The sequence below is a fragment of the Paenarthrobacter sp. FR1 genome (assembly GCF_051106045.1).
GTDB lineage: Bacteria > Actinomycetota > Actinomycetes > Actinomycetales > Micrococcaceae > Arthrobacter > Arthrobacter nitroguajacolicus_A.
On the sequence record NZ_JBPFSF010000004.1, the window covers coordinates 1 to 113,805 of the forward strand.

At 63.6% G+C, this 113,805-nt stretch carries 105 protein-coding genes (1 of these 105 only partly in view); 39 read left to right on the plus strand and 66 right to left on the minus strand.

What is annotated here, in order from left to right; translation table 11 throughout:
* Nucleotides 1-223 precede the first annotated feature (223 nt).
* Nucleotides 224-1,210, plus strand: coding sequence for a malate dehydrogenase (locus tag ACR30Z_RS08875; RefSeq protein ID WP_434372170.1), 987 nt, complete (start codon nucleotides 224-226; stop codon nucleotides 1,208-1,210).
* Between the two features lie 6 nt (nucleotides 1,211-1,216).
* Here the strand turns inward: ACR30Z_RS08875 and ACR30Z_RS08880 are convergent, their stop codons facing one another.
* Entirely contained in the window at nucleotides 1,217-2,158 is a 942-nt protein-coding gene (locus tag ACR30Z_RS08880; RefSeq protein WP_434372171.1) for a LysR family transcriptional regulator, read from the minus strand.
* Between the two features lie 71 nt (nucleotides 2,159-2,229).
* On the opposite strand from ACR30Z_RS08880, the gene ACR30Z_RS08885 reads away from it, so the two are divergent.
* Entirely contained in the window at nucleotides 2,230-3,978 is a 1,749-nt protein-coding gene (locus tag ACR30Z_RS08885; RefSeq protein WP_434372173.1) for an L-aspartate oxidase, read from the plus strand.
* 31 nt (nucleotides 3,979-4,009) lie between these two features.
* Here ACR30Z_RS08885 and ACR30Z_RS08890 read toward each other — a convergent pair whose 3' ends face one another.
* From ACR30Z_RS08890 to ACR30Z_RS08945, 12 genes are all read right to left on the minus strand, one after another.
* Complete coding sequence (locus ACR30Z_RS08890; RefSeq protein WP_434372174.1) at nucleotides 4,010-6,874, minus strand: FAD-binding and (Fe-S)-binding domain-containing protein; 2,865 nt, start codon at nucleotides 6,872-6,874, stop codon at nucleotides 4,010-4,012.
* A 137-nt stretch (nucleotides 6,875-7,011) separates the two neighbouring features.
* Nucleotides 7,012-7,245: a DUF6480 family protein gene (locus ACR30Z_RS08895; RefSeq protein ID WP_144652746.1), complete on the minus strand. Its 234-nt coding sequence runs from the start codon at nucleotides 7,243-7,245 to the stop codon at nucleotides 7,012-7,014.
* A 125-nt stretch (nucleotides 7,246-7,370) separates the two neighbouring features.
* Entirely contained in the window at nucleotides 7,371-8,633 is a 1,263-nt protein-coding gene (locus tag ACR30Z_RS08900) for an MFS transporter (protein WP_144652745.1), read from the minus strand.
* A complete protein-coding gene (locus ACR30Z_RS08905) occupies nucleotides 8,630-9,094 on the minus strand; it encodes a MarR family winged helix-turn-helix transcriptional regulator (RefSeq protein ID WP_244296876.1) in 465 nt (154 codons plus the stop codon). Before ACR30Z_RS08905 ends, ACR30Z_RS08900 begins: the two co-directional genes overlap by 4 nt.
* Before the next feature lie 100 nt (nucleotides 9,095-9,194).
* On the minus strand, nucleotides 9,195-10,067 hold the full coding sequence (locus tag ACR30Z_RS08910) for an SMP-30/gluconolactonase/LRE family protein (RefSeq protein WP_144652744.1): 873 nt from the start codon (nucleotides 10,065-10,067) through the stop codon (nucleotides 9,195-9,197).
* A 10-nt stretch (nucleotides 10,068-10,077) separates the two neighbouring features.
* On the minus strand, nucleotides 10,078-11,535 hold the full coding sequence (locus tag ACR30Z_RS08915; protein ID WP_434372177.1) for an MFS transporter: 1,458 nt from the start codon (nucleotides 11,533-11,535) through the stop codon (nucleotides 10,078-10,080).
* A gap of 169 nt (nucleotides 11,536-11,704) precedes the next feature.
* Nucleotides 11,705-12,994, minus strand: a complete 1,290-nt coding sequence (locus ACR30Z_RS08920) for an adenylosuccinate synthase (protein ID WP_018780072.1) — start codon at nucleotides 12,992-12,994, stop codon at nucleotides 11,705-11,707.
* A gap of 195 nt (nucleotides 12,995-13,189) precedes the next feature.
* A complete protein-coding gene (locus tag ACR30Z_RS08925) occupies nucleotides 13,190-13,720 on the minus strand; it encodes a hypothetical protein (protein ID WP_434372179.1) in 531 nt (176 codons plus the stop codon).
* Nucleotides 13,717-14,388 (minus strand): hypothetical protein, encoded by a 672-nt coding sequence (locus ACR30Z_RS08930; protein ID WP_434372181.1) that lies wholly within the window; start codon nucleotides 14,386-14,388, stop codon nucleotides 13,717-13,719. The genes ACR30Z_RS08925 and ACR30Z_RS08930 overlap by 4 nt, the downstream gene beginning before the upstream one ends.
* Entirely contained in the window at nucleotides 14,378-14,902 is a 525-nt protein-coding gene (locus tag ACR30Z_RS08935) for a signal peptidase I (RefSeq protein WP_434372182.1), read from the minus strand. The genes ACR30Z_RS08930 and ACR30Z_RS08935 overlap by 11 nt, the downstream gene beginning before the upstream one ends.
* Nucleotides 14,899-15,558, minus strand: coding sequence for a SipW-dependent-type signal peptide-containing protein (locus ACR30Z_RS08940; protein ID WP_434372183.1), 660 nt, complete (start codon nucleotides 15,556-15,558; stop codon nucleotides 14,899-14,901). Before ACR30Z_RS08940 ends, ACR30Z_RS08935 begins: the two co-directional genes overlap by 4 nt.
* Nucleotides 15,559-15,561: 3 nt before the next feature.
* Nucleotides 15,562-16,203 (minus strand): SipW-dependent-type signal peptide-containing protein, encoded by a 642-nt coding sequence (locus ACR30Z_RS08945; protein ID WP_244296874.1) that lies wholly within the window; start codon nucleotides 16,201-16,203, stop codon nucleotides 15,562-15,564.
* A gap of 409 nt (nucleotides 16,204-16,612) precedes the next feature.
* Here ACR30Z_RS08945 and ACR30Z_RS08950 point away from each other — a divergent pair, with 409 nt between their 5' ends.
* The gene (locus ACR30Z_RS08950) at nucleotides 16,613-17,245 is read left to right on the plus strand and encodes a uracil-DNA glycosylase (RefSeq protein ID WP_144652737.1); all 633 of its coding nucleotides are present in this window, start codon (nucleotides 16,613-16,615) and stop codon (nucleotides 17,243-17,245) included.
* Between the two features lie 149 nt (nucleotides 17,246-17,394).
* Here ACR30Z_RS08950 and ACR30Z_RS08955 read toward each other — a convergent pair whose 3' ends face one another.
* A complete protein-coding gene (locus ACR30Z_RS08955; RefSeq protein WP_144652768.1) occupies nucleotides 17,395-18,387 on the minus strand; it encodes an ABC transporter substrate-binding protein in 993 nt (330 codons plus the stop codon).
* A 133-nt stretch (nucleotides 18,388-18,520) separates the two neighbouring features.
* On the opposite strand from ACR30Z_RS08955, the gene ACR30Z_RS08960 reads away from it, so the two are divergent.
* Genes ACR30Z_RS08960 through ACR30Z_RS08970 form a run of 3 tightly spaced genes read left to right on the plus strand, consistent with a single transcriptional unit; the run spans nucleotide 18,521 to nucleotide 21,530 of the window.
* Nucleotides 18,521-19,660, plus strand: coding sequence for an iron chelate uptake ABC transporter family permease subunit (locus ACR30Z_RS08960; protein ID WP_434372185.1), 1,140 nt, complete (start codon nucleotides 18,521-18,523; stop codon nucleotides 19,658-19,660).
* Nucleotides 19,657-20,712 (plus strand): iron-enterobactin ABC transporter permease, encoded by a 1,056-nt coding sequence (fepG, locus tag ACR30Z_RS08965; protein WP_144652735.1) that lies wholly within the window; start codon nucleotides 19,657-19,659, stop codon nucleotides 20,710-20,712. The genes ACR30Z_RS08960 and fepG overlap by 4 nt, the downstream gene beginning before the upstream one ends.
* Nucleotides 20,709-21,530 (plus strand): ABC transporter ATP-binding protein, encoded by an 822-nt coding sequence (locus ACR30Z_RS08970; protein ID WP_144652734.1) that lies wholly within the window; start codon nucleotides 20,709-20,711, stop codon nucleotides 21,528-21,530. The genes fepG and ACR30Z_RS08970 overlap by 4 nt, the downstream gene beginning before the upstream one ends.
* A gap of 65 nt (nucleotides 21,531-21,595) precedes the next feature.
* Here ACR30Z_RS08970 and ACR30Z_RS08975 read toward each other — a convergent pair whose 3' ends face one another.
* The 5 genes from ACR30Z_RS08975 to ACR30Z_RS08995 form a co-directional block, all read right to left on the minus strand.
* Nucleotides 21,596-22,018 (minus strand): DUF3151 domain-containing protein, encoded by a 423-nt coding sequence (locus ACR30Z_RS08975; protein WP_039239501.1) that lies wholly within the window; start codon nucleotides 22,016-22,018, stop codon nucleotides 21,596-21,598.
* A complete protein-coding gene (gene fbaA / locus ACR30Z_RS08980) occupies nucleotides 22,018-23,037 on the minus strand; it encodes a class II fructose-bisphosphate aldolase (RefSeq protein WP_144652733.1) in 1,020 nt (339 codons plus the stop codon). Before fbaA ends, ACR30Z_RS08975 begins: the two co-directional genes overlap by 1 nt.
* Nucleotides 23,038-23,215: 178 nt before the next feature.
* Nucleotides 23,216-24,148, minus strand: coding sequence for an endonuclease domain-containing protein (locus tag ACR30Z_RS08985; RefSeq protein WP_144652732.1), 933 nt, complete (start codon nucleotides 24,146-24,148; stop codon nucleotides 23,216-23,218).
* A 131-nt stretch (nucleotides 24,149-24,279) separates the two neighbouring features.
* Complete coding sequence (locus ACR30Z_RS08990) at nucleotides 24,280-24,978, minus strand: TrmH family RNA methyltransferase (RefSeq protein ID WP_144652731.1); 699 nt, start codon at nucleotides 24,976-24,978, stop codon at nucleotides 24,280-24,282.
* 95 nt (nucleotides 24,979-25,073) lie between these two features.
* Nucleotides 25,074-26,246: a hypothetical protein gene (locus tag ACR30Z_RS08995; protein WP_434372189.1), complete on the minus strand. Its 1,173-nt coding sequence runs from the start codon at nucleotides 26,244-26,246 to the stop codon at nucleotides 25,074-25,076.
* A 261-nt stretch (nucleotides 26,247-26,507) separates the two neighbouring features.
* Between ACR30Z_RS08995 and ACR30Z_RS09000 the strand changes: the two genes are divergently transcribed.
* Nucleotides 26,508-27,338 (plus strand): HAD-IIA family hydrolase, encoded by an 831-nt coding sequence (locus ACR30Z_RS09000; RefSeq protein ID WP_144652729.1) that lies wholly within the window; start codon nucleotides 26,508-26,510, stop codon nucleotides 27,336-27,338.
* Nucleotides 27,339-27,349: 11 nt separating this feature from the next.
* Nucleotides 27,350-28,090 (plus strand): tyrosine-protein phosphatase, encoded by a 741-nt coding sequence (locus ACR30Z_RS09005; protein ID WP_434372191.1) that lies wholly within the window; start codon nucleotides 27,350-27,352, stop codon nucleotides 28,088-28,090.
* Between the two features lie 6 nt (nucleotides 28,091-28,096).
* On the opposite strand, the gene ACR30Z_RS09010 is transcribed toward ACR30Z_RS09005, so the two are convergent.
* From ACR30Z_RS09010 to ACR30Z_RS09085, 16 genes are all read right to left on the minus strand, one after another.
* Entirely contained in the window at nucleotides 28,097-29,221 is a 1,125-nt protein-coding gene (locus ACR30Z_RS09010; RefSeq protein ID WP_144652727.1) for a thioesterase domain-containing protein, read from the minus strand.
* A gap of 93 nt (nucleotides 29,222-29,314) precedes the next feature.
* On the minus strand, nucleotides 29,315-29,887 hold the full coding sequence (gene pyrE, locus ACR30Z_RS09015) for an orotate phosphoribosyltransferase (protein ID WP_144652726.1): 573 nt from the start codon (nucleotides 29,885-29,887) through the stop codon (nucleotides 29,315-29,317).
* Nucleotides 29,888-29,897: 10 nt separating this feature from the next.
* Entirely contained in the window at nucleotides 29,898-30,884 is a 987-nt protein-coding gene (locus ACR30Z_RS09020) for a LacI family DNA-binding transcriptional regulator (protein ID WP_144652725.1), read from the minus strand.
* A 39-nt stretch (nucleotides 30,885-30,923) separates the two neighbouring features.
* Complete coding sequence (gene mmsB, locus ACR30Z_RS09025) at nucleotides 30,924-32,207, minus strand: multiple monosaccharide ABC transporter permease (protein WP_144652724.1); 1,284 nt, start codon at nucleotides 32,205-32,207, stop codon at nucleotides 30,924-30,926.
* 5 nt (nucleotides 32,208-32,212) lie between these two features.
* Nucleotides 32,213-33,742 (minus strand): multiple monosaccharide ABC transporter ATP-binding protein, encoded by a 1,530-nt coding sequence (gene mmsA / locus ACR30Z_RS09030; RefSeq protein ID WP_144652723.1) that lies wholly within the window; start codon nucleotides 33,740-33,742, stop codon nucleotides 32,213-32,215.
* 117 nt (nucleotides 33,743-33,859) lie between these two features.
* A complete protein-coding gene (gene chvE / locus ACR30Z_RS09035) occupies nucleotides 33,860-34,984 on the minus strand; it encodes a multiple monosaccharide ABC transporter substrate-binding protein (RefSeq protein ID WP_434372192.1) in 1,125 nt (374 codons plus the stop codon).
* Nucleotides 34,985-35,302: 318 nt separating this feature from the next.
* Nucleotides 35,303-35,782 (minus strand): gluconokinase, encoded by a 480-nt coding sequence (locus ACR30Z_RS09040; protein WP_434372565.1) that lies wholly within the window; start codon nucleotides 35,780-35,782, stop codon nucleotides 35,303-35,305.
* 28 nt (nucleotides 35,783-35,810) lie between these two features.
* Nucleotides 35,811-37,040 (minus strand): D-mannonate dehydratase ManD, encoded by a 1,230-nt coding sequence (gene manD / locus ACR30Z_RS09045; RefSeq protein WP_144652722.1) that lies wholly within the window; start codon nucleotides 37,038-37,040, stop codon nucleotides 35,811-35,813.
* Between the two features lie 24 nt (nucleotides 37,041-37,064).
* Complete coding sequence (locus ACR30Z_RS09050; protein ID WP_144652721.1) at nucleotides 37,065-38,396, minus strand: mannitol dehydrogenase family protein; 1,332 nt, start codon at nucleotides 38,394-38,396, stop codon at nucleotides 37,065-37,067.
* Entirely contained in the window at nucleotides 38,393-39,790 is a 1,398-nt protein-coding gene (uxaC, locus tag ACR30Z_RS09055) for a glucuronate isomerase (RefSeq protein ID WP_144652720.1), read from the minus strand. Before uxaC ends, ACR30Z_RS09050 begins: the two co-directional genes overlap by 4 nt.
* A 2-nt stretch (nucleotides 39,791-39,792) precedes the next feature.
* A complete protein-coding gene (locus ACR30Z_RS09060; RefSeq protein ID WP_144652719.1) occupies nucleotides 39,793-40,725 on the minus strand; it encodes a sugar phosphate isomerase/epimerase family protein in 933 nt (310 codons plus the stop codon).
* Nucleotides 40,722-41,918, minus strand: coding sequence for a Gfo/Idh/MocA family protein (locus tag ACR30Z_RS09065; RefSeq protein WP_144652718.1), 1,197 nt, complete (start codon nucleotides 41,916-41,918; stop codon nucleotides 40,722-40,724). The genes ACR30Z_RS09060 and ACR30Z_RS09065 overlap by 4 nt, the downstream gene beginning before the upstream one ends.
* Nucleotides 41,915-42,763: a sugar phosphate isomerase/epimerase family protein gene (locus tag ACR30Z_RS09070; RefSeq protein WP_434372194.1), complete on the minus strand. Its 849-nt coding sequence runs from the start codon at nucleotides 42,761-42,763 to the stop codon at nucleotides 41,915-41,917. The genes ACR30Z_RS09065 and ACR30Z_RS09070 overlap by 4 nt, the downstream gene beginning before the upstream one ends.
* Before the next feature lie 2 nt (nucleotides 42,764-42,765).
* The gene (locus tag ACR30Z_RS09075) at nucleotides 42,766-43,701 is read right to left on the minus strand and encodes a carbohydrate ABC transporter permease (protein ID WP_144652716.1); all 936 of its coding nucleotides are present in this window, start codon (nucleotides 43,699-43,701) and stop codon (nucleotides 42,766-42,768) included.
* The gene (locus ACR30Z_RS09080; RefSeq protein WP_144652715.1) at nucleotides 43,698-44,759 is read right to left on the minus strand and encodes a carbohydrate ABC transporter permease; all 1,062 of its coding nucleotides are present in this window, start codon (nucleotides 44,757-44,759) and stop codon (nucleotides 43,698-43,700) included. The genes ACR30Z_RS09075 and ACR30Z_RS09080 overlap by 4 nt, the downstream gene beginning before the upstream one ends.
* Before the next feature lie 12 nt (nucleotides 44,760-44,771).
* On the minus strand, nucleotides 44,772-46,130 hold the full coding sequence (locus tag ACR30Z_RS09085; RefSeq protein ID WP_434372197.1) for an ABC transporter substrate-binding protein: 1,359 nt from the start codon (nucleotides 46,128-46,130) through the stop codon (nucleotides 44,772-44,774).
* A 135-nt stretch (nucleotides 46,131-46,265) separates the two neighbouring features.
* Between ACR30Z_RS09085 and ACR30Z_RS09090 the strand changes: the two genes are divergently transcribed.
* The 7 genes from ACR30Z_RS09090 (at nucleotide 46,266) to ACR30Z_RS09120 (ending at nucleotide 51,912) form a co-directional block, all read left to right on the plus strand.
* A complete protein-coding gene (locus ACR30Z_RS09090) occupies nucleotides 46,266-47,288 on the plus strand; it encodes a LacI family DNA-binding transcriptional regulator (protein WP_434372198.1) in 1,023 nt (340 codons plus the stop codon).
* Nucleotides 47,289-47,356: 68 nt separating this feature from the next.
* Nucleotides 47,357-48,178 (plus strand): ammonia-dependent NAD(+) synthetase, encoded by an 822-nt coding sequence (gene nadE / locus ACR30Z_RS09095; protein WP_434372566.1) that lies wholly within the window; start codon nucleotides 47,357-47,359, stop codon nucleotides 48,176-48,178.
* A 210-nt stretch (nucleotides 48,179-48,388) separates the two neighbouring features.
* Entirely contained in the window at nucleotides 48,389-49,048 is a 660-nt protein-coding gene (locus ACR30Z_RS09100) for a PadR family transcriptional regulator (RefSeq protein ID WP_434372199.1), read from the plus strand.
* A gap of 88 nt (nucleotides 49,049-49,136) precedes the next feature.
* Entirely contained in the window at nucleotides 49,137-49,895 is a 759-nt protein-coding gene (locus ACR30Z_RS09105) for a MerR family transcriptional regulator (protein ID WP_434372201.1), read from the plus strand.
* Nucleotides 49,896-49,939: 44 nt separating this feature from the next.
* Nucleotides 49,940-50,527 (plus strand): TetR/AcrR family transcriptional regulator, encoded by a 588-nt coding sequence (locus tag ACR30Z_RS09110; RefSeq protein ID WP_434372202.1) that lies wholly within the window; start codon nucleotides 49,940-49,942, stop codon nucleotides 50,525-50,527.
* 63 nt (nucleotides 50,528-50,590) lie between these two features.
* Nucleotides 50,591-50,980 (plus strand): hypothetical protein, encoded by a 390-nt coding sequence (locus ACR30Z_RS09115; RefSeq protein ID WP_434372203.1) that lies wholly within the window; start codon nucleotides 50,591-50,593, stop codon nucleotides 50,978-50,980.
* Between the two features lie 11 nt (nucleotides 50,981-50,991).
* Complete coding sequence (locus ACR30Z_RS09120; RefSeq protein ID WP_434372205.1) at nucleotides 50,992-51,912, plus strand: hypothetical protein; 921 nt, start codon at nucleotides 50,992-50,994, stop codon at nucleotides 51,910-51,912.
* Nucleotides 51,913-52,319: 407 nt separating this feature from the next.
* Here the strand turns inward: ACR30Z_RS09120 and ACR30Z_RS09125 are convergent, their stop codons facing one another.
* The 3 genes from ACR30Z_RS09125 to ACR30Z_RS09135 all read right to left on the minus strand — a co-directional run bounded on the left by ACR30Z_RS09125 (nucleotide 52,320) and on the right by ACR30Z_RS09135 (nucleotide 55,367).
* The gene (locus tag ACR30Z_RS09125; RefSeq protein ID WP_434372207.1) at nucleotides 52,320-52,634 is read right to left on the minus strand and encodes a glyoxalase; all 315 of its coding nucleotides are present in this window, start codon (nucleotides 52,632-52,634) and stop codon (nucleotides 52,320-52,322) included.
* 589 nt (nucleotides 52,635-53,223) lie between these two features.
* Entirely contained in the window at nucleotides 53,224-53,631 is a 408-nt protein-coding gene (locus tag ACR30Z_RS09130; protein ID WP_434372209.1) for an ASCH domain-containing protein, read from the minus strand.
* A 134-nt stretch (nucleotides 53,632-53,765) separates the two neighbouring features.
* Nucleotides 53,766-55,367 (minus strand): molybdopterin-dependent oxidoreductase, encoded by a 1,602-nt coding sequence (locus tag ACR30Z_RS09135; RefSeq protein WP_244296868.1) that lies wholly within the window; start codon nucleotides 55,365-55,367, stop codon nucleotides 53,766-53,768.
* Between the two features lie 137 nt (nucleotides 55,368-55,504).
* On the opposite strand from ACR30Z_RS09135, the gene ACR30Z_RS09140 reads away from it, so the two are divergent.
* The 3 genes from ACR30Z_RS09140 to ACR30Z_RS09150 all read left to right on the plus strand — a co-directional run bounded on the left by ACR30Z_RS09140 (nucleotide 55,505) and on the right by ACR30Z_RS09150 (nucleotide 60,403).
* Entirely contained in the window at nucleotides 55,505-57,016 is a 1,512-nt protein-coding gene (locus ACR30Z_RS09140; RefSeq protein ID WP_434372211.1) for an aldehyde dehydrogenase family protein, read from the plus strand.
* Nucleotides 57,017-58,669, plus strand: a complete 1,653-nt coding sequence (locus ACR30Z_RS09145) for a GMC family oxidoreductase (protein ID WP_434372213.1) — start codon at nucleotides 57,017-57,019, stop codon at nucleotides 58,667-58,669. It abuts the gene before it with no gap.
* 144 nt (nucleotides 58,670-58,813) lie between these two features.
* A complete protein-coding gene (locus ACR30Z_RS09150) occupies nucleotides 58,814-60,403 on the plus strand; it encodes an APC family permease (RefSeq protein ID WP_434372215.1) in 1,590 nt (529 codons plus the stop codon).
* A gap of 17 nt (nucleotides 60,404-60,420) precedes the next feature.
* Here ACR30Z_RS09150 and ACR30Z_RS09155 read toward each other — a convergent pair whose 3' ends face one another.
* Nucleotides 60,421-61,638, minus strand: a complete 1,218-nt coding sequence (locus ACR30Z_RS09155) for an acyl-CoA dehydrogenase family protein (RefSeq protein ID WP_434372217.1) — start codon at nucleotides 61,636-61,638, stop codon at nucleotides 60,421-60,423.
* 133 nt (nucleotides 61,639-61,771) lie between these two features.
* Here ACR30Z_RS09155 and ACR30Z_RS09160 point away from each other — a divergent pair, with 133 nt between their 5' ends.
* Nucleotides 61,772-63,490, plus strand: coding sequence for an AMP-binding protein (locus tag ACR30Z_RS09160; protein WP_434372218.1), 1,719 nt, complete (start codon nucleotides 61,772-61,774; stop codon nucleotides 63,488-63,490).
* A 42-nt stretch (nucleotides 63,491-63,532) separates the two neighbouring features.
* Nucleotides 63,533-64,039, plus strand: coding sequence for a MarR family winged helix-turn-helix transcriptional regulator (locus tag ACR30Z_RS09165; RefSeq protein WP_105693751.1), 507 nt, complete (start codon nucleotides 63,533-63,535; stop codon nucleotides 64,037-64,039).
* Between the two features lie 35 nt (nucleotides 64,040-64,074).
* Here ACR30Z_RS09165 and ACR30Z_RS09170 read toward each other — a convergent pair whose 3' ends face one another.
* Nucleotides 64,075-65,397 carry an HNH endonuclease gene (locus ACR30Z_RS09170; RefSeq protein WP_434372220.1) on the minus strand — a complete coding sequence of 441 codons (1,323 nt, stop codon included), beginning with the start codon at nucleotides 65,395-65,397 and terminating at the stop codon, nucleotides 64,075-64,077.
* 134 nt (nucleotides 65,398-65,531) lie between these two features.
* On the opposite strand from ACR30Z_RS09170, the gene ACR30Z_RS09175 reads away from it, so the two are divergent.
* The 3 genes from ACR30Z_RS09175 (at nucleotide 65,532) to ACR30Z_RS09185 (ending at nucleotide 67,802) form a co-directional block, all read left to right on the plus strand.
* The gene (locus tag ACR30Z_RS09175) at nucleotides 65,532-66,737 is read left to right on the plus strand and encodes an MFS transporter (protein ID WP_434372221.1); all 1,206 of its coding nucleotides are present in this window, start codon (nucleotides 65,532-65,534) and stop codon (nucleotides 66,735-66,737) included.
* Between the two features lie 194 nt (nucleotides 66,738-66,931).
* Nucleotides 66,932-67,399 (plus strand): MerR family transcriptional regulator, encoded by a 468-nt coding sequence (locus ACR30Z_RS09180; protein WP_434372222.1) that lies wholly within the window; start codon nucleotides 66,932-66,934, stop codon nucleotides 67,397-67,399.
* Nucleotides 67,371-67,802, plus strand: coding sequence for a VOC family protein (locus ACR30Z_RS09185; protein WP_434372223.1), 432 nt, complete (start codon nucleotides 67,371-67,373; stop codon nucleotides 67,800-67,802). Before ACR30Z_RS09180 ends, ACR30Z_RS09185 begins: the two co-directional genes overlap by 29 nt.
* Nucleotides 67,803-67,868: 66 nt before the next feature.
* Here the strand turns inward: ACR30Z_RS09185 and ACR30Z_RS09190 are convergent, their stop codons facing one another.
* Together ACR30Z_RS09190 and ACR30Z_RS09195 are read right to left on the minus strand one after the other, a co-directional pair.
* Nucleotides 67,869-68,759 (minus strand): helix-turn-helix transcriptional regulator, encoded by an 891-nt coding sequence (locus ACR30Z_RS09190; protein WP_144652696.1) that lies wholly within the window; start codon nucleotides 68,757-68,759, stop codon nucleotides 67,869-67,871.
* A gap of 59 nt (nucleotides 68,760-68,818) precedes the next feature.
* The gene (locus tag ACR30Z_RS09195; RefSeq protein WP_434372224.1) at nucleotides 68,819-69,679 is read right to left on the minus strand and encodes a universal stress protein; all 861 of its coding nucleotides are present in this window, start codon (nucleotides 69,677-69,679) and stop codon (nucleotides 68,819-68,821) included.
* A gap of 106 nt (nucleotides 69,680-69,785) precedes the next feature.
* Between ACR30Z_RS09195 and ACR30Z_RS09200 the strand changes: the two genes are divergently transcribed.
* Complete coding sequence (locus tag ACR30Z_RS09200; protein ID WP_434372225.1) at nucleotides 69,786-70,448, plus strand: TenA family protein; 663 nt, start codon at nucleotides 69,786-69,788, stop codon at nucleotides 70,446-70,448.
* Here ACR30Z_RS09200 and ACR30Z_RS09205 read toward each other — a convergent pair.
* The 9 genes from ACR30Z_RS09205 to ACR30Z_RS09245 all read right to left on the minus strand — a co-directional run bounded on the left by ACR30Z_RS09205 (nucleotide 70,445) and on the right by ACR30Z_RS09245 (nucleotide 78,007).
* On the minus strand, nucleotides 70,445-71,023 hold the full coding sequence (locus ACR30Z_RS09205; protein ID WP_144652693.1) for a dihydrofolate reductase family protein: 579 nt from the start codon (nucleotides 71,021-71,023) through the stop codon (nucleotides 70,445-70,447). The genes ACR30Z_RS09200 and ACR30Z_RS09205 overlap by 4 nt on opposite strands.
* A 37-nt stretch (nucleotides 71,024-71,060) precedes the next feature.
* Nucleotides 71,061-71,216: a hypothetical protein gene (locus tag ACR30Z_RS09210; RefSeq protein ID WP_434372226.1), complete on the minus strand. Its 156-nt coding sequence runs from the start codon at nucleotides 71,214-71,216 to the stop codon at nucleotides 71,061-71,063.
* A gap of 88 nt (nucleotides 71,217-71,304) precedes the next feature.
* Entirely contained in the window at nucleotides 71,305-71,601 is a 297-nt protein-coding gene (locus ACR30Z_RS09215) for a DUF4190 domain-containing protein (RefSeq protein WP_208760042.1), read from the minus strand.
* Between the two features lie 62 nt (nucleotides 71,602-71,663).
* A complete protein-coding gene (locus ACR30Z_RS09220; protein ID WP_434372227.1) occupies nucleotides 71,664-72,443 on the minus strand; it encodes an enoyl-CoA hydratase in 780 nt (259 codons plus the stop codon).
* A 43-nt stretch (nucleotides 72,444-72,486) separates the two neighbouring features.
* Nucleotides 72,487-73,428, minus strand: a complete 942-nt coding sequence (mmsB, locus tag ACR30Z_RS09225; RefSeq protein WP_434372228.1) for a 3-hydroxyisobutyrate dehydrogenase — start codon at nucleotides 73,426-73,428, stop codon at nucleotides 72,487-72,489.
* 11 nt (nucleotides 73,429-73,439) lie between these two features.
* On the minus strand, nucleotides 73,440-74,504 hold the full coding sequence (locus tag ACR30Z_RS09230) for an enoyl-CoA hydratase/isomerase family protein (RefSeq protein WP_434372230.1): 1,065 nt from the start codon (nucleotides 74,502-74,504) through the stop codon (nucleotides 73,440-73,442).
* Nucleotides 74,504-76,003, minus strand: a complete 1,500-nt coding sequence (locus ACR30Z_RS09235) for a CoA-acylating methylmalonate-semialdehyde dehydrogenase (RefSeq protein ID WP_434372232.1) — start codon at nucleotides 76,001-76,003, stop codon at nucleotides 74,504-74,506. The genes ACR30Z_RS09230 and ACR30Z_RS09235 overlap by 1 nt, the downstream gene beginning before the upstream one ends.
* Nucleotides 76,004-76,173: 170 nt before the next feature.
* Complete coding sequence (locus ACR30Z_RS09240) at nucleotides 76,174-77,565, minus strand: cryptochrome/photolyase family protein (protein ID WP_434372234.1); 1,392 nt, start codon at nucleotides 77,563-77,565, stop codon at nucleotides 76,174-76,176.
* Between the two features lie 103 nt (nucleotides 77,566-77,668).
* The gene (locus tag ACR30Z_RS09245) at nucleotides 77,669-78,007 is read right to left on the minus strand and encodes a hypothetical protein (RefSeq protein ID WP_434372236.1); all 339 of its coding nucleotides are present in this window, start codon (nucleotides 78,005-78,007) and stop codon (nucleotides 77,669-77,671) included.
* 281 nt (nucleotides 78,008-78,288) lie between these two features.
* Here ACR30Z_RS09245 and ACR30Z_RS09250 point away from each other — a divergent pair, with 281 nt between their 5' ends.
* Nucleotides 78,289-80,442 carry an amylo-alpha-1,6-glucosidase gene (locus ACR30Z_RS09250; RefSeq protein WP_434372238.1) on the plus strand — a complete coding sequence of 718 codons (2,154 nt, stop codon included), beginning with the start codon at nucleotides 78,289-78,291 and terminating at the stop codon, nucleotides 80,440-80,442.
* A 22-nt stretch (nucleotides 80,443-80,464) separates the two neighbouring features.
* Here the strand turns inward: ACR30Z_RS09250 and hxlA are convergent, their stop codons facing one another.
* Together hxlA and hxlB are read right to left on the minus strand one after the other, a co-directional pair.
* Nucleotides 80,465-81,088: a 3-hexulose-6-phosphate synthase gene (gene hxlA / locus ACR30Z_RS09255; protein WP_434372240.1), complete on the minus strand. Its 624-nt coding sequence runs from the start codon at nucleotides 81,086-81,088 to the stop codon at nucleotides 80,465-80,467.
* A gap of 48 nt (nucleotides 81,089-81,136) precedes the next feature.
* Nucleotides 81,137-81,730, minus strand: coding sequence for a 6-phospho-3-hexuloisomerase (gene hxlB / locus ACR30Z_RS09260; RefSeq protein WP_434372242.1), 594 nt, complete (start codon nucleotides 81,728-81,730; stop codon nucleotides 81,137-81,139).
* 148 nt (nucleotides 81,731-81,878) lie between these two features.
* Here hxlB and ACR30Z_RS09265 point away from each other — a divergent pair, with 148 nt between their 5' ends.
* Nucleotides 81,879-83,210, plus strand: coding sequence for a LuxR C-terminal-related transcriptional regulator (locus tag ACR30Z_RS09265; RefSeq protein WP_434372244.1), 1,332 nt, complete (start codon nucleotides 81,879-81,881; stop codon nucleotides 83,208-83,210).
* 34 nt (nucleotides 83,211-83,244) lie between these two features.
* Here the strand turns inward: ACR30Z_RS09265 and ACR30Z_RS09270 are convergent, their stop codons facing one another.
* Together ACR30Z_RS09270 and ACR30Z_RS09275 are read right to left on the minus strand one after the other, a co-directional pair.
* Complete coding sequence (locus ACR30Z_RS09270) at nucleotides 83,245-84,654, minus strand: ferredoxin reductase (RefSeq protein ID WP_434372246.1); 1,410 nt, start codon at nucleotides 84,652-84,654, stop codon at nucleotides 83,245-83,247.
* Nucleotides 84,651-85,955 carry an aromatic ring-hydroxylating oxygenase subunit alpha gene (locus tag ACR30Z_RS09275; RefSeq protein ID WP_144652681.1) on the minus strand — a complete coding sequence of 435 codons (1,305 nt, stop codon included), beginning with the start codon at nucleotides 85,953-85,955 and terminating at the stop codon, nucleotides 84,651-84,653. The genes ACR30Z_RS09270 and ACR30Z_RS09275 overlap by 4 nt, the downstream gene beginning before the upstream one ends.
* A gap of 170 nt (nucleotides 85,956-86,125) precedes the next feature.
* Here ACR30Z_RS09275 and ACR30Z_RS09280 point away from each other — a divergent pair, with 170 nt between their 5' ends.
* On the plus strand, nucleotides 86,126-87,058 hold the full coding sequence (locus ACR30Z_RS09280) for a LysR family transcriptional regulator (protein ID WP_434372248.1): 933 nt from the start codon (nucleotides 86,126-86,128) through the stop codon (nucleotides 87,056-87,058).
* Between the two features lie 20 nt (nucleotides 87,059-87,078).
* Here the strand turns inward: ACR30Z_RS09280 and ACR30Z_RS09285 are convergent, their stop codons facing one another.
* From ACR30Z_RS09285 to ACR30Z_RS09295, 3 genes are all read right to left on the minus strand, one after another.
* Complete coding sequence (locus ACR30Z_RS09285) at nucleotides 87,079-87,303, minus strand: hypothetical protein (RefSeq protein WP_434372250.1); 225 nt, start codon at nucleotides 87,301-87,303, stop codon at nucleotides 87,079-87,081.
* Between the two features lie 5 nt (nucleotides 87,304-87,308).
* Nucleotides 87,309-88,223 carry a pyridoxal 5'-phosphate synthase lyase subunit PdxS gene (gene pdxS / locus ACR30Z_RS09290; protein ID WP_434372251.1) on the minus strand — a complete coding sequence of 305 codons (915 nt, stop codon included), beginning with the start codon at nucleotides 88,221-88,223 and terminating at the stop codon, nucleotides 87,309-87,311.
* Nucleotides 88,224-88,385: 162 nt separating this feature from the next.
* Nucleotides 88,386-89,066, minus strand: a complete 681-nt coding sequence (locus tag ACR30Z_RS09295) for a GntR family transcriptional regulator (protein WP_434372253.1) — start codon at nucleotides 89,064-89,066, stop codon at nucleotides 88,386-88,388.
* 130 nt (nucleotides 89,067-89,196) lie between these two features.
* Between ACR30Z_RS09295 and purU the strand changes: the two genes are divergently transcribed.
* The 10 genes from purU to ACR30Z_RS09345 all read left to right on the plus strand — a co-directional run bounded on the left by purU (nucleotide 89,197) and on the right by ACR30Z_RS09345 (nucleotide 102,707).
* Entirely contained in the window at nucleotides 89,197-90,114 is a 918-nt protein-coding gene (purU, locus tag ACR30Z_RS09300) for a formyltetrahydrofolate deformylase (protein WP_144651859.1), read from the plus strand.
* Between the two features lie 48 nt (nucleotides 90,115-90,162).
* The gene (locus ACR30Z_RS09305; protein ID WP_434372254.1) at nucleotides 90,163-92,655 is read left to right on the plus strand and encodes a GcvT family protein; all 2,493 of its coding nucleotides are present in this window, start codon (nucleotides 90,163-90,165) and stop codon (nucleotides 92,653-92,655) included.
* A gap of 16 nt (nucleotides 92,656-92,671) precedes the next feature.
* Nucleotides 92,672-93,298, plus strand: coding sequence for a cyclodeaminase/cyclohydrolase family protein (locus ACR30Z_RS09310; protein ID WP_434372255.1), 627 nt, complete (start codon nucleotides 92,672-92,674; stop codon nucleotides 93,296-93,298).
* Nucleotides 93,295-94,179: a bifunctional 5,10-methylenetetrahydrofolate dehydrogenase/5,10-methenyltetrahydrofolate cyclohydrolase gene (locus ACR30Z_RS09315; protein ID WP_144651865.1), complete on the plus strand. Its 885-nt coding sequence runs from the start codon at nucleotides 93,295-93,297 to the stop codon at nucleotides 94,177-94,179. The genes ACR30Z_RS09310 and ACR30Z_RS09315 overlap by 4 nt, the downstream gene beginning before the upstream one ends.
* Before the next feature lie 10 nt (nucleotides 94,180-94,189).
* Complete coding sequence (locus ACR30Z_RS09320) at nucleotides 94,190-96,508, plus strand: FdhF/YdeP family oxidoreductase (RefSeq protein ID WP_434372256.1); 2,319 nt, start codon at nucleotides 94,190-94,192, stop codon at nucleotides 96,506-96,508.
* A gap of 156 nt (nucleotides 96,509-96,664) precedes the next feature.
* Nucleotides 96,665-97,882: a formaldehyde dehydrogenase, glutathione-independent gene (fdhA, locus tag ACR30Z_RS09325; RefSeq protein WP_144651869.1), complete on the plus strand. Its 1,218-nt coding sequence runs from the start codon at nucleotides 96,665-96,667 to the stop codon at nucleotides 97,880-97,882.
* A gap of 107 nt (nucleotides 97,883-97,989) precedes the next feature.
* The gene (locus ACR30Z_RS09330) at nucleotides 97,990-99,267 is read left to right on the plus strand and encodes a molybdopterin molybdotransferase MoeA (protein ID WP_434372257.1); all 1,278 of its coding nucleotides are present in this window, start codon (nucleotides 97,990-97,992) and stop codon (nucleotides 99,265-99,267) included.
* A gap of 104 nt (nucleotides 99,268-99,371) precedes the next feature.
* Nucleotides 99,372-100,178 carry an IclR family transcriptional regulator gene (locus tag ACR30Z_RS09335; RefSeq protein WP_434372259.1) on the plus strand — a complete coding sequence of 269 codons (807 nt, stop codon included), beginning with the start codon at nucleotides 99,372-99,374 and terminating at the stop codon, nucleotides 100,176-100,178.
* Between the two features lie 285 nt (nucleotides 100,179-100,463).
* Complete coding sequence (locus ACR30Z_RS09340) at nucleotides 100,464-102,485, plus strand: BCCT family transporter (protein WP_434372260.1); 2,022 nt, start codon at nucleotides 100,464-100,466, stop codon at nucleotides 102,483-102,485.
* 45 nt (nucleotides 102,486-102,530) lie between these two features.
* Complete coding sequence (locus tag ACR30Z_RS09345; protein ID WP_167510501.1) at nucleotides 102,531-102,707, plus strand: hypothetical protein; 177 nt, start codon at nucleotides 102,531-102,533, stop codon at nucleotides 102,705-102,707.
* Between the two features lie 71 nt (nucleotides 102,708-102,778).
* Here the strand turns inward: ACR30Z_RS09345 and ACR30Z_RS09350 are convergent, their stop codons facing one another.
* The 5 genes from ACR30Z_RS09350 to ACR30Z_RS09370 form a co-directional block, all read right to left on the minus strand.
* Nucleotides 102,779-103,459, minus strand: a complete 681-nt coding sequence (locus tag ACR30Z_RS09350; protein WP_144651876.1) for a fasciclin domain-containing protein — start codon at nucleotides 103,457-103,459, stop codon at nucleotides 102,779-102,781.
* Between the two features lie 170 nt (nucleotides 103,460-103,629).
* Entirely contained in the window at nucleotides 103,630-104,004 is a 375-nt protein-coding gene (locus ACR30Z_RS09355) for a VOC family protein (RefSeq protein WP_434372261.1), read from the minus strand.
* 171 nt (nucleotides 104,005-104,175) lie between these two features.
* Nucleotides 104,176-105,687: an alpha/beta fold hydrolase gene (locus ACR30Z_RS09360; RefSeq protein ID WP_434372263.1), complete on the minus strand. Its 1,512-nt coding sequence runs from the start codon at nucleotides 105,685-105,687 to the stop codon at nucleotides 104,176-104,178.
* Between the two features lie 46 nt (nucleotides 105,688-105,733).
* A complete protein-coding gene (locus ACR30Z_RS09365; RefSeq protein WP_434372264.1) occupies nucleotides 105,734-107,068 on the minus strand; it encodes an acyltransferase family protein in 1,335 nt (444 codons plus the stop codon).
* A gap of 10 nt (nucleotides 107,069-107,078) precedes the next feature.
* The gene (locus ACR30Z_RS09370; protein ID WP_280115986.1) at nucleotides 107,079-107,210 is read right to left on the minus strand and encodes a hypothetical protein; all 132 of its coding nucleotides are present in this window, start codon (nucleotides 107,208-107,210) and stop codon (nucleotides 107,079-107,081) included.
* On the opposite strand from ACR30Z_RS09370, the gene ACR30Z_RS09375 reads away from it, so the two are divergent.
* Together ACR30Z_RS09375 and ACR30Z_RS09380 are read left to right on the plus strand one after the other, a co-directional pair.
* A complete protein-coding gene (locus ACR30Z_RS09375; protein ID WP_434372265.1) occupies nucleotides 107,203-108,456 on the plus strand; it encodes a sensor histidine kinase in 1,254 nt (417 codons plus the stop codon). The two genes, ACR30Z_RS09370 and ACR30Z_RS09375, sit on opposite strands and share 8 nt — an antisense overlap.
* Nucleotides 108,444-109,082, plus strand: coding sequence for a response regulator transcription factor (locus ACR30Z_RS09380; RefSeq protein WP_144651886.1), 639 nt, complete (start codon nucleotides 108,444-108,446; stop codon nucleotides 109,080-109,082). Before ACR30Z_RS09375 ends, ACR30Z_RS09380 begins: the two co-directional genes overlap by 13 nt.
* Before the next feature lie 38 nt (nucleotides 109,083-109,120).
* Here the strand turns inward: ACR30Z_RS09380 and ACR30Z_RS09385 are convergent, their stop codons facing one another.
* The 3 genes from ACR30Z_RS09385 to ACR30Z_RS09395 form a co-directional block, all read right to left on the minus strand.
* Complete coding sequence (locus ACR30Z_RS09385; protein WP_434372266.1) at nucleotides 109,121-110,233, minus strand: mandelate racemase/muconate lactonizing enzyme family protein; 1,113 nt, start codon at nucleotides 110,231-110,233, stop codon at nucleotides 109,121-109,123.
* Nucleotides 110,234-110,298: 65 nt separating this feature from the next.
* Entirely contained in the window at nucleotides 110,299-111,948 is a 1,650-nt protein-coding gene (locus ACR30Z_RS09390; RefSeq protein WP_434372267.1) for a PucR family transcriptional regulator, read from the minus strand.
* Nucleotides 111,941-113,805: the 3' portion of a S9 family peptidase gene (locus tag ACR30Z_RS09395; protein ID WP_434372268.1), read on the minus strand. The gene runs 121 nt beyond the window's last position; only the last 1,865 of its 1,986 coding nucleotides appear in the window; its start codon lies off the right edge, out of view; the stop codon is at nucleotides 111,941-111,943. The genes ACR30Z_RS09390 and ACR30Z_RS09395 overlap by 8 nt, the downstream gene beginning before the upstream one ends.

The following is a 113,805-nucleotide window of genomic DNA, read 5'->3' on the forward strand; positions in this document are numbered from 1 at the left end:
GAGTGGGACACGAGGACCTCCTGGATTGTGTAACTGCTCTCGACAAGCACCACACAACACCCGGAGGTCCTCTTATTGCGTCACATCAATCCCGTGTCACCAACCTGCCGGGACACTACAGCTAGATCGTCGAAATCGCCGGAACGGCTCCAGTTCGCTGGTCCTTTCCGGCGATTTCGCGCGTCTCCAGCGATCTCGGAGCTAAGCCGGTACTGTCAATCGCATGAGCAGACCCATCAAGATCGCTGTGACCGGCGCGGCCGGCCAGATCGGCTACAGCCTCCTGTTCCGGATCGCCAGCGGTGCCCTCTTCGGCGCCGACACTCCTGTGCAACTCCGGCTCCTGGAGATCACGCCGGCGTTGAAGGCCCTTGAGGGCGTTGTAATGGAGCTCGATGACTGCGCGTTTCCCGCGCTCGATTCGGTGGAAATCGGCGACGACGCCGACCATATATTCGACGGCGTCAACCTGGCTTTACTTGTTGGCGCCCGTCCGCGTTCCAAGGGCATGGAACGCGGAGACCTGCTCAGCGCCAACGGTGCTATTTTCACGGCACAGGGCAAAGCCCTCAACAGGGTCGCGGCCGACGACGTCCGTATCGGCGTGACGGGCAATCCGGCCAACACGAATGCCTTGATTGCCATGAGCAACGCCCCGGACATCCCCGCCGCGCGATTCAGCGCCCTGACCCGCCTGGATCATAACCGTGCCCTCGGCCAGCTTGCTCGAAAAACACAAGTCCCGGTCGGGGAGATCCGCAGGATGACCGTCTGGGGCAATCACTCTGCGACGCAGTACCCGGACATCTTCAACGCGGAGTTGGCGGGCAGAAATGCGGCCGAGGTGGTGAACGATCAGGACTGGATTGAGAACGAATTCATCCCTACGGTCGCTCAGCGGGGTGCAGCGATCATCGAGGCCAGGGGCGCATCCTCTGCGGCCTCTGCGGCGTCGGCAACCATCGATGCAGCCCGCGACTGGCTGCTTGGCACCCCCGAGGGCGATTGGGTTTCGATGGCCGTTGCCTCCGACGGCTCATATGGGGTGCCCGAAGGTCTTGTTTATTCATACCCAGTGACTACCTCAGGCGGAAACTGGGAAATTGTCGAAGGACTGGAAGTGAACGACTTCAGCCGCAGGAAGATGGACGCCACAGCCGCTGAGCTTTTCGACGAGCGGGCTGCCGTGGCTGATCTCGGTTTGATCTGACCGCCGTCAGTGCCGTGGTGTTGGGGTGACCAGGCGAGCAAGGTCGGTTCCGGGCGCCGCCAGTCGGTCCACTGTGCTGAAGATGAACTCCTGCATTGCGGCTACGGCTGCTGAGGGTCCAATGTCGTTGCGTCGGGCCAGGTTGACGGTCCTGGTCAGCGAGGGATTAATCAAGCGGGCACTACGGAGTCCGGGCCGACCGATGACTACCATTGCCGGCACCACCGCCACCCCCAGTCCCCGTTCCACGAACCGCAGCACGGCGTCCATCTCGGCGCCTTCCACGGCGATCACCGGTTCCAAGCCGCCGGCGGAGAACGCAGCGTCGGTAGCCATCCGCAGCTCATAGCTTCGGTTGAAAGCCACCTGCGGAATGCGCGCCAACTCTTCGAGGGTGAGCTCTTCCGGGGAAGCCGATCCGGAGGCGGAGACAACCACCAGTTCCTCGGTCAGCAACGGAATCAGTTCAGTGCCCTGCACGGCGGGGTCCGTTCCACGGGTGACCACCAGGGCCAGGTCCAGTGCGCTTTCGTGCAGGGCATCAACCAGGAATCGCGAACCGCCTTCAGTGATGTGCAGTTCCACTCCGGGATGCGCGCTTCGGAAGGAGGCCAACACATCGGCCACCAGTGAGACACACAGGGTAGGTGGAGCGCCCAGGCGAATGCGGCCACGGCGCAACCCTGCGAGTTCGTTCATCTGCTCCCGTGCGGTCTGCGCGTCACCGAGCATGCGCCGGGCGATGGGCAGCAGGAGCTCCCCCGCATTCGTCAGGGTCGCCCCGGACGGCCCGCGATGGAAAAGAGCCATTCCAAGATCAGCCTCGAGTGCTGCGATCTGCCTGCTGAGGGAAGGTTGCGCGAGAAACAGTTGCTCCGCCGCGCGTGTGAAATGGCCCACTCGGGCGACCGTCTCAAAGGAGCGTAATTGCTCTAACTTCATGGTCATAGCGTAAGCGCATGGACTTCACTCAAACAATTCATTGGAGACATGACGCAGCTCCTTTTAGCGTTGAAACCATGAACCTCAACACCAACCCAGAACGCCTTTTGTCTACCACCGTGCTGGTCATCGGCACGGGCGGCGCCGGCCTGCGAGCGTCCATCGAACTCGCCCAACAAGGCGTGCAGGTGCTGGCAGTGGGTAAGCGCCGCAAGCATGACGCCCACACGAGCCTGGCCGCCGGTGGCATCAACGCCGCTTTGGGCACGATGGATCCCGAGGACAGCTGGCAGCAGCACGCGGCCGACACCTTGCGGGAGTCCTATTTCCTGGCCGACCCGTCCATCGTCGAGACAGTAGCCCGCAATGCGGCCCGCGGTATCGAGGACCTTGAACAGTGGGGCATGCCATTTGCCCGGGAGGAGGATGGCCGCATCTCACAGCGCTTCTTCGGCGCGCACAAGTATCGCCGCACCGCCTACGCAGGGGACTACACCGGCTTGGAAATCCAGCGCACGCTGATGCGCCGGGCCGCAGAATTGAATGTGCCGATCATCGACACCGTCTACATCACCCGGCTGCTCGTGGCCGACGGCACCATCTTCGGGGCCTATGGATTCGACATCGTTGACGGTACCCCCGTGCAGATCCACGCCGATGCGGTCATCCTGGCCGCCGGCGGACATACCCGCATCTGGCGGCACACGTCGTCCAGGCGTGATGAGAACACCGGAGACTCCTTCCGCCTGGCTGCCCTGGCCGGAGCCCGGATCCGCGACGCCGAGCTGGTCCAGTTCCACCCATCCGGCCTGGTGGAGCCCGACGACGCGGCCGGTACCTTGGTCTCCGAGGCGGCGCGTGGAGAAGGGGGAATCCTCACCAACGCGCTGGGTGAGCGCTTCATGGAACGCTACGACCCAGAGCGCATGGAACTGTCCACCCGCGACCGGGTTGCGCTGGCCGCATTCACCGAGGTCGCAGAAGGTCGCGGGACCCAGAAGGGCGGCGTCTACCTGGACGTTTCCCACCTGCCACGTGAAACCATCATGGAAAAGCTGCCTCGGGTCTATCGCACCCTGATCGACCTGCAGATGCTGGACATCACCACCACAAAAATCGAGATTGCGCCCACCGCGCATTACTCGATGGGCGGGGTTTGGGTTGCACCGGAGGACCACGGAACGGGAGTGAACGGCCTGTACGCAATCGGCGAGGCATCCTCCGGGCTGCACGGCGCCAACCGCCTGGGCGGCAATTCACTGATCGAGCTCCTCGTCTATGGGCGTATCACCGGCGAGCATGTGGCCCGCTACGTCCATTCGCGCACCCATATCGTTCGGGATTCCGCTGCCGTCGGAATAGCCCGCGGGGAAATGCAGTCACTGCTCAGTGAACGCGGAACAGAGTCCGCTCGGCGGCTGCAGCGTGAACTACGCAACCTCATGACCGAACACGCCGGGGTGGTACGCACCGAACAGGGACTGGAACAAGGACTCGCCAAGCTGACCGCTTTGGAGGAACGTGCCCAGCTGGTTACCGCCCATCCGGACATAGCGGGGTTCGATGACCTGGCCCACGCCTACGACCTGCTCGGCTCCCTGCTGGCAGCACGAGCCACCCTTGAATGCGCCCTTGAACGCCGCGAAACCCGCGGCGCCCACAACCGTGCTGACTTCCCCACGGCAGATCCCTCACTCCGGGGGAACTTTGTCTGGTCCACGGATGAGGGCGCCAGGTTCGAAAGCCTGCCGCTGGCTCCGGATTCCTTCCGCGCCTTGGCCGAGGCCAACGCGGACGACTCCGTCGCGGGGAAGCTCGTCGAGTAGAAGTCCGGAGCCAACCATCCTGGTCCGTGGTTCAGGATGGTTGGCGGGTGACCTCTTCCAGCAACTCCAGTACGTGCCGGTACTGCGAACCCGTTGCACGTGTCATGCCAAGTTCGCAGGTCCGGTTACAGGAGGCGTGGGCCGCGGCGTTCATATCCGCCACGTCGACTGCCTGACGTGCCGTCGCCGACTCCGTCAGTTCCGGATGCAACATTCCGCGGTCACCGGCAAACGCACAACATCCCCAGTTTTCGGGGATCTCCACGCGCGCTGCCACGGCCCCTGCCACTGCGCCGAGAGCATCATTGAGGCCCATCCGTGTGGACGAGCACGTTGGATGCAGGGCCAACGACTCAAGCTTTTCGTGCTGGGGCAGCCCGGGCAGGATCCGCTCGGCGGCGAAGCCGACGGCATCCACAATGCGCAGGGGAAGCTGACCGCCAACGGGGGTTTCCGATGCGACCGCATGGCGCAGGCCCTCCGTGCAGGACGACGCATCACAGACAATGGGCAACTCCCCTCCCCGGGTTGCCTCCCGGAGGGCAGCCAGTGTCCTCGCTTTCATGGTCTCCTGGCCCTCCAGCATCCCCTTGGAGGACCATGGCGTTCCGCAGCACAAGCCGTCGATGCCTTCCGGTACCAGGAGCGTGATGCCTGCGCGGGCAGACAGCTGCTCGAAGCTGTACTGCACGCCTCGGCCCGAATCTCCGGAAGAGGCACCTGCCGGCCCAAACCCTGCCGGCCCAAACCCTGCCGGCCCAAACATCGTGCCCACGCACGCCGGAAAGTACACAGCGTCAGCGTCGCCTGCCGGGAGGGTCCGTTTCCGGGCCGCCCCGCCGGCTGGAAGCTCCGCGGAGTAGAGGGGTACAGTGTCTGCGCCCAACACTGCCCGCGCCGCTTTGTTGGGGAGCGAGATGACAGCCTCCGGAAGCCTGTCCACCACGGTCAAGGCAAGCGCTGCGCCGCGGGTGACGCCCTCCCAGTGCTTGGCTGCCGTGCTCCACGCGCCGTTGGCGAGTTTGCCGGCGTCGTTCTTCCTGAGACGCTTCACCAGCGATCCGGTGTTGATGTCCACCGGACAAGCAGTTTGGCACATGCCGTCCACGGCGCAGGTTTCCACCGACTCGTAGTGGTAGTCGCGTTCCAGCTCCTTCACCAACGCCAGGTCTCCGGCCAGCCGGGCAGACTCAATGGCCCGCAGCGTGACGATCCTCTGCCGCGGCGTGAGGGTGATGTCCTTGCTGGGGCACACCGGCTCGCAATAACCGCAGGAAACGCAGCGGTCCACTTCCTCCGCAACCGGCGGCGCCGTTTTGATGTGGCGAAGATGGGCCATGGGATCCTCATCCATCACCACACCCGGGTTGAGCATCCCCGCAGGGTCGAAGAGGCGCTTGATGGTGCGCATGACGTCATAGAGCTCGTCGCCGTACTGCCTGCGAACGTAGGGAGCCATGACCCGCCCGGTTCCATGTTCGGCCTTCAGTGATCCCCCTTCGGCCAGGACAAGGTCCACCATGTCCTCGGTGAAGGCGCTGTAACGCTCCAGCTCCGATGGTGTGGCAAAGGCGTCGGTGAGCATGAAGTGGACGTTGCCATCTTTGGCATGGCCGAAGATCACGCTGTTGCCGTAACCATACTTCTCGAACAACCCGATGAGCCCCCGGCACGTGCGGCCCAGGACTGGCACCGGGACCACAACATCCTCCAGAAGTGCCGTTGTCCCCTGGGGACGCGCCCCCGCGACGGAGGCGTAGAGACCTTTTCGCAGCTGCCACAATTGACCGCGTTCCCGGGCATCGGCGGTGAACTGCGCTGGGGTCGACAAGCCCAGGCCCTGCAGGACTCCGGCACCGCCCAAGCGAAGCTCCTCCAGCTGCTCGGCGCTGCTTGCGGAATACTCCACGAGCAGGGCGGCATGGTCGCGGACCGCTATGTCATGGACGACGGCGGGCGCCCCCTTGAGCGTCTGGCCCACCTTCAGTGACAAGGCATCCATCAGCTCAATGGTTGCGGCCCCCGTATCCACCAGCGTGGGCAACGCTTCATTCGCTGACTCAAGGTCGGGGAAGACCAGGAGGCCGGCAGCAGCGTGCTGGAGGAGTGGAATGGTCCGGAAGACCGCCTCCGCCACAAAGCCCAGGGTGCCTTCGCTGCCAATGATCAGATGAGCCATGATGTCCACCGGGTTCCGGTAGTCCAGCAGTGAGTTCAGCCCATAGCCCATGGTGTTCTTCATGGAAAACTGTTGGCGGATTCTCTGCACGGAATCCGGGTTGTTCCGGACACGCTCGGCCAGCCGGGCCAGGCCCCCATACAGTTCCGGCTCCACGGCGCGGAGCTTTTGATCTGCATCCGGTGCCCCTGTATCGATCACCGTTCCGGAGGGCAGCACCAAGGTCAGGGATTCCAAGGTCCGGTAGCTGTTGTCCACGGTGCCGCAGTTCATGCCGGAGGAATTGTTGGCTACAACGCCGCCAATGGTGCACGCGGCTTCGCTGGCCGGGTCGGGCCCGAACTTTCGACCATGGCGTGCCAGCCTTGCGTTCAGTGCCCTGACCGTCACGCCAGGCTGGACGCGGACCCTGGCGCCGTCGTCGAGCACCTCGATGTCCCTGAAGTGCCGGCGAACGTCCACCAGTACGCCGTCGGTGACAGCTTGACCGCTCAGGCTGGTACCGCCGGAGCGGAGCGTCAGCGGCACGCCCTGAAGTGCGCTTGCCTGCAGCAAACCACCTACCTCGGCAGCGCTCTCCGCCGTGACCACCGCCTGCGGAATCAGCAGGAAATGCGAGGCATCGTGGGCGTTCGCGTGCAGATCAATCGCCCGGGTACTGACACCCTCTGGATTCTGCACGGCCGCACGGAAGTCGGCCAGGTCAAGGGAAGCCACTAGGCACCATCCAATTCGGTACGGGAACGCAGGAGGACCACGGTGACAGTCGCCACCAGTCCCACGTCCCAGCCTAGTCCGGAGTGGTGATGCCTAGTCCGGAGTGGTGAAGCGCCCCGGGCCATTGCCTACGCTCGCTAGTCGAAGAACCCCACGATGTAGCCGATGAAATAGAGCAGTGACAGCAAGACGCCCGCACCGATCGCCGCCAGCCAGAAGACCTGCGTGCCCTTCCTGGGTCCGCCCTCATCGTGGCCCTGCGGCCCTGCAGTCGAGGCTTCCCCGGGAGGTGTCTCGCCCGGCGGCACCCCTCCTCCGGGTTCCAGGCCAGTGAGCTTGTCTTCGTAAGGATCGGGGTTGCTTCCTGACACGGTAACTCCCTTGACTGCACGACTGGTGCTTTTGTTCAGCCTATCGGGCGGGGCGCAGCGCGCCTAGGGGGCGTTTGCTGCGGGAGGTTTGCGCCCGTCGTCGTCCGCGTGCGTCCGTTAGCCACTCAGGAAGGTTGGGCTGCGCGCCTCCGGAGCCGGGCCCCGCGTATGCGTTCACGCAGTGTCTTTTGGCTGCGGCGGCTGACCAGGACAATCGAGGCGATGCCCGCGACGAGGACTACGGCACCGCCCGCTGCCACAGCCCATCGGGGGCCGAACTCTGTGCCGATCCAGCCCATGAGCGGAGCGCCAATTGCGGTACCCCCTTGCAAGATGGCGAGGTACAAGGCCAAAACACGCCCGCGGAATTGGGGTTCCACGGACAACTGGATGGTGGTGTTGCAACTGTTGAGGAAGGTGATCGAGGCCAGTCCGACCGGGACCAGCACAGCGGCGTAAATCCAGAAGGTCGGGGAGATGCTGGCCAGGAGCGTGAAAGCACCCAAGCTCAGCGCTCCCCCGAGCATGTAGCGGAGCCGCGGGCCGGAGCGGCGGGCAGCAAGCAGCGCACCTGCAAGGGTGCCCACAGCCATGATGGAGCCCAGAAGTCCGAATTCCTCCGGTCCCATACCGAACTCGGCGGCCGACATCATGGAGTTGGTGACCGGGAAGTTCATGCCGAAGGCCCCCAGGAGCCCCACCATGACCAGGATGAGGACCAGGTCCGGGCGCTGGCGAACGTAGCGCAGGCCGTCCATCACCTGATGCTTGCCGCGGACCACCGGGGTGCTTGGCTCGAGCTGGGAGACCTTGACGCGGAAGAGGGAGATGATGACGGCCACAAAGCTTGCCGCGTTAAGCAGAAACACGGGCCCGGTGCCGATCCACGCGATGAGCACGCCGGCAATCGCCGGGCCGGTAAGCCTCGCGCTGTTGAATGATGCGGAGTTCAGTGCCACTGCGTTGGAGATTCTGTCCGGTCCCACCAGTTCGGAGACGAACGCTTGCCGGGCCGGACCGTCGATCGCTGCGGCGATTCCCAGTGCCAGTGCGGCCAAATAGACATGCCACAACTCCGCTACGCCCGTCACCACCAACAGGCCGACAACCAGCCCGCAGATCCCCATGGCGGTCTGGGTCCACAGCAGGATCACGCGTTTGCGGTAGCGGTCGGCAAGCACGCCTGCGTAGGGTCCCAGCAGCAGCATCGGAAGGAACTGCAGTGCAGTGGTGATTCCCACAGCCGTCCCGGAGTGGTTGGTGAGGACCGTCAGGACCAGCCAGTCCTGGGCAACTCGCTGCATCCACGTTCCAATATTCGACACCAGGGCGCCCCCGGCCCAGAGCCGGTAGTTGGGATTTTCCAGCGCCCGGAACATGGCACTCATTTGGCGCTCATTTCCTGCATGATGTGCGCGGCGCGGCTGAGCGTCAGTCGGTCCTCCTCGCTGAGTCCCGCAACACGCTGGGCCAGCCAGGCTGTGCGTTGGCTGCGTGCCTCCGCCAAGACTTCCTGTCCTGCGGGAGTGATGCTGATCTGGACCTGGCGTCCGTCTCCTGGATGGGATTGGCGGGCGGCGAAACCCTGGTCCGTCAACGCGTTCACGATCCGGGTCATGGAGGGGGCCTGGACGTGCTCCCGCTCCGCGAGTTCCCGGAGGGTCTGCGAACCGGCGTTGAGATGGGCCAGCACTGTGTACTGGCCCGGGGTAATGACATCGCCGGTAGCTTCGATGCGGAGCCTGCGCGATGTGCGCATCACCGCGGTTCGAAGATCGATGGCCAAGGTATCGGCACGAATGCCCTCTGCTTCGGGGGCTGCGGTGGATGCTGGGTTGGTTGCCGTCACTGGGAGGCGCCTCCTGGGATGGGATAATAGTTAGCAATGCTAATTAGCTCCGCTAACTATTATGCTCCCCTCAATGCACGAATGTCGAGCGGTGGATCGGTTAGTGCCGGCTGGCCGAGTCGCGCGTCGACGTGCGGAGCCGGTACAGGCTGGTAGTCGCCGTGATGTAGAGGTCCTTGCCATCAGGCCCGCCGAAGCACACGTTGGAAACCCGCTCCGGAACGTCGACGGCGGTCAGCAGCTCGCCGTCGGACGAGTAGACGCGCACGGCCGACCCCGCGGACGTCCACACGCGCCCTTCGACGTCAACACGGAATCCGTCCGAGGCTGCGTCGTCCTCCAGCTCAACGAAGGTCCCACCAGCCCCGCACCCGCCGCCGTCGACCGGGTAGGCAGCGATCCTGAGCGGTACCCCGAGCCCCGGTCCCGCCGTATCCGCCACATAAAGCAGCGATTCGTCCGGGGAAAACGCCAGTCCGTTGGGGTGAATGAGGTCCGTGACCACGGCCGTCAGTTCTTCCGTGATGGGGTCGAAGCGGAACACGAAGCAGCCATCATATTCCTGCTCACCTTCGTACCCTTCAGTGGTCCCCGGCAGAATCCCGTACGGCGGATCCGTGAACCAGACTGTGCCGTCCCGCGCCACCACCACGTCGTTGGGCGAATTGAGCCGATGGCCACCGAACGAGTCGACGATGCCTGTCACCACGCCGTCGTGATCCCGCTCAACGCGCCTGCGGCCGTGGCTGCACTGCACCACGCTGCCGTCGTGGTCCAGGGTCCGCCCGTTGGTGTATTCGACGGCGGTGGCGTACTCGCGCGTCTGCGCTGTGGCGGGGTTGAACTCCAGGATGCGGTTGTTGGGGATGTCGCTCCAGCGAACCGTCTGCGACTGCGGAACCCAGAGCGGGCCCTCGGCCCAGACTGTTCCTTCAAACAACTTCTCAAGGGTGCCGGTGATGAGTTCGTCCATGCGTTCGAGACTAGTCGTTGGCAGGTTCCGAACTGGGATTCCTGGCTGGTTCCGTGGTTCCGGCTTTGCTCTCCGCCGGCATGGCAAGGACTGCTGCCACAGTGAGGACGGCGCTGGCCAGCACAGCCAGGAAGACGGCTCCGGACGCTTGCACCGTGGTTTGCGGATCCGGGCCGCCGCTGGGACCGTTGGCATAAATGGCATTGGCCACTGCGCCAAAAACCGCCACACCAATGGCACTGCCGATGGAGCGTGCAAAGAGGTTGGTACCGGTGACCACGCCGCGCTCGTTCCACTCCACGCTGGTCTGCGCGGCAATGAGGCTCGGCGTTGCGACCAACCCCAGGCCGAGTCCCACGATGAAGCACGCCGCGGCCACCAGGAGGACGTTGGGGGATGAGGCAGTCAAGGCAAGGACAGCGGTGCCAATGACGGTGATCAGGATGCCGATAATGGCAGTCTTACGGAAGCCGATGCGAAGGTAGAACCGGCCGGCCTGCGACGCGCTGATCGGCCAGCCCAGCGTCAGGGCTGCCAGGGCCAAGCCAGCGAGCAGAGGTGACGTGGACAAGGCGCCCTCAAGGAACGTGGGGACGTAGGAAGTAAGCCCAAGCATCACCGCACCAACACCGAATGCGACCATCGCCGTCGTCGCCAGGAGCCGGCGAGAGACCACCCAGGGCGGCAGCACCGGCTCTGCGGCCTTCCTTTCGACCAGCAGGAACGCGACGAAGACCAAAGCTCCCACGGCGAAGACCGTGATGCTGATGGGCGAATTCCAAGCCCAGGCCTGGCCGCCCTGGAGGGCTCCGAGGATAAGCAGGCTCAAGGAGATGGTCAGGAGCCCGGCGCCCACGTAGTCGATCCGGTGCTTGGTAGGCTCAACGTTCTCGTGGAAGGTACGGATCAGCATCCAAGCGGCCAGGAGGCACAGCGGAATGTTGATGAGGAAGATCCACCGCCAGATGCCAAGGGACGCGAAAAGGCCTCCGAGCGTTGGTCCCACGACAGACGAAACAGCCCACACGCTGGCCAAGTAGCCTTGCACTTTGGCACGCTCGGTAAGCGTGTAGATGTCGCCGGCAATCGTGATCGCCACAGGCTGGACGGCGCCCGCCCCAAGTCCTTGAAGGACCCTGAACGCGATGAGTGCCGGCATACTCCACGCCACTCCGCAGAGAATCGAGCCGAGCAGGAAAAGGCCGATGCCGAGCAGGATCACCGGCTTGCGGCCCAGGACATCCGAGAGCTTGGCGTAAACGGGCACTGAAACGGCCTGCGCCAACAGGTAGGCGGAAAACAGCCAAGGGAAGGAGGCGAACCCGCCAATGTCCTCAACGATCGAAGGCACTGCCGTGGCAACTATGGTGGCATCGATCGCGACCAAGCCCGTTGCGAGCATCAGTGCAACAAGGATTGGTCCGCGCCGGGAACGGAACCCGACGCCTTCTTCAGTTGCTGTCGTCATGTCTCTGGTCCCGTCGTCATCACCGGTTTCGTTCCACATGGCGTAACCCCGCATGTCGGCGAATTAGTCCCGGATTCACGAGCCGTTCGACCCTGGAACAACAACGGCGGTCCACCTCCGGTTCCTTAAGGAACCAAGGTGACCCGCCGTCGTCGAAGTTCAGTAAAAGCTAGTCGTTGATCAGGTCGTGGACCACGATCGTCTGGTCGCGGTCCGGGCCGACACCGATGGCCGAGAAGCGCGTACCGGAGAGCTTTTCGAGGGCCAGCACGTAGTTGCGCGCGTTCTCCGGGAGGTCCTCCAGGGTGCGGGCGCCAGTGATGTCCTCGGTCCAGCCGTCGAAGTACTCGAAAATCGGCACTGCGTGGTGGAACTCGGTCTGCGTCATGGGCATTTCGTCGTGGCGCACGCCGTCAACGTCGTAGGCGACGCACACCGGGATCTGCTCGATGCCCGTGAGGACGTCCAGCTTGGTGACGAAGTAGTCCGTGAAGCCATTGACGCGGGAAGCGTGGCGGGCCAGGACGGCGTCGTACCAACCGCAACGGCGGGGGCGGCCGGTGTTCACACCGAACTCGCCACCGGTCTTCTGCAGGTACACGCCCATTTCGTCGAAGAGTTCCGTGGGGAACGGGCCTGCGCCAACGCGCGTGGTGTACGCCTTGATGATGCCGATGGACCGCGAAATACGGGTGGGGCCAATGCCCGAGCCAACAGAAGCGCCGCCGGCTGTGGGGTTGGACGAGGTGACGAACGGGTAAGTGCCGTGGTCCACGTCCAGGAACGTCGCCTGTCCGCCTTCCATGAGCACAACCTTGCCTTCGTCCAGGGCATTGTTCAGCTCAAGGGTGCTGTCGATGACCAGCGGGCGAAGCCGCTCGGCGAAGGACAGGAAGTAGTCCACGATCTCATCCACCACGATGTCGCGGCGGTTGTAGACCTTGACCAGGAGTTCGTTCTTCTGGCGCAACGAACCTTCCACCTTCTGGCGGAGGATCGACTCGTCGAAAACGTCCTGGACGCGGATGCCCAGACGGGCCACCTTGTCCATGTAGGCCGGGCCGATGCCGCGGCCGGTGGTGCCGATGGCGCGGCTGCCGAGGAAGCGCTCGGTGACCTTGTCCAGCACCTGGTGGTATGGGGCTACCAGGTGGGCGTTGGCCGAGACGCGCAGGCGGGAAGTGTCCGCACCGCGGGCTTCGAGGCCATCGATTTCCTGGAAGAGTGCCTCGAGGTTCACCACGCAGCCGTTGCCAATAATGGGAATGGCGTTGGGGCTCAGGATGCCCGCGGGAAGGAGCTTCAGCTCGTACTTCTCACCGCCAACAACCACGGTGTGCCCGGCGTTGTTACCGCCGTTGGGCTTGACCACGTAGTCAACGCGGCCACCGAGCAGATCGGTTGCTTTGCCTTTGCCTTCGTCGCCCCACTGGGCTCCGACGATCACGATAGCGGGCATGGGATCCTCCCCCATTCTTTCGGGCCAGGCCGAGATGGCTAGGCGCCGTACATGAGAATGCCCCGACGTTACCGGTGCAGCCTGCCACAAGGGCTGGCATGCGCAAGAGTTCGGGGCTCTTACCAGCCAAGTTTAGCCGATGGCGCCGCTTTCTCTTGTGTCAAGGCACAGTGGTGGACCACTCGGTGAAGTTTGCTACGCCACATTGGTGCACGATCCCCCGATGCCTGCAAGGATCCCCGCATTTGCCCGGACGGACACCGGCGTGGACCTCCAACCGTTGGCTGAGGTGAAGATATCTATGTTGAACTGGGTGTTGAATCCCAGAAGGCCACCCAACAGCGTTGCGGGTATGTCAGTGGTGTAGCCGGCCGGTGATCCTGTGGTGTTGGACGGCCCCGGATAGCCCTGCAACGTGGTCACCGTGGAACCTGCCGTGACCAGGTGAACGTCCATGACGGTGTCCGTCAGATTCGGATAGCCGGCCGGTGGCTTCCAAAAGACCCGCACGTACGCCCCAACCCCAAGGAAGACCGGGTGGTACTCGCATGGGCCGTTCAGCGTGGCAGGGGGAATGGTGATGGTCCCGAGGCTGCCGCGCACAACCTCGTCCCGCTGCCACGCTGCCTCAGTCACGGAATGCGGGCTCGACGCCGTGAAGAGCAAGACCAGCGGTAACAGCAGGGCGCCAAGAGACGCCAGGACCTTCTTCGGGGCCTTTTTCATGGGCCTGCACCCCGCAGGCGCGACAATCCAAACCCGGCCGCCACGGCAAGGAAACCGAGGAGCGCAAAACCGCCCAGCCTGGCTCCCGTTTCAGCCAAAATGCTCGACGGCGGCCCGGTTGGCTGCGCCGGGACCGAACCGGAGGCGCCGTCTCCAGAGGCGCCGTCTCCAGAGCCGCGAACGCCCACCACGATCTTCATCCGACTCCCCCGCATTTCCTGCGGTACGTCCTTTGCGAGCCACGCAGTCACCAGAACGTACTGTCCCCTGGTGACGGCCCATCCGGGTTCCATGAGGTTCATTCGCAGGCCTTCGGCCCGATTCAACTCTGTGGGCGCCAGCAGGCTCCGGTGACCTCCCGGGCAAATGCCGCCGGTCCAGGGCTGATCGCACGCACGCAACTCAACGCTGAGGTACTTCCTGAGTCCTGCGTCGTCATTGGCGCCTGGCTCCAGCCATATTTCCAGCGTGCCCGCCGCTTCACCCGGCGCGCGGATGCCAATCGCCCAATCCGCACTCCCGCCAGGGGTGAGGTGGTGCACCTGGCCAGCCGGACCGGCGTCGAGCTCCAACCAACCGGAAGGTTCCCCGTCCGCCCCGAAAGCGGGAACGGCACCCAGCAGGAGCACGCCTGCCAGCCCTGAAGCCCAAACCCCCTTACGCCGCAACGTGCTGCCCGCTCCTCCGCCGCGGCGCGTGGCGGGGCCACAGGACCCATGTCACCAGGGCGGACACCGCCACAGTCGTGGCGCCAAGGACCACCGGATTGGCCGCCGCTGTCAGCGGATAGGCGAGTCCGGGCGCGGACCAGAGAACCAGCCGGACGCGCTGCACTACATAGGGTGCGGGGTCGGATTCGGTGTTGGCGTCGCCTTTCATGGTGATGGTCCGTGCTGCCCCGTCCGCGGGCCCGATTGTTTGGACCCGGTGCGTGATGGGGAGCTTTCCCGGCCTGTCCACGGTTACGACATCGCCAATGGTGACCTCGGCTGCGGGGATCTCCCGGACCACGGCGAGTGATCCAGCCGGAATGGCTGGTGCCATGGAACCCGTCTTGAACATGATCAACGTGATGTTGAACATGAGTGCGCAGACCACGGCAAGGATGCACACGGCACCGCCCGCAGCTGCCATATTCAGCAGGGCTTCCCGTAGCCGGCCGCTGAGCGGACGGCGGTTCATGTGCTTGAGGTGGCAGTGAACTGCCAGGTAGCGGTGGCCGTCTGGCCCTGCAGGGCGTTGTTGGCGCCCACCGGCAGGGTGACCTCAAAGCAGAATTGCGTCGGCGCCCCGGGCAGCGTGGCCGTAGCGGCCGCCAAGGGATTCACGATACCGGCCGCCTGGCCCGAGGTGAACGGCTTGGCTCCGTCGCTACCCACCACAAACGCAGGCGTCCCTGTGAAGGCAGACGCGGCGCAGGTGGCTGATCGCACCACCCGGTAGCGAAGCGCCGCCCCCAGGTCTGCGGTTCCGATGCCGCTGCTGGTCACCACAGGAACACCCAGGACAACCTCGCCAGCTACCGACGTCGCCTTGGTCCGGATGGCGAAGGGCGCGTAGACAACTGTGCCCGGGCTCATGGAAACGGCATTGAACACCAGCGCCGCCCCGGGAGATGCGTCGTTTGGGCTCCATGTTCCCTGGGCGTCATAGGGTTTGGTGACGTTGGATTCCGTGACGAACACGCTGGCCCCGAACGACCCTGCGGCAAAGTCACTGTCTGTCCACGACGCCAGTGTCACCGTGCTGCCGAGTCCCAGCACCAACGCTCCGGCGAGGATCGCACGGATGCGGAGGAGCGCCGCACCGTGCTTGGTCTTGGCTTGTCGACGACCCATGGATCACTGCGATTGTGCGGCGAATTCCCAGGTGGTGGACCCTGTTTGGGCTTGGACAACCGCGCCCGCCGTGACCCTGAAGCAGAGGTTCACGGGGGCTCCGGGGTCGGTGCCGGCTCCCTGGGCCAGATCGAAAGTGACACTTGCCGGCGTCGATCCCAGCGTCTGTCCGGCAGTGACCAGTGTCTCCGTTACGGTCTCGGCGCAGCCGAAATCTTCCGACTGGGTGAGCTCGTAGGTCAACCCCGCCAGCGAGCCCGTGGAGGCCTCAGTGGACAGGGTGACGGTGGCATCGTACGTGGAGGCTCCGTCCAACCTGACGGCAAAGGGAGCCGTGACCACGTCACCGGGCGACAAGTTCGCAGGATTCGTCGTGAAGCCCAACGTGGCCGGAGAGCCCACGGGGTTCTCCGTGAAGGTTGTTCCGTTGGTACTGCCCTGCAGGTTGAAGGAGCCTGCTGTGAAGGTGCCTTGCGCGAAATCGGAATCGTTCCACGCGGCCAGGGTGATCGCCGCACCAACTCCGAGGACCAGGCCACCGGCCAGGATAGCGCGGACTCTGGGAGCCTTTCCGGGGCTGCCCTTGCCCCGCTCCAGATCCGCTTCTGAGGATGAACCTGAGGACGTTTCTGTTGATGCAACCACTATTACCCCCACGATAGATGTGATGCCGTCGATCGAAAGATCGGAGCCCGGAGGTGGGGGTCCCCGGATGGTTTCCCCCAAAACCGATAACTTCAACCCATCATCCCCGCGCCACAAAGTCAACGGGTTCAGGGGCACGGCCCGATTTCAGCCGGATACTGCCCGCTGCGAATTGCAGCTTGTTCAGCATGAGCGGCCTCGCGACGAACAACTCCGCCGTCGAGATACCCGACACGTTTCCCGGGCAACACGCCGCGTCGCATTCGGAGGCGCGCCGCACCGGGCCCCGTTCACCCCCATAGTCCGGTAAGGTTAGTTAGCCCCCAACAGCACCCTTTGAGGTTCGGCAGCGGCATGCCCGCGGCCCCTTGGAATGGTGCGCTGTAACACCTAGGAGACCTAACCCCTGATGCAAGAACTGGCGACTGAATCACCCGAAGAAATCCTCTGGAACCGCCGCTACGAACCGCACATTGCCGAGGTCAACGAGCTGTGCGACTCCATCAAGGAGCAGAAGCCGGGCAGCGAGGTCCTCTACATCGACCCCGCCCACAGCATGGATGACTGCCGCATCGTCAGCCTTTTCTCCAACCAGCGCACCAACACCGGCGAGGGTTTCATCACCCCGGGTGACGACGAAGCCAACACCCGCATGCTCGGCATGCAGTGGCAGTTGGGCCTCCGTCCCGAGCTCATGATGCCGTGGAACGCCTACCCGTGGATCGAACCCAATGAGGAACCGGGCAAACTGACTCCGGCCAACATCACCGAGGGCCTCAAGCCCCTGCTTCGCCTTCTCCAGCTCTTGCCGCGCACCTCGGCCCTGGTGGCACACGGCAACGAAGCACACCGCCTCGCCGACCAGCTCATGAAGGCCGCACCGGCCAGCATTGCCCGCCGCGGCTTCAAGACCTTCAAGGTCCGTTCGCTCGGCGGCCGTTCCTTCGCCGGCACTCCGGTCCGCCAGCAGGAATACCTGGACGCCATCCACGGCGCCTACGCCGAGGCCATGGCACGCACGGGCATTCCCCGCAAGGCCTGATTACACCTTCGTTGTGGGGCCCGCTTTGCACCCCAAACCCCCGGGAAACCCCGCAGACAAGGCCCCACAACACACACGACGACGGCGGCCCTCACCATTCCGGTGAGGGCCGCCGTCGTTGTTGGGGTGCTTGTGTTGGGGTGGTGGCGTTAGCCCACCAGCATGCTGCGAAGGTCCTTCAGGATCAGCTGCGCGCCTGTGGGGCCCAGGCCGAGGAACCAGACGTCGTCGCTGACGGCCTTGGCCTGGCCGGACTTGACCGCACCGAGCTTGGGCCAGACCGCGCCTTCAACCACGGACGTCTCGCCGGTGGCTGCGGGATCGCCGTAGCTGCTGTAGAAGATCCAGTCGGCGTCGCCTTGCTCGATGTTCTCGGCCGAGATCTCGGCTGCGAGTTCGTCGATGTTCTGGTTTTCCGGGCGGGCCAGGCCGGCGTCCTTCAGGATGACGCCGATCAGCGACTTGTTTGCGTACAGGCGGATCTTGCCCGGCAGGAAGCGGACCAGGGAGATCTTGGGGTCGCCTTGGACGTCCTTCTTGAGGGCGTCAGCTTGCTCCTGGTAGTCGTTGAGAGCCTCCACAGCCTTGTCTTCCTCGCCCAGCGACTTGCCCACCAGGAGGAAGTTTTCCTTCCACGGGAAGCCCGGGCGGATGCTGAAGACCGTGGGGGCAATGGCGGACAGCTGCTTGTACAGCTTGTCGGCGCGCAGTTGGCTGCCCAGGATGAGGTCCGGCTTCAGCGCCGCAATTGCTTCAAGGTTGAGGTCTTGGATGGTTCCCACCGATGCCACATCCTTGACCTTGTCCGCCAGGTAGGTGGGGACGGGGTTGGCGCCTTCGGTAGTGGCCATGCCCACGGGCGTGATGCCGAGGGTCACGACGTCGTCGAGTTCGCCGGTATCGAGGACCACCACGCGGGCGGGCTTCTTCTCCAGCGTGGTTTCGCCGTTGGCGTGCTTAAGGGTGCGCGGGAAAACGCCGGGGGCAGCGTCCGTGCCGAGCTTGGCCGTTTCCTGGTCGGCAGTGGTGAATTTGGAGCCGCCCGTGGCAACATCAACGTTGCCGGCAGTGGAACCGGAGCCACCACTGGTACCGCAGCCCGCGAGGAGGGCAACCACGACGGCGGCACCGGCCACCTTCATCGCGAGTTTGCGCACTGCAATTTTGCGATGGGGGGAAGCCTTGCGCGGCTCTACTTCAAAATCGTCATTTTTCACTGGGTAAGGCTAACCTAATTAAGGCACACTTCTGTGACGTTGTGACAACCGTCACGGAATGGCCGTCTTATTACTGCCCCACCTCTCCGGAACGGTCCCTGTTGTGTCCCCATTGATGGCTCCTGCTCCCAAGCCACAAGCCGGCGAGCCAGCAAGCACCGCCCCGCCAGCCGACAGCACGGCCCCACGGTCCGGCGTCGTTACTAAATCCCGCTGGCGGATCCTCTTCCTGGTCCTCGCGGCGGCAGTCCTTCTCGGAGCCGTGGTGCTGAGCCTGGGAGTCGGAGCGAAGTTCATCCCGGCGTCCACCGTTCTGGAAGCCTTCACCAACCCGCAGGACACCGCCGATCACGCGATCATCCTCGAAAGTCGCTTGCCGAGGACGTTGATGGGGATCGCCGTCGGAGTTGCCCTGGGTGTAGCCGGGGCGCTGATTCAGGCCATCACACGAAATCCGCTGGCCGATCCCGGCATCCTGGGGGTCAACGCGGGTGCATCGTTTGCGATTGTTCTGGCCATTGGCGTCTTCGGCATCGGATCGCTGAGCGGCTACATCTGGTTCGCGTTTGCGGGGGCCATTCTTACGACGGCGGCCGTGTACCTCATCGGCACCTCGGGCCGGAACGTGGTGAATCCCATCCGGCTGACACTGGCCGGAGTTGCCCTGGGCGCGGTCCTCACCGGTATCGGCTCCGGGCTCACATTGTTGAATCCCAAGGCCTTCGACCACCTTCGATCATGGAGCATCGGTTCGCTGGACACCCGCAGCATGGTGTCGGTCCTGACCGTGGCGCCGTTCATGGGCGCGGGGCTCCTGGTCGCCTTGTTCTGTGTCCGCGGACTCAACGCCGTGGCGTTGGGCGACGACCTCGCCACCTCCCTCGGCGCCAACGTCAACCGCACACGCATCCTGGGCGTCGTCGCCATCACCCTCCTCAGCGGCGCAGCAACCGCCGGGGCCGGGGCCATCGGCTTCGTGGGACTGATGATTCCGCACGTGGCCCGGTGGATCGTGGGTCCGGACCAGCGCTGGATCCTGGCCACCACGGTGATCCTCTCCCCCATCCTGCTGCTGGTATCGGACGTTGTCGGCCGGGTTGCCGCGCCCGGTGAGCTGCAGGTAGGTGTGGTGACGGCCTTCATTGGTGCGCCGGTACTGATCGCGCTGGCCCGCCGCCGGAAGGTGAGCGGGCTATGAGCCGCCTGGACTCCATCGACTTCGGCCGGCCTGTTGCCGTGGTCCGCAACCGTTCGCTGAGCCTTCGGTTCGATCTCCGCAGCATCGTCGTCTGCCTTCCACTGATCCTGGCCGCGCTTGCCGTTGCCGTTGCCTCACTGGCCACCGGCGACTACGAGGTCTCCGTGCCGCAGGTCCTCCAAGCCTTTACGGGCGATGCTCCGGGACTCGCCCAGACCATCGTCATGGAGTGGCGCCTCCCCCGGGTGTTGGCGGCGTTGGTGTTCGGTGCGGCGCTTGGTATGAGCGGCGGCATCTTCCAGTCCATGACCCGCAACCCGCTGGGCAGCCCGGACATCATCGGCTTCAACACGGGTGCTTACACTGGCGCGCTGATCGTGATGCTGACCGTTGGCGGCGGCTACCTTGGCATCGCAGCGGGTGCCCTTGCAGGTGGCGTCCTCACCGCCCTGGCCGTCTATCTGCTGGCTTACCGCCGTGGTTCCCAGGGCTTCCGGCTCATCATCGTGGGCATCGGCATCAGTGCGATGCTGGCCGCCTTGAACCACTGGCTCATCCTGCAGGCCGAACTTGAGGCCGCCCTGGCGGCAGCCGTTTGGGGAGCCGGGTCCCTCAACGGCATCACGTGGGAGCAAGCGGCGCCTGCCGCCGTCGTGGTTGTTGTGGTGGGCCTGGCCACGCTGGCTGTGGCGCGCCGGATGCAGCTTCTGGAAATGGGCGACGACGCCGCCCGCGCCTTGGGCGTCCGGGCGGAGCCGACCCGTCTGCTCCTGCTCATCCTGGGCGTTGCGCTGACGGCTGCCGTCACTGCGGTGGCCGGTCCCATCGCGTTCGTGGCCCTCGCGGCACCGCAACTCGCACGTCGACTCACCCGGAGTGCCGGCATCACCCTGATGCCTTCCGCGGTGATGGGCGCCTTCCTGCTGGTGTCCAGCGACCTCGCGGCGCAACGTCTCTTCGCTCCGATCCAACTGCCCGTCGGCGTTGTCACGGTGTGCATCGGCGGTATCTACCTCGTCTGGCTGCTGGCCAGGGAAGCAAGGAAATCATGAGCCTCACCACTGCCGCGCCACAGCTCCACGCCGAAGGCCTGACCATCGGCTACGAGCAGCGCATCATCTCCGAAAACCTCAATGTGCGCATCCCCGAGGGGCAGTTCACGGTGATCGTCGGGCCGAATGCCTGCGGCAAGTCCACGCTGCTGCGTGCCCTCGCCCGGCTCATCAAGCCCCGCAGCGGAGAGGTGCTGTTGGACGGGAAATCCGTGACATCGCTGCCTGCAAAGGAACTGGCGCGCCGGCTCGGGTTGCTCCCCCAATCTTCCATTGCTCCCGACGGCATCACCGTGGCGGACCTCGTGGCACGCGGCCGCTACCCGCACCAGAAACTGCTGCGGCAATGGTCCGAGTCCGACGAGGCCGCCGTCGTTGACGCCATGGAAGCCACGGGCGTCGCGGCCTTGTCCGGGCGGCTGGTGGACGAACTGTCCGGCGGCCAGAGGCAGCGCGTATGGGTGGCCATGGTGCTCGCCCAGCAGACCCCGCTGATGCTCCTGGACGAGCCCACCACATTCCTGGACATCGCCCACCAGATCGAGCTGCTGGAACTGTTCCGCGAGCTCAACCTGGACAAGGGCCACACACTGGTTGCCGTGCTCCACGATCTCAACCACGCCAGCCGCTACGCGGACCACATCATCGCCATGAAGGACGGCGTGGTGGTGGCCGAAGGTGCCCCCGCCGACGTCATCACCGAGTCGTTGGTGGAGGAAGTGTTCGGGATGGCCTGCAGGATCATCGACGACCCCGTGACGCACACGCCGCTGGTGGTCCCGCTGGGACGCCCGCGGCACTCAGCCGTCACGGACTAACGCCCTTAACGACGACGGCGACCCTCGCCTTTTGGTGAGGGTCGCCGTCGTCATTTGCTATGGCTTTAGCGGGCTTCGAGCGCTGCCTTGGCCTTCGGGTCCGAGTCGTTCAGGAACTTCTCGATCCGCTCAGGTTCTTCAGCTTCACCGATGGCCGATGCTGCGCGGCCCAGTGCGTAAAGCGCACGCAGGAAGCCCTGGTTGGGCTCGTGCTCCCACGGGATGGGTCCGACGCCGCGCCAACCGTTGCGGCGCAGCGAATCGAGGCCGCGGTGGTAGCCGACGCGGGCGTAGGCGTAGGACTCGATGGTCCGGCCTTCCGCCCAGGCTTCCTCAGCCAGGATGGCCCACAGGAGGGACGACGTGGGGTTCTGCGCTACGAGGTCCAGTGCTTCCTTGCCGAGGGCCAGGTGCTGGTAGATCTCGTTTTCGGCGGGCAGGAGCGTGGGCTCCGGCCCCATCAGGTTCTTCCGGAATTCGTCGGACATTAGAAGGTCTTGCCCACCGATCCGAGCTGCTGGGCGGCTTCGACGATGCGTGCGGCCATGCCGGCTTCGGCGGAAGCGCCCCAGACGCGGGGGTCGTAGGTCTTCTTGTTGCCCATTTCGCCGTCGACCTTCAGGACGCCGTCGTAGTTGGAGAACATGTGGCCGGCAACGGGGCGGGTGAACGCGTACTGGGTGTCGGTGTCGATGTTCATCTTGATGACACCGTAGGAAACGGCGTCAGCGATCTCCTGCTCCGTGGAGCCCGAGCCGCCGTGGAAGACGAGGTCAAACGGGCTTTCCTTGCCGATCTTGGCGCCAACCTCAGCCTGGATCTGCTTGAGCAGTTCGGGGCGGAGCTTCACGTTGCCCGGCTTGTACACGCCGTGCACGTTGCCGAAGGTCAGTGCGGTCAGGTAGCGGCCGTTTTCGCCGGCACCCAGGGCCTCGATGGTGGCGAGGGCGTCCTCGGTGGTGGTGTAGAGCTTCTCGTTGATCTCGTTCTCAACGCCGTCTTCTTCGCCACCAACGGTGCCGATTTCGACCTCGAGGATGATCTTGGCGGCAGCGGCACGCTCCAGCAGTTCACGGCCGATGCGCAGGTTCTCGGACAGGGTCTCGTGCGAGCCGTCCCACATGTGCGAGTTGAAGATCGGGTCCTTGCCGGCCTTGACGGCTTCCTCGGAAGCGGCCAGCAGCGGCAGAACGAAGTCCGCCAGCTTGTCCTGCGGGCAGTGGTCCGTGTGCAGGGCGATGTTGACGTTGTAGTTCTTGGCAACTTCACGGGCGAACGCGGCGAAGCCCAGGGAACCGGCCACCATGTCCTTGACCGAAGCGCCGGACCAGTAGGCTGCGCCACCGGTGGAAACCTGGATGATGCCATCGGATTCGGCCTCGGCGAAACCGCGGATCGCAGCGTTCAGAGTCTGCGACGACGTCACGTTGACCGCGGGGAAAGCGAATCCGCCAGCCTTTGCGCGGTCGATCATCTCGGAGTAAATCTCTGGGGTTGCAATGGGCATGGTGACTCCTATGCTGAATTCGTCTGTGGGTTGGTAACCCTGGAGTAGACCGCTTACGGCTAGCACCCATCCTAGCGATATCCGCGGGGACGCCGTGTTTCGGGTCACGGGGGCTCTTAACACTTCCGCCGAGTTGGCATTTAATGACAATCCCGCGCGCTGCAATTGTCATTGAGTGTCACCTCGCGCGCCAGCCGCGGCTTTGGAGCGCGCGGCGGACTTTATGTACGACGGCGGGCCGCTCACCTTCGAGGTCATGCTTGGAAATCCGGACTTCCAGCCAGCCAAGGGCGAGCGACTTCTCCTGGCGCTCGATATCCCGCAAGTGTTGCTCGGCGCCGCCATGGTGATGGCCGTCGTATTGGAGGGAGACCCGGTGCTCAAGGTAGGCGGCGTCCGGCCACAGCACGGCATGGCCGAACTGATTGCGGATCGCGTGGTTGAGCACGGGTTCCGGCAGGTTCGCGTTGACCAGGGCCAGGCGCATCCGCGATTCGGGGGCGGAGTCGGCGCCGACGCGGATGAGTTCCAGTGCCGCCCGCGCCGTCCGCACTCCCCGCATGCCCGGATGGCTTCCCACGGTGTGCTTCAACTCCTCGATGCTGCACAACGCTTCCTTGGGTACCGGGAAATCGGGGCCATGGGAGCACACCAGGTGGTCGCCGGCTACAACCAGGTCCTCCACGGTCCACAGCGCGGCCAAGTCCAGCCACGTCCGCGCGGGCGAAGTGACCCGGACGCCGTCGTACTCCACTGTTTCCTCCGGAAGGAGGGTGAAGAGGTGACCCGCCACGTTGACCCTGCGGGGAAAACTGAATCCCCGCCGTCGTGCAAGATGAATGCGCCAATCTCCACTGTGCCGGGCAGGCACGGGGATACCCCAGATCCGCGCCGCCGACAGCGAGACGAGGATGGAGGAGTCATCCAGGTCCGTGTAGGCGCGCAAGGCGGCGGCTCCGGAAGCATCGGACGCGGCCGGGACTCGAATTCCCCGGGAAACCAGCAGCAAGTCCTTGGCACGGGTCCGTGACCGGGTTACCCCGGCCTTGTCCGATGCGTGCACAGAGAATGAACCCGTGGCCAGATGATCCGGAAGTGGTGCCCTGCGCATGCCCCATTCTTGCCGGTCTGCCAGGGCGCCGACCGGGTTATCCACAGCCAAGGCCGCACCCGCCCCGCCGAGATGGCACTTAATGACAATCCGACGCTCCGGGACTGTCATTAAGTGGCATCTCGGGGAAGCTATGAGACCGGCTGTTGGAACACGTGGCGGCGCACCCACGCATGCATGGCGATGGCTGCGGCGGAGGCTGCGTTCATGGAACGCGTGGAGCCAAACTGCTCAATGGACAGGGTTGCGACGGCGGCATCGTGCACCTCAGGCGTGAGGCCGGGGCCTTCCTGCCCGAACACCAGGACGCAGTTCTTGGGGAGGTCGTAGGTCTCCAGCGGCACGGAATCCGGGAAGATATCGATGCCGATCACGGCAAGCCCCTCCCCCTCAGCCCACTGGACAAAATCCTCGACGGTGGGGTGGTGGCGGACGTGCTGGTAGCGGTCGGTGACCATGGCCCCGCGACGATTCCACCGCCGTCGACCAATAATGTGGACCTCCTTGGCCAGGAAAGCGTTGGCCGTGCGCACCACCGTGCCGATGTTGAGGTCGTGCTGCCAGTTCTCAATGGCAATGTGGAAATCGTGGCGCTTGGAGTCCAGGTCCGCCACGATCGCATCGTGCTTCCAATAGCGGTACTGGTCCACGACGTTCCGGCGGTCGCCGTCCCGCAACAGATCCGGGTCCCAGTGTTCGCCGACGGGCCAGTCGCCTTCCCAAGGCCCGACGCCGACCTCCGCCTTCGCTTCGGCCTCGCCTTCTGCGGTGGTCCCCTCCTGGGACACGGCAGGGGCGGGCAGGGCTGTGTTGGGGGGTAGGTCAGTCACCCCTCAACTTTAGCCCTGCCGTTTCCCCGCTTGAGTCCGTGCCCCGATTGAGCCCGTGGCCCGATTGAGCCCGTGGCCCGCTGGAGTGCGGGCTCCTAGACCATCTTCCACTTGTTGATGCGGTAGGAGTTACCCAACTGTTCGAAGAGCCCCGGGTGCGCGTCCCAGTACGTCTTGTGTCCGCTGACGCCCAGCATTTGGGGGGTTCCCCATGGCGTCACCGAGAAGAGGTTCACTGCCTGGATGGCTTCACCACGGGCGTTGGTGCAGGTGAATGCGATCACCACGGCCTCGCCCCGGCGGAACTCACGGATTTCCGGCATGGAGGTCTTGAAGTCGGAGGTGCACTTGTGGCCCACCAGGTTCTGCGGCAGTTCAGTGGCTGTCATGCCCTTGTATCGGGTTTCGATGTCCTTGATGGCTGCCTGGACCTCCTTCGGGTCCTTGCCGAACTTGCCCTCGTCCGACTCCGCAAAGAAGGCGTAGGCGAGCGCTATACCGTCACCGTCGGTCTCAACAGTGCCCTGGGCTTTCTTCTGGATTTCCTCGCCGGATGTCGGGTCCTTGGTGATGCCGAACGACTCGTCGTGGGTCCACTCGGCCAAGTACTGGAAGGACGATTCCCCCGTCACCCATTTGCTGAACAGCGGATCGCCATCAGCCGGAACGTTGCTGGGGCCAGCCAACCCGTCCCAACCAGCGGGCAAGGGGATGGCCCCGGCCGGGATGTCGGTGGACGCCGACGCGTCACCGGAAGGCTCAGCCTCGGTGGACGGATCCGCAGAAGGCTCAGCGGCGGCATCCGAGGCGGCATCCGAGGACGTCACCGACGGCGACTCAACAGCCACGGGCTTAGTCATCGCCGGGATCAGCCATGTGAACGCAACTACCAGCGCAATAATCACGACGACGGCCACGCCACCCAGGATGAGGAACAGTGACTTCTTGTTGTGGTCACCCGGGTTCTGGCCGGGTCCGCCGGGCTGGCCCGGGTAGGGTCCGCCCGGATAGCCGGGCTGGCCCGATCCGCCGGGATCGCCGGGCTGGCCCGGGTAGGGACCGCCCGGCGGGGGGAATCCCGGTTGCGAAGGCAAGGCCTCGGTCTGGCCTTCCGGAGGCCGGGCCGGCTGCTGTGCTTCCGGCTGGTAGATGGGCTGGGTCTGGCCCGGCTGGTACTGGCGGTCCGGCTCCTGGCCGGTGTCGTAGCGAGGCTGCGGCACGCCATCCGGGGTGTAGGGAGGCTGCGGCGCTCCGTTGTTATTGCTCATGGCAGGCCCTTTCAAATGCGTAAGTGGGGACCTACTGGAGCGCCGGCGACACGAAAAATCCACCATGTCGATCCCCCGACCCACGGTGGTGGCACACCAGCGCCGCCCCAAGCCTAGTGGGGCACGGGGCGCCAAAGGCAAGTCACAGCAGATATCGGCATGGGCAGAACTACCCACATACGCGGGATTCCAGGATGTTAAGGGCGCGGATTGATGAAAGACTGGGTGGCAGTGCATGAACAACCCCAGCCGGAGGCAAATATGGCAGAAGAATCCACGCCCCACACGTCCGCGTCCGTTTACCGCAACGGCCACGAAATCGAATGCTGGCTCACGGACATGGACGGCGTCCTGGTCCATGAAAACCAGGCGATCCCCGGCGCAGCTGAACTCATCCAGCGCTGGGTGGATACGTCCAAGCGCTTCCTGGTGCTGACCAACAACTCCATCTTCACCCCGCGCGACCTCGCAGCCCGCCTCCGTGCGTCCGGCCTGGAAGTCCCGGAAGAGAACATCTGGACCTCTGCCTTGGCCACGGCGCAGTTCCTTAAGGACCAGGTCCAGTCCTCGGATTCGGGCAACCGCGCCTACACCATCGGCGAAGCCGGCCTCACCACCGCGCTGCACGAGGCCGGGTTCATCCTCACGGACACCGACCCCGACTTCGTGGTGCTCGGCGAAACCCGTACTTACTCCTTCGAGGCCATCACCATGGCCGTCCGCCACATCCTGGCCGGTGCCCGCTTCATCGCCACCAACCCGGATGCAACCGGCCCCTCCAAGGACGGCCCCATGCCGGCAACCGGCGCCATCGCTGCCATGATCACCAAGGCCACCGGCCGCGAGCCGTACATCGTGGGCAAGCCGAACCCCATGATGTTCCGCTCCGCAATGAACCAGATCGACGCCCACTCCGAGACCACCGCCATGATCGGCGACCGCATGGACACGGACATCGTGGCCGGCATGGAAGCGGGCCTGCACACGGTCCTGGTGCTCAGCGGTATCACGCAGCGCGAGGAAATTGTGTCCTTCCCGTTCCGGCCCAACCAGATCCTGAACTCCGTGGCCGACCTCAAGAGCCAGATCTAAAGGACAGAACAATGGCTGTGCTCAATCTGCGTCCCTTGGCCGGCGGCCGGATACTCAGGGGGAGCCAGCCGTTCGGTTTGGATGCCGCTGCAACGTCGGGCTTCCTGGCGGAGCACGGCATCCAGGCCATCATGGACTTGCGGAGCGAGCTTGAGCGGTCGCTGGTTCCGTGGCTGGTTGCCGACGGCGCCGGCGGTTCGGACTTGAGCACGCACGACGCCGGCGCGTCTGCCGCCGTCGTCCCGCCCGCCGTCGAACTCATTCACAACCCGCTGGACCCCAACGCCATCGCCGGTTCGCTCCAAGCCGTAGAGACGGCCGAGGACCTTGGTGAGCTGTATCTGGGGTGGGTCCGGATCCGGCCCCAGTGGGTGGCCGACGCCCTGCGTCCTGTTGCCCGCGGCAAGCGCACGCTGGTGCATTGTTCGTTGGGCAAGGACCGGACAGGGGTCATTTCGGCCATCGGACTGCTCGCAACCGGCGGAACCGAAGACGACGTAGTGGCGGACTACGCTGCCACCACGGCCAACCTTCCCGATGTCCTGGAGGTCATGGCCGAAACGTGGCGCCTGAGCGTCCCTTCAACACCGGCAGAGTATTTCAGCCCGGACCTCATGATCCTGCAGAGCCCCGAAGCTGCGATGCGCCATTTCCTGGCCGGCTTCGCACGCGAGTACGGGGACGTTCACAGCTTCCTGCGAGAGGCGGGCCTCACCGCCGTCGAGGTTAAATCGCTGGGCAGTGGCACCTAGCGGTACCTAGGCCGGCCGGATGATCTTGCCGTTCGGCTCTTGGTAAGACGGCTCCGCGGGCTCCGGCGGCAAGGGCTCAAGCTCATCCTGGACCCGCTCCAGCAAGGGCCGGTACACGCCACCGTTCCATTGCGGGCTGGCGTGCGCGGGCCTGGCGCCCTCGGTGCTGAGCGTGGGCAGCGCCATGTTGGCCCCGAAGACCTTGCTCCATCCGGCTCGAGCAGACTCGTAGTCCACAGTGCCGTCCTTGGAGTTACCGAGGAACGCCATCCTGGCACCGCCGATCTTTCCGGCAAACCGCAGGCCATCAAAATGGTAGATGTAGGCAGATTCCGTCTGGATCAGCACGCTGGAAGGAGCGATCGGCGAGAGTTGTTCAAGGCTTTGGTCCAGGATCTGCCGCCACGTGCGCTCGTCCTTATGAACCACCCGCTCCCCCAGCTCATAGCCGCCGCGCAGCACCGACGGAATGCGGAAGCCATTCTCGTAAAGGAACACCACGCCGTCGAACCAGCTCTGGTCGAGGACGTCTGCCCGGCTGAAAGGGCTCGAATCCAAGACGATCAGCTGCGTCTCCACCCCGTGCAGTTCCAGAAGTCGGGCGGCCACCTGGGTGGCGAGCATTCCGCCGAAACTGTGGCCGTAGAAGTACAGCTTCTCCAGTTCCAGCTCGCGGACGTGAAGAATGATTTCGCGGACGACCTCGTCAACGTCCAGTCCCAGGTTGGAATATCCGACGGCGGCAAGGCGGCCACGCTGATGCAGGGCGGGACGCAGGGAGTTCAGGATCCACTGCCCCTCCTCCCAGCTGGTTTTGTACCCGGGGAACAGGAACCAGCTGGCCTTGGGGAAATACAAATCCGAGTAGGGGTCCGGGACTCGGAGGATCTTGGTGGAGCGCCGTTCGGCCTGTACGCGCCGGGTGAAAAGCATGTCCCCGGCAAGCGCAGCGGAAGCTCCGGCGGTGATGAGGAAGTTACGGCGGGACGTCTTCTTGAGCCGGGCAGCGTAAGGCAGGATCCGGGCCCATGAGCCCGGATCCTCGGCCTTCTGCGGCTCCGGAGACACCGGCGTGGGGAGGTTTTCGTTCACCTCCGGCGGTGCCGGGAGTTTCCCTACTTGAACGTCCACGCAGCAAGCATAGGCTTCACGGGCAGTGCCTTACAGCCCCGGAGACTGCGTACAGCCAATGCCCGTAAGATGCGTCCTTCAGGGCACAAACTCTTAGTCGAGGCCCAGTTCGTCCTTGCCGAAAGCGAAGAGGTACGGAACGCCGGTTTCGGCTTCGATCTTCTCTTTGGCGCCCGTGTTGCGGTCAACGATCACGGCGACGGCCACCACATTGCCACCGGCCTTGCGGACACCCTCGACGGCGGTCAGTGCGGACCCGCCGGTGGTGGACGTGTCCTCGAGGACCACCACGTTGCGGCCCTCAACGGAGGGGCCTTCCACCTGGCGGCCCATGCCGTACGACTTCTGGGCCTTACGCACAACGAACGCGTCCACGGCACGGCCGGCGTCGGCAGCAGCGTGCATCACAGCGGTTCCGACGGGGTCGGCACCCATGGTGAGTCCGCCGGCGCACTCAACCGAAACGCCGGCGTCGTCGATCATTGCCAGCATGACCTGACCCACCAGCTTGGAGGCCTCGTGGTGCAAGGTGATGCGGCGGAGGTCGATGTAGTAGTCGGCTTCCTTGCCGCTGGAGAGGATTACCTTGCCGCGGACCACCGCCAGTTCTTTGATGAGTTCAAGAAGGCGGGCACGGGCAGCTGCGGTGTCAGGCGAGGAAGTCATGGCTTCTAGTTTAGTGGAGCGCAGGGGACGCCGTTGTGGAGCGGATGACCAAGCGGGGTTTCACGATCTGCTCCCCGTTTGCTCCTTCTCCTTCCAGTTCCCGCAGCACTGCTTCCATGCAACGGCGTCCAAGTTCTTCGAAGTCCTGTTTGACGGTGGTCAGCGGCGGCATGAAGAACTCCGCTTCGGGCTGGTCATCGTAGCCAACCACGCTGATGTCTCCCGGCACCTGGCGTCCGGCTTCCTGCACGGCGCGGAGGACGCCTACGGCCATTTGGTCGTTCGCGACGAAGACTGCCGTGATGGCGGGGTGGTTGGCCAGTGCCAACCCGGCGCGGTACCCGGACGCAGCATCCCATGCGCCCTGTAGGAGGACGTTGGCTTCAAGACCGGCGTCGCCGAGCGCTTCCTGCCATCCCTTGATGCGCTCGGCGGCGTCAATCCAATGCGGCGGTCCCGAAATGTGGGCAATATGACGGTGCCCGAGCTTCATCAGATGCTCCACCGCCAGCCGGGCTCCCAACCGTTGGTCGAGCGAGGCGCCGGTGAGTTGGTTACCCGCGCCGGCGCCTACTGCCACTATGGGAACGGGAACGGCGACCTCCCGCAGGACCGCCAGAACGTCCGGATGCGGAACCAGGATGACAATGCCGTCCACGGACTGATTCCGGAAATGGGCAATGGCGTCGTTGACGCTGTCACCGGTCACTTCCCTGAGGTTTGCGATGCTGACGAAATAGCCGGCTTCCCTGCCTGCCTGTTCAACGCCCAAAAGGGTGTTGGCAGGTCCGAACTGGCCGGTCTCGCAGGCCAGGACCCCGATGGTTCGGGACCGTCGGGTGACCAGGCTGCGAGCGGCCGTATTGCGGCGGTACCCGAGGACTGCGATGGCGGACTCCACACGCTCCTTGGTTTTTCCGCTGACGTTCGGATGGTGGTTCAGGACGCGCGAGACGGTCTGGTGCGAGACACCCGCCAACTTGGCGACGTCGCCCATCACCGGCGGTCTGGCCCCTCCCCCTCGGGACACCGGAGACTACTTCGCTTCGACGCCGACGGGCTCACCCTTGGCGGCCGGAGCCGCTTCGGTTGCCGGAGGCGTGGTCTTCCACTTGAACCGGCGCCCCATGGAGGAGCCCCCACCGGCACCGGTCCGGTTCTTGTTGAAGATGTCGAAGCCGACGGCGAGCAGGAGCACCAGGCCCTTGATGAGCTGCTGGTAGTCCGTGCCCAGGCCAAGGATGGACATGCCGTTGTTCAGGACGCCCATGATCAGGCCGCCGATCATTGCTCCGGCCACGGTACCGATGCCGCCCTGGACAGCTGCACCACCAATAAAGGCGGCGGCGATGGAGTCGAGCTCGAAGCCCGTGCCACCAGCTGGCTGCGCCGAGTTGAGGCGGGCCGTGAACACCAGCCCGGCCAAAGCCGCCAGGACACCCATGTTGACGAACAGGCGGAAGGTGACCTTCTTGGTCTTGATGCCGGAGAGTTCAGCCGCGTGGAGATTGCCACCAATCGCGTACGTGTGACGGCCGAAGATGCTGTTGTTCATCAACGCCGAGTAAACGATCACGAGGACGGCCAGGACAATCAGGACGATGGGGGTGCCTCGGTAGCTGGCCAGCAGGAACGTGATGATCAGCATCAACACGGCGATGAAGCCGTTCTTGACGGCGAACCAGGCCATCGGCTCATTTTCCAGGTTGAACTTGCGGCGGACCCGGCGTTCCTTCAGCGCCTGGAAGAGGATGGCAGCTGTGCCGCCGACGCCCAGGATGACGGTCAACCATTCAAGGACCGAAGTACCACCGGAGATGTCCGGCAGGAAGCCGCCGCCCAGGGCGCGCAGCTCGTTGGGGAACGGGGTGATCTGCTGGTTCTTGAGCGTGATCAACGTCAGGCCCCGGAAGATCAGCATGCCCGCCAGGGTGACGATGAAAGCCGGTATGCCCACATACGCAATCCAATAGCCCTGCCACGCACCTACCAAGGCACCGACAAGGAGGCAGGCCGGGATGGCGAGCCACCACGCCCACCCCCAGTGGACGATCATCACACCGGCCACAGCTCCAATAAAACCGGCGATGGAACCGACAGAGAGGTCGATGTGCCCGGCGATGATGACCATCACCATGCCAATGGCAAGGATCAGGATGTAGCTGTTCTGGACCACCAAATTGGTGACGTTCTGCGGCTGTAACAGGATGCCGTCGGTCAGGACCTGGAAGAGGATGACGATCAGGATCAGGGCGACGAAGATGCCAACCTGGCGGAGGCGGCTTGTGAGGAAGCCAAGGGATTCTCGTAGGGCGGACATGTTCGCTATTCCTTCTCTTTGGTCATGAAGTGCATGAGGGTTTCCTGGGTGGCTTCGGCGATGGGGACCTCGCCGGTGATGTGGCCCGCGGACAGCGTGTAGATCCTGTCGCAGATGCCCAGGAGCTCCGGGAGCTCGGAGGAGATCACAATGACGGCCTTCCCGGCAGCTGCGAGCTCCGCGATGATCGTGTAAATCTCAAACTTGGCGCCGACGTCGATTCCGCGGGTGGGTTCGTCCAGGATCAGGACATCCGGATCCGAGAACATCCATTTGCTCAGCACCACTTTTTGCTGGTTTCCACCCGAGAGCTTGCCGGTAATGGCAGCGACGGAAGGAGCCTTGATGTTCATGCTCTTGCGGTAGTGGTTGGCTACGGTAGTCTCTTGGTTCCCATCCACCCAGCCGCGCTTGGCCAGCTTGTTCAGTGCGGCCATGGAGATGTTGCGCTTGATGTCCTCAATGAGGTTTAGGCCGTAGTGCTTCCGGTCCTCGGTGGCATAGGCGATCCCGTGCTCGATGGCGTCGGAAACGGTGGAAGTGTTGATTTCTTCCCCGTATTTGTAGACCTTGCCCGAAACCGCCCGCCCGTAGGTCCGGCCAAAGACGCTCATGGCCAGCTCGGTCCGGCCGGCACCCATGAGTCCTGCAAGGCCTACGACTTCGCCCTTGCGGACGTTGAGGCTGGCATTGTTCACCACCATGCGGGAATGGTCCTGGGGATGCTGGACTGTCCAGTCCTCGATGCGGAGGACTTCCTCGCCGATGTTCGGGGTTCGGTCCGGATAGAGGCTTTCGAGGTCGCGGCCAACCATGCCGCGAATGATGCGTTCCTGGGTGATCTGGCCTTGGTCGAGCCGCAGGGTCTCAATGGACTTGCCGTCCCGGATGATGGTGACGGCGTCGGCCACCTTGCGGATCTCGTTGAGCTTGTGGCTGATGATGATGCTGGTAACGCCCTGGCCCTTGAGGTGCAGGATGAGGTCCAGCAGGTGATCGGAGTCTTCGTCGTTCAGGGCGGCCGTGGGCTCATCCAGGATGAGGAGCTTCACTTCCTTGGAGAGTGCCTTGGCAATCTCCACCAGTTGCTGCTTGCCGACGCTGATGTGCTGGATTGGTGTCACAGGGTTTTCGCTGAGCCCTACGCGCGCCAGGAGCTTGGCTGCTTCCAGGTTGGTCTTCCGCCAGTCCACCCAGCCGTTCTTGGCCAACTCGTTGCCGAGGTAGATGTTCTCGGCAATGGAAAGGTACGGGCTCAGGGCCAGTTCCTGGTGGATGATCACGATGCCGCGCTTTTCGCTGTCCGTGATGCTGGAAAATTCGCAGGGTTCGTTCTCGAAGAGGATGTCGCCGTCGAAGGTGTTGTGCGCGTAGACGCCGGACAGCACCTTCATGAGGGTTGATTTCCCGGCTCCGTTCTCACCACAGATGGCGTGAACCTCACCTCGGTTGACGTCCAGGGTGACGTCCTGGAGGGCTTTAACCCCGGGGAAGGTCTTGGTGATTCCTCGCATTTGAAGAATGGGTACGTTCATCGTCAATTCCCGCTGACTGGTTGAAACTTGGCCGCGCCGAGGACTCGGAGGCTCTGGGGAGACTGCGGCCCCGCCGCGCTGGACGGTGAAGAACAGCACGGTGGGGCCACAGAGGTGTTACTTGACGTCGGATTCCTTGTAGTAGCCCGAATCGATGAGCTCTTTCTGGAAGTTGTCCTTGGTGATGATGACGGACTTCAGGAGGAACGCCGGCACAAACTTGACCTTGTTGTTGTAGGTCTTGGTGTCGTTGGTTTCCGGCTCGGTCCCCTTGAGGACTGCGTCAACCATCTTCACGGCCTGCGCGCCGAGCTGGCGGGTGTCCTTGAAGATCGTGGAGTACTGCTCGCCGGCGACGATTGACTTCACGGAGCCCTTCTCTGCGTCCTGGCCGGTGACCACGGGCAGGTTTCCGGTGGAGTAGCCGCCGGTGCTTGTCAGTGCGGAGATGATGCCGATGGACAGGCCGTCATACGGGGAGAGCACGCCGTCCAATTTGGTGCCGGAGCTGTACGCCGAAGTGAGGATGTCTTCCATGCGCTTCTGGGCTACGGGTGCCTGCCAGCGGAGGATGGCTGCCTGCTCGAACTTGGTCTGGCCGCTGGGGACCTTCAACGTGCCCGCATCCATGTACGGCTTGAGGGTATCCATGGCGCCGGTCCAGAAGAAGTTGGCGTTGTTATCGTCCGGGCTGCCCGCGAACAGCTCAACGTTGAACGGGCCCTTGCCCTCAACCTTCTTGCCGCTTGCATCCACCAGGCCCAGGCCGGTCAGCAGCGAGGTGGCCTGCTGGACGCCCACGGTGTAGTTGTCGAACGTGGTGTAGTAGTCCACGTTCGGGGTTCCGTTGATGAGACGGTCGTAGGCGATGACCTTGACGTTCTGCTCCTTGGCCTTGGCCAGGACGTCGGTGAGCGTGGTGCCATCGATGGCGGCGATGATGAGGGCTTTCGCGCCCTTGGTCAGCATGTTCTCAATCTGGGAAACCTGCGTGGGAATGTCATCGTTGGCGAACTGGAGGTCCGTCTTGTAGCCGAGGTCCTTCAGCGACTTCTCAACGTTGGCGCCGTCAGCGATCCAACGCTCCGATGTCTGCGTGGGCATGGAGATGCCCACCAACGAGTCACTGGGATTCGCCGTACTGCTGGACTCGGCTGAGCCTCCGCGACTGCCGCAGCCCGTGGCTCCCACGGTCAAGGTAAGGACAACCGCTACGGCGCCCAGGAGTTTCTTCAATCTCACGTTGCTCTCCTTCCGCGGCAGCATTGCCGCGAACTCTGATGCAGCCGGAGCATCTGCGCGTCCGGCACGGTAAAGCTGGGTGGCCTGTGAGCTGGGGGCGGCACATGCCATGAAAAGGTGATGCGAATGCCATTGTGAACGCTAACAATACCGTCGGTCAAGTGCTGTGGATCACGAAATGATTGCAGCCGGCGCCCACCACCGAAACCCTTGACTTGAAACGTTGTTAGCGTTCACAATTGTCTCCGCGAATACGCCCTGGACGAAGAAAAGCCCGGCACGGCCTTGTGGGCGGTACCGGGCTTCGCGGACCGAGGCCTAGAGCAGCGCCCGGCTGAGAACCGGGCTTACCTCGTTCACGATGTCTTCTACTGGCTTCGCAATATCCACCACTACCCCGTTCTCGTCGCCCCGCAGTGGCTCCAACGTCGCCAGCTGCGAGTCCAGCAGCGAGGCCGGCATGAAGTGCCCGGGCCGGGAATTCATGCGCTCGTTCAACAGCTCCCGCGTGCCGTGCAGGTGCACGAAGACAACGGAAGGGTCGCCGGCCCGGATGATGTCCCGGTAGGCGCGCTTGAGCGCGCTGCACGCGATGACAAGAACAACGTTCGACGCCGTGAATCGCCGTCCGATCTCGGCCAACCAAGGTGCGCGGTCGTCGTCGTTCAGCGGAGTACCCGAGGCCATCTTGTCGATGTTCGCCTGGGGGTGCAGCGAATCGCCGTCGAGAAATTCAGCACCAAGACGCGCGGCAAGGGCGGCACCAATAGTGCTCTTGCCGCAGCCGGCCACACCCATCACCACGATGTGGTGGCGAAGGTTCACATCACCAATCATGAACAGTGCCGTCCACGAGGCGGTTGTAGGGCAGGTACGCCTGCTGGTACGGGAAGGCGGCGGCGGCTTCCTCGTTGAATTCGACGCCAATACCGGGATTATCGCCCGGGTGCAGGTAGCCGTCCTTGAAGGTCATGGACTGCTGGAAGACCTCGTTGGTTTTGTCCGAGTGCTGCATGTATTCCTGGATGCCGTAGTTGTGGATAGCCAGGCCCACATGCAGTTGGGCGGCGAAGCCCACCGGAGAGATGTCCGTGGGGCCGTGGAAGCCCGACTTGATCTGGTACTGGGCCGCGAAGTCCATGACCTTCTTCAGCGGGGAGATGCCGCCGAAGTGGGTGGAGGCCGCGCGGACGTAGTCGATCAGCTGTTCCTTGATGAGGGTCTGGTAGTCCCATACGGTGTTGAAGATTTCGCCGATGGCCAGCGGGGTGGTGGTGTGCTGGCGGACCAGGCGCAGGCCTTCCTGGTTTTCGGCCGGGGTGCAGTCCTCCAGCCAGAAGAGGTCGTACGGTTCAAGGGCCTTGCCGAGCTTGGCGGCTTGGATGGGTGTCATGCGGTGATGGCCATCGTGCAACAGCGGGATTTCCGGGCCGAACTCGTTGCGCACAGCCTCGAAAACGGTGGGCAGGTGGCGCAGGTAGGCACGGGTGTCCCAGTCCTCTTCCAGCGGGAAGTTGCCGCGGCCGGCGGGCTCGTAGTCGTACCGTTCGCCCGAGGCCTGGGCCTGGGCGGCAACACCGTAGACGGCCTTGATGCCGGGGACTGCCGTCTGGATGCGGATGGACTTGTAGCCCAGTTCCAGGTGTTCGCGCACGGAGTCGAACAGGGACGGAATGTCCGCACCCGAAGCATGGCCGTAGGCGCGCAAACCGTTGCGGGAAGCACCGCCCAGCAGCTGGTAGACGGGCATGCCGGCCACCTTGCCCTTGATGTCCCACAGAGCCATGTCGACGGCGGCAATCGCCGCCATGGTCACGGGACCGCGGCGCCAGTAGGAGCTGCGGTAAAGGAACTGCCAGGTGTCCTCGATCCGGTGTGGATCCTTGCCGATGAGCAGCTGGGCCACGTGTTCCTTGAGGTACGCGGCGACGGCGAGTTCACGGCCATTCAGCGTCGCGTCTCCAATGCCCGTCACACCATCCTCGGTGGTGATGCGCAAGGTGACGAAGTTGCGGGACGGGCTGGTCACGAAGACGTCAGCGGCAATGATTTTCATGGTGACGGAGTCCTTCCGGTAGGTCTAGGCGTGGGTGGTGGCGGCAAACGAGTCGAGCTGCCGGTGAATCTGTGAAACAACGGCCGCGTCGTCAGCCAGCTCGGCGCTGATGAGTGCCAGCAACGCAGCGGTACGGTGCTCGCCGTCGAGGTTTTTGGCGTCCTGCATCGTGGCGGCCAGTGGGTCGTGAAAGTCGGTGGTGCAGGACAAGTACGCGATCCAGGCCGCGATCATTCGGGCCGCGCCGTCCCCGGAGCGGCCCGCGGCACGTTCGGCGGCCAGGACGGGCCAGGCACGCATGCGCAGCTTGGTGGTTCCGTCCATCGCGATCTGGGTTAGGTGGTGGGCGATCCGGGAATTACCGAAACGTTCCAACAAAGCCTGTCGATACGCCGGGATGTCCAGCGCATCATCGGACAGGTGCCGGGCAGCTTCGTCCCAGAAGGCTTCCACAGCGTCCCGGCAGAGGTCATCGGACAGCGCCTCCGCCACGGTGGAGTGGCCCCGGACCAGCCCCGCATAGGCCAGGATCGAATGGGCGCCGTTGAGCAGCCACAGTTTGCGATTCTCGTACGGTTCAATGTCGTCCACGAACACTGCGCCCGCATCCTCCCAACGGGGCCTGCCGGCAGGGAAATCACCGCTCAGGATCCAGTTATGGAACGGCTCGGCAACCACCGGCGCCGCGTCCCGGTAGCCGCAGGCCTGGGCAACCACGGCAAGGTCTGCTTCCGTGGTTCGGGGCGTGATGCGGTCCACCGAGGTGCTCACGAAGCTCACGTTTTGGTCGATCCACACAGCAAGGGCCGGGTCCGTCGCCTCGGCGAGGGCGCCCACCGCGGCGCGCGTCACATCGCCGTTTTCCGCGAGATTGTCGCAGCTGACCACGGCGATCGCTCCGCTGCCGGCATCCCTGCGGGCGGCGAGGGCCGTCACCAACCTGGCGAGCGGCGTCGACGTTGTCCCATGGCTTGCCGCGCCCGCAGCGTAGGCGGCTTCCGTGATGGTGAGCGTGATGACCGCGGTGCTGGGTGCCGCCACAAGCTCCGACAACCTTCCGACGTCGGCCCCGTCAACGGCCTCCACAATGCTGCCCACCACCTCGAATGAGTCGCCGCTGCCCGACCTTTCCACCAATGTGAACAGGCCACCCTGCTCTGCGAGGACTTCAGCGGCGTCGGGCCGCCGACCAGTGAATGCGGCGATCCCCCAGTCTGCCGAGTCGCCTGCGTGCTGGGTGTACCAAGCCTGGTGGGAGCGATGAAACGCACCCAAGCCGAGATGGACGATGCGGATGGGCGGCGTGGGCTGGGACTCACTGCGACCCAGCCGTGGCGGCGTCTGGTGGCTGTTCACAGTTTGAAGACCCTTCGAGGTGAGGAGTCCACGACGTCGACAATCAGCTCATGCGCGCGATCGTCGCTGATGCGGTGCTCCGCTACCAGACGCGCGAGAAAAGACGCTTCGATCCTCCGTGAAGCGTCGTGCCGCGCGGGGATGGAACAGAAGGCCCTGGTGTCATCGATGAACCCGGATGACCTGGAGAAGCCCGCGGTTTCCGTGACGGCTGAGCGGAACCGGAGCATGGCATCCGGAGCGTCAAGGAACCACCAGGGCGCCCCTATGTAGACCGAGGGGTAGAAGCCTGCCAGCGGGGCAAGCTCGCGTGAAAAGACCGTCTCGTCCAGTGTGAACAACACCAGATGGAAATCCTTGGCGGTGCCGAAATCCTGCAGCAACGGGCGGATGGCCTCCGTGTAGTTGGTTGCGACGGGGATATCGTGGCCGGTGTCCGCCCCGAAGGCTTCGAAAGTGGGCTGGTGGTGGTTGCGGAAAGAGCCCGGGTGGATGGTCATGACCAAGCCATCCTCCACGGACATCCGCGCCATTTGATACATCATGTGGGCTTCGAACACGTTGCGGTCTTGGGCTGTGGCCTCGCCGGAACGGGCCTTCTGGAACAATGCCTCCGCGTCGGCTTGGTCCAGTTTCAGCGTCGCAGGGGTCTTGACTCCGTGGTCTGCGGAGACCGCACCATGGTCCACGAAGTAGCGGCGGCGATTCTCCAGGGCGCTGATGTACCCCCGGTAGCCTGTGCCGCCGTCGGACGCCTCGGAGATGAGCCGCTCCACGTTGGTTGTCCACGACGGGTGGGCGATATTGATGTAGGCGTCCGGACGGAAGGTCGGCAGCACGCGACCGTGGAAGGACGGGTCCTCCGCAAGGGCCCGGTGGCTTTCCAGATTGTCCAAGGGATCATCCGTGGTGGCGAGGACTTCGATGTTGAAGTCCTTGAACAACTCCCGGGGCCGGAACCCGGGCTCCGCCAGCTTGGTTGAAATGGCATCGAAGCTTGCGTCCGCCGCCTCCGCGGACAATTCGCCCTGCCACCCGAAGACCGACTCGAACTGCGTCCGCAGCCAGTACCCGGAGGCGGTGCCATCGAACAAGGGCCACGCGGCGCAGAACTGCCGCCAGATCTCGCGTGGCGCGGCGTTGCCGGGCTGCAGCTGATCCAACGGGACTCCCGATGCATGGATCAGTCGCGTGACGTAGTGGTCCGGGGAGACCAGCAGCGCCGCGGGATCCGGGAACGGCGTGTTCTGTTCGATGACAGCAGCATCCACGTGTCCGTGCGGGGAGATGATGGGCAGGTCCTGGACGCGTTCCAGCAGAGAGCGGGCGATGCTGCGCGTCCCCGGGTCCGCTGGAAGGAGGCGGTCGGGATGGGTGGCAAGGGAATGGGACATTGTCAGCCTTTCGGGATGGAACCGGCGGAGAGATCGGCACTGGCCGGAACTGACAGTCCGGCCAGCTCTGCTACCCGGCGCAAGTACTGCAGATTTTCGGCGGTGCGTGCGGTGAGCGGAACGTCCGTGGAGAAGTCCTCTACTGTCACCCATTCGTCGTAGCCCACCTCGGCCAAGGCTTTGAAGTAGCCCAGGACGCTCCCCTGCCCTTCGGCCAGCGGCGCCCACTCGTTCACCCAAACAGCGGCTCCGGCTTCGTCACGTTCCTCCGTGCGGACCCACCGGGCATTCTTGACGTGGATGTGGGCAAGATACGGTCCCAGCAGCTGGAGGGCGGGCAAAGGTGATTCCCAGCCTTCGATCAACAGGTTGCCCAGGTCATGAATGACCCCAACGTGCTGCGGGTCCAGGCCTTCCAGGAGCCTGCGGGCCGATGATGCCGAGGCCGTCACCGTGCCGTGGTGCAGCTCCACCAGCGCCTTGACTCCGTGGTGCGCGGCGCGTTCGGCCACCCACTCGTAGTGTTCCCGGGTGGCCGCAAACAGCTCAGGGTAGGACAAGCCGCTGGGCTCGCCGCCCCCCATGCTGGAATTGCCCAACGGCAGGACGTTGACCCTGACCTGGCGGGCACCCAAGGCGGCCGTGGCAGCCAGGACCCTTTCAACGCCGTCGTGGTTGTCGCAGCGCGCGTAGCCGCCCAACCCGGAGTACTCAAGTCCTGCCTCCGAGGTGAGCCGGGCGATCTCCGGAAGGGAGTCCTCAAGCCCCGTCATGGGCCAGGTGGCTTTGTTCCCTGCCCAAAAACCAGGCTCCGGGGCATCGGCCTGATCCGTGACCCGCCATTCGATGCCGTGCCAGCCCTGGGCTGCCAGCTCCGAGGCTGCTTCCTGCGGAGTCCATTCCGGTGTGGAGGCCGTGAAGACGGAGAATTTCATGCCGTGACCTCCTCGAGGTGGCCGTTGCCGGTGCGCACCTCAACGTCGTTGTACTTGCCCGCAACCACATCGGCGATGAGCACGGGGCGGCCCAGCGTGGCCGAGACATAGAGCGCGCGCACTGTGGCCAGTGCCGTGACGGCATCCTGGATGGTGACGCCCGCTGGCCTGCCGTTCCGGATGGCGTCCACCACATCCCGGTACTGACGGATGTGGCCCGCCGGGTAAAGGGTTGGATCAAGGTTGGTCTGCACGGGTGGTTCAGCAAGCTTGGCCAGTTCCGCCTCAGCCTGGTTGCCCGCACCGCGAAGGCCCATGGGTCCGCTTTGCGTCTCCTCGTCCGAACCTGCCGCATGGAAGTACTCAAGGTTGTCATTGTCGATCACGGCAGAACCCTTGCTGCCCATGACCTGCAACCTGACGGTGAGTCCCGGATAGGCGGCCGTGGTGGCATGGAGCACGGCGAGCGCGCCGGACTCAAACGTCACGGTGGCCACTGCAGTGTCCTCCACCTCCACGTCCTTGTGTGCCAGGAGCGCTGTTTTGGCACTGATCTCCACCGGACGGCCAAGGAACCAGAGCAGCAGGTCCACGGTGTGGACGCCCTGGTTCATCACGGCCCCGCCGCCATCCATGGCCCACGTTCCACGCCAGGCGCCAGAATCGTAATAGCCCTGGCTGCGGTACCAACTCACCGATGCGATGGCGGACGTCAGGCGGCCGAAGCGACCTGCACGATTGGCTTGGTCCACCACGATGCTCGCCGGATCGAAGCGGTGCTGGCTGATGACGCTGGCTACCAGCCCCTTCGCTTCGGCAGCCTTGGCTGCAGCGAGGATCTGGTCTGTGCGGTCCAGCTTTACGTCCAGCGGCTTTTCGATGACCACGTGCTTGCCGGCGTCGAGTACTTCCAACGCTTGCTGGATGTGCAGTCCGCTGGGGGTAGCGATGATGACAAGATCGACGTCGGCACCAGCGAACGCTTCAGCCAGGCTACGGAAGGTGGCCGGGCGGGCGGTGCCGTTGTCCTCGATGTGCTGCGCCAGGGCGTCGGCGGCTTCCGTGATCTCGTCCACCAGCGCGGTAACGCGAAGTTCGGGGAGCTCACCGACGGAGGCGGCGTGTGTGCGGCCGATGCTTCCGCAGCCGGCGATGGCGACGTTCAGGACGGGATTCTGCGTTTCGGTGCTCACTTGGTTTCCACTCCAGCTTGGTTGACGACGTTGGCAAAGGCACGGGCTGCCATTCCGAACGCGGTAGGCCCTGAGAAGCCACCCAGGCCATGTGCTCCGGCAAGATGCGGTTCCAGGCTCGCGAAACCTATGAAGCCATCCGCTTTCAGCGCCTCCACGGTACGCAGCAGGTCGCCGTCACCTTCACCGGCAGGAACCACGACGCCGTCGGCGAACCGTGCGTCCTTGACCTGCAGGTACTCGAGGTGGGGACGGAGCTTGGCGTAGCCTTCGTCGAAGGGCTTGACGCCCACCTGGACGAAGTTGGCGGGGTCCCAGGCCACTTTCAGTGCCGGTGATGCCACTGATTCGATGATGTCCAGCACGCGATCGGGGGTGTCTCCGAAGATGTCCTTCTCGTTTTCGTGCAGCAGCACCACGCCGGCTTCCTCAGCCACGGTTGCCAGTGCGCGCATGCGTTCGATGACGTCGTCGCGGATGCTCTCCACGGCAACGCCTTCCCCGTAGTAGAAGGAGAAGATGCGGATATACCGGGAGCCCAGCACCTGGGCTGCGTTGGCTGCACGACGCAGCCGCTCCACCTCATGCTCCACTGGCAGCGTGACGTCCACTTTGCCGATGGGCGAGGCGATGGCGGAGACCCCCATGCCCGCTGTGTCCAGGATCTTCTTGAGCTCGCCCAACTGCTCCGCTGAGAGGTCCACGATGTTGGTTCCCCATGCGCTGCGGACCTCGATGTGGTGTGCACCCAAGGCTTGGAGCACCGCGATCTGCATCACGGGGTCGTCGTCGATTTCGTCTCCGAAACCCGAGAGCGTCCACTCCACTGTTGCTGAACCGGTCATTGCTACTTGACTCCTCCGGCGGTGAGACCGCCCACTAGGTAACGTTGGAAAATCAGGTAAAGAATCACGACGGGAGCTGCGCAGACCAGCGAGGCCGCCATCATTTGGCCGTACAGGGGGATAGCTCCACCCTCCTGCGAGGCGCCGAAGATCTGCAAGGCCACTGCCGCCGTCTGGCTGTCAGGCCTGGTCATCACTGAGGCGAACAGGACATCGTTCCATCCGAGCAGGAAGGCGAAGATTCCCGAGACCACAATTCCAGGCCAGCTAAGCGGCAGGATGATGCGGACCAGGACACCAAGGTTGCTGGCGCCGTCGATCCTGGCAGCTTCCTCCAGCTCACGCGGCAGGCCGCGCAGGTAGGTGACCATCACCCAAGTGGAGAACGGCATGGCGAACGTCAGATAGGTGATGAACAGACCCCACTGCGTTCCGATCACCTGGACTCCCAGGTAGCTGGCAGCCGAAGAGAAGAGAACGAACACCGGCAGGACCATGAGTGTTCCAGGTACAGACTGCAGCGCCAGGAGGCTTCGCAGAATGGTAAGCCTGCCGCGGAACTGGTAGCGGACCAGCACGTAGGCGATGGACACCGACATGGCCGCTGAGACCACGGCCGTGGCTCCGGCTACCAGCACGCTGTTGGCAAGGCCTTTGGCGAGGCCGACGCTGGACCAGATCTTGGTGTAGTTCTCCAGGGAGAACGTGGACGGCCAGAACTCACCGTTGGCCACGCCGATGTCCGAGTTCACCGAGGCCAGGAAAATGTAGGCCACTGGAATCAGCACAATGGCGCTGAGGACCGTCAGGATGATTGCCAGCATAGGGCCGGGCAGAAGGCGGGTCACTTCATGCTGCCGCCTGGAGCCGGGCCGGAACGCGCTTCCTGAGGAACCCCGGTTGGCCGTGCCGCGAACGGAGGTGGTTGATGCGCTCACTTCTTGCCTCCAGGCGTCTCGGCGTCGTCCAGTTTGACGGCGCGCAGGTAGATGAACAGCGGTATGGCGATCAGCACCAGGGACACGAACGCCATGGCGGCGCTGAGGCCGAAGCGGAAGCTCTGGAAGCTGGTGACGTACGTCAGGATCGGAAGGACTTCGACGTCAGCCGGGGCTGGCACGCCGAACAACACGAACGGGAGCGTGAAGTTGTTGATGTGGTGCAGCATGCCGATCAGGAACGCCAGTGCCAGCGGGCCCTTGAGATAGGGGAAGATGACGTACCGCAGCTTGTTCCACCACAGCGCACCGTCCAAGGCCGAGGCTTCGTGGACCTCATGGTCCACGGATTGCAGGCCGGAAAGCGCCAGCAGGTAGATGAACGGCCAGGAAGCCCAGATCTGAACCAGGATGAGCGTCCAATACGTTTGCGGCCCATTGAGCCACAGGCCACCATCCATGCCGAACACGCCCAATGCCGAGTCCACCACGCCGTCCGGCTGGAACATGGTCCGCCACACAGTGGCCACCACGAAGGACGGAAGGACGTAGGGGATCAGGAAGATAGAGCGGACAAGTGCCCTGCCCTTGAACGCGTTCTGCGTGGCCACAGCCGCTGCGATTCCCAACGGCAAGGTCACCAACATTGCGATCAACGAATAGCTGACGCTCAGCCATACCGAATGCAGCAGCGGTGAGTCGGTCAGCGCCTCAACAAAGTTGTCGAAGCCGATGAAGGGGGCGCTGACCCATTTGCGCAGCGTGTACTGGTCCAGGTTGAGGGCTGACATGTAGATGCCCAGGAACAGCGGAATCACGATGATGACGAACATCAGGAGGCCGCCGGGGATCAGCATCCACAGTGGACGGTTACGCTCGCTCAGGCCCTTGCGGCGGGCGGGCTTCTTGTTGCGGCCGCCTGGCTGGATGGTTCTGGTGCCTGCGTTCGGCGGCGTGCCGCCGTCGGACGCTTGGGCTGCAGTGCCGGACCGGGCCGGCTGCCCTTCGGCAGCCGGGCCGGCGACGGCCTTCATTTCCCTGAAGGAATCAGTGGACATGGGGGATCCTGCCTAGGACTTCGCGGCCCGGTCGAGGGAGGCTTGGCCCTTGGACTGGGCGTCCTTGAGCCGTGACTCCAGGGCAGCGTTATCCACCGAACCGTTGGCGAGGTCCGGGATGGACTGGACGGTGACGTTCAGGAGACCCAGCTGGATGTCGCCCCACGCGCCGGTAAACGGAGTTGCCTTGGACTTTCCTGCAGCATCGGCGATGGGTTGAAGCTTCGGATCAGTCAGGGAGGCCAGGGCTTCGGCGTTCGCAGGGAGCTCGCCGAAGATCTTCTGGTAGTTCAGCTGTTCATCCTTGGAAGTGATGAGCTCGATGTAGGCGAAGGCAAGGTCCTTCTGCTGGGAGTAGTCGGCAACCACCACGTTGTCGCCGGAGAGGATGCTTGCGGCTTTGTCGCCGTCGCCCTTGGTCGATGCCTCGCCGGGAGCAGTGGTGGGCATGATCGAGTAGGCGTACTTACCGGCGATGGCCGACTTGTCCAGGGTCGGAACGGAGCTGGAGGTCGTCATCATCAGGTAGCCGGCCTTGCCGGACGCGAAGGCCGCCACGGCGTTGCTGTTGCTCCAGCCGATCGCTGCCGGATCCACGACCTTGTCCTTGGTGAGCCAGCCGAAGTAGGTCTCGTAGGCTTTCTTGACGGTGGGGTCGTCCATCTTCAGCTTGTCGCCGTCCACCAGCGGGTTGCCGGCCTGGACGGACATGGCCCAAATGAACTTCCAGGGGTCGAAGTTGTCCTTGTACCCGGTGGCCAGGCCGTACGTTCCGGCACCGGCGTTGGTCATCTTCTTGGCTTGTTCAGCGAGTTCATCCCAGGTGGTTGCCGGTTTCTCAATGCCTGCAGCCGCAAGGAGGTCTTTGTTGTAAGCCATAACGAACGGGCGGCTGACAAAGGGAATGCCGGCCATGTGCTCGGCGTCCGGGCCGGAGATTCCGAGGGCAGCCTGGTTGAAGCGGTCTTTTCCGCCCACCTTCTTCCAGTCATCATCGGAGAGGGTCACAAAAGCTTTGGTGGCGTAGGCCGTGGGGGTGAAGGTTGTGCCGAGGCTGTAGACGTCCGGGCCTTGGCCGGAAACCACGGATGTCTGGATCCGGGTCAGTTCATCGTTCGCGGAGGCGAATGTTTCAAATTCAACATCCGCCCCCGTCTTTGCCTTGAACTTCGCGGCAATGTCCTTGAACCACTCCTTCTGCTGCTCGGGGTACTGGTTGTTCACCCCGGTCAGGACGCTCAACTTCTTCCCGGCGCCGTCCACGGCACCTCCGGTGCTGTCTGAACTGCTGCCGCCTCCCCCGCAGGCAGTCAAAGCCAGGGCGGCCGTGGCGATGACGGCGGCCAGCTTCGCTGATGGTGCAAACCTCATTGTTTCCTCCTTGGATACCAAGCCCGCAGGTGGTGGTGTCGTGCGTCACAGGGGCTTCGTTGTCGAGTCTAGGGAGATGGCAATCCATGCGGCAAGCGTTTGCCAAAAGTTGCCAAAAGTGTTGCAATTACCCCCATGGCAGACTCAAAAGCCCGCACCGCAGCAGCCGTGCCCACCATCCGCGACGTGGCGGAGTTGGCCGGCGTGGCTACTTCCACTGTTTCCAGGGCACTCTCTAATCCCGGCCGGGTGAACCACGTGACGCGGGAGCGCGTCGAGCAGGCCGCGGCCGCACTGAATTACGTGCCAAGTTCGCAGGCGCGGGGCCTAAGCTCCGGAAGGACCAACGCCATCGCCCTGCTGGTCCCCGACGTCACCAACCCGTTCTACTTCGACATCATCAGGGGCACGCAGAACCAGCTCAAAGCTGCGGGTTACACGCAGTTGCTGGTGGATACCGAAGAGTCCGCTGAGATGGAGGCCGACACACTCCGCAAGATGCAGCGGACCGCGGACGGCTTCATCCTGGCAGCCTCCCGCTTGACCGACGCCCAGCTGGTGGAAGCAGCCTCCTCGCAGGCCATCGTCACCATCAACAGGTCATCCTCCAATGCGCCAACGGTCATGATCGACACCCCGGGCGCGGTGGTGCAGGCCCTGGAGCACCTTAGCTCGCTGGGCCACACCAGGATTTGCTACGTAGGCGGGCCGGCATCGTCATGGTCGAATGCCAAACGATGGAAGACCTTCGAAGACGAATGCCGGGAGCGCGGGCTCACGACGTCGCGGGTAGGACCCTTCACCCCCAAGACAACGTCGGGTGCGGCAGCCGCGGACGCCGCAGCCCGCACGGGCGCAACCGCCTGCATTGTCTTCAACGACCTCCTGGCTATCGGAATGCTTCAACGGCTGCGTGAGCGCGGCATCCGGGTACCCGAGGACATGAGCATCGTGGGCTGTGATGACATCTTCGGCGCAGATTTCTGCAACCCACCCTTGACCACCATGGCCTCACCCATTGAGCAGGCCGGGCGCGTTGCAGTCTCCATGCTGCTTGCACAGCTGGATCCTTTGCATGCCGGCTCCAGCCGACGCCTGGCCGTCATGCCCACCCACCTCACGGTGCGCGGCTCCACGGGCCCGGCCTCCCCCAACTGACTGTCACTTGGGTCATTCGCGTGCAATATGGTTGAGCCTTCGTGACCGCGCTGACTAGTGTGGATGACATGCGCGAACTCCAGGCCAAGATCATTGAGGAAATGGGCGTCCAGCCCCGGATCGATCCCGCGGAGGAGATCCGCAAGCGGGTCAGCTTCCTGAAGGACTACGTCAAAGCGACGGGCACCAAGGGCTTCGTCCTGGGCATTTCGGGCGGCATCGATTCTTCGCTGGCCGGCCGCCTCGCCCAGTTGGCCGTGGAGGAACTGGAAGCCGACGGCGTGGACGCGAACTTCGTGGCGGTCCGACTCCCCTACGGCATCCAGCATGACGAAGACGACGCCCAGGCTGCCCTTGATTTCATCAAGGCCAAGACCGAGTGGACCTACAACATCTCCCAGGCCGTGGACGGCTTCGAGGACGAGTTCGAGAAGACCACCGGCGCCCCGATCTCCGATTTCCACAAGGGCAACACCAAGGCCCGCGCGCGCATGATCGCCCAATATGCACTGGCCGGCGAACACAACTACCTGGTGATCGGAACCGACCACGGCGCCGAGTCCGTGACGGGCTTCTTCACGAAATTCGGCGACGGCGGTGCGGACATCCTGCCGCTGTTCGGCTTGAACAAGCGCCAGAACCGTGCGCTGCTTGCCGAGCTCGGAGCGCCTTCCCGTGTCTGGGAGAAGGTCCCCACGGCCGACCTCCTGGACGACAAGCCAGGCCGCACCGACGAGGACGAGCTCGGCATTACGTACGACCAGATCGACGACTACCTTGAAGGCCGCGACATCCCCCAGGACGCAGCGGAACTCATTGAGCAGAAGTACCTCCGGACCCGCCACAAGCGCACAGTCCCGGTCACCATCTTCGATACGTGGTGGAAATAACCACCGCTTTCCAGAACAAACCACGACGGCGGGTGCCGGCTTCCCAGGAAGTCCGCACCCGCCGTCGTGCTTTAAGACCCTCTCTCACATCCCACCCCCTTTCCACCAACCCTCTCTCACATACTCTTGACGTTGCGATAGATACCGATATATCGTTAACTATCGCCGATACTCCTTCGGCGTAACAACAACCGAAAGGACGATGCTGCTATGAAAGGCATCAACGAACACGACAACTCATTCCCCGAGCACGATCACGAACATGGACACCCCGGCCACGGACATGGACGAGGCCGCTTCAATCGCGGCAAAGGCCGACGCGGCCCTGGCGGACACGGCGGCGGATTCGGTCCCGGCGGCGGATTTGGACCAGGTTTCGGACCCGGCGGATTCGGCCCAGGCTTCGGCCCCAGGGGTTTCGGCCCCGGCGGTTCACGCCGAGCCAACCGCGGAGACGTCCGCGCGGCGATTCTCTCGCTGTTGGCCGAGGCTCCGTCCAACGGCTATGGCCTGATCAAGACCATCGCCGAGAAGACGTCCGGCGCATGGCGCCCCAGCCCAGGCTCCGTCTACCCGACGCTGCAGCAGTTGGTGGACGAGGAACTGATCGTCGCCGTCGGCGAAGGTCGGCGCACCGAGTTCACTCTCACCGATGATGGCAAGGCCTACATCGCCGAGCATGAAGAGGAACTCGCCAACGCCTGGAACACCGAGGCCGATGGAACCGGAGCGGCCTTCCACCAAAGCGTCGGCAAGCTCATGGGCGTCATCCACCAGTTCCGCGCCGCGGCTACTGACGAACAGCGTCAGGCCGCTATCGAGAAGCTCGACGAAACCCGCCGCGCGCTCTACCTGATCCTGGCCGACTAGTTCTCTCGGAATGAGGTCAAACCATCCTCTTGACCTTGACGTAGCGTCAACCCCTACTGTCGAAGAACAAGGCTAGGACGGAGGACTGATGGACTGGTCAATCCAGGAAATCGCCAAGATGGCAGGAACCACCAGCCGCACGTTGCGTCACTACGACGACATCGGGTTGCTGAAGCCAAGCCGGACCGGTCATAACGGCTACCGCTATTACGACGGTCCGGCCTTGGTTCAGCTCCAGCGCATCCTCTTGCTACGGGAACTAGGGCTTGGCCTCCCAGCCATCGCCGAAGTTCTCAACCGTGAGACGGACACTGTCAAAGCGCTGAGCAGCCATCTTGACTGGCTCGCCCAGGAGCAGGACCGGCTGACCCGGCAGATCGCCTCCGTTCGGCAAACCATCGACACAATGAAAGGGGATGGAAAGTACATGGCACAGGACATGTTTGACGGCTTCGACCACACTCAGTACAAGGACGAGGTGGAGGAACGCTGGGGCAAGGACGCTTACGCAGCCGGTGATTCCTGGTGGCGCGGCATGAGCGCCGAGGAAAAGCAGCAGTGGAAAGATCGCGTCCGGAAGCTGGGCTCGGACTGGATTTTGACCGCCGAATCCGGAGTCTCGCCGGATAGCGACGAGGCGCAGGACCTGGCGCGGCGTCACGTTGAGTGGCTCAGCGGCATCCCGGGAACCCCGACGGCGGCACCTGGCGGAGACGTGAAGGGTTACGTCACGGGACTCGGAGAAATGTACGTTGCTGATCCGCGGTTCGCGGCCAACTACGGTGGGGAATCAGGGGCGACATTCGTCCGCGATGCGCTGCGAATTTACGCAGAACAGAACCTGTAGACGGCCGGGATGCGCTGATCAGGGTTTCGCAATAGTCTGGCCGAATGGGTACAAGCACCGTAAAGTCCGGCGAACAGGTTGACAGGCAGAAGCGCATTCTCGACGCAGCGCTGGAGCTGCTGTCCCGCCACGGCATTTCGGGCATCAATATGCGCGCCGTGGCGCGAGAAGCCGGCGTCGCACTTGGGCTTGTGAACTACTACTACGAGGACAAGTCGAGCCTGATCCGTGCGGTGCTGCACCAGATTGAGGAACACGATCTCCTGCTGGTGGAGCCGTTGCCCACATCAACCCCGGACCAACAACTCCGCGAGTCACTTCGTCGGGTTGCGAGCCCAAGCCTCCTGACCACGCCGTACCTATCCCTCCGCCTCCATTTGTGGGCCCTCGCCCAGGCGGACGAGGACTTTGCACAGATCAATGCCGCAGCCTTTGATAGATATCTCCAGGGGCTTGCGGCCTTGATAGGCAACGCCGTTCCAGGGCTTTCGCCTGATGAATGCAGGGAGCGGGCAGACGACATCGTGGTGGTGCAGAACGGTATGTGGCTCACCACGCTTCTGGGCATCGACAAGGCGGCCATCGAGCGGGGAATTGCGCGCACGGAAGACATCGCCTTCGCCCCTCGCTGAGCACAACACGTGGGTAGTTCGCCCCATAGCGCCTAGGCAGGCCCCATAGCGCCTAGGCAGGATGTGGCCGAATATCAAGTGACCACATTGGAAGCCAAACAGATTTGGGGGAACACCATGAACATTTCTCGAAAGATTCTTGCTGCCAGCGCCGCCCTTGCCTTCATGGGCGGGACATTGCTCACGGCTCAGCCTGCGTTGGCTAACGATGGCTATGCCAACTGTAACGTCTGGATCCACTACGAGTTCAGTGTGGGAGGCACCTGCAATTCCGATGCGCCGGGCACTGAGTATCAGGTCGCGGGCAAGTGCCGTCATGTCCCCACCGGCCACGAGGCTATCGTGACCGGGCCCTGGAGGTGGCAGATGCCTGCCTCGCAAGGCCTTAACACCTCCTATGCCCAATGCCCGGCAGGCACCAGGGCGGTACAGGTTTGGCGCAACGTGCGATGAGCGGCCACACCATGAAACTCACCACGAAGCTGTTCGGGGGCCTCGCCGCCTGCGCACTGGCACTCTCCGGCGCAGCTCCCGCCAGCGCCGCCACCTCCTACCCCAGTCCCAAGCCGACCCCTACCGACTGCTACGGCGCCCTCCTGACCATGGAATCCAACCGCAACCTCGGCGCCGTCTTCCTCAGCGAGGGCAAGCTTCGCTGGGAACGCAGCAGCTGGTCCTCACCCGTTCCGTTCGATGCGACCTACCTGACGCAACTCGGCGGTTTGGGCGACGATACCTTCGGCAAGTTCTCCTACTTCGGCACCTCTTCGGACGGCACAGCTAAGTTCTACAACCAGCGGCAGGACCTCCAGGCAGACGGCACGTGGAAGCACTCCATCGACGGACCGGTGACCACCATCGGCAACGGCTGGTTCCAGAAGTCCATCACCACCACCTACAGCGGCACAGCCGACGTCCGCGGACAGCAGTTCATCTTCCGACTCACCAGCGGCGGCGAGCTCTACCGCTACACCATCGATTCGAGCGCGCGGACCATCACCGGCACGGTCAAGGTGTTCGGCGGAGGCGCCTCCATCACGTCCATCGGCTCGGCGCCTGCAGTCGCCGTCAACGGCAAACCCGTCGCCGTGTTGATGGCCACCCTCTCCACCGGTGAGCTGCGCCAGTACCTCATCCCGGATGCCACACCCACCCAGTGGAGCTCCAGGACGATTCGCCCGGCTGCGGGGAACGGTTGGCAGAACTTCACGGCCATCACCGCCAGGAACTGCGATAGCAAGGGGCAGATAGTGCTGGGCTATATCAAGCAGCGCTTGGTGGCCGCCTACTACGACCCCACCGGCCTGACCGCCAATGACAAGGACCTCGGAGGCGGGACCTCCTCCATGCCCGCGATGCCTGAAGGTATCCGGGTGTTCGGCTAACGCCACTCACTGACGGGATGAGGAAGCCGACGACGGCGGCAGCACCCGCCGTCGTCGGCATTCAGCCGTGGGGCGATTGTCAGCATCATGGCGAGAGTGACTCCCGCAAAGGGACCTTGATTGTTGGCTGGCAGCCGTAGAATCCCGCTGAGCTGTCCGTAAGGGGATATGAGTTCCTTGGCACCGTCATTTTCCTGATGATCGGGCCCATTTTCGTGATGGGGGCAGGCGTGGCGCTTGGCCTTCCTGTTCGCCTGAACCGCCGGCTGAGCCGGTGGTGACTGGGAAACTGGCGGGTGTACCTTCTCATTGCGGCAGCCGGAGCCGCGCTCCTGATTTCCGGCTTCAAGATACCGGAGCGCCAAGTTGGCGTAATAGAGGACGGACTGGAGACGGAAGGTGGGTGTCTATCGCAACGCCTGGACTAGCTCGCTCCCTTCAGGGGACAAGAACTCGAGCCGGTTGCCATTGTTGTCCCAAAGGTAGAAGCGCCTCATGCCCGGGAAGTTTTCGTCCCATTCCACAGTGAGACCAAAATTTTCAACTCGGCGGGCCAGCGCGTCCAGGTCGCCCACCAAAATTCCAGGATGAGCCTTTCGTTGGGGCCTGAAGTCCTCCTCAGCACCCAAATGGATTTCAAGATTGTCAGCGCGGACCCACAGTCCGCCACGCGCCGCCAGCACCGGCGGTTTCTGCACTTCCGTGAGGCCGAGAACGCCCACGTAGAAGTTCCTGCAGTCATCCTCGCCACCCTTTGGGATTGCCAACTGCACATGGTGAAGCCCCCAGCCAAAAGAGGTTCGCGTGGGACTGGATTCATAGGCAGCAACTTCTGACACAGAGACTCCTTCGACGTTTTGAACCCGAGTATGGCACCAATAAAACGTCTTTCCTTGTCAACCGAGTTGAACGAGGGGCGCGAGCTATGGCCAATTTGATGATTACGGCCGATAAGGGAGGGTCAGATCTTGCGAATAGTCGAGCGAACCTTAGACGAGCTCGGCTTCAAACAAGGCGCAGTGCAGTCCCGGATCTTCGCCGCTGCGAGGAGCCAGGGCCTCGAGCTCTGTCCCTTGGTGACCGGACCTTATCTCCGGTTGGCGATGATGGACCAAGCGAACGCACCCGACTCCACTTTGTCAGCGGGCCGCGCCCGACCGGAGCAATTCACATCGCATCCGTGCCCCTGAGCAACGACGTGGAGGACCCTAAAGGTTTCTACCTCCGTGTCTTGGACAGGCGTATTCCTGATCCCAGCTGGCTAGCCAGTCACAAGCTCGAATTGTCGTCGTCCTGGCGTAGACGGATCCCTTAGCCGGCAAGCCTGAACTGTTCGAGCACAATGAGCGACGCGTCGGTAATTTTGAAGCCGTCGCCTAGCTCAGCTTGCATTGCTTCTGAAGACCAGAATTCAGTGTGGCCTGCCCGCCATTCTGCGACCGTTTCATAACCCTCCCCCTCTGCCAGGGCGTGTTCCAACGGAACGTTTTGCAGCGGGACGATTCGGACCGCGGTGGTTTCGATTATTGCTACCTGTTCTCCGTTCGAATCGATGACCCCACCCCTGTCTCCCACAGCAGGAAGCGGTTCGTTGCCCGCCTCGTATTCATGGAGAAGAGAGCTCGTAGCAGTCTTGTGCCCAGACCGGATCGCACTAATAAGGCGATCGCGAAGTGGACCGGGAAAAGCGAACTCAATGACGGGCAGCTGTGCATCCATGGCAACAGTCAATCAGCTCTGAAGCTGTCCGTAAGCCGGTCCTCCACCGGCCGCCATGCAGTCCCAGATAGCGCTCATCAACGTCCTTCACCATGGAACGCCCCCTGGGGGAATCAGGTCGAACAGTCGAAAAGCTACTCCACAGTCACCATCACCGACGGCCAGCCCGAGGCTCCATCAGGCACCGGATCGGCGCGCTTTTCCGTCTGGACTTCGCCGGTGCCGTCGGTGGCGCGGGCTTTGACGTAATGGATGCCGGGTGTGGCGTCCCATTCATAGGACCACTGGCGCCAGGTGACTGTGGAGGCTTCGGTGGACAGGGTTGCTTCCGCCCACTCACCGTCGTCGATCTGCACTTCCACCTTGGTGATTCCCCGAGTCTGGGCCCATGCAGTGCCGCCCACGGCGACCTTGCCTGGCGGGAACTTCGCAAAGGACTTGGGCACGTCCACACGTGCCATGGTCTTGATGGGCCCGCGCTCCGACCAGCCACGCTCAGTCCAGTACGCTTTGCTGTCCGCGAAGCGGGTGACCTCAAGGTCCACCACCCATTTGGTGGCAGAGACGAATCCATACAGTCCCGGAACCACCATCCGCACGGGGTATCCGTGCTCCAAGGGAAGCGGTTCTCCGTTCATGCCGATGGCCAACATGGCATCGCGGTCATCCTGCAGGACCTCCAGAGGAGTGGAGGCGCTGAAGCCGTCAATGGATGTGGAGAGCACCATGTCCGCGCCCTCCTTGGGCTTGGCCCGGGCCAGAACTTCGCGGATGGGAAGGCCCAGCCACTTGGCGTTGCCGGCAAGCTTTCCACCCACCGGGTTGGAGACGCAGGTCAGCGTGACATGCGATTCGATTAGATCCGCATCGAGCAGGTCCTGAAAGGTGAGGGTGACCTCTTCCTCAACCATTCCGTGCACTCGCAGTTCCCAATCATCGATGTTGATTTCCGGGACGCTCAGTGCCGTGTCAATGCGGTAGAACTCGCTGTTGGGGGTCAGCCATGGCAAGACTCCCGGAACCGGGGACTGAACGCCAGCCGGTACAGGGGGCGCAGCCCTGACAGGTGTGGGCAACCGAAGGGCATCCCGCGCCTGGGCTATGTTGTTGCGCGCGGCACCCAGCAGCCGCCCACCGGTAGCTGCGATTCCGGCGGCCACCGCCGTGACACCGGCAGCGGCAAAGAAACGACGGCGGCTGGTGCCACCGCTTCCAACGCCGGCGCCTCCATCGCGAACCTCGACGTCGGACGCCAGGTCCGCCGGCGCTTCCGGCCACGCTTTCATCCCCCACAACGGGACCATGAGCCGGCGAAGGACGATGAGTCCTGAGACCGTTCCCAGAATTGTAGGGATGGCATCGGCCGGCCCCACGCCGGCGCGGGTCAGGACAGCGGCCACAATCACAGCGCCCATAAACAGCACGCCCAGGACGCCCAGCGCCCATTTTCGGTAGGCCACTACCCCCAGAATGCAGGCCAGCACGGCAATCGTCAGGCCCATGCCTACGAACAATGCGGCCTTGTCGTTGGTACCGAAGGTGGCGATCGCAAAGTCCTTCATCCACGAAGGTGTGAAGTCGATGAACGTGGATCCCAAGGCAAACACCGGGGTTGCCCTGGCGGTGAAGAAGGCGCCGATCAACTCGGCCACGGCGAGCACGACGCCGGCCGACACCACGCCTGCCAGCGCTGCCATGGTTTCGGGGCCTTTGGTCCGGAGTCCGAGCTTTTTCATGTGAGTGGTTCGTAGCAGCCGCGGGCAGGGATGGGTGAGTGTCAGCCCTGTCCTCCAAGCCGACCCTGCACGTCATTTTGAACATCTGTTCATAATTTTCCTTGAACAGATGTTCAAGATGCACTAACCTCCCTCGTATGACCCAAGCCACATTTTCCGATTCCGCCTCCACTCTTTTCATCAATGGATCGTGGGAGCCAGCCGCTTCCGGTGCGGTGCGCGCAATCCACAACCCGGCCGACGGCGAACTGGTCGCCACGGTGTCCGAAGCCGGCCGCGAAGATGCCGAGCGTGCCATTTCCGCAGCCCGCGCGGCCTTCGACTCCGGCGTTTGGGCGCACGTCCCCGCTCCCGAAAGGGGCGCGTTCCTACTGAAGGTCGCCGGAGAACTCCGCGAACGACGGGAAAAGTTCGCCCGCGCCGAATCCCTGGACACGGGCAAGAGAATCATCGAAAGCCGTATCGACATGGACGACATCGCGGCCTGCTTCGAATACTTCGGCAGGCTCGCCGGGCAGTCGGCAGGCAGGATTGTCGACGCCGGGGACGCCGCCGTCGTCAGCAGAATCGTCTACGAACCCGTTGGCGTCTGCGGCCTCATCACCCCATGGAACTATCCGCTGCTGCAGGCCGCCTGGAAGATCGCGCCCGCGCTGGCCGCAGGCTGCAGTTTCGTCCTCAAACCCGCCGAGCTGACCCCCTCCACCGCCATCCTTGCCATGCAGTTGCTCAAGGATCTCGGCCTGCCGGATGGCGTTGCCAACCTCGTCACCGGCCCCGGCGCAAAGGCGGGCGCGCCGCTTTCCGAGCACCCCGACGTCGACCTCGTATCCTTCACCGGCGGACTGGAAACCGGCAAGCGCGTGGCGGCAGCAGCAGCGGGCACCGTAAAGAAGGTGGCACTGGAGCTCGGCGGCAAGAACCCCAACGTGGTGTTCGCTGACGCTGACTTCGACGCCGCCGTCGACAACGCGCTGAACGGTGCCTTCGTGCACTCAGGGCAGGTCTGTTCAGCGGGGGCGCGGCTGGTGGTGGAGGAATCCATCGCCGAGCGCTTCGTTGACGAACTGGTCCGCAGGGCACAGGAGATCCGCCTCGGCGGCCCCTTCGATGAGTCCGCCGAAACCGGACCGCTGATTTCCGCAGCGCACCGGGAGAAGGTCCATAGCTACGTCCAGCGCGGCGTAGCGGAAGGTGCCCGGCTGCGGTGTGGCGGCTCAGCACCTGAAGGGGAAAAGTACGACGCCGGCTTCTACTACCAGCCGACCGTCCTGGACCGCGTCCAACGAGGAATGTCCGTGGTGGCCGACGAAGCCTTTGGCCCGGTAGTGACGGTGGAAACTTTCCGGACCGAGGACGAAGCCGTGGCCACCGCCAACGACACCATCTACGGGCTGGCGGGCGCCGTCTGGACTCAGGATGCCGGCAAGGCCCAGCGGGTAGCGGGACGGTTGCGGCACGGCACGGTCTGGATCAACGACTACCACCCCTACCTTCCGCAGGCCGAGTGGGGCGGCTTCGGCCAGTCCGGCGTCGGCCGCGAGCTCGGCCCCACCGGACTGGGTGAATACCAGGAAGCCAAGCACATCTACCAGAACACCAGCCCGCAGGTGACCGGCTGGTTCGCAGACCACGGCAAGGAGAACTAGATGCACCTTGACAACATTGAGAACCTCAGCGAGCGCGGGTTCGACTACGTCGTCATTGGCGGAGGATCGGCCGGCGCCGCCGTTGCCGCCAGGCTGAGCGAGGACCCTGACGTTACAGTGGCGTTGGTAGAGGCGGGTCCGGATGACAGGAACCTGCCGGAGATCCTGCAACTGGATCGCTGGATGGAGCTGCTGGAATCCGGCTACGACTGGGATTACCCGGTGGAACCGCAGGAAAACGGCAACTCTTTCATGCGCCACGCCCGCGCCAAGGTGATGGGCGGCTGCTCCAGCCACAACTCCTGCATCGCTTTCTGGGCTCCCCGCGAAGACCTGGATGAGTGGGAATCGAAGTACGGCGCCACGGGCTGGAACGCTGCTGCCGCCTGGCCCTTGTACCAGCGCCTGGAAAGCAACGAGGACGCTGGACCGGAAGCTCCACACCATGGCCACGACGGCCCGGTGCACCTGATGAACGTTCCTCCGAACGATCCCGCCGGCGTCGCGCTCCTTAATGCCTGTGAGCAGACGGGCATTCCCCGCGCAAAGTTCAACGACGGCACCACCGTGGTCAACGGCGCCAACTTCTTCCAGATCAACCGCCGCTCTGACGGGACGCGTTCATCCAGTTCCGTCTCTTACATCCACCCGATCATTGACCGCCCCAACTTCACGCTCCTCACGGGCCTCCGGGCCCGCCAACTGGTATTCGACGCGGACAAGCGCTGCACCGGCGTCGATGTCGTGGACTCGGCCTTCGGCCGCACACACAGGCTGAACGCACATCACGAGGTCATCCTGTCCACCGGCGCAATCGATTCCCCCAAGCTCCTCATGCTCTCCGGCATAGGCCCGGCCGCGCACCTCGAGCAGCATGGCATCGAGGTCCTGGTGGATTCCCCGGGCGTCGGCGAGCACCTGCAGGATCACCCGGAGGGCGTGGTGCAGTTCGAGGCCAAGCAGCCCATGGTGCAGTCCTCCACCCAGTGGTGGGAGATCGGCATTTTCACTCCCACCGAAGAGGGCCTGGACCGCCCGGACCTGATGATGCACTATGGCTCCGTCCCGTTCGACATGAACACCCTGCGCTACGGCTACCCCACCACGGAGAACGGCTTCAGCCTGACTCCGAACGTCACCCACGCGCGTTCCCGCGGCACGGTCAGGCTGCGCAGCCGGGACTTCCGGGACAAGCCCATGGTGGACCCTCGCTACTTCACCGATCCGGAGGGCCACGACATGCGCGTCATGGTGGCCGGTATCCGCAAAGCCCGCGAAATCGCCACGCAGCCGGCCATGGCTGAATGGACCGGTCGGGAGCTCTCCCCTGGTATCGAAGCGCAAACCGATGAGGAACTGCAGGACTACATCCGCAAAACGCACAACACCGTGTACCACCCCGTCGGCACTGTCCGCATGGGATCGGTGGACGACCATATGTCACCCTTGGATCCCGAACTGCGGGTCAAGGGCGTTACCGGATTGCGCGTGGCGGACGCCTCCGTCATGCCGGAACACGTCACCGTCAACCCGAATATCACCGTGATGATGATCGGCGAACGCTGCGCCGATCTCATCAGGGCCGATTTCAACAGCAACCGGACGGAGGAAACCACGACGGCGGAAGCCGGCTTCAGCTTGTCTGTCGCCTGAACAGGCACCCTGCTTTTAGACCCACGCAACAAACAATGGGGGAACAGCCGGAGGCACAGCGTGGTGCCCGGCCTTTGATTTCGACTGCGACCAACGGCGGCCGCAGGTAATCACCATTCGTGCACGTCTGAACTAGGAGTTCGCATGTCAGAACCCAGCAAATTAGGACCCTGCAAGAGCGATGCAAGCGGCATGGACGAGTTTGGCTACGCCCAAACCCTGGACCGCAGCATCGGTAAGTTCGCCAGCTTCGCCGCCGGCGTCAGCTACATCTCCATCCTCACCGGCGTTTTTCAACTGTTTTACTTCGGATTCTCGACGGCGGGACCCGCCTACGCTTGGTCGTGGCCCATCGTCTTCGTCGGCCAGCTCATGGTCGCCCTGTGCTTCGCGGAATTGGCTGGACGCTACCCCGTGGCCGGATCGGTCTACAACTGGGCCAAGAGGCTCTCCACCGGAACGTGGGCTTGGTTGGCGGGCTGGTTGCTGCTGCTCTCCTCCATCATGGCCCTGGGTTCGGTTGCCTTGGCCCTCCAAATCACGTTGCCCCAGATCTGGAGCGGCTTCCAACTGGTGGGTGATGGAACGGGGCCCTATGACTTTGCGGTCAACGGGGTTGTCCTGGCCAGCATCATGATCGGCATTTCCACCCTCATCAACGCGTTCGGCGTGAAACTGATGACCATGATCAACAGCGTGGGCGTGTTCGTGGAACTGATTGCGGCCGTCCTGCTCATTGCGGCGCTTATCTGGCACTCCGTGCGGGGGCCGGAAGTCCTCCTGGATACTGCCGGATTCGGTGAAGAGCATCCTCTGGGCTTCTTCGGAGTGTTCCTCATTGCTGCCATGGCTTCGGGGTACGTCATGTACGGCTTCGACACCGCCAGCTCCTTGGGCGAAGAAACCAAGGACCCCAAGAAGACGGCACCCAGGGCGATCCTGCGCGCCGTCACGGCGTCCTTCCTTCTCGGAGGCCTGCTCCTCCTGGGCGGAATCCTTGCTGCGCCCGATCTTTCAGATCCAAAGCTCGGAGCGGCCGATGGCGGGCTGCAGTACATCGTGCTGTCGGTGCTGGGCGGGCCTTTCGGCAAGGCCTTCCTGGTGTGCATCGTGGTGGCCGTGGTGGTCTGCACACTGGCCGTCCATGCAGCAGCCATCCGGATGATGTTCGCCATGGCCAGGGACAACAACCTTCCCTTCAGCCGTCAGCTCAGCAAGGTGCATCCCACGCGTAAGACTCCCACCGTCGCTGCCATCGTCATTGGTGTGGTGGCCGTTATTCCGTTGATCGTCAACATCTCCCAGCCGGCCATCTTCACCATTCTCTCCAGCATCAGCATCGTCCTGATCTACCTGTCCTACCTGCTGGTGACCGTGCCCATGCTGCGGCGCCGTTTCCTGAAGAAGTGGCCCCTCAGGGACGACGGATCAGAACCGGGCTTCAGCCTCGGAAAATGGGGGCTGCCCGTCAACATCCTGGCCGTGCTGTGGGGCGGTGCCATGACGCTGAACCTGGTGTGGCCGCGGCCGGAGATTTACAACTCGGTGCCGCCGTTCGAGTGGTACCTGCAATGGGGCGGTGTGATCTTTGTTGGCACAGTCATCATCGGCGGCACGCTGCTTTACCGCCTGCGCATCAGGCACAAGACCGGAGTCCTGGCCGAACACGCAGCCGTCGCTACGCCTTCGGATCCGGAGCCGGACCCGGCCTTGGTGGTAGCTCAGAAATCGTGACCCACGCCCGGGCGGTCTCAGACAAACGCAGATTTACCCGTTACCGCCCGGGCCACGATCATGGAATTGATCTCGTAGCTGCCCTCGTAGGTGTAGAGAATCTCGGCGTCACCGAAGAGCTTGCCCATCTCGTAATCCGTGGTGATCCCGTTCCCGCCCAGGAGGGAGCGTCCCATCGCCACGGATGAGCGCGCCAGCCGGGTGGTGGTGGCCTTGCACATGGCAGCCTGCACCATTTCGAGCTTCCCGGCCTGCTGGATCCGCGCGAGTTCCACCATCATGGACAGCGATGCGTTGGCATTACCCAGAATGTCGGCGAGCTGCTGCTGGACCAGCTGGAAGCGAGCCAGTTCCTTGCCGAACTGATGACGCTCCAAGGCGTAGGACCGGGCGATATCAAAGGCAGCCAACTGGATACCCGCAGCCTGCCACCCAACCCAGGCCCGGGAATCCCGCAACAAGTCATTGGCCCGTGAGAACTCGGTTGCTCCGGGCAGCAGGTTTTCCGCCGGAATGCGGACATCGTCCAGCACGATGTCCGCATTTTGCATGATGCGGAGTCCGATCTTGTTGGAGATCTTGGTGGCCGAGTAGCCGGGGCGGTCCGTCTCCACGATGAAGCCCTTGATCTGCCCATCGGATTCGTCACGAGCCCAGACCAACGCGAAGTCGGCAATCGTGCCGGCCCCAATCCAGCGCTTGGCACCGCTGATGACCCATTCGCCGCCGTCGCGCCGCGCCGTCGTCGAGAGCCCTCCGGCGATGTCGGAACCGTGGTCCGGTTCGGTCAGGGCGAAGGCGCCAAGCTGCGTCAAGGCCTCCAGTCCAGGCAACCAGCGGCGCTTCTGCTCGGGAGACCCAAGCTCGTCAATCATGCCAACGATGAGTTCGTTATGGATGCCCACCAGGGCCGATAGAGACACGTCGGCCCGGGCAATCTCGGTGTACATGAGGCCTTTGAACAACTTGGAGGAGCCGTCCGTCTGCAACCCGCCGAGTCCCAACTTGGCCATATCGGCCAGCAGCCCGAACGGGAACTCTTCCCGGTTCCAGTAGTCAATGCTTGCTGCCCGGATCCGTGTTTGCAGGAACTCCCGGATTTCGAGGTATCGCGCACGCTCTCCCGCCGGAAGCAGGTCTATGACGTGCATCAGGTCCGCCTCCGGGTAAGGAGGGAGGACGTGTTCTGTCGCCGCACCACTGGTAACGGTGCCGGCAGCTTTGTCGTCGAGCATCAGACCCCTTCGTCATGTCCCGCACAGGCTCTTCCAAACCCTTGGATGTCCTAGTATATTGCAAGGTGATGTGGATCACTAGGCGGGATGCTGTGGCAACGGTGCCGGGCACTCCGAAAGCGAAAGGCGGACTATGACAGTCACAGACGACTTCCGTGCGGCCCGCGACCGGCTGCTGGAGCTGCGCGAGGACTACAAGCAGGCACACGCCGAATTCCAGTGGCCACGCTTCGAGGAATTCAACTTCGCCCTCGACTGGTTCGACCAGATCGCCGCGGACCGGACCAAGGGCAACAAGCCCGCGCTGGTCATCGTGGAACAGGACGGCAGCTCCACCCGCCGAACCTTCAAGGACCTCTCGCAACGGTCATCCCAGCTGGCCAACTGGCTGCGGGATCAGGGAGTCAAGCGCGGCGACCACATGATCATCATGCTCGGCAACCAAGTGGAACTCTGGGAACTCATGTTGGCCGGCATCAAGCTGGGCATCGTCATGATTCCCACCACCACCCTCATGGGTGCCCGCGATCTCCAGGACCGGGTGGAACGCGGCGGGGCCAACTGGGTTGCCGTCGGAAACGCCAACATCGGCAAGTTCGCGGCGGTGGAGGGTGACTACACGCTGATCGAGATCGGTGCGGAGCGCACCAATGCGAACGCTAAACAGTACGCGGATTCGTACGACGCCGGCACGGACTTCACGCCCGACGCAACCACCAAGGCAGACGAGACCCTGCTCCTCTACTTCACCTCCGGCACCACGTCCCGCGCCAAGCTGGTGGAGCACACTCACACGTCATACCCCGTGGGCCATCTGTCCACGATGTACTGGATCGGCCTTGAACCCGGCGACGTACACCTGAACGTGGCGTCGCCTGGTTGGGCCAAGCACGCGTGGTCCAACGTCTTTACGCCCTGGATCGCCGAGGCCTGCGTCTTCATTTACAACTACGAACGCTTCGACGCCGCCGCCCTCATGGACCAGATGGGCCGCGAAGGCGTCACCAGTTTCTGCGCTCCGCCCACGGTGTGGCGCATGCTCATCCAGGCCGACCTTACCCAGCTCACTACCCCTCCGCTGAAGGTCGTCTCGGCCGGCGAACCCCTCAACGCCGAGGTCATTGGCCAGGTGGAGGAAGCCTGGGGCGTCACCATCCGCGACGGTTTCGGGCAAACAGAATCCACCGTCCAGATCGCCAACACACCGGCCCAGCCGGTGAAGATCGGCTCCATGGGCAGGCCACTCCCCGGATACGACGTTGTCCTGGTGGATCCAAACACCGGGAAGGAAGCCGACGACGGCGAACTCTGCTTGCGTCTGGACCCCCGGCCCGTGGGGCTCATGAAGAGCTACTTCGGAGACGCAGCCAAAACGGCCGAGGCCTTCCGCGACGGCTACTATCACACCGGCGACATGGCCAGCCGGGACGCCGAGGGCGTGATCACTTATGTAGGCCGGGACGATGACGTCTTCAAGTCCTCCGACTACCGTTTGTCCCCGTTCGAACTCGAAAGCGTGCTGATCGAACATCCCGCAGTGGCGGAGGCCGCCGTCGTACCCTCGCCTGATGCCGTGAAGCTCTCGGTGCCCAAAGCGTTTGTGGTGCTGGCTGCCGGCTACCAACCCGGGCCGGCGGTCGCGGAGGACATCCTTAGGTATTGCCGCGAGCATCTGGCGCCGTTCAAACGGATTCGCCGGCTCGAATTCGGTGAGCTGCCCAAGACCATCTCAGGCAAGATCCGGCGAGTTGAACTGCGCGGGACAGAGGTTGCCCGGCATGGCGATGGCCCGCTGCCCGCCGGTTTGGGCGTCGAATACACCGAGGAAGAGTTCCCGAATCTGAAAGACTAGCCACCCGGGACATCAGGCCAACCAAGCAACCGAAGGAGGCCCATGGGCACCCCACTCCCCCGCGACCCCATCGCCGACGCCCAGCGTAACTGGGAACGGCATGGCTGGGGCGACGTCGCGGCGCCCATGGCCGCCATCACCGCGATCATGCGCACCCAGCAGATCCTGCTGGCGCGCATCGAAACGGTGCTCAAACCGTTTGGGCTGACTTTCGCACGCTACGAACTCCTGGCGCTGCTGAGTTTCGCCCGCAGCGGCGCGCTGCCCATGAACAAAGCCAGCGCGCTCCTGCAGGTCCATCCCACTTCGGTGACCAACGCCGTCGACCGCTTGGAGAAAGCCGCCCTGGTGGCGCGTTCCCCGCATCCAACAGACGGACGCACCACCCTGATCGAGCTCACCGCCGAGGGCCGCACCCTCGCGAAGAAAGCGACGGCGGCCCTCAACGCCGAGGTTTTCGGCAAGTCAGGTTTCGGGCCCGACGACGTCGATCACCTCATCCGCGTCCTGGGCACCTTCCGCAGGGACGCCGGAGACTTCGAAGACTAAGGCGCTGAACGGGCTTTTCTACGTGTCCGGGGTTTCTACGTTCTGGAAGGCTGATGCCCGGGCAGGCGTGGCGCTTTCGATTGGTAAGTATGCCCAGTGGGCGTACGGATTTCCACGGTGTGCACGTCGGCATGCACAGCACGGGTGCTCCACCGAGGGGATTCCTTCGTGTGGTTGCATGCTTCGCATAGTCCTGCGCCATTAGCGAGGTTTGTTTGCCCACCGGAACGCCACGGAACCACATGGTCAATATGCCGTATGGGCGCATCGCAATACGGCGTCCGGCAGGTGTCGTCACGGGTTTCGATGAAGCGCCGGAGCCCACCAGCGAAGACCCGGGCCTTGGAGTCGGCGGCAAGGAGTTCTCCCGTGGTTGGAGCCGTGTAGAGCCGGCGAAGCCAGACAGTGAGCTCTGTCTTCGGCACTGCCGCGTGACCTTGACCGGTTTGCCCTGTTCCGAGCAGTTCCCTTCCCCATTCAGCGGGGACGATTCCATAGCCCTTGAGCCGGGCTGGTTCACTGTCACCTTGGAACAGGGTGCGGTCAGTCATAACGAGGTCCAGGTTGACTCCCGTAATCCCGCCCGGGGTACCGGTGATGCGTTCGACGAGGGTATCGGCCATGGCTTGACCGCGGTTCCGGCCATCGCCGCTGGAACGGGCTGAATCTGCGGCCCGGGTCAGCGCCGCGTAGACCGCCACTCCCTGGGCAACGGGAAGGAGGGCCGTCAGGTAGGTCATGGTGTCCGGCGCCGGACGCAGGCTCACTGTCCTCTCGGTTGCAGCGCGGCTGGCACGCCCGGCCACTGACCGGGGATCCCTCCGATATGCGGCAGCTTTCGCCGCGGCCACGATCGCTTTGTCGCCCTTCCCGGCAAAGGTCCCTGTGTCGGGGGCGAGCTCCTCGTCGACAGCGGCACGGTCCTCAACAGACAGGCACGCGGTTTCTTTCACCAGCAGCGTGGCACGCCACTCATTCAGCTGCCCGGACTGCAGCGCTGCCAAGGTGTGCGGCATCTCGATCACGAGGGCCTTCGCCAAACCAAGCAACCGGGAGCCGCGGTTCGGTGATTCCCTCCTTGCCAGCGCCACTTGGGCTCCTACGCCCTGGCCGCGCTCCGAGGAAGGGACCCCTGCCTCGGCCTGCTCCTGACGTTGAGCCAGATCAAAAGCCACAGCAACCCGCGCCTGCAAAGCGGTGATCGCCGATTTCATCTCCTCCAGGGCCCGCAACTGCTCGATCAGGCCCCCACTAACGGTGCTGGCTGTACCCCTGCCTGGCTGAACGGAATCCACAACGACGGGAGCGCGCCCGAGCGCCACTGCTGTGCCCGTATGCCTCTCCCCAATTCGTTCCATTCCCCTACTCTGGCAGCAGGCACTGACAATATAAGGTCAGCGATCCCATAGCCTTTGCGCAGCGAGGGAGTCCCTCGGAGGACCTCCCTCAAGCGGGACTCCCTCCCCCGCTGTGAACCTGATGTTCTGGATCCATGACCACAACCTTTCCCACCGCCAAGACCCGGCGTCTGCCGTTGGTGGCCTACGTCCTGGCAGCCGGAGTGTTCCTCATGGGGACCACGGAGTTCATTGTTGCCGGCATCCTGCCGGAAATCGCCACTGACCTCGGCACGTCCGTAGCCGGTGCGGGCCTCATGATCACGATCTTCGCGGTGGGGATGATCGTGGGTACCCCTACAGTGTCCATCCTGACTCTTAAGCTGCCACGCCGCCTGACTCTGAGTCTCGCATTGGTGGTCTTCGCGGTGGGTCATGTGATTGTGGCGCTTTCCTCGAACTTGACGATCATTCTTGGCGCGCGTTTCCTCACGGCGTTGGCGACAGGCGCTTTTTGGGCGGTAGCCGCCGTCGTGGGTGCCAAAGCGGCAGGCGCTGCGGCAGCTTCGCGGGCGCTGGGGGTGGTGTTGGGCGGCGGGATGCTTGCCAATGTGGTGGGTGTTCCCCTTGGGGCGTTTGCCGGTCAGGTGATTGGCTGGCGGGGACCGTTCTGGATACTCGCTTGCCTGGCCCTGGTGGGTGCAGTTGCCGTGTACCGGTTGGTTGCCGAGGATCCTGTTTCGGGACCCACCCCGTCGGTGCGTGCTGAGCTGGCGAGTATGCGGGACTCGAGGGTATGGCTTGTCCTGGCGGGCTGCGCGATGGTGTGCGGATCTTCCTTGGCTGCCTACACCTTCATCTCTCCGCTGCTCACCGAGAACACCGGGCTTGCCGCAGCCGCGGTTCCGCTGGTGCTGATGGCGTACGGTGTCGGGGCGTTCATCGGCTCCACCCTGGGTGGCCACTTCGGTTCCCACCGCCCATACCCGGCACTGTTCATCTCAGCAGGCATGACATTCCTGGTTCTCGGCGCTCTCTTCCTGTTCTCCCACTTTGCGGTGGTCGCAGTGGTCCTGATCTTCCTGCTGGGCCTCTTCGGGATGGCAACGAACCCGATATTGATCGGCAAGGCCGTGAGCTATGCCGGGCAAGCTCCAACCCTGGCCTCGGCGCTCAGCACTTCGGCGTTCAATCTGGGCACGGCAGTGGGTTCCTGGATGGCCGGCTTCGCATTGGAGTCCGCGCTGGGAGCCAGCGGTCCGGTGCTGGTGGGTGCGGGAGTAGCTGCGCTCTACTTCCTGCCGCTCCTGGTGTTGTTTCGGAAGGACCGGCGGGAACGTCGGCCGGAAGAAGAGCGCTGATCTCCCCATGGACCTCAACCGCGGAGGGTCTCCTGGGCCCGGTGTCTTGACAGAGACGCCTCGGAATTCGTGTCCATATTGAGGGTGGTTCTTGCCCGAAGTGAAGCAAAGGCTGCCTGTTCCCCCGTCGGCATTTCCGCCGAGAGCAACTCAATGGTGGGGACAAAGTCCCCCATCGTGGAGTTGACTGTTATATGGCGGATTTCTTCAACGAGGACGGTTGTATGAGGATTGGAGAATTATCCACGAGGACTGGCGTCAGCGTCAGGTCGCTGCGTTATTACGAACAGCAGCTCTTGGTTGAGCCGCAGCGGACTTCGGCGGGCCACCGCATTTACTCGTTCGAAGACGAGCATCTTGTGCTTCAGATCCAAGACTTATTTGAAGCTGGTTTTTGCAGCTCCGTAATTCGCACGCTGCTTCCTGCCTTGCTCAATCCCGAGAGAAACCGTGAAATGATCCTAGCGGCCGTGACAGCTGCGCGGGCGCGGCTGGAGAGCGAGAAAGAAACCGTCGAAGCCGAACTTCGGCAGCTGAAACGGCTAGGAGATCGCTACGGACTTGCACCTGACACGCATGTCACCCTCCAAGATGATGGACATGAACCTTCCACAGCCGCCCAGACAGTTGCGTTTGATCATCGAAACAGACGACTTCGATAGCGCCCTACATTTTTACCGTGACGTCCTTGGGCTTACGGAACAGCCTGCTTTCGCAACCGACGGTGAGGATCGAGTGGCAATACTGAACGTCGCCGCGGCGACGATTGAGCTCGCCACACGCACACACATTCACAACATCGACGCTATCGAGAACGCACCATCTGTCGAAGGGCCTACTGCCCGAATCGCCCTTGAGGTGGACAACACCGAAGTCGCAATGACCTCCGCCGAAGAGTTTGGATTGAAGGTGCTCGCACCTGCAATCAGAACTCCCTTCGAGACCATTAACGGAAGAGTTCAAGGTCCTGCTGGCTGGCAACTGACCTTCTTCCAAGAACTTGAAACTCTGCAAGAACGGACCCAGAGGAAGGGCTTCACCACTGATGCCCATCGGTCCCGGTAAGGTTCCTCTGAAGCTGCACGCCTTGCCGGCGGGAGCGTAGGTGAAGACGCAGCAGCCGTCCGGCAGTCAGCTGTCCGCGACGGTCCTTTCGGGTGCAAGCTGGACACCGTATTCGCTGGCCGCCCACGATGCCAACAGCTGGAGACGCTCGGCCGACGGCGATCCGGGTTCCGCAGCGTAGATGGTCAGCGTCAGCCCGGGTTCTGCGGCCATTTCCAGGCCCTCGAAGGCGAGAGTCATCTCACCGACGATCGGATGGTTGAACGTCTTGAACCCCGTGCCGTGGTGGCGGACGTTGTGCGCACCCCAGCGGGTGCGGAACTCCTCGCTGCGGGTGCTGAGTTCACCAATGAGATCGTGAAGCTCTTTGTTGTGCGGGTCCCTGCCGGCTTCAGTACGCAGGATGGAAACCGTCACCTCGGCGAAGGCGTCCCAGTCCGGGTAGAACTCATGCGCACGATCGTCCAGGAAGGTGAAGCGGGCAATGTTGGGTGCCTGGCCCGGCATGTCGTAACAGTCGTTGTAGAACGCCCGGGCCAACGGATTAACCGCCAGTAGATCCATCCGGCCATTGCGGACGAACGCGGGTCCGGCCGTGACAGCATCCAAGGCCCACTGCAGGCTCTGGTGGGGCACATAGGATTTCGAGTTCCGGCGTCGCGGCGGTCGGGCAACTGGACTCGCTGCATGGGCCAAATCAAAGAGGTGGGCGCGCTCGGCATCATCCAGATTCAGCGCCCTGGCGAGGCTCTCGAGCACTTGCGGCGAAGCGCCACTGATGGCGCCGCGCTCCAGGCGGGTGTAGTACTCGACGCTCAGCCCGGCAAGCGTGGCCACCTCGCTCCGACGCAAACCTTTGACGCGTCGATTCGAACCGGCTGGCAGCCCCACCTGCCCGGGTGCCACCTGGGCGCGCCGGGAGATCAGGAATTCGCGTACTTCTGCCCGATTGTCCATACCTTCACACTAGTTCCGGGCCGCAGCGGGAGGGAGTCCCTTTGAGGGCCCCCAACGGCTTACGTCGGCTCGGCCTTCCGGCGCGACACCAACACGGGACTATGGGCATGGTGAAGCACAGCGTGGGCTGTGGACCCAATGGTGCCCTTGATGAGTCCATGCCCCTTGGTCCCCACCACCGTTAGGCGTGCTCCTTGCGAGGCTTTGACCACCGCCCGTGAGAAGGAAGCATCCACCAGCAACTCTCCGGCCACCGTGATCCCGGGTGCTTTGTGGCGGGCCTGGCTCAGCACCGAGTCAAGCATCGCTTCAGCGTCCGGGTAAGCCTCCACTGGCTCCCGCAACCGCCGGTAGCCATCGGGTTCGTGCAGTACGTGAACGATCATGAGTTCGGCACCCGTTGCTGCCGCGAAAAGACAGGCATCCTCAAGGGCTGCCGGTGACCCTGAGTCATCGATGGCAAGCAGCACCCGGCCCTCCGGATGGTCATCCGAGCGGATCACTGCCACCGGGCACTCTGCCGTTGCGGCCATTTCCAGGCTCACTGACCCCACCAGCAGCCCCATGAACCCGCCCAGGCCCCGGCTTCCGAGCACCAACATCACAGCGCCAACCGAAACGTGGGCGAGATGATCGCGGGGCATTCCGTGAAGCAACGTGGTGCGGACTTCCAGATCGGGGACGGTCTCTTTTGCGAGCGCCAGACCCTCTTCCAGGACTTTCTGGGCCGCACGTTCCAGGCCGCTGTCGGCCACACCGGGAACAGGCCCCCTGTTATGGGACAGCAGGACCCACAGGGAGCAGTGAACAATCTGCAGGGAACAGCCCCTCAGGACCGCGTGGCGGGCTGCCCATTGGACGGCACGCTTCGCTTCTTCGGATCCGTCATAGCCAACCACGATCGTGCGGGTTTCCGTCATGGCCAGAGCCTACGCCGGCGCGGGAAGCGGCACCATAGCGTAACGCCCGCCGCCAAAACCCAGTACGCTGCTAGGCTCCGATGCTGACACTTCAGGAGGAAACACCGTGGGCTTTGCCGAAGAACTCAGGAACCAGTCCGCCGGGGATTGGGACGCCGCCGTCAACCATCCGTTCGTGGACCAACTGCTGGACGGGTCCCTCCCGGACGAGGACCTGAGCCACTACCTCGTGCAGGATTACCAGTTCTGCGACGCGTTCACCGCCCTCCTGGGCCAGGCCGTGGCGTCGGCTCCCTTGCTGCCTTCGCGGCTGGTGTTCGCTGGAGTCCTCGGCGCTTTTGCTTCGGACGAGAACACGTATTTCCAGGATTGCTTTAGTGAACTGGACGTTCCGGAAACGGACAGGACAACACCAGCCCTCGGACAGGCCACCCGCGATTTCGATGCCCTTATGCGCAGCGCCCTCGCCACCCGTTCCTACCCGGATGTCCTGGCCGTGCTGCTGGTTGCCGAGTGGCTCTACGGCGACTGGGCAGCCCGCGCAGGCAATCCTGACAGCTGGCCCGCAGAACCCAAGCACGCCGAGTGGATCCGTCTCCACAACAACCCTGAGTACAACGCGTGGGTGGCGTGGTTGCGCGACGAGTTCGACGCCGTCGAACCTTCATCGCCGCAAAAGCGGCAACGCGTGGCTGCGACGTTTGCGGAAGCAGTCCGGCTGGAGCGGGCGTTCTTCGACGCGGCGCTTGTCAGCGCAGCTATCCGCTAGGGCTGCTTCCGCAGGGTGTAGCTGAGCTCCACCAGGCCTTGGTCGTAACTGTTCACGTCCACGAGTTTCAACAGCGCGGGGTCGTGTCCGGCGGGGAAGACACCCCGGCCGGCGCCCTGCCCCACCGGCATGACCACCAACCGGACCGCGTCAACCTCGCCTGCCGCGAAGAACGTCTCACCGAGGGACAAGCTCCCCCACAGAACAATGTCCTTGGTGGACTCGCGCTTGATGCGGCGGATCGCTTCGATCGCATCGCCGGATTCAATGGTCGACGGCGGGAAGTCACCCCACGGGGCTTCCTTCAGTTGGCGGGAAAACACGTGGCGGCGCAAGCCATTCAGGGCTGGCGCGATGATCTCGCCCTCCGACGCGGGCGTCGGCCAGAACTCCACGAAGTATCTGTAGGTGTTGGCACCCAGAACCATGGCTTCAACGCTGCCGAGCCATTCGAGTTGGGCGCGATCGAACTCGGCTGTTCCACCCTCCAGCAACTCATAGGCCTTGAACTCGTTGTTGGTGTCGGCGGCGAATCCGTCGGCGGTAACAAAATCCTGGACGATCAACTGTCCCATGACTCACTCCTCGAATGCGGTGATGGCCCGCAGGAGCCTACGCCGCGAAGTATGAGTGGACAACCCTTCTGCGGTTCTCCTGCTCAGCGGACCTGTGTTCATCGGACCCGCGGCAGGCCTCGGGAGTTCCGGCCAGGTTCGTCCAGTGCCAGCTGTCAGGGCAGTCATCGTTGTCGCAGAATTGCCACGTCATGAATTTTCCTCGTGTCCGTCTGTTCGTGTCCCTTAACAGGAGGCGCGATCAGCCGAATCGTGACGTGGGATGGAGCGTGAGCTGCGCCCTACTGGGTTGCGGAAGTAACAGCGAAGATCAGCGCCGAGCCCAAGGACAGGAGACCGATGCCGTAACCCACAGCCAAAGCGGCAATGGCGAATCCGCGTCCCCGTTCGCCGCGCTGCTGAATCTGGTTCAAGGCCACGTGTCCTGCCCCAACGACGAAGACCGCGATGACGGCCATGCCCGCGAAGAACAGCCCCACGAGGGCAACGACTGCCATTGCGGCGGCTACGAGGGCCTGCCGGTTGATCGGCTGGGTGGAAGCTTCAGTGTGGTTAGCCTGAACGATCTCCGTTGACATGTTCTCTCCCCATTTGTAAGTGCACCGAGTCTATCCCCGCCGCACCCGAAAACACGCGCGAATTACCGGTGTTTGAACTCCGGTTGGCGCTTCTCGCTGAACGCCGCCATGCCTTCCTTCTGGTCCTCGGTAGCGAAGAGCGAGTGGAACACCCTCCGTTCGAAGACAACCCCTTGGGACAGTCCCATCTCGAAGGCCGCGTTCACTGCTTCCTTGGCCACCATGGCGGCGGGCTTGGACTTTGACGCGATGACTTCTGCTGCCTTGATTGCTTCGTCGATGACCTCAGCAGCGGGAACCACCCTGGAGACCAAGCCGGAGCGTTCGGCTTCGTCCGCGTCCATGAACCGGCCCGTCAGGAGCATGTCCATCGCCTTCGCCTTGCCCACGGCGCGGGTCAACCGCTGCGAACCGCCCATGCCCGGGATCACGCCCAGGTTGATCTCCGGCTGGCCGAACTTGGCGTTATCCCCGGCGATGATGAAATCGGCCATCATGGCCAGTTCGCAGCCGCCACCCAGGGCAAAACCGGAAACCGCAGCAATAACGGGAATACGGAGGCGTGTGAGGTCCTCCCACCGACGGAACCAGTCTGCCGCGTACATGTCCATGTAGCTGTTGGAGGACATTTCCTTGATGTCGGCCCCGGCAGCGAACGCCTTGGCGGAGCCCGTGATCACCACGGCCCCCACCTCCGGGTCGGTGTCCATGGCCGTCACAGCATCCACGAGTTCATTCATGAGTGCCGTGTTCAGCGCATTCAGCGCTTCCGGCCGGTTCAGTGTCACCAGCCCAACGCGGCCCCGACGTTCCACCACGATGTTCTGGTACTGCTCCGTCATGCTCTCCCTCTCGTCAAAAACCTCATGTACACAGCTCAACCTCTCACACGGACTTGTCGCGGATGTCCGTGATGATGCCCGAGAAATCCCTGCCGGCACCCTCGCCGGCGGCAAAAGCATCGTAAATACGCGACGCCAGCGGTCCCATTTCCGCCGCAACACCAGTGCTTTCCAAGGCGTTGAGTGCCAGGCGCAGGTCCTTGGCCATCAGGGCACCGGCGAAACCCGGCTGGTAGTCGCGGTTGGCGGGACTGGTGGGCACCGGGCCCGGGACGGGACAGTTGGTGGTCAGCGCCCAGCACTGCCCGGAGGCATTGGAGGCGACGTCGAACAACGCCTGATGCGTCAGCCCGAGCTTCTCGCCGAGCACGAAGGCCTCCGCAACGGCAATCATGGACACACCCAGGATCATGTTGTTGCAGACCTTCGCAGCCTGGCCGGCCCCGTGGTCACCGCAATGGACTATCCGCTTTCCCATGAGTTCGAGGATGGGCTTGACGGTCTCAAAGTCCTCCGGCAAGGCGCCCACCATGAAGGTCAAGGTGCCCGCTTCGGCTCCCACCACACCGCCGGAAACCGGGGCGTCCACGGACCGGTGCCCGGCTTCCACAGCGATCGCCGCGGCTTCCCGTGCCTCGTCCACGTTGATGGTGGAGCAGTCCAGGAACAGGGTGTTCGGCCCGGCGACGCTCAACAGCCCTGGCCCGTCCACTCCGCGATAGGCGTCCAGTACATGCTTGCCGCTGGGCAGCATGGTCAACACCACGGCAGCCTCCGCCGCAGCCTCATGTGCCGTGGAAGCCATAAGAATCCCGTGGGCCAACGCTGCTTCAACCGCCGCGGGAACGGGGTCGTAGCCAACAACGTCGTGTCCGGCTTTGATCAGGTTCGCCGCCATGGGTCCACCCATGTGGCCGAGACCGAGGAAAGCGATGAGTCCCATTGCCGGGGCTGGGATATCTGACATGGCTGCGTTCTCCGTCATGCTCGTCTCCTTCAATTCGACTGGACTGGACTGGCTGCAAGCCCCAGCTCACGGTCGCCCAGCGTCGCAAAGTAACCCTCGACGTCGGACGGCTGCACTTCTGCGAGCGTGGCCGGTTTCCATTGGGGGTTGCGGTCCTTGTCCACCACCTGCGCGCGAATCCCCTCGCGGAAGTCAGGCCCGGCCAGGCACCGCAGCCCAACACGGTATTCCTGGTCCAGCGCTTCCTCGAGGGAAAGCCCCCGGACCCTCCGCAGCGACTCCAGAGCGACTTTCACCGAGGTGGGCGATTTCGCCTCTATGGTGTCAGCGGCAGCAACAGCCTCGGCGGAACCGGAACGAAGGCTCCGCACGATTTCCTCGGCATCGTCGTGTGCGTAGGCGGCGTCGATCCACTCCTGCTGTCCCGCCAGCGCCGAGTCCGGCGCCGCTTGGGCATAGCGCTCGACGGCGGCCTCCGCCGTCGAGCTTTCCAACGCTTCAGCCAGCGCCGGGAGGCTTTCGGACGGCACGAAGCGGTCCGCGAGTCCGAGGAACAGGGCGTCCGCGCCGGACAGGTGGGCGCCCGTCAATGCAGCGTGGGTTCCTGCCTCGCCCGGGGAACGGGACAGCAACAGGGTGCCGCCGACGTCGGGCACGAAACCGATGGTGGTTTCCGGCATCCCGGTGCGGGTCCGCTCAGTGACGACACGGACCGAGCCGTGGGCCGAGACGCCAACGCCCCCTCCCAGGACCAGCCCATCCATGAAGGCCACGTAGGGCTTGGGGTACTGCGAAATGAGCAGGTTCAACCGGTACTCATCCGCCCAGAATTCGGCCGTCTCCGTGCCGCCGTGCAACATGTCCTTATAGATGGCTACGATGTCGCCGCCGGCGCATAGCCCGCGGTCCCCGGCGCCGCGCACCAAGACCGTGGCAATCGCGTCGTCGTCCGTCCAGGCGGTCAACTGCCGGAGCATGGCTTTCACCATGCCGGCATTCAATGCATTGACTGCCTTGGGGCGGTTGAGCGTCACGATGCCAAGGTGGCCGCGGCGTTCGAAGAGGACCTCGTCTTCTGTCTCCCCAGCCCCCATCAGCTGCCTGCCGGCATGATGAAGCTGGCGCCCTGGCGGATGCCGGAGGGCCACCGCGACGTCACGGTCTTGGTCTTGGTGTAGAAGCGGAAGGCGTCGGCGCCGTGCTGGTTCAGGTCGCCGAAGCCGGACGCCTTCCAACCGCCGAACGTGTAGTAGGCGATCGGGACGGGGATGGGCACGTTGATGCCCACCATGCCCACCTCGACGCGGCTGGCGAAGTCGCGGGCGGAGTCGCCGTCGCGGGTGAAAATTGCGACGCCGTTACCGAACTCGTGCTCGCTGCAGAGCCTGAGCGCTTCGTCGTAGTCAGTTGCGCGGAGCACGCTGAGGACGGGGCCGAAGATCTCTTCCTTGTAGATCTTCATGTCCTTGGTGACGTTGTCGAACAGCGTGGGGCCAACCCAGAACCCGCCGTCGTAGCCGTCGACCGTGAGGCCGCGACCATCAGTGACCAACGTTGCGCCTTCGTCCACGCCGGACTGGATGTAGCCCTCGATCCGTTCCTTCGCGGATGCTGCCACCACGGGCCCGAAGTCGGAGTCCTTGTCCAGGCTGTGGCCCACCTTCAGGTCCTTGACGCGTTCGGTCAGCTTGGCCACCAAGGCGTCGGCCGTTTCCTGGCCAACGGGCACCGCCACGGAGATGGCCATGCAGCGTTCGCCTGCGGAACCGTACCCGGCACCGATCAGGGCGTCGGCAGCCATGTCGAGGTCGGCGTCGGGCATGATCACCATGTGGTTCTTCGCCCCACCAAAGCACTGCGCGCGCTTGCCGTGCGCTGCTGCGGTGGCATAGATGTACTGGGCGATGGGCGTGGAGCCCACAAAGCCGATGGCCTTGACGCTCGGGTCTTCAAGCAGCGCATCCACGGCTTCCTTGTCACCGTTGATGACGTTGAAGACACCGTTCGGCACGCCGGCTTCGCTGTAGAGCTCGGCGAGGCGCAACGGAACAGAGGGGTCCCGTTCCGAGGGCTTCAGGATGAAGGCATTGCCGGCCGCGAGCGCCGGGCCGGACTTCCACAACGGGATCATGGCCGGGAAGTTGAATGGCGTGATGCCTGCGACGACACCCAAGGGCTGGCGCAGCGAGTGGACGTCGATCCCCTGGCCGGCGTTGTCCGAGAACTCGCCCTTGAGCAGGTGCGGGGCACCCGCGGAGAATTCAACGACTTCGATGCCGCGCTGGATGTCTCCTTTGGCATCAGCAAAGGTTTTGCCGTGTTCGGAGGACAGGAGCCTGGCGAGTTCGTCCATGTTCTCGTTGACCAGATCCACGAACTTGAGCAGGATGCGTCCCCGGCGCTGCGGGTTCATGGCTGCCCATTCGAGCTGGCCCTTTTCGGCATTTGCGACGGCGTTGCGAACCTCGTCGGCGCTGGCCAGCGGCAGCCGGGCCTGGACTTCGCCCGTGCAGGGATCGTAGACGTCGCTGAAGCGGCCCGATGTGCCATCGATCCTTTGGCCATCTACGTAATGTGAAAGCTCGCGCACCATGGTGGAATGCTCCTTTGCATCGTGAATGACTGCCGTGCCGCTGGGTGCTGGGACCGCTGCGGGGAACGTGACCAACTGTGATCCAGGTCATCTCTGAACCCGAATATACTCGGACTTCCTACTAATTTCCAGAGGGCGGTTTTTCCGCCGCGCTATTGCTTGTGGAGCGGCTAGTGGACTTCCTTCATCCCCTTGTACGCCTCCAGCGCCTCGGCCCTGGTGGTCTTGAGATCCACGATCTCCTCGGCATAGTCGGGCGTGCCGAACTCGGGGATCCAATGGGCGATGTATTTCCCCTGCGGATCGAATTTGGTTCGCTGGGCCTCCGGGTTGAAGATCCTGAAGAACGGGGAGGCGTCAGCCCCGGAGCCCGCCACCCATTGCCAGTTGGCCGGATTCGACGCCGGATCCGCGTCCACCAGGGTGTCCCAGAACCATTGCTCGCCGAGCTGCCAATGAATACCAAGGTTCTTCACCAGGAAACTCGCCGCCACCATGCGCACGCGGTTATGCATCCACCCCGTGTGCCATAGCTGCCGCTGACCGGCGTCCACCATGGGGAACCCGGTACGGCCCTGCTGCCAGGCGCGCAGCTCCTCGGGTGCGGTCTGGTGGCCGGGGTGCTTCCCTTGACTGCCGTTACTTCCCGGCCAGGCCCACGGGAACCTATCGAATTCGGGGCGAAGGTTGGCGGTGGCCAGCTGCGGGTTATGGAAATACTGGTGCCAGCAAAATTCTCGCCACCCCAATTCGGAGGCGTAAATCGACGAGCTCTCCGAGCGTTTGGAACCCAGGGCATGCCACACCTCGAACGGGCTGAGCTCACCCCAGCGCAAGTACGGGGAGAGCCTGCTGCTTCCGTCCGTATCCGGCCGGTTGCGCCCTTCGCTGTATTCGCCCAGCCCGTTGCCCACGAACTCGGCAAGCCGTTGATGGCCTGCAGCCGAACCCGGCGTCCAAGCCTCCGCCAGTCCCGCCGACCAGTCCGGTGTGGTGGGCAGGAGGTGCCATGACTCCAACTGGTCATAGGCGGGCAACTCACCCGTGAACCCATGGCCCTCGCCGGGCGCAGGCAACGGCTCACGGAAGTCCTGCGCGGAGATGGTGCGCCAGAAAGGGGTGAAGACCTTGTACTGCCCGCCGGTCTTGGTGGTCACTTCCCAGGGCTCGTGCAGGAGGGAGGCTTGAAAACTGGACACGTGCAGTCCAAAGTCGCCCGCCCAGGTCTTGATGCCGGCGTCGACCGTTCTCTCTGCGGCGCCGTACCGGCGGTTCCAGTACAGCGCTCCGGCACCAATCGCCGTCGTGGTCTTCTGTACGACGTCGGCCGCGGGTCCGCGCCGCAGCAACAAAGGGATCCCGAGGGCGTCGAGGTCCCCACGGAGCGAGGCCAGCGAATGGTGCAGCCACCAGCGCGCAGCACCACCGTGCGGGCGAATGCCTGGCGATTCTTCGTCAAGGACGTAAAGGGCTACTGCCGCGCCGTCGTCAACAGCTGCGCGCAAGGCCGGGTTGTCGGCGACGCGCAGGTCGTCACGGAACCATACGATGGACGGCTTCACATACTTCCTTTCAACGGACCCGGAAATGGGAACAGCCCACACCCCTATTGAATCCTAGGGGCATGGGCTGGACGCTCACTGTCGAGCGGGTCAGGCGAGTGGGTCAGGCGATGGCAGCCACAGCTTCCTGGCGGATCTCTGAAACCTGTAGATCGGTGGCGGTCTCCGTCCACATGGGAACGGCGTTTATTACGTAGTCCCTCGCGGCAGGTCCCACCATGCTCAGGCCCGGATAGATCCGCCGGCCGTTTTCCTTGATGGGCTTGATGCCTTCGAGGGTCAGGGCAGTTTTGAAAGCGGAATCGGGGATGGGGATCTTGCGCCCGAGAACGCACCAACTGATGTAGAGGCCATAGAAGGTGTCAAAGTCCAGGCCCTTCTCAGTGTCGTCCTCGAACACCACGCAGTCGCGCATGAAGCTGCTGATTTGGGTGTCGGTCATTGCGGGGCCTCCGGCGTCGGAAGAAAAGCGGGCCGCCGGGCTGCATCAGCGAATGTCCTGTCCCCTCACTATAGCCCTCTTCAGCCCGTGAGTAACCGGGAGAAAGATTAACTCTGAGTTTCCAACAGGTCATTCTCTTCGCAAAAGGGCTTGAGAACTGCCCGCCTCTGGTGTCCACACGCTCTCCGGCGTAGCGTCGGTTACATCCTTGCAGCAGGCCGCCCCGCGCAGCGGGCGCCAAGCTCAAGCGATCCGCAAGCTCAGTGGTAAGGAGCATCAAAGTGGCTGGATGGAATGCCGACACCGCAGCGGGGCCGCTGGGAACGGGAACGGTCACGTTGGTGGAAGGCTCATCCTTCTGCATTTCCTCCGCCAACGGAGACATTCACTCCGAACTTCCCCACGGCGTCTTCCACCTGGACACCCGGATACTTTCCCGATGGGAGCTGACCATCAACGGTCAGATGATCGAACCCCTGGCAGCAGAAACCCGGGAGCCTTACCGCGCCCTCTTTGCGGGCCGGGTTCCCCGCTCGGATGGTTACGCGGACAGTCCCCTGTTGGTTGAGAGGTTGCGCGAAGTCGGAGCGGGCATCCTTGAGGAAATCACCATCCGGAACTACTCAAGCCAAGCAGCAGAATGCAGCATCACGTTGACAGTTGAGGCAGACTTCGCGGATCTCTTTGAAGTTAAGGAAGCCCGGATCACGCGTGAATGGAAAGAAACCCGGCGCCTGGAGAACGACTCCCTGGAAATCCGCGGGCAGTGGGAAGGCGTGCGGAAGAGCGTGACAATCCGCGCCGAGGGAGCTGGTGTCGGCGCCAAAGCCTTGGGATTCCGGACAAGTATTCCGCCGTACGGGAAGTGGAGCACACGGGTCAGCGTTGTGCCCGCACTGGACGGACAGTCCATTCCTTTCGCTCACCCGGGCCGCGGCGACATGTCCCCCAGTGACCGGCGTCGGGCAGAGTGGGTGGCCAAGATACCGGTGCTCCAGGTGGGCAACCGTTCCATCGAGCGCACCCTCCGCCGGAGTTACGAGGACCTTGGCGCCCTCAGGATCCAGGACCCGGACCACCCCGACCGTGTGGTTGTGGCCGCGGGAGCGCCGTGGTTCATGACGCTCTTCGGCCGGGACTCCCTCTGGGCTTCAGAAATGGCACTGCCCGTTGATCCTTCCCTGGCCCTGGGTACCCTGCGCACTTTGGCCGACCGCCAAGGGAGCGTGGTGAACACGGCCACGGAAGAGGAACCCGGCAAGATCCTGCACGAGGTGCGGCTGGACGTCAGCAGCGGCCAAGCACTCGGTGGGAAGTCCGCCTACTACGGCAGCGTGGACGCTACCCCGCTGTTCGTCGTAGTCCTGGGCTCGGTGAGCCGCTGGGGCTTTGGCAAGGACACCATTTCCGCGCTGCTCCCCAACGCCGACCGCGCGCTTCAATGGATCAGCGACTACGGCGACCGCGATGGTGACGGCTTCGTGGAATATGGCCGCCCCAACGAGCACGGCCTCATCAACCAAGGATGGAAGGACTCCTGGGACGGCATCAACTTCGCGGACGGCACCATCGCGGAACCACCGCTGGCGCTGTGCGAAGTCCAGGCGTACGTCCACGGCGCTTATGTGGCGCGGGCCTGGATGGCTTACGACGACGGCGACCACGCTTTGGCATCCGAGCTGCGGGAACGCGCGGATCGTCTCAAGCAAAAGTTCAACGATGAGTTTTGGCTCCCGGACAAGGGCTACTACGCCGTTGCCCTGGACCGCGACAAGCGGCCCGTTGATGCGTGCGCTTCCAACATGGGCCATTGCCTTTGGTTTGGCCTGATTGATGACGACAAGGCCCCGTCCGTGGTGGAGCACCTGATGTCTCCAGAGATGTTCAGTGGATGGGGAGTCAGGACACTAGCCAGCACAATGGGCGCCTACAACCCTGCGAGCTACCACAATGGTTCGGTCTGGCCCCATGACAATGCCCTGATCATGTCCGGGCTCCTTCGTTACGGCTTCGTTGAAGAAGCCCAACGCATCGGCACCGCGTTGCTGGAAGCCGCCGAGTACTCCGGCGGTCGGCTCCCCGAACTCTTCTGCGGCTTTGACCGCCAACAGTTCAGGGAGCCCGTGCCGTACCCCACAGCCTGTTCCCCACAGGCATGGGCTGCCACCACTCCCATCCACGTGGTCACCAGCCTGATGCGGTACGACACCCACATCTCCCTTGGCGGCATCTGGCTGGACCCCGTTCTGCCCCGTTCCTTCGGAGACCTCCACATCAGCAACGCCCCCATGGGCGAGGCCCGGATCACTATTGATGCCTCCGGAACGGAGTCCACCGTGCACGGCATACCGGAAGGCCTCACAGTCCACCATGGTCAACGTCCGTGGATGTCAGAGCTTGTGGAGCGGGCGGATCTTCAGAAGCCACCGGAGTAAGCCACCCGAAGACCGCCTGAACTTACTGGATGGCGGCTTTGAGTTCCTTCGCGGCCAGCTCCGGATCGGCGGCGCTGTAGATCGCACTGCCGGCTACTGCGACGTCGGCGCCCGCCAACTGCACGGCCGCAATGGTTGAGACGTTGACGCCACCGGCAACAGAGAACGGAACACGGGCTTCTTCACCGGCGTTGAGCAGTCCACGCAGGTCGTAGCCCGGCTGCGCTTGCTCGTCCAGACCGGCGTGGAACTCGATGAACTTGGCCCCGAGGACGCGGGCTTCCTTGGCGCGGGTGACCTTGTCAGCGACGCCAATCAGGTCCACGACGATGCCCTTGTTGTGGGACTGCGCTGCCTTGACGGCACCGGTGATGGTGGAGTCGTCCGCCGTTCCGAGCACGGACACCAGGTCTGCACCGGCCTTGAAGGCGATCTCGGCTTCCAGTTCACCGGCATCCATGGTCTTCATGTCCGCGAAGACGATCTTGGTGGGGTGTGCTTCCTTGATGGCGGTGACGGCGGAGAGGCCTTCGGCCTTGATCAGCGGCGTGCCCAACTCGATGATGTCCACGTGCTCGGCCACTTTGCCGGCCAGTTCCAGGGCTGCTTCGGTGGTCAGGAGGTCGAGTGCGACTTGCAGTTTCATGGTGTTGGTTCCTTCTTTTGCGGGGTTGGAGGTGGAAAACAAGGGGTTCTATTCGAGGTTGGCGTGGCGCAACCACAGCTGCTCGGCTGGTTCATCCGTGGCCTCCCAGAGAGTGTGGAAGACGGCCTCGGTTACCAGGAAAAGGGACTGTTCGAAGAGGCTGCCGGAGTACTGCCGGGAAACATCGGAGCCGTGATCCGTCTTCTGTGCAGCGGGGATAACCACCACGGAATCGGCGAGGCCGGCCAAGGGAGAAGCGGAGTTGGTAGTGATGGCAGATACCTGGGCCTCGGCGGCGAGGGCGGTTTGAGCTGCCTTCACAACGCCGGACGTAGTACCCGAACCGGAAGCGACCACCAGCAAATCCCCTGCCCGGATGGCAGGCGTTGTGGTCTCGCCGGCAACATGGACTGTCTTGCCAAGGTGCATGAGGCGCATGGCTGCCATCCTCAACACCAACCCGCTCCGGCCGGCTCCAGCCAGGAAAACCCGGTCAGCCTCTCGGATCCTGATGGCCAGATGTGCCACCTGGCCGTAGTCAACGCCGGCTGCTATCTCCGCAAGCTCGCCGAGGATCAGGGAGGCGTTGCCGGCTACGTCGCTGTGGCTGACGGTTGTTGTTGCTTCTGCGGTGACGTTCACTTTCACTCCTCGCGGGTAGGTTCTGCTCCCATCAATGGGCTACGTCCTCATTCTTTCGAGTGAATCGGGTGGGAGTAACGCCAAGAAAGGACGGTTCTGACCATCCTTTTGGGTAGTCAATGCGAAGAGACGCCTCTAGGCTGGTGTTATGTCCCAGCCCACCGATGCCCAGCCGGCGCCGCATGTCAGCATCAAGCCCTCCGGCCACGACCTCCCGTGGCCCCTGCTGGACGCCATTGCGTCCTTGACCACCGCACCCTTGATGCGGATCGCCGAAGAGCTCCGCACCGCCACTCTTCCGTTCCTGGCATCGAGCTCCCTGGTGATCTTCACTGAGGACTGCACGGGTCGCCCGCAGAAGAAAGCCGGAGCGGAGGACATCGTCAGCCGGGTCTCCATTCCGGAACTGGACCGGTTACGTGCCGCGCTGGAAGGTGAAGGACCGTGGCGGGGGCCCGCTGTCATTGGAGGCCAGGAACGGGAAGTCCTGGCCTTCCGCTACGCACCAAGCAACGCCCTGCTGGTCCTTACCGATCCCGCTCCAGCGCCGGCGAACGCGGCTGCGGATACGGACAGTGCAGCCCTACGGATGGTGAACTACTTTTGGCGGCTGGCAGCGGCGCGCATCCAAGAGAAGGTCAGCGACGCGCCGCCGTCGTATCTCCTGGAGTCCCGGGCCGCATCAGCGGAGCGTGTCCGCGTCACCGGCGAGCTGGTGGACCAGCACTCGACAACTTTGGAGACGGTTCTGGCGGCCCTTCGGTCGAACTCCCTGGACGATCACGCTGCCCGCACGCTGGTGACCGACGTGACCGTCAAGGCCTTGGTGGGCCTCCGAACGCTCAACGACCGCACCAGCAATCTCGTGGAAGAGCCTGTTGCCACGGCCTTCGAAAGGCTTCGGGAGGACCTGCGGCCACTCATGCACTTCAGCAACATCGACATCCAGTTCGTCGAGCCGCCCGCCAAGGGAAGGGCCCTGCCCGGCGAGGTGGCCCACGCCGCCAGGGCTGTGGTTCGCGGTTTGGTCCTGGCCATCGCCGAACAGTCCAATGTCCATCGGGTCCGGACACAGTGGGACTGTGATGGCGAGAACCTGCTGATCAACGTCAGGGATGATGGCGGTGGGGAGCTTTCCCCTGCAGCACCCACCCTTGAACGGTTGCTGCAACGTGTGCAGGCCGTGGACGGGACCATGAGCGTGGACATCATGCAGGGATGGGGCGCCGACATCTCCGTGGTCCTGCCTTTGGACCCGCCGCCGACTCCCGCAGGGGATGTCGCTGAGTGGGGCTTGGCTGCCAGGGAACTTGAGGTCCTTCAGTTGCTGGCCGCCGGCCAGCGCAACCGCACTATTGCCACGGACCTTGGCATCAGCGAAAACACTGTCAAGTTCCACCTCCGGAATCTATTCCGGAAGCTGGACGTCCGGTCCCGCACCGAGGCCATTGCGTTGGCCCACAGTGCGGGACTCCGGTAGTCGCCGGCTTTTGACCGGAGCACCCGAATAGCGGCTAGGCGTCGATCACCATGTCAGTCTGCGCGGTGGAACAGCAGGGCAGGAACTTGCCCGCATCGATTTCCCGCGCCCGGATTCCGCCCTGGTGGTTCATGTCGACCTCTCCGGACAGCTTGACCACCTTGCAGGAGCCGCACATGCCCTCCTTGCAGTTCGCGCCGATCCGAACGCCCGCACGCTGGGCCGGACCCAGGATGTGCTCGGTGGGGTCGATCCGCACATTAATGCCGGTGCGCATGAAGGACAGGGTGAGGCTACCCGTGCCGACTGTTTCAAAGCTCGAAGCATCGGGTGGCGCGGCTTCCGCTTCCGCAGCCGAACCGCCGTCGGACGCTTCGGCCACGTCCGGGTCGACGGTTTCCAGCGGCAAACCTGTGGCCTTCAGGGGCCCCTCAGCGTCGTAGCCGGGCTCGTAGAGTCCGAACGCTGCGGGCTGGCTTTCGTAGTAGTCCTCGGCGGAATCGGCGATTTCCTCGGCAATTTCTTCGGCAATGTCCACTGCGAGCGCCAGCTCCGCCTGGTATTCAAGGAGCGTCTGACGATCTCCTGAGAAGAACTCCATGTAAATGGAGGTGTCGTCAACGCCAACCTTCCCCAGGAGCTCGGTGGCGGTATTCAAGTAACCCTCGGGGCCGCAGGCATAGACCTGGCGCCCGTTGGCATCCGGGGCCACTTCATCCAGCATGGCTGCCGTCAGCCTTCCGCTGAGCCCTTCCCACCCCTCGGGTTTGTTGCGGTCGCCCAGTGAGTAGAAGACCCTGATGCGCGAGTCCACGGAGGCGATGTAGGCCAGCTCCTTGTGGAAGGCAAAGCCTCCAGCCTCCGCTCCGTGGTAGAGCACCACGACGTCGGCATGTCCGGGCAGGGAGTGGATGGTCCGGACCATGGACATGATGGGGGTGATGCCTGCGCCGGCGGCCAGGAGGAGATACCGCGCCCGCCGGTCGGCATCGGGCAGGTGGAATGCGCCTACCGGTCCCAGCATCTCCAGCACAGTGCCCGGTTTGACGTTCTGGTGCACCCACGGCGAAACCAGTCCGGCGGGGTCGCGTTTGACGCTGATGTTGAAGGTCCACGGCTCGGTGGGGGAACTGGACAGCGAATAGCTGCGGTCCACCGGGTCCTGGTCCTCGCCGTTCACCGGGAAAGCGACATTGACGTACTGGCCCGCACGGAACGCCAGGGGCGCACCATCGCAGCGGCGGAACACGAAAGTCATCAAGCCGCCCGACTCGGGAACGGTCTCCACGCATTCGGCCATGAACTCCTGGGGATGCCAGGGGCCCAATGCACGGGCAGCCCGGGCCGGCGCCTCGGTGCTGCCCATCACCCTGTTCCAGGGCATCTCAAGACCGCGAATGCGCTGTGGCTCCTGGACTGCCGTCTCGGTGAGGAGTTCAATCATGCCAGGTGCTCCTGGACGCGCTGCACGTACCAGTTGATGAACGCCTCCACCTGGTACTCGCTCTTCATGTACGGGCCGGGCTCGTAGGCGGGGCTGCCGGCGCCGGTCTGGCACAACTCCACGAACGCCTTGTCCTGCAGGTTCGTCTGCTTCCAGGTGTAGGTGAGTTTGTCCAGGTCGTAGTCAACGCCTTCTACGGCATCGTCGGCTACCAGCCAGGTGGTGCGTACAAGCGTCTGGTGTTCGTTGACCGGGAAAACGCCAAACGTGATGACGTGATCGCTCTGGAAGTGGAACCAGCTGTTGGGCTGGAGGTGCATCGAGCAACGGCCAAGGCGGAAGTCCGGCAGGTCACCGAGCAGCTTCTTGGAGAGCCTGCGCCCATCGGCCGAGAACGATTCGCCCTCGCCGTCGAGGGATTCACGTGAGATACGGATTCCGGCGATACGGGTGTCGAGCTCCTCGACCACCTCGTAGGGCAGGCCATAGCGGCGGCAACGCTCCTCGAGCGAGGACTGGGCTTCCTTGTTGCGGTCCCACACTTCTTCGAGGTGCGCCGGGATCAGGCCCTCCGTCAGTCCCCAGGTGGGAAAGAGCGAACAGGCGAGCTCCGGGTGTCCGTCACAGTGGTAGCACTCACGGTTGTTCTCCATGACGAGCTTCCAGTTGCCCTCTTCGATGATGTTCTGCTGGTAGGCCACTTTCGTCTTCGACAGATCGTGGGGCGCCAGGTACGGCTCGAAGATCTTTGAGGTTTCGTCGAAGTCGGTGGGTGGTTCGTTGGCGATGCAGACGAAGATCAGTCCGGCCACTACGCGGCTGTGGGCGCGCTTGAGGCCGAAGCAGCCCTTGTCGAACTTTGTTTCCCCCGGAGCCGAAGCATGGATGAGGTTACCTTCGGGAGAGTAGGTCCAGGAGTGGTAGCCGCAGACCAGGTTTCCCGTTGACCCTGCGGCTTCAGTGAGGACGCGGGCGCCGCGGTGGCGGCAAACGTTGTGCAGGACGTTGACGCCGCCATCGTCGTTGCGCAGCACAATCAGGGAGTAGGGCCCATAGTCGACCGTGATGTAGTCCCCCGGCTCCGGCAGCTCGGCCACGCTGCCGGCAAAAATCCAGTGCTCGCCAAAAATTGCTTCCATGTCGATCTTGAAGATCGTGGGATCGGTGTAGAAGGGAGCATCCAAGGAGTAGCCGGTGCGTCGGAACTCGAACAGGGCGCTGATCTCCGCCAGCTGCTCAGCAGGCAACGACGAAGCGAGTTTTCCGCGTGATTTGAGGGGCGAGTTCACTGGAGCAGTCATGGGTTTCCTCCCGGGAGGCTGGGTAAGTTTGGGGTTCTTGGGGGGCCGCGGATGCATCGTCGCAGGCGGCGTTATCGAAGTCTTCGTAGTACGAGATTAGGGACGTTTGCACTGCAACAAAAGCGCAATATTTAGGAGATAACCATGCGCAATGGGTGCATGATAGGTGCATGATCGATCAGAGGCTCATAACACTGCGGGTGTTCGCCAGATGCGGCACCGTGGGGGCCACTGCCGAGCTCACGGGATACTCCCCCTCCGCCGTCTCAGCGCAGCTGCGCGAACTCCAGCGCGTACTGGGGATGCAACTGTTGACCAAGGATGGCCGGGGCGTGCGTTTGACCGCCACAGGACGCTTTCTGGTGGGGGGATCGGACAAACTTATCGCCGAATGGGAAAGCCTGCGCGCCGCGGCAATGGAGGCCGGCGACCAGGTGCAGTCCCATTTTGGCCTGGGCGGATTCTCGACGGCGGCCGCCCAGTTGCTCGCGCCGCTCGCCGCCACGCTGCGATCCACCCGCCCCCAGCTGGAGGTACAGGTCCTGGAGGCAAATCCGTCTCGGTGCTTCGACCTGCTTGTTGCAGAGCGGATCGATCTGGCAGTCATTGTTGCCATGCAGTCCGATACCTACGGCGAGGACGACCCCCGCTTCGAGCAGACGGTCCTGCTCGACGATCCACTGGACGTGATCATTCCCGCCGACCATCCCTTGGCTTCACGGCAAACGGTGACACTCGAAGAGCTGGCGTCGGAACCCTGGATCACGGAGGCGGCCGGGTCCACCTACCACTCGTTGTTCACGGCGGCGTTCACGGCAGTGGGGGTAACACCGCGGATTGCCCACGAAGCCGTTGAGTGGGAAACCCAAATCGCTTTTGTGGGCGCTGGACTGGGCGTTGGCCTGTTGCCCCGGCTGGCGCCGCTGCACAGCGCTGAGAATGTGGTGCGGCTACGCATTACGGGCAAGGGGAAACCCGCGCGCCGCATCGTGGCAGCAGTCCGCAGGGGCAGCATTGCCTCGCCCCTGATTCAGGAGTCATTGGGCATCCTGCAGACCAGCGCCAAACGAATCCTCGCCGCCCGCCCCGAAGACGACCGGTGAAGTCCATAGGGCTTGGTACCTCAGGCCCAGACCTGGTAACCCGTCGACTTATCGAACAGCCTCCGGGTGGAAGGACCCGCCGCCGCGATCCACAGCACGGAATCATCGTCCGCGGCCTGCTCCACGACGCCGGTAAGAACATGGTCGCCCAGTAACCACACCTCCACTGTGTGGCCGGTCAGCTGGGCCCAGTCCTTGCGCAGGCCGCGGCCGTGGACGGTTTTGACCAGACCAATGTCCGTCATTTCGCTTACCAGCCGCGTTCTGCGAGGCGGTGGGGCTGGGGGATGTCGTCCACGTTGATACCGACCATCGCTTCGCCCAGTCCACGGGAGACCTTGGCAATGACATCGGGATCGTCATAGTAGGCAGTAGCGTTCACGACGGCGGCCGCACGCTCTGCCGGGTTGCCGGACTTGAAGATCCCCGAACCAACAAACACGCCGTCGGCGCCGAGCTGCATCATCATCGCAGCATCAGCCGGGGTAGCAATGCCACCGGCAGTGAACAACACCACGGGGAGCTTGCCGGTCGCGGCGATTTCCTTGACCAGCTCGTACGGGGCCTGCAGCTCCTTGGCCGCGACATACAGCTCGTCCTCAGGAAGGGCGGCGAGCTTGGCGATCTCGGAGCGGATCTTGCGCATGTGCCCGGAGGCGTTGGAAACATCCCCGGTACCGGCTTCGCCCTTGGAACGGATCATCGCCGCACCTTCGTTGATGCGGCGCAGCGCCTCACCAAGGTTGGTGGCACCGCACACAAACGGGACGGTGAAGTTCCACTTGTCGATGTGGTTGATGTAGTCCGCCGGGGTCAGGACCTCGGACTCGTCGATGTAGTCGACACCGAGGGACTGCAGGACCTGGGCTTCGACGAAGTGGCCGATGCGGGCTTTGGCCATGACCGGGATGGACACGGCAGCGATGATCTGATCGATCATGTCCGGATCGGACATGCGGGACACCCCGCCCTGGGCGCGGATGTCGGCAGGGACGCGTTCAAGCGCCATGACAGCCACGGCACCGGCATCCTCGGCGATGCGGGCCTGCTCGACGTTAACGACGTCCATGATGACGCCGCCCTTGAGCATCTCAGCCATGCCCCGCTTGACGCGGCTGCTGCCCGTGAGCGGAATGTGTTCGAAAAGAGGGTGTCGTGTAGTCACGTGGTACTCCAGGGACTTGGGGCTGTGATTGCATCACAGGCGCGCCGAATGCCGTGGCGGGCCAGAGGGCCCGCGTGATATCCGGGTGATATATTAGGTGGGTTTCAGTATGCAAGCACACAACCCCCGAGTCAATGGGCCGCCAAGACCACACCGCGAGGGTTACGCAGCAAACAACGTCTGGCGAACAGCCTGCTCGAAGCCACTGACATGGACGCGGGCGAGTTCGGCAGCTTCTTCTTCGTTGCCGTCAATGACAGCCCGCAGGAGATCCAGGTGCTCGCGGACGTGGTGCTCGAGGTCCGGAAGGCGGTCCAGCACCATGCACCAGATGCGCGTGGCCAGATTGTCGTAGCGAATCAGCACATCCTCAAGGTGCGGGTTCGCGGCGGCTGCATAGATGCCCTGGTGAACACTCGCGTCGAGGCGCAGAGTTTCAACCACCGAGGCCGCGCTGACATCGAAGTCCTCCACGGCGCGCATGACGTTTCGCAGATGCTCCCTGGTGGCAGGCGAAGCCACCCGCGCCGCGCGGGCGGCGGCGAGGGGTTCCAATTGGGCCCGAATCTCGGAGATAAAGGCCAGGTCCGTCACCTCAACGCGGGTGGCAAAGGTTCCCCGCCTCGGATAGGTAATCACCAGCCGGTCCAACTCAAGCCTCTTCAGCGCTTCGCGCACCGGAGTGCGTCCGATCTCAAGGTCCTTGGCGAGTTGGTCGTCATTCAAAAGGTCGCCAGGTTTGATTTCCAGCATCAGCAGCCGGTCGCGGAGGCGTTCATAGGCGACGTCGGCCAACGACTTCTTCGTAGCATCGCCGGCGATTGCCAGAGTTCCAAAAGCCACAGCGCCTTCCCTTCTTCACAACCAAAAAACCTATTGACCCGCCCCGGTCACCAGTATACGCTGATTTCCAATCCTAATATATCAGTTCGTGATTCAGGAATATATCTAGGCAAATACCTAAGGAGGACGCATGACCCTCGTGGCTTCAGACTCACACCTCAGCACCCTTCCGGCAGAACGCGGCCAGCTCAAGGACGAGCAGGCGCAGAAGTTCGTACTCACACTGTCGTGCGTCGAACAGCCGGGCATCGTGCAGGCAGTTACCACTTTCCTCTTCGACCGCGGCTTCAACATCGAAGAACACCAGCAGTTTGACGACAGCCTGCGCCAGACATTGCACCTGCGCACTGCCTTCTCCGGCGGCCAGAGCTACTCGCCGGATCAGCTGGAGGATGAGTTCCGTTCCATCGCGGACCGCTTCGACATGAAATTCAGCTTCCACGACCAGACCAAGCAACGCGTCCTGGTCATGGTCTCCAAGTTTGGCCACTGCCTCAACGACCTCATCTTCCGCTGGCGCGGGGGCAGCCTCGGCGGCGAGCTCGTCGCCGTCGTCTCCAACCACGAGACCCACCGTGCAATGGCCGAGGCAGCCGGCCTGCCCTTCATCCACGTCCCTGTAACTCCGGACACCAAGGCCGAGGCGGAGCAAAAGCTCCTGGAACTCGTGGACGAATACAAGGCGGACCTGGTGGTCCTGGCCCGCTACATGCAGGTCCTTTCGAACGACCTGTGCCGCCAGCTGGAAGGACGCGCGATCAACATCCACCATTCCTTCCTTCCCGGCTTCAAGGGCGCCCGCCCGTACCACCAGGCCTACGACCGCGGCGTGAAGCAGGTGGGTGCAACCGCCCACTACGTCACCGCCGACCTGGACGAGGGGCCGATCATCGAGCAGGAAGTCATCCGCGTGGACCACAGTTACGGCCCCAATGCGCTGTCCACTGTGGGCCAGGACGCGGAAGCTCTGGCGCTTTCCCGCGCCGTCCGCTGGCACTGCGAACACCGCGTCCTCCTGGACCGGACCAGCACGGTCGTCTTCCGCTAACCAGCCCGTTCAAGCCCGCCCCACACGAACTTCCGCAGGAGAATTTTCATGGCATCCACGCCTCGCATTGTCATCATCGGAGCCGGGATCGTCGGCACCAACCTCGCCGACGAACTGGTCACCCGCGGCTGGAACAACATCACAGTCCTGGACCAGGGCCCCCTGAACATGCCCGGTGGCTCCACGTCCCACGCCCCTGGCTTGGTCTTCCAGACCAACCCCTCCAAGTCCATGGCACTCTTCGCCAAGTACACGGTGGAAAAGCTGCTGTCCCTCACCGAGGACGGGCAAAGCTGCTTCAACCAAGTGGGTGGCCTTGAGGTCGCCACTACGGAGACCCGCCTGGCGGACCTGAAGCGCAAGCTCGGCTACGCACAGTCCTGGGGTATCGACGGCAAGATCCTTTCCCGCGAAGAGTGCAAGGCGCTCTACCCTCTCATCAATGAGGAAGACATCCTGGGCGGCCTCCACGTACCCACCGACGGCCTGGCGCTGGCTGCCCGCGCAGTCCAGCTGCTCATCAAGCGCACGGAAGCCGCCGGTGTGAAGTACATCGGCAACACCGAGGTGACCGGAATCGAGCAGTCAAACCGCCGCGTGACCGGCGTCGAGACCCCTGACGGCGTCATTCCCGCGGACATCGTGGTTTCCTGTGCCGGCTTCTGGGGCGCCAAAGTGGGTGAGCTGATCGGAATGTCCGTCCCGCTCCTGCCGCTGGCCCACCAGTACGTCAAAACCACTCCGGTACCCGCGCAAAAAGGCAAGAATGAACTGCCCAACGGCGCCCGGTTGCCCATCCTGCGCCACCAGGACCAGGACCTTTACTACCGCGAGCACGGCGAGCGCTATGGCATTGGTTCCTACGCACACCGCCCCATGCCCGTGGACCTGGACGATCTGGGAAGCTACGAGCCCAGCAGCATCAGCGAACACAACATGCCTTCCCGCTTGGACTTCACCCTGGAAGACTTCCTTCCCGCGTGGGAAGCAACCAAGCAGATCCTGCCGGCACTCCGGGAAAGTGAGATCGAAGATGGCTTCAACGGCATCTTCTCCTTCACCCCGGACGGCGGTTCCCTGGTGGGCGAATCCAAGGAAGTGGATGGCTTCTTCGTCGCCGAAGCCGTATGGGTCACCCACTCCGCCGGCATCGCCCGCGCCGTTGCCGAACTGCTGGTAGATGGAAAGTCGAAGATCGACCTTGGTGACTGCGACATCCACCGCTTCGAAGAAGTCCAGCTGACCCCCGAATACGTCAGCGAAACCTCCCAGCAGAACTTCGTGGAAATCTACGATGTCATGCACCCGCTCCAGCCCAAGCTGTCCCCGCGCAATCTTCGCGTCAGCCCCTTCCACGCCCGCCACAAGCAGTTGGGCGGATACTTCCTGGAAGGCGCCGGTTGGGAGCGCCCGTACTGGTTCGAAGCCAACGCCGAACTGCTGAAGGAAATGCCGGACGACTGGCAGCCTCCGGCCCGTGACGCCTGGTCCGGAATGTTCAGCTCCCCCATCGCCGCGGCAGAAGCATGGAAGACCCGTACAGCTGTTGCCATGTACGACATGACGCCGCTCAAGCGCCTGGAGGTCTCCGGCCCGGGTGCCCTGAAGTTGCTTCAGGAACTGACCACCGGCGACCTGGCCAAGAAGCCCGGCGCCGTCACCTACACCCTGCTCCTGGACGAAGCCGGCGGCGTCCGAAGCGACATCACGGTGGCCCGACTGAGCGAAGACACATTCCAACTGGGCGCCAACGGCAACATGGACACGGCCTACTTCGAGCGCGCAGCACGTCACCAGACCGAGAACGGAAGCGCCAGCGACTGGGTCCAAGTCCGTGACACCACCGGTGGCACCTGCTGCATCGGTTTGTGGGGTCCCCTGGCCCGTGACCTCATCAGCACGGTCAGCAGCGACGACTTCACCAATGACGGCCTGAAGTACTTCCGCGCCAAGAAGGTCACCATCGGTGGGGTCACCGTCACCGCGATGCGACTTTCCTACGTGGGCGAACTCGGCTGGGAGCTCTACACCAGCGCCGACAACGGGCAACGCCTCTGGGACGCCTTGTGGAAGGCCGGCCAGCCGTTCGGCGTGATCGCCGCCGGCCGTGCCGCCTTCAGCTCATTGCGACTCGAAAAGGGCTACCGCTCCTGGGGCTCGGACATGACAACCGAGCACGACCCCTACGAAGCGGGCCTCGGCTTCGCCGTGAAGATGACCAAAGAGAACTTCGTCGGTAAGGCGGCTCTGGAAGGACGCAGCGAGGAAAGCTCGGCCCGCCGCCTGCGCTGCTTGACGGTCGACGACGGCAGGAGCCTGGTGCTGGGCAAGGAACCGGTGTTTTATAAGGACCAGGCGGTGGGTTATGTCACCAGCGCCGCCTACGGTTACTCGGTCCGCAAGCCGATCGCCTACGCCTACCTGCCCGCTGCCGTGTCGCTGGGAGACTCCGTGGAAATCGAGTACTTCGGCCGCCGCATTCAAGCGACCGTCACTGAGGATCCACTGTACGACCCCACTATGAGCCGGCTCCGCGGCTAGGACGCCAGGACTGCACATGATCAGCTCAGAAACCATCAATGACTACCTCTCCCGGCTTGCTTCACGTCAGCCGACCCCCGGTGGCGGTGCAGCTGCGGCACTGCATGCAGCACAAGGTGCTGCCTTGGTTGCCATGGTGGCCAGGTACACCACCGGCGCAAAATATGAGCAGCACGCCGCCTTCGTCAACCGGATCACCAGCGCCGCCGACCACTTGATCGTCGAGGCATTGCGCCTTGCCGATGCCGATGAACACGCCTTCCAGGCCGTCATTGACTCCTACAAACTCCCCTCAAGCACGGATGACCTCAAAGCCGCACGAAAAGCAGCCATCCAGGACGCCCTGGTCCAGGCGGCCCACACTCCTGCCCAACTCATCAAGGTTGCCGGCGAGGTAGTGGACCTGGCCACTGAAATCTTTGACGTGGCCAATCCCAACGTCATCAGCGACGTCGCTGCTGCAGCGGACGCAGCCCGCGCAGCTGCGACCACGGCCAGGGTCAACATCGACATCAATGTGGTTGCCATCAACGACGCCGATGCCCGCTCGCGTTTGGCGGAGCAGACAGATGGGCTCGAGGACAAGGTAGTCCTGGCTGCCGACTCGTTGGTGAAGCGCGTCCGCGAAAGGATCCTCGCATGACCACCGCAGTGCTTTCCGGCAAGGGGCTCGCCGCCCTGATCCAGCAGCAGGCCGTCGAGGGGACGCGTCTCCTCGACGATGAGGGCCTGCGTCCTGTGCTGGCCGTTGTTGTTGCAACCGACGACGAGTCCACACTTTGGTACGTCCGCTCCATCGAGCGTGCAGCCGAACGCGCGGGCGTCGGTTGCAGGATCGTGGACCTTGGCCACGACGCCTCCGAGCACGTGCTGGCCAGCGTCCTGGAGGACCTCAGCGCGGAGCCCTCAGTCCACGGCATCATCCTCCAGACTCCCCTGCCGGCCGCTGTTGCGGCGGACCGGCTGGTGGGGCTCATCGCTCCGGAAAAGGACGTCGACGGCGCCAATCCGCTCAGTCTTGGCCGTTTGGCTGTCGGTCAGCCCGCCTTCGCACCCGCTACTGCGCGGGCCGTCGTTGAACTGCTGGACCACTTTCAGGTGCCGGTCGCTGGACGGAACGTGGCCGTCGTCGGGCGTTCCGCGGTGGTAGGCAAGCCGCTGTCCTTGCTGCTCCTCGGGAAAGACGCGACCGTCACCATCTGCCATTCCAAATCGGGCGAGCTGGAGCGCTACACCCGGCCCGCCGACGTCGTGGTTGTTGCCGCCGGGCGGACCGGACTGCTGAAAGGCAGCCACGTCTCGACTGAGACGGTGGTGATCGACGTCGGCACCAACGTCCTGCCCGACGGATCCCTGGTGGGGGACGTTGACGAAGCCAGTGTTACCGGAGTGGCGGCCGGCCTGAGTCCGGTTCCCGGCGGCGTGGGGTCGGTAACCACCGCGCTTTTGCTGCTCCACACCGTGGAAGCCGCCCGGCAGCAGTCCCGAACCACGTTGCTCACGGCTTCCACTTCCCGGATCTGAAGGGTTTCCCATGCATTCCAAAGCTCCGCGCGAGAACATCGACGAGTCAAAGCTCACCATCGGTAAACCCAAGACCAAGGCAGTTGGCATTCCGGCTGTTGCCAACGCCTTGAAGATTTCACTGGAACAGATGGGGCCCTTGCGCAGTGTCCAAACCCTGCTGGCAGTGAACCAGCTGGACGGGTTCGACTGCATGGGGTGCGCCTGGCCTGAGCACGAGAAGCGCAACGCTGCGGAGTTCTGCGAGAACGGCGCCAAGGCAGTGGCCGAGGAAGCCACCCGGCGCCGCGTCACGCCGGAATTCTTTGCCCGGCACTCCATTGCCGAGCTCAAGACCCGGGATGACTTCTGGCTGGGCCAGCAGGGCCGGCTCACCCACCCAATGTTCCTCGATGAAGGCGCAACCCACTACAGGGCAATTGACTGGGAAGATGCCTATGACCTCATGGCCGAAGAGTTGCGGGCCATGGAACACCCGGATGAAGCTGTGTTCTACACCTCCGGCCGGACCTCCAACGAAGCGGCATTCGTGTACCAGCTTCTGGTCCGGGGAATTGGCACCAACAACCTCCCGGACTGCTCCAACATGTGCCATGAATCCTCCGGCTCCGCGCTGGTGGAAACCATCGGCATCGGCAAGGGTTCCGTCAGCCTGACGGACTTGGAAACGGCATCGCTGATCTTCGTGGCCGGACAGAATCCCGGGACCAACCACCCACGCATGCTCAGTGCCTTGGAAAAGGCGAAGAAAAACGGCGCGATCATCGTGTCCGTCAATCCCCTGCCTGAGGCCGGGCTCCTGCACTTCGAAAATCCTCAGCATGTGGCCGGAATGATTCAAGGAACGCAGCTCACGGACGACTTCCTGCAGATCCGTGCCGGCGGCGATCAGGCCCTGTTCCAAGGCCTCGGCAAGTACCTCCTTGAAGCCGAAGCTGACGGCCGGAACACCCCTGGCCTGCGCACGGTCCTGGACCACCAGTTCATCGACAACCACACAGTGGGCATCGATGACTACCTCCGCTACCTGGAGAAGGTGGAATGGGATGACATCGTGGAGGCATCGGGCCTTACCTTGGTGCAGATCCAGGCCACGGGAGAGCGGCTGCTCGCCTCCAGCGCCACCATCGTGTGCTGGGCCATGGGACTGACCCAGCACAAGCACTCCGTCCCCACCCTCCGCGACGTGGTCAACGTCCTGCTCCTCCAAGGGAACATCGGCAAGCCCGGCGCAGGTGTTTGTCCGGTCCGCGGCCACTCGAACGTCCAAGGCGACCGCACCATGGGTATCTTCGAAAAGATGCCTTCGACGTTCCACGACCGGCTGGACCAGGAATTTGAGTTCCGCTCTCCCCGGGAACACGGCTACGACACTGTGGCAGCAATTCGCGCCATGCGGGACGGGAAAGTCCGTTTCTTCATGGGGATGGGCGGCAACTTCGTCCGGGCTGCACCGGACTCCGAGGTCACCGAGCAAGCATTGGCCAACACGGGCTTGAGCGTGCAGATTTCCACGAAACTCAACCACTCGCATCTGTCCACGGGGCGGCGGGCGTTGATCCTGCCAACCCTGGGACGCACCGAGAAGGACACCCAGCGCACGGGCGACCAACGGGTCACCGTGGAGGACTCCATGAGCGCCGTCCACGCATCCCGGGGACGGCTCAAGCCCGCAAGCGACCACCTCCACTCGGAGGTCGCCATCGTCTGCAATCTCGCACAGAGGCTGTTTGCCGACGGCAACGCCCGCCTTCCCAACACGCCCAAGGCGTCCTGGCTCTCCCTGCGGGACGATTACGCCTTGATCCGGAAGCACATTGAAGCAGTGTTTGACGGCTTCGAGGACTTCGAGGCGCGGATCCAGCACCCGGGCGGTTTTGTGCTGCCACACCCACCGCGCGACGCCAGGAAGTTCGACACCGCGTCCGGAAAAGCCCACTTCACGGGCAATGCTTTGGAGTTCATCAAGGTTCCTCCCGGCCGGCTGGTCCTACAAACCCTGCGCTCACACGACCAGTACAACACCACCATTTACGGGAAGGACGACCGTTACCGTGGCATCCACGGTGGCCGACGCGTGGTGCTCGTCAACGCCCAGGACATCAGCGACCTGGGTTTTGCCGACGGCGACATGGTCCACCTGATCTCCGAGTTCCAGGGAACGGACCGACGTGCCGAGAATTTCCGGATCGTGTCGTACTCCACCCCCAAGGGCTGCGCGGCCGCGTACTACCCCGAAACCAACGTCCTGGTGCCTCTGGATTCCGTGGCGGATACCAGCGGTACACCCACCTCAAAGTCCGTGATTATCCGCCTGGAAAGGGCCTAGATACGTAACAGATTTGTCCGTTCACCCATGTGTCCGGTGGTCCGTGAATGGTGCTTCGGTGGCCTGAAACCTGGGGAGGTATTCCTCATCGAAGCACCGCTTTCGGATCATTGGTCAGCACGTTTTCAGCAACAGCCAAGAGTAAAGGGAGTAACCATGTCAGGAAACAAAGCAGTCGCCTACAAGGAACCCGGTGTCGTCGAAATCATCGACACTGACTACCCAACGTTTGAGCTCAAGGACGGACCGGGCGTCAACCCGGCCAACGTCGGGCGGAAGGTGCCGCATGGCGCCATCCTCCGCACCGTGACCACCAACATTTGTGGTTCGGACCAGCACATGGTCAGGGGCCGCACCACAGCCCCGAAAGACTTGGTCCTCGGCCACGAAATCACCGGCGAAGTGGTGGAGGTGGGACCCGACGTCGAATTCATCAAGGTGGGCGACATCGTGTCGGTGCCGTTCAACATCTCCTGTGGCCGCTGCCGGAACTGCAAGGAGCAGAAGACCGGCATCTGCCTCAACGTCAACCCCGACCGCCCGGGCAGCGCCTACGGATACGTGGACATGGGCGGCTGGGTGGGCGGACAAGCAGAGTACGTGCTGGTCCCCTACGCCGACTGGAACCTGCTCCGATTCCCGGACCGCGACCAGGCCCTGGAGAAGATCATGGACCTGACCATGCTCTCGGACATTTTCCCCACCGGTTTCCATGGCGCCGTCACCGCCGGAGTTGGTGTGGGCTCCACCGTATACGTTGCGGGTGCCGGACCGGTGGGCCTTGCTGCCGCCGTGGGCGCGCAACTGCTTGGCGCCGCCGTCGTGATCGTGGGCGACATGAACGAAGACCGCCTGGCACAGGCGCGCTCCTTCGGCTGCGAAACCGTCAACGTCTCCAACGGCGACCCCAAGTTGCAGATTGAGCAGATCCTCGGAGTACCCGAGGTGGACTGCGGCGTGGACGCCGTGGGCTTCGAAGCCCGGGGGCACGGCAAGGACGCTTCGCACGAGGCTCCGGCCACTGTGCTGAACTCCCTGATGGACATTACGGCCGCAGGCGGTTCGCTGGGCATCCCTGGCCTGTACGTTACCGGCGACCCGGGTGGAATCGATGAGGCCGCCAAGCACGGCTCCCTTAGCCTCTCCCTGGGCACCGGCTGGGCCAAGTCCTTGTCCTTCACCACGGGTCAATGCCCCGTCATGAAGTACAACCGCCAACTGATGATGGCCATCCTCCATGACAAGGTACAGATCGCCAAGGCAGTCAATGCCCAAGCCATCCCGCTCGAAGATGCACCGCGCGGCTACGCCGAGTTCGATGCGGGAGCGGCCACGAAGTTCGTGCTGAACCCCAACGGCTACGTGAAGGCTTAGCACGCAACAACAGATACCGGGGACTGCGCGGCAAGAATTACGGGAAGGCCGTGCAGTCCCCGGTATCTTCGCAATGCCAGAAGCGCCACCTCAGGAAGCGGACCTCCATGCTTGCACCAGAACTCGTCGCCACTGCACCCAATCCCCCGGTCCCGGTCCCGGTCCCGGTCCCGGTCCCGGTCCCGGACAAGCGAAGGCACGCCCCAACCTGGGCCGAGGCCCGGCGGTTGGCCTACGACTGCGCCGGTCCGCTGCCGCCGCTGAACGTTTCCCTCGCCGACGCGGTGGGACGCACGCTGACAGTTGACGTCCTCGCGTCCCGGGATCTCCCGCACTATGCGTCGTCCGCCATGGACGGCTGGGCCATCAACGGCAGCGGCCCGTGGACCATCACGACGGCGGGGCTGCCGCTGGCACCGGGCGAAGCAAGCGTCATCGCCACGGGCGGATGGATTCCTCCAGGCGCCGTGGCAGTCCTGCGCAAGGAAAGCGGGCTGGTCCGCGAAGCAACAGGGCGAGCCCGCCAGTTGGCACTGAGACCTGATGCGAAGCCCAGCGAAACGGTACCCGGAAAGCACATCCGTCCCACCGGAGAAGAAGCAACCGCCGGCGATGTCCTCATCCGGGCCGGAACGGTCCTCAATCCTGCCCACATAGCCCTCGCTGCCGTGGCGGCCCGCGACGAACTGCAGGTGCAGCGCAAGCCCGTTGTCGCCGTCGTCCTTACGGGATCGGAGGTGGTGACCTCAGGTGAGCCGGAACCGGGACAGGTCCGCGACGTGTTCGGCCCGCAGTTGGATGCCGTTATTTCGCAACTGGGCGGGGAGCCCGGTGGCCACCACAGGATTGGCGATTCTTACGCCGCGTGGTTGAAGGCACTGGCCGGCGGCGGCGAGGGCCGACGTCCCGACGTCACCGTGACCACCGGCGGAACCGGTAAATCCGGAACAGACCATTTCCGTGCGGCGGTGGACGCCCTCGGTGGGCGGCTCCTCCTGGACGGTATCGCCATGCGCCCCGGCCACCCTGCTGTGTTGGCGGAACTTCCCGATGGCCGATTCATCATCGGGCTCCCGGGAAATCCCTTGGCCGCCATGATGGCGCTCATGACCCTCGGCGAACCACTCCTGGCCGCTGTGGGAAACCGGCCGTTCCGTAGACCCGGCCTCATGATGTCCGGGGCAGACGTAGCTCCGGACCCCGGACGGACACGCCTCATGCCCTGCACGTTCGTCCACGAACTCGCCTTCCCAGCCGCCCACACCGGTCCGGGAATGATGCGCGGGCTTGCCGGGGCAGACGGATACATGGCGGTTCCCCCTGAGGGTGTAGCAGCCGGCGCGACTGTCCCCGTGATGCCACTGCCATGGACCGTCATGGTGTGAAAGGGTCCGTCCAAAACTCCGTCTAGGATGTGGAAAGACGAAGGTGCAGGCCAGGCAGGGCTACCAGCCCGGGCCGCCTGCCTGGACAACGGACACGAGGCACCATGGCCGCACGCAACAATCCGGACATTGACAAGGACGCAGACGCCCAGGGCGGAGGCGTCCAGTCAGTGGATCGCGCCCTCCAAATCCTGGAGATCCTGGCCCGGGAAGGCGACGCCGGCGTGAGCGAAATCGCCGAGGAGATGGGCGTCCACAAATCCACCGTGTCCCGGCTGGTTGGCTCCTTGGTCAACCGTGAACTGGTCCGGCAGAACAGTGAACGCGGCAAGTACCAACTGGGCTTCGGGATCCTTCGCCTGGCATCTTCCATCCCCGGCAGGCTGAGCGTTGTGCACGAGGCAAGAGAGGTCCTGGAGGCGCTGGCCGCCGAATACAAGGAGACCGTCAACCTGGCCGTGTTGCGGTCAAACTACGCCGTTAACGTGGACCAGGCCATGGGCCCCTCAACACTGGCCACTTACGACTGGGTGGGCAGCCTGACCCCGCTGCACGCCACGTCCAGCGGCAAGGTCCTTCTTGCTGCCCTCACCGCCGACGAAAGAAGCCAGGTATTCAAGGCAGTGGGCTTGCCCGCGCGAACGCCCCGGACGGTGACAAACCGCGGCGAGCTGGAAAAGCAGTTACTGGACGTGGCGCGCAACGGATACGCCACGGTCCACGAAGAGTTTGAAATAGGCCTCACCGCCGTCGCCGTCCCCATTTTCAACCATGCGGGGAGCGTCATCGCCGCGGTAAGCATCTCCGGGCCGGCGTTCCGCTTTGCCCCTGAAGACCAGCCAGGGCTGATCGACGGGCTCCGCGAGGCTGGGCTGACCATCAGCGGACGGATGGGCTACAGGCACCGCTGAGGATGGGCTACAAGCGCCACTGAGCGCGCTCTACGCAACGTGGCCCATGATACGCAACATATTCGGTCGAGGGCAACTGATATATCAATTGGCCCTTAATGTGGATACAAGTCTTGACTTTGGGTGTGACGGAGCGCACTCTGTTGCTTAGTGCGGATGTTGTTGATTCCTGCGGAACGCTCCTCAAGCTCGACGAGCCCAGTGTTCAACCCCGGCCCGCCAGGAATCACGCCCCGGCCCATATGTAAACGCCAGCCCATGACACGCCGAGCAAAGGACCCGCTCATGGCTATAAACAGCGACACAAAACCCACAACCCCTGAGGAGTTACCTGCCGACGACCACCCGGCAGCAACTCCAGCAGCACCCCACAACGCCCACGCGGAGCGCCCTGACGAAAGCATCAGCGTCTCCCCCGATGAAACCAACCCGGCAGTCCTCGACGCTGAGGACGGCGGCGCCGAGACCCTTCCCGATGCTGAAGAATACGAACAGATCATCGAAGAGTTGCGCCACGCCAAGACCGAGCAGGCCGTTTCGGCCCGCCGGAACCGCAAACTTACCCTCGACAAAGTCACCTTCGGGATCACGGGCGCCATCGCCGTCGCCTTCGTGGTCTGGGGCTTCGTCGGAAGGGACAGTCTTTCTGAAACCTCCAAGGGCGCCCTGAACTGGGTCATGGAGTACACCGGCTGGCTGTTCATGGTCCTCGCCTCATTGTTCGTGGTCTTCGTCCTGTGGCTTGCCCTCGGCAAGTTTGGCAACATCCCATTGGGCAAGGACGGCGAGAAGCCCGAGTTCCGTACCATCTCCTGGGTAGCCATGATGTTCGCCGCGGGCATGGGCATCGGCCTCATGTTCTATGGTGTTGCCGAACCGTTGTACCACTACATCTCACCGCCGCCGGGCACAGTGGATGGCCGCACACCGGCAGCCATCCAGACGGCCATGGCCACATCGATCTTCCACTGGACCCTGCATCCCTGGGCCATGTACGCCGTAGTCGGCATCGCCATGGCCTATGGCACCTACCGCCTGGGCCGTAAGCAGCTGGTCTCTGCGGCCTTCACGTCGCTGTTCGGCATTCGAATGGTTGAAGGCCCGCTGGGGAAGTTCATCAACATCCTTGCCATCTTCGCCACGCTGTTCGGTACAGCCGCTTCCCTGGGCCTGGGCGCTCTCCAGATCGGCAGCGGCATGACCTCCAACGGCTGGCTGGGTGAAGTGGGCACTCCGGTGCTCGTGGTGATCGTCGCGATCCTGACCTTCTGCTTCGTGGCCTCGGCCGTGTCGGGCATCAGCCGCGGCATCCAGTGGCTCTCCAACATCAACATGGTCCTGGCCGTGGTTCTGGCCCTCATCGTCTTCGTGGCCGGGCCCACCCTGTTCATCCTCAACCTGATCCCCTCTGCCGTGGGTGACTACGCCCGGGACCTGGCCGAGATGTCGTCCCGGACAGAAGCGGTGGGAGACGACGCACTGCGCAGTTGGATGACCAGCTGGACCATCTTCTACTGGGCCTGGTGGATTTCCTGGACGCCCTTCGTAGGGATGTTCATTGCCCGGATCAGCCGCGGACGAACCATCCGCCAGTTCGTCACCGGCGTACTGCTGGTGCCCAGCATCGTCAGCGTCATCTGGTTCGGAATCTTCGGCGGGGCCGCATTCCATGTCCAGCAGGAAGCCGACAAGGCCGGCACTCCAGGGCTTGTGACCATGGTCAACGGCACCCCCTCCATCAACTTCGATGGTGCACTGTTCGACCTGGTCAAGAACCTGGGCATGCCGGGATGGCTCACTGGAGCCGTCATCGTTCTGGCCATGGTCCTGGTGGCGATCTTCTTTGTGACCGGCGCCGATGCGGCGTCCATCGTGATGGGATCCCTCAGCTCCAATGGCGCCGAACACCCGCGCCGTGGAGTGGTGATCTTCTGGGGAAGCCTCACCGGCGCCGTGGCCGCCGTCATGCTGCTCGCCGGCGGTGACGAACCATCCGAAGCCCTGTCAGGGCTGCAACGGGTCACCATCGTAGCGGCGCTGCCGTTCATCGTGGTCATGTTGTTGCTCTGTTTCGCCCTCGTCAAGGACTTGCGCCGCGATCCCCTGTCACTGCGGCGCCGCCTGGCCACATCCGTTGTGGAGCGGGCAATCCGCACCGGAGTGGAACAGCATCGCGGTGTTCAATTCGACCTCGTCACCAGGCACGACTGCGCCGAGAAATGCCCGGACTCCGACTGTCCCGGAGGAACAGCTACCGGGAGCATTCCCGTGGTCGGGAATCCCACCCCGGAGTCCCGCGACAAGTAGCACGACTCGCAGCTGACACCCATTCACACATCAGGAAGGTCCGCCATGCCCAAAACCTCTGCCCCTGGCACACTCCGTCTCAGCAACCAAGCCAGCGAGGACGTAACCCTCACCCTGGACTCATCCAAGCCCCTGACAGTCCGGATTGAGGTGGACGGCTGCCCGTGCGGCTCCGCCCATGATCGGCCCGGTTCCTATGTGGACAGTGACTTGAACCGCTAGCCCATTACACATCAAAGCAGGCGCCGGATCCCGGCGCCTGCTTCGTTGTTTGTACTGCTATGGCCTATGGCCTATTTGGGCATCAGCACTGAATCGATCAGGTACACCGTGGCGTTGGCGGTCTTCACGCCGCCGCAGATCACGTTGGAAGCTCCGTCAACCGTGAGGGCATCCTTGGTGCCGGCAACCGTCACTTCGCCACCCTGGACAGTCTTGTGGGTGCCGACGATCTGGTCCGGGGTCAGCTGGCCGGGGACTACGTGGTAGGTGAGGATCTTGCTCAGCAGGGCATCGTCCGTCTTGAGCGTTTCGATCGTCGCCGGGTCGATCTTGGCGAAGGCATCATCAACCGGTGCGAACACCGTGAATTCGCTGCCGTTCAAGGTGGAAACGAGGTCCACCTTGGGGTTCAGCTGACCTGAAACAGCGGCGGTCAGGGTCTTGAGCAACGGGTTGTTGGAAGCAGCTACGGCTACCGGGTCCTGGGCCATGCCCGTGACCGAACCGGCACCGTCCGGAACCTGTGCGGCGTAACCGGCGCAGCCGGGGCCTACAAGGTTAGCGGCCGGATCCATGGCGGCGCTGCTCATGGCGGAAGCCGACGGCGACGGTGCCGCCATGGAAGTTTCCGGTGCTGCTGACGAGGAAGCAGGGGTACTGGAGGTGCTTGAACCACCACAGGCCGTGAGTCCGAGAAGGGCGGCTGCAGTGAGGCCAACGAAGGCGAGGGCGGGGCGCTTTGTGGACAACATGTCATTCTCCTTATTTTTGGAACCAGGGCGTTGGGTCCATGGGGTACGGGGCACGGGCTGCCCGGTGTTGCTTTCGCGTCACCGGCGGTTTGTGCCTCACCAGCTATTCGGAGGACCGGCAGGGATGGATGGGTGCGGATTGAAAAAGTTTTTTTCACCCCGTTGTTGTTTTAGAAGTACGGCCGTGTGATGAGTTCAAGCGCGTGGCCCGAGGGGTCTTTGAAATAGACCCCTCGGCCACCATGCTCGGTGTTCGTCTCGCCGGGCCGGGTCATCTGCGGATCCGCCCAATGTTCGACGCCGGCACTCACCAAACGCTGATAGGCGCGGTCAAAGTGCGCGTCGTCCACCAGGAATGCGTAGTGCTGCATCTGGATCTCAACCGGTGGCTCAGCGAACTGCAGCATCACCCCGCCGGCCAGGGAGAGGTTGGTGAACGGCCCCCAGCTGGGAGCTTGGCCGGCTTCAAGGATTGATCGGTAGAACTCGGCGGAAACCGTGCGGTCGAGGGACACGATGATGGTGTGGTTGAAAAGCGCTGGCATGGATAACTCCTTGGATGTGGGTTCGTTTCGATGGGTTGCTGGGTCATCGATCCACAAGGCGGAGCCCGCGAGCGCGTCAGAGGTCGGCCGGGTAGCCGATCCGTGCAGGGCAGAAGCCCGATCCGGTCATCACGACCGCAAGCCTACCTGAGCCTGGAGGCCCGGTGCGTCCTACTTGCCGCAGACCACGTCCTTCACTGGAAGCTTGCCGTCGAGGAGGTATTGGTTCACGGCGGCATTGGCGCATTCGTTGCCATACGTCGGGAAGAGGGCGTGATTTCGGCCCGGAACCGTCAGGAGTCGTGAGCCCTTCATGGCCCGATGCATACCCAGCCCTTCTTCATACGTGGTCCGGGTGTCGCCCACTGCCTGGATCTGCAGGGCAGGAATGGTGTTGTCGATGGTCAGCGGGGTGGGGGGAGCATCCCGCCAGAAGGAACACGGAGTAATGGTGTGATGGACGGGGGCAAAGATCGGCTGATCCACCCGCTGCCGTTGAATTTCGTCCCAGTACCATTCCGGGTCAGTGGGCATAGTGGAGTCTCCGCACACGATGGCGAGGGTGGCGGAATAGTCGGCTCCGGTGCCCAGCTCCGTGTCAAACCACGCTTGGACCAAGCCTGCCAGCATGGGGTGCAGTTCTACGTTCTTGCCCTGGGCCAGCTCGCGCAGTTGCACAAGGACCTGCGCGAAGGTCTGGTTGTCCTCTTCAAGGTCGCTGACACCATTGACGTACATCAGGAAGGGCAGGACATGATCGTCCAAGGTGTAGTTGCCCACCTGTATGGGCCGTACAGCTGCATCACTGATGAGTTTTTCGATTCCCTGACGGACTTCACCGGCAGTGGAGCCCAGGGAGTATTCAGTGTTTCGGCCGGCGGCCCATTCTGAGAAATCGTCAATCGCGTTCTCGTTGGCTGCGGCCATGTCCTTGAACATGGTGATGCCGTACTTGGCGGGATCGGGTGCGCTGTCCAGGACCAGGCGGTCGATTCTGTCCGGGAACATCTGGCTGTACGCAGCGCCGAGGTACGTGCCATAGGACCAACCCAGGAACGAGGTCTTCGCTTCGCCCAGAACAGTCCGGATCACGTCAACGTCCCGGGCGATGTTCTGCGTGTTGATGTGTGGGAGGACGTCAGGGTACTTTTCCCAACAGCGGTCGGCCGCTTCCTTTGCCCGGGCGACGTTCTCGTCGAACCCACTTCGATCGGCACCGGCTGACCGCATCCAGGTCATCTGGGGGAAAACGCAGTCCACGGGTGTGCTCTTCCCCAGCCCGCGGGTGTCCATGCCGATGACGTCGTAGGCCTTGGCCACCTCATCGGTCATACCGGATCGAAGTATGGCGGGCAGGCCCAGCCCCCGCCCGCCGGGTCCGCCGGGGTTGGTCTGCAGGATTCCGCGCCGTTGGGCCGGATCCATGGAGACAATACGGGAGATGGCTACGGAGATTGTCTTCCCACCCGGATCGGCATAATCAAGGGGAACGGTGACCATGGCACACTCAGTCCCCGAGGCCGCGAGCGCCTCGTCAGCACAGGCCGCCCACTGAAGTTGTTGATCGTGGAACCGGGAGAGAGACCCGCCCGAATCTGCCGGCACAGTTGTTGGCGCGCAGCCGGCCACAAGAGGCACGGTGAGCAATATTGCAGCAATGGCCGAGGCCTTGGTCTTGTTCATAATGTTCCTTTTCCAGAGAGTTTCTTGGACCGGGGGCGGGGTGCAGCTAGTGGTAACGCCTGAGCCTTCCCAAGCTCGCCTGACCGATGAGTGCTGTGCTGAAGAGCAGGACGCTGATGGCTGCGGCACCCGGGGTGATTCCTTCGATGAGGAGGACGACGACTCCCGAGACTCCCAGCAGGGTGCTGACAGTGGCCCGGCGGCTGGTGGCCAGCGGCCCTCCGGCGGTCTTGTTGATGCGTTCAAAGCGCCCGAAGAATCCGGCGGTCGGGACAAGGACACACAGTGCGGCTGCCAACCAAGCGGGCCTGCTCAGCCACCACTCTGCCGTGCCCGGAACCGGCAGGGGCAACGGCGAGATGAGGAGCAGGCCCGCCAACCCCACCAGGACGGGCATATGCCAGAGGTAGACGGTCATCGCCCGGGAACCGACCGCACTGACCAGGGCCATGACGGAAGGATTCGCGGCCCACCTCCGGATGGGCGCCTGGCACATCGAGAAGATCATCAGTTGCGCCACCGCCAGGAGGACCAACGCTCCCGTCGGTGGGTTGAGGTTGGCCAGCATGTCCCCCGAGTACACGCCCAGCCACGTCAGCACCAACAAAACCGCCAGCGAGCATCCGGCAGTCCACTTCCGCACGGTCGGTGTCAGGCGATGAATGGAACCGTCCGCAAGCCAGAAACCAAGCTGCTGGATGAAGAGCCACACGAAGAGGAGGTTGGCGTACCCGAAGGCAGCCTGCCCCGACAGAATCCGCAGGCCGTCGACGGCGGCGATGGCCAGCAGGAGGCCCACCATGGTGCGGACTTTTGCCCGATCATGAATCTGGGCAAGCAAAGGAACCAGTGCGGAGCTTCCGAGGTAAACGGCCAGGAACCACAGGGGCTGACTGATCCGGTAGCCGGCGGTCGACACAATATCGGCGGGAACGCCCCCCAGGGTCAACAGCACCAGACCTGCGCCGACCAACCCCACAAGGACCACAGCCGGGACAAGGAGCCGCACCAGGCGGCCCCTGACGTAGTCGGCAGCGGTGGCGCCACGGGCTGACATTGCCCGCCATTGCGAGATCGAGCTGAAGCCCCCGGCTATGAAGAAGAGCGGCATGATTTGCACAAACCATGTGAAGGCCGCAAACACGGTGTTGCCGTCAAGCGCATTCTCCAGGACAGGGCCATGCGGTCCCAGGCTGACACCTACCATCAAGGCATGGAGCGCAACCACAACCACCAGGCAAAGGCTCCGAATGACGTCTATGCTCGCGTCCCTGGAGCTTGATATACCCTGTGCCGGCGGGCGCCGACCGGTAAGAATGGTTCCGGTTTCCGGGGCTGTCTTCACCGGCCGGATCGCTGTGGATGTCGCGTCGCTGTTCATACCTTCGACGCTACGGATCGCCGGAAAAGCGCACGATGGTGCGGACCACCGTCTTCCTGATGGTGCTGGCCGCCCCCTCGAAGGTGGACCTGGCTATACCGACGGCATGGGCATTGCTCAGGCAGACTGAATGGATGATCACAACACGACTCCGGCGATGGTGGCGCGCCCTTGCGTATCTGGCCCTTGAACTGCTGGCCAGCATCATCTCCATGGGCCTGTTCATGGTGGGTGCAGTGCTTACCCCGCTCCTTCTGTTCAGCGGGGGGTGGCTCATTGCGCCACGGGCCGTGGCCGTCCTGCGGTGGTGGATAACCAAGGCACGCCTACGGGTCGCCCGCTACTCGGGAGTTCCGTTGGCTGCCGAGTACATCCCAATCCCCAAGAACCCCTCCTTCGAAGAGCGGCTCCGATTGGTCTTTTCCCGCACCACGGGCCGCGATTCCCTCTGGTTGGTGGCCCATGGACTCCTGGTTCCGATCATTACCCTGCTGTGCATCGGACTGCCCCTCTCGGCCCTGAACTCGCTTCTCATCCCCAGCTACTGGTACCTCCTGCCCCCGGATCAGCCTGTCTCCAGCCTCTACCCGGTGACGTCCTGGGAGGGCGCGGCCTGGATGGTGTTGGTGGGCGTGGGGTATGCCGCCGTCTCCTGGTGGCTGATCCCGGCGGCGGCCATGGGTCTCACCTGGATTCAGGCGCGCATCCTGGCCCTCCCTTCCAAGTCGTCACTGGTGGAAAGGGTCACCGCGCTGACCGCCAGCCGCGCCGCCGCCCTGGACGCTCATGCGGCGGAACTCAGGAGAATCGAACGCGATCTTCACGACGGCGCACAGAACCGCCTGGTGGGCGTGGTCATGATGCTGGGGTTGGCCGAGCGGACCCTCGAAAAGAACCCCGAAGATGCGCTGCCCCACGTGCGCAGGGCGCAGCAGGCAGCCACTGAAGCACTGGCCGGACTCCGAACGGCCGTCCACGACATCCACCCCCCGATCCTGGACGAGCTCGGGCTTGAGGGAGCGCTCTCCGCCCTCACGGGAAGGTCGGCCATCCCTTGCCTGCTGACGCTTACCGAACTGCACCGGGTACCCGCAGCACTGGAATCGGCCAGCTACTTCATCGTTGCCGAGGCTTTGACGAACGCGAACAAGTACAGCGCTGCCACTGAGGTGACCGTCTCGGTGAGCCGCGGGCAAGGTTCCTCCGGCTCCACCGATAAACTGCTCATCTCAGTCGAGGACAACGGTCGCGGCGGAGCATTTGAACGGCCCGGCGGCGGCCTTGCCGGGATTCGCCGCAGGACGGCGGCTTTCGAAGGGGTCGTGGAGTTCGATAGCCCGGCCGGTGGACCTACAACTGTCAGAGTGGAGCTGCCATGCGGGTGGTAATAGCAGAGGATGACGCCCTCCTCCGGGAAGGACTGTCGCTCCTTCTCAAGAGCGAGGGTTTCGATGTCATCGCGGCGGTCGATAACGCCGATGACTTCCTCGCCGTCCTGGACGACGCCGATGCTGCCGTCCTGGACGTGCGGATGCCACCGACCTTCACTAATGAAGGGCTGCAGGCAGCCCGTGAAGCCCGACGGCGGCGGCCCGGGTTCCCGGTTCTGGTCCTCTCCGCTTATGTGGAGGACCGCTATGCCGGCGAGCTGCTGTCCGAGGGCGCTGCCGGTCTTGGTTACCTGCTGAAGGAGCGGGTGGGCAAGGTGGCTGAGTTCACGGACACCCTCCGCCGGGTGGCTGGTGGCGCCACGGTCATGGACCCGGAAGTGATCTCCCAGCTCATGAGCCGCCGCGGAGCCAGTGACCCCATCAGCACCCTCACTCCGCGGGAACGCGAAGTCCTTGGCCTGATGGCCGAAGGCCTGGACAACCTCTCAATAGGGGCGCGCCTGGTGGTGACGGAGACCGCGGTCAGCAAGCACATCGGCAACATTTTCCAGAAGCTCCAACTCTCCACCATGGACCGGGGACACCGACGCGTCCTGGCAGTCCTGGCCTACCTCCGGTCGTAGCCCCACAACCCAGCCACCCGCCGTCGTCCGCTCGATGGTTACCGTGAAACCTCACGCTCGCTCACCGTGAGTTCTGCAAGCACGTCAAGGTCCACGTCCACGCCAAGGCCCGGCTTCTCAGTGATGTGGACATCCGGGATCACGTACTTCAGGTCTCCGGGTTCCTTGGCGAACCTCAACGGTCCCGACAGCTCTGTGGAAACGATGTTGGGATGGCTCAGCGCCAGATGGAAACCCGCGGAAGAAGCGATGCTGGTCTCCAGCATCGAACCGATCTGAACCTTGAGTCCCCCGAGCTCCGCCTGCGTTGCCAAACGACGACACGGCGTGATGCCACCGCTCTTCATGAGCTTGAGATTCACCATGTCCACGGAGCGGTCCCGGACGAAGTGGGCAAGATCCTGGGCATCCACCACGGCTTCATCAGCCATCAGCCTCATACCGGTGGCCTGGCGCACCAAGCGGAAGCCGTCGATGTCATCGGCCAGGATCGGTTGTTCCACCCAATCGACATCGAACGGTTCCAAGGCCCGGATCATGGTGCGTGCCGTGGCCGGGTCCGCCCAGCCTTGGTTGGCGTCGACCCGGATGCCAAGGTCCAGCCCAATGGCTGCCCGGACGGCTCGTACACGCTCAATGTCCAGCCCGTCAGCACCACCGAGCTTCATCTTGAGGTGGCGGTAGCCCTCCTTCCTGGCTTGCACCGCCTGCTCCGCGAGGACTTCCGGGGCCAGGATGCTCATGACCCGTGCGATGGTTGGCTGCTCGGGCCGCCGTCCACCGAGCAAGGCATGGATCGGACGCTCCGCCGCCTTGCCGGCAAGGTCCCAACAGGCAATGTCCACCGCTGCTTTAGCCGCGCCACAACCCTTGAGGGCCGCATTCAAGCGCTGGTGGATGGCGGTGATATCCCTCGGATCCATGCCCATGACAGCGGGCAGAAGTTCCGTTGTGAGGGCTTCGACCACACCGGTCGGCGTCTCGCCGGTGATATGTCCGTCAGGCACGCTTTCACCGTACCCAACCAGGCCGTCGTCGGTCTCCAGGGCAAGGACCACGCTGGGCATCGACGGGTAAGAGGCGTAGGCGACCACGAAGGGTTCCACCAAGGGAAGGTCGATCAGGGTAATGGTGGCGCGGGAGATTTTCATGGGTGGCTTCCTATCCAATGGTACTGGGCGGGGTTCAGGGCCAAACACGTTCCGTTTGACAGGGGTCAAGCGGAACGTGAGGCCAGGATGCAGAGTTGCAGCATGGCGGCAAAACGTGTCTTGGGATCGTCAAGGTCAAGCCCGCCCACCAGGGCAAGGCGGCGAAGCCGGTACCGGAAAGTGTTCGGGTGGATATAGACCGCGGCTGAGGCGGCTGCGACATCCCCGAAAGCATCCAGCCATGCGCGAAGGGTGTCCACCAGGTTGGCATTGTGTTTCTCGTCGTAAGCGTAAAGACGCGCGATCTGGCCTGTGGGCTGCTCTCCACGTGATGCAGCGAGGTCACAGAGTTCCAGGATCAGTGCTTCCACATGGACATCGGCCAGCCGGGCGACGCGTTGGCCGTTGGCGTTGCCGCTGCGCAACACCCGCAGGACACGGTCCGCGCTGGAACGGGCAGCAGCCAATTCCGCGGCACCATGGGCAACCGGCCCGACGCCGATCACCGCGTTGATGCGGTCACCCAGGCGCCTCAGGAAGTCGGCCCCGACTGCGGCAGCGCGATCCTCGCCCTGATTGTCTCCTTGCGAAACAGGAAACAGCGCGTAGGCAGTGTCACCCAACAGTGCTACTGCGCACCGTGGCTGAACGGCGCCCAGGTGCATGGCGAAGCTGTCACTGATTCTCTGCCGCTCCAAGGCAAGGCCTGCGTCACCTTCCCTCGGCGGCACCCGGTCCACTTTCTGCAGCATGGCCAACGCCAGCACAACGATCGGCTGGTCTCCCAACCCCAGTCTGTCCAGGGCTTCCGGAGCGCCCCGTCCGCCCGCCAAGGCACTGCTCAGCAGGTCAGCCCGCATCCTCCGCTCAACATCGGCACCGGCATGAAGCCGCAATAAATGCAGTGCCACCAATTTCGCGGCGTCGCATAATGACTGTTTCCGTTCCTCGTTGAGCGGGCCGCGGACGGCTACCCAGATGGAGCCAAGCACTTCATCGCCGGCGCGCACGGCCACAGCCACACGGGGAAGGGACGCCGCATCCAGCGACGTCGGCAAAGAATCGACGTAGACGGGGTCCGTGGAACGGTACAGCTCGCGGAAGACACCCCGCTCCACGAACACCCGCGAAATGGCTTCCGGAACCTGGCGTCCCAGGATCGTCTCCACCCTGGTGGCATCGGCTTCGTCTTGCCGACCGGAGAATGCGAGCACTCGCGAACTGCGGTCCTCAATGGTCACGGGGGCATCAAGCAGTGCTGCCACGGCGTTCGCTAAAGAGAACAGGTCACCGGAAGGCGGGCCACTGGTTGATTCGGCGCCCAAACCTCCAAGGTCGCCGGCAAGGACCGAACGCAACATCGCCGCAAGCTGCGCCCAACCAGCGCCCGGAGTCAGGCCCAGCAAGGCAACCCCGGACTCACGCACGGCGGCAGCCACCCGAAGGTCGGCCGCGAAGGGCGCACGGACCACCAGCCCCACCGCCCCCTGCCTGCCAAGCCTCAGCAACAACGACGCCACGTAATCCGCGTCCTGAAGACCAATGCCCAGCACCAGTGCATGAGCAGGCAGAAGCGGCTCATCCATGGGGTCATGGATGGCTATGCCGCCGATTTCCTCAGCCCTGCCAAGGTCTCCCGCCACCAACTCCAGAAGCGTGGCCCCCAAGTCGTCGAGGACTCGGCCCAAGCTGGCGCGGGGACGGACGTCATTCATTCAGGTCCACTCCCGCACCGGAACGGGCAGGCATCGGCTCCCGCTCCGAATCCACACCGTTGGCGTATTTCTCCACCCACTCCACAATGCGTCGGTTGAAGTCAATACGGTGCGATGGACGGCCAACGTCCGTGAAAAGGTGGGATCCGCCTGGATAAAGAACCAGACGGCTCACGACGCCCAGCTCGCAAAGGGCCGCATGCCATTGCTCCGCCTGGCCAACGGGACACCGCACATCGTCCGCGCCATGGAGGATGAGCGTTGGGGTCGTCACACGTTCCACCGCGGAAAGCGGGGACATCGCCTCGTAGCCCGGAGCATCCGTCCACGCCGGCCCGCCAAGCTCGCGGTCGCTGAGGAACTGCCCGCTGTCCGACGTTCCGGCAAGGCTCCGCAGATCGCTGACAACCCCGCCGGCCACCGCAGCCGCGAATCTCTGGTCGCGGCTGGTCAAGTAGCAGGTCATGTATCCCCCGTAGCTGTACCCGGTCACGGCCAGACGGTCCGGGTCCGCCACTCCTTCGGCCACCAGCACGTCCAGGGGCTCAAGGAAATCCTGTGCGTCCGCAATGCCCCATTTGCCCAGAGCCGCCCTGTAGAAGTCCGCACCATAGCCGTCGCTGCCCCGGACATTGAGCAACAGCACGGTCCAGCCTCGTGCCACCAGCTCCTGGTGGTAAAGGTTCACGTCGTCGGCAGCGCTGTTCCAAGCGTTGTGGGGGCCACCGTGAATGTCCAGCAGAAGGGGCTGCGGCCCCTCACTTTCCGGGTCGCGGATGATCCAACCCTGCACCACTGTCCCATCGGAGATGGGAAACCAGCGTTCCAATCGCGGGAAGAATTCCGTCTCCGCGAAGTTCGATCCGTGACGGGCCCATACCCGGACAGCGCCGTCTGAAAGGTCCACGCTCGCAATTTCGCCAAAGGAGTCAGGTGTCTTCAGGACGGTCACGGCAGTGTTGCCGGCAACGGACAACTCCGAGACCACCAGGCCGTCACCCCGCAGCACCGGGCGAGGCTCGCCGCCGTCGACGTCAACCTCGTAAAGGTGCGTGCACCCAAGGTCCCGGATGCAGAAGAGCACTGACCGGCCGGCATTTATCACCCGCGGCGCCGCCCCGGGATAGGCAGGAGCCCCACCCATCACATTGCGGTCCAGCGAAACGGTGAGATTTCCTGCGGGGCTGCCATCCAAGGGAAGCCGGATCACGGCTGCGTGGCCCACCGGTCGGCTCGACACCACAAAAAGGGCGTCTCCTTCCGCGCTCCATTCGACGCCGTTGACCACCTGGTCGTCCGGGCCCACAAGAACGGGCTGTGCATCCGGAACGTCCACAGCCAGGACGTGCACGGGGGCAACCAGGCTGGCATCATTGTCGGCCGCGGGGCCGGCAGCAAACGCCACATGGCCCCCGTCCGGCGACCACTCCGGATCGCGGGCGTGCCAGTCGCCATGGGTGAGCTGGACGGTTTTCCCGGAGGCCACGTCAAGGACGTGGATCTGGCGCGTCAAGGTTCCCAGCAGGCCCAGTCCGTCGGACTGATAAACCCTGCCGTCCGCCACAACTGGCGCGTCCGATCCCGTGTTACGACCAGGGACAAAAGCAGCGAAGGCAAGCTTCGTCCCGTCAGGACTCCACGTCGGTTTACCGACTCCCAGCGGCAGGCTGCCCAGGCCTCTGACCCGGTGGTCCCCGGGAGTCATGATGTAGAGCTGGACGTGTCCCTCCGACTCCCGCAGAAAGGAAAGCGATGCCCCATCGGGCGACCACGCCGGTGCAGTATCGGCGTTCCCGAACGTGAGTTGGCGCGAGCGATTTCCCGCGGCATCCACCAACCAGATGTTGCGTTGAGTGC

Bases quoted from the DNA above. Each gene is read 5' to 3' on its own strand.
- ACR30Z_RS08995 (WP_434372189.1), bottom strand. From the start codon at position 26,246: ATGAGCAATAACAACGGAGCGCCGCAGCCTCCCTACACCCCGGATGGC.
- ACR30Z_RS09090 (WP_434372198.1), top strand. From the start codon at position 46,266: ATGGCAGACTCAAAAGCCCGCACCGCAGCAGCCGTGCCCACCATCCGC.
- ACR30Z_RS08985 (WP_144652732.1), bottom strand. From the start codon at position 24,148: ATGCGCAGGGCACCACTTCCGGATCATCTGGCCACGGGTTCATTCTCT.
- fbaA (WP_144652733.1), bottom strand. From the start codon at position 23,037: ATGCCCATTGCAACCCCAGAGATTTACTCCGAGATGATCGACCGCGCA.
- ACR30Z_RS09080 (WP_144652715.1), bottom strand. From the start codon at position 44,759: ATGTCCACTGATTCCTTCAGGGAAATGAAGGCCGTCGCCGGCCCGGCT.
- ACR30Z_RS09335 (WP_434372259.1), top strand. From the start codon at position 99,372: ATGGCCGCACGCAACAATCCGGACATTGACAAGGACGCAGACGCCCAG.
- mmsB (WP_434372228.1), bottom strand. From the start codon at position 73,428: ATGACGGAGAACGCAGCCATGTCAGATATCCCAGCCCCGGCAATGGGA.
- ACR30Z_RS09235 (WP_434372232.1), bottom strand. From the start codon at position 76,003: ATGGTGCGCGAGCTTTCACATTACGTAGATGGCCAAAGGATCGATGGC.
- ACR30Z_RS09220 (WP_434372227.1), bottom strand. From the start codon at position 72,443: ATGACGGAGCAGTACCAGAACATCGTGGTGGAACGTCGGGGCCGCGTT.
- ACR30Z_RS09205 (WP_144652693.1), bottom strand. From the start codon at position 71,023: ATGGGACAGTTGATCGTCCAGGATTTTGTTACCGCCGACGGATTCGCC.
- ACR30Z_RS08940 (WP_434372183.1), bottom strand. From the start codon at position 15,558: ATGGGTCGTCGACAAGCCAAGACCAAGCACGGTGCGGCGCTCCTCCGC.
- ACR30Z_RS09000 (WP_144652729.1), top strand. From the start codon at position 26,508: ATGGCAGAAGAATCCACGCCCCACACGTCCGCGTCCGTTTACCGCAAC.
- ACR30Z_RS09330 (WP_434372257.1), top strand. From the start codon at position 97,990: ATGCTTGCACCAGAACTCGTCGCCACTGCACCCAATCCCCCGGTCCCG.
- ACR30Z_RS09130 (WP_434372209.1), bottom strand. From the start codon at position 53,631: ATGGATGCACAGCTGCCCGTCATTGAGTTCGCTTTTCCCGGTCCACTT.
- ACR30Z_RS08970 (WP_144652734.1), top strand. From the start codon at position 20,709: ATGAGCCTCACCACTGCCGCGCCACAGCTCCACGCCGAAGGCCTGACC.
- ACR30Z_RS09245 (WP_434372236.1), bottom strand. From the start codon at position 78,007: ATGACCGACACCCAAATCAGCAGCTTCATGCGCGACTGCGTGGTGTTC.
- ACR30Z_RS09390 (WP_434372267.1), bottom strand. From the start codon at position 111,948: ATGAATGACGTCCGTCCCCGCGCCAGCTTGGGCCGAGTCCTCGACGAC.
- ACR30Z_RS09195 (WP_434372224.1), bottom strand. From the start codon at position 69,679: ATGACGGAAACCCGCACGATCGTGGTTGGCTATGACGGATCCGAAGAA.
- ACR30Z_RS09165 (WP_105693751.1), top strand. From the start codon at position 63,533: ATGGGCACCCCACTCCCCCGCGACCCCATCGCCGACGCCCAGCGTAAC.
- ACR30Z_RS09305 (WP_434372254.1), top strand. From the start codon at position 90,163: ATGGCATCCACGCCTCGCATTGTCATCATCGGAGCCGGGATCGTCGGC.
- ACR30Z_RS09005 (WP_434372191.1), top strand. From the start codon at position 27,350: ATGGCTGTGCTCAATCTGCGTCCCTTGGCCGGCGGCCGGATACTCAGG.
- mmsA (WP_144652723.1), bottom strand. From the start codon at position 33,742: ATGAACGTACCCATTCTTCAAATGCGAGGAATCACCAAGACCTTCCCC.
- ACR30Z_RS08935 (WP_434372182.1), bottom strand. From the start codon at position 14,902: ATGAACCGCCGTCCGCTCAGCGGCCGGCTACGGGAAGCCCTGCTGAAT.
- ACR30Z_RS09175 (WP_434372221.1), top strand. From the start codon at position 65,532: ATGACCACAACCTTTCCCACCGCCAAGACCCGGCGTCTGCCGTTGGTG.
- ACR30Z_RS09190 (WP_144652696.1), bottom strand. From the start codon at position 68,759: ATGGACAATCGGGCAGAAGTACGCGAATTCCTGATCTCCCGGCGCGCC.
- ACR30Z_RS09350 (WP_144651876.1), bottom strand. From the start codon at position 103,459: ATGTTGTCCACAAAGCGCCCCGCCCTCGCCTTCGTTGGCCTCACTGCA.
- ACR30Z_RS09140 (WP_434372211.1), top strand. From the start codon at position 55,505: ATGACCCAAGCCACATTTTCCGATTCCGCCTCCACTCTTTTCATCAAT.
- ACR30Z_RS08950 (WP_144652737.1), top strand. From the start codon at position 16,613: ATGCAAGAACTGGCGACTGAATCACCCGAAGAAATCCTCTGGAACCGC.
- ACR30Z_RS09360 (WP_434372263.1), bottom strand. From the start codon at position 105,687: ATGAACAAGACCAAGGCCTCGGCCATTGCTGCAATATTGCTCACCGTG.
- ACR30Z_RS09085 (WP_434372197.1), bottom strand. From the start codon at position 46,130: ATGAGGTTTGCACCATCAGCGAAGCTGGCCGCCGTCATCGCCACGGCC.
- fdhA (WP_144651869.1), top strand. From the start codon at position 96,665: ATGTCAGGAAACAAAGCAGTCGCCTACAAGGAACCCGGTGTCGTCGAA.
- ACR30Z_RS08875 (WP_434372170.1), top strand. From the start codon at position 224: ATGAGCAGACCCATCAAGATCGCTGTGACCGGCGCGGCCGGCCAGATC.
- ACR30Z_RS09040 (WP_434372565.1), bottom strand. From the start codon at position 35,782: ATGGGTGTGGCCGGCTGCGGCAAGAGCACTATTGGTGCCGCCCTTGCC.
- ACR30Z_RS09210 (WP_434372226.1), bottom strand. From the start codon at position 71,216: ATGACGTGGCAATTCTGCGACAACGATGACTGCCCTGACAGCTGGCAC.
- ACR30Z_RS08960 (WP_434372185.1), top strand. From the start codon at position 18,521: ATGGCCGTCTTATTACTGCCCCACCTCTCCGGAACGGTCCCTGTTGTG.
- ACR30Z_RS08920 (WP_018780072.1), bottom strand. From the start codon at position 12,994: ATGCCCGCTATCGTGATCGTCGGAGCCCAGTGGGGCGACGAAGGCAAA.
- ACR30Z_RS09345 (WP_167510501.1), top strand. From the start codon at position 102,531: ATGCCCAAAACCTCTGCCCCTGGCACACTCCGTCTCAGCAACCAAGCC.
- ACR30Z_RS09150 (WP_434372215.1), top strand. From the start codon at position 58,814: ATGTCAGAACCCAGCAAATTAGGACCCTGCAAGAGCGATGCAAGCGGC.
- ACR30Z_RS09340 (WP_434372260.1), top strand. From the start codon at position 100,464: ATGGCTATAAACAGCGACACAAAACCCACAACCCCTGAGGAGTTACCT.
- ACR30Z_RS08975 (WP_039239501.1), bottom strand. From the start codon at position 22,018: ATGTCCGACGAATTCCGGAAGAACCTGATGGGGCCGGAGCCCACGCTC.
- hxlA (WP_434372240.1), bottom strand. From the start codon at position 81,088: ATGAAACTGCAAGTCGCACTCGACCTCCTGACCACCGAAGCAGCCCTG.
- ACR30Z_RS08885 (WP_434372173.1), top strand. From the start codon at position 2,230: ATGAACCTCAACACCAACCCAGAACGCCTTTTGTCTACCACCGTGCTG.
- ACR30Z_RS09145 (WP_434372213.1), top strand. From the start codon at position 57,017: ATGCACCTTGACAACATTGAGAACCTCAGCGAGCGCGGGTTCGACTAC.
- ACR30Z_RS09230 (WP_434372230.1), bottom strand. From the start codon at position 74,504: ATGGGGGCTGGGGAGACAGAAGACGAGGTCCTCTTCGAACGCCGCGGC.
- ACR30Z_RS09160 (WP_434372218.1), top strand. From the start codon at position 61,772: ATGACAGTCACAGACGACTTCCGTGCGGCCCGCGACCGGCTGCTGGAG.
- ACR30Z_RS09135 (WP_244296868.1), bottom strand. From the start codon at position 55,367: ATGAAAAAGCTCGGACTCCGGACCAAAGGCCCCGAAACCATGGCAGCG.
- ACR30Z_RS08910 (WP_144652744.1), bottom strand. From the start codon at position 10,067: ATGGACGAACTCATCACCGGCACCCTTGAGAAGTTGTTTGAAGGAACA.
- ACR30Z_RS09110 (WP_434372202.1), top strand. From the start codon at position 49,940: ATGGGTACAAGCACCGTAAAGTCCGGCGAACAGGTTGACAGGCAGAAG.
- ACR30Z_RS08880 (WP_434372171.1), bottom strand. From the start codon at position 2,158: ATGACCATGAAGTTAGAGCAATTACGCTCCTTTGAGACGGTCGCCCGA.
- ACR30Z_RS09120 (WP_434372205.1), top strand. From the start codon at position 50,992: ATGAAACTCACCACGAAGCTGTTCGGGGGCCTCGCCGCCTGCGCACTG.
- ACR30Z_RS09380 (WP_144651886.1), top strand. From the start codon at position 108,444: ATGCGGGTGGTAATAGCAGAGGATGACGCCCTCCTCCGGGAAGGACTG.
- ACR30Z_RS09100 (WP_434372199.1), top strand. From the start codon at position 48,389: ATGAAAGGCATCAACGAACACGACAACTCATTCCCCGAGCACGATCAC.
- ACR30Z_RS09355 (WP_434372261.1), bottom strand. From the start codon at position 104,004: ATGCCAGCGCTTTTCAACCACACCATCATCGTGTCCCTCGACCGCACG.
- nadE (WP_434372566.1), top strand. From the start codon at position 47,357: ATGCGCGAACTCCAGGCCAAGATCATTGAGGAAATGGGCGTCCAGCCC.
- ACR30Z_RS09320 (WP_434372256.1), top strand. From the start codon at position 94,190: ATGCATTCCAAAGCTCCGCGCGAGAACATCGACGAGTCAAAGCTCACC.
- purU (WP_144651859.1), top strand. From the start codon at position 89,197: ATGACCCTCGTGGCTTCAGACTCACACCTCAGCACCCTTCCGGCAGAA.
- ACR30Z_RS09310 (WP_434372255.1), top strand. From the start codon at position 92,672: ATGATCAGCTCAGAAACCATCAATGACTACCTCTCCCGGCTTGCTTCA.
- fepG (WP_144652735.1), top strand. From the start codon at position 19,657: ATGAGCCGCCTGGACTCCATCGACTTCGGCCGGCCTGTTGCCGTGGTC.
- mmsB (WP_144652724.1), bottom strand. From the start codon at position 32,207: ATGTCCGCCCTACGAGAATCCCTTGGCTTCCTCACAAGCCGCCTCCGC.
- ACR30Z_RS09315 (WP_144651865.1), top strand. From the start codon at position 93,295: ATGACCACCGCAGTGCTTTCCGGCAAGGGGCTCGCCGCCCTGATCCAG.
- pyrE (WP_144652726.1), bottom strand. From the start codon at position 29,887: ATGACTTCCTCGCCTGACACCGCAGCTGCCCGTGCCCGCCTTCTTGAA.
- ACR30Z_RS09180 (WP_434372222.1), top strand. From the start codon at position 66,932: ATGGCGGATTTCTTCAACGAGGACGGTTGTATGAGGATTGGAGAATTA.
- ACR30Z_RS09215 (WP_208760042.1), bottom strand. From the start codon at position 71,601: ATGTCAACGGAGATCGTTCAGGCTAACCACACTGAAGCTTCCACCCAG.
- manD (WP_144652722.1), bottom strand. From the start codon at position 37,040: ATGAAAATCATTGCCGCTGACGTCTTCGTGACCAGCCCGTCCCGCAAC.
- ACR30Z_RS09155 (WP_434372217.1), bottom strand. From the start codon at position 61,638: ATGCTCGACGACAAAGCTGCCGGCACCGTTACCAGTGGTGCGGCGACA.
- ACR30Z_RS08915 (WP_434372177.1), bottom strand. From the start codon at position 11,535: ATGACGACAGCAACTGAAGAAGGCGTCGGGTTCCGTTCCCGGCGCGGA.
- ACR30Z_RS09265 (WP_434372244.1), top strand. From the start codon at position 81,879: ATGTCCCAGCCCACCGATGCCCAGCCGGCGCCGCATGTCAGCATCAAG.
- ACR30Z_RS09270 (WP_434372246.1), bottom strand. From the start codon at position 84,654: ATGATTGAACTCCTCACCGAGACGGCAGTCCAGGAGCCACAGCGCATT.
- uxaC (WP_144652720.1), bottom strand. From the start codon at position 39,790: ATGTCCCATTCCCTTGCCACCCATCCCGACCGCCTCCTTCCAGCGGAC.
- ACR30Z_RS09365 (WP_434372264.1), bottom strand. From the start codon at position 107,068: ATGAACAGCGACGCGACATCCACAGCGATCCGGCCGGTGAAGACAGCC.
- ACR30Z_RS08955 (WP_144652768.1), bottom strand. From the start codon at position 18,387: ATGAAGGTGGCCGGTGCCGCCGTCGTGGTTGCCCTCCTCGCGGGCTGC.
- ACR30Z_RS08900 (WP_144652745.1), bottom strand. From the start codon at position 8,633: ATGAGTGCCATGTTCCGGGCGCTGGAAAATCCCAACTACCGGCTCTGG.
- ACR30Z_RS09280 (WP_434372248.1), top strand. From the start codon at position 86,126: ATGATCGATCAGAGGCTCATAACACTGCGGGTGTTCGCCAGATGCGGC.
- ACR30Z_RS09385 (WP_434372266.1), bottom strand. From the start codon at position 110,233: ATGAAAATCTCCCGCGCCACCATTACCCTGATCGACCTTCCCTTGGTG.
- ACR30Z_RS09060 (WP_144652719.1), bottom strand. From the start codon at position 40,725: ATGAAATTCTCCGTCTTCACGGCCTCCACACCGGAATGGACTCCGCAG.
- ACR30Z_RS08925 (WP_434372179.1), bottom strand. From the start codon at position 13,720: ATGAAAAAGGCCCCGAAGAAGGTCCTGGCGTCTCTTGGCGCCCTGCTG.
- ACR30Z_RS09020 (WP_144652725.1), bottom strand. From the start codon at position 30,884: ATGGGCGACGTCGCCAAGTTGGCGGGTGTCTCGCACCAGACCGTCTCG.
- ACR30Z_RS09105 (WP_434372201.1), top strand. From the start codon at position 49,137: ATGGACTGGTCAATCCAGGAAATCGCCAAGATGGCAGGAACCACCAGC.
- ACR30Z_RS09375 (WP_434372265.1), top strand. From the start codon at position 107,203: ATGATCACAACACGACTCCGGCGATGGTGGCGCGCCCTTGCGTATCTG.
- ACR30Z_RS09275 (WP_144652681.1), bottom strand. From the start codon at position 85,955: ATGACTGCTCCAGTGAACTCGCCCCTCAAATCACGCGGAAAACTCGCT.
- ACR30Z_RS09170 (WP_434372220.1), bottom strand. From the start codon at position 65,397: ATGGAACGAATTGGGGAGAGGCATACGGGCACAGCAGTGGCGCTCGGG.
- ACR30Z_RS09285 (WP_434372250.1), bottom strand. From the start codon at position 87,303: ATGACGGACATTGGTCTGGTCAAAACCGTCCACGGCCGCGGCCTGCGC.
- ACR30Z_RS09070 (WP_434372194.1), bottom strand. From the start codon at position 42,763: ATGACCGGTTCAGCAACAGTGGAGTGGACGCTCTCGGGTTTCGGAGAC.